The sequence below is a fragment of the Nocardia sp. alder85J genome, from assembly GCF_020176955.2.
Lineage (GTDB): Bacteria > Actinomycetota > Actinomycetes > Mycobacteriales > Mycobacteriaceae > Nocardia.
On record NZ_JAIUCZ020000003.1, the window covers coordinates 173,015 to 288,357 of the forward strand.

General features: G+C 69.7%; 77 protein-coding genes, 1 tRNA gene and 1 pseudogene (2 of these 79 running past the window's edge). 19 read left to right on the forward strand and 60 right to left on the reverse strand.

From position 1 onward, the window contains the following. The 4 genes from LBW94_RS12150 to LBW94_RS12165 all read right to left on the reverse strand — a co-directional run. Positions 1-800: the 5' portion of a cytochrome P450 gene (locus LBW94_RS12150; RefSeq protein WP_225057765.1), read on the reverse strand. 490 nt of this gene lie to the left of the window's left edge; 800 of the gene's 1,290 nt are visible here — the first part of the coding sequence; it begins with the start codon at positions 798-800; the stop codon falls past the left edge of the window. Further along, positions 797-2,044 (reverse strand): cytochrome P450, encoded by a 1,248-nt coding sequence (locus tag LBW94_RS12155; protein ID WP_225057764.1) that lies wholly within the window; start codon positions 2,042-2,044, stop codon positions 797-799. Before LBW94_RS12155 ends, LBW94_RS12150 begins: the two co-directional genes overlap by 4 nt. After that, positions 2,041-3,021, reverse strand: coding sequence for a hypothetical protein (locus LBW94_RS12160; RefSeq protein WP_225057763.1), 981 nt, complete (start codon positions 3,019-3,021; stop codon positions 2,041-2,043). Before LBW94_RS12160 ends, LBW94_RS12155 begins: the two co-directional genes overlap by 4 nt. A 123-nt stretch (positions 3,022-3,144) precedes the next feature. After that, a complete protein-coding gene (locus LBW94_RS12165; protein ID WP_225057762.1) occupies positions 3,145-3,573 on the reverse strand; it encodes a nuclear transport factor 2 family protein in 429 nt (142 codons plus the stop codon). 510 nt (positions 3,574-4,083) lie between these two features. On the opposite strand from LBW94_RS12165, the gene LBW94_RS12170 reads away from it, so the two are divergent. After that, complete coding sequence (locus LBW94_RS12170) at positions 4,084-4,668, forward strand: HD domain-containing protein (RefSeq protein ID WP_225057761.1); 585 nt, start codon at positions 4,084-4,086, stop codon at positions 4,666-4,668. A 58-nt stretch (positions 4,669-4,726) separates the two neighbouring features. On the opposite strand, the gene LBW94_RS12175 is transcribed toward LBW94_RS12170, so the two are convergent. From LBW94_RS12175 to LBW94_RS12195, 5 genes are all read right to left on the reverse strand, one after another. Next, positions 4,727-4,912, reverse strand: coding sequence for a type Z 30S ribosomal protein S14 (locus LBW94_RS12175; RefSeq protein ID WP_225057760.1), 186 nt, complete (start codon positions 4,910-4,912; stop codon positions 4,727-4,729). Between the two features lie 4 nt (positions 4,913-4,916). Next, the gene (rplE, locus tag LBW94_RS12180) at positions 4,917-5,483 is read right to left on the reverse strand and encodes a 50S ribosomal protein L5 (RefSeq protein WP_225057759.1); all 567 of its coding nucleotides are present in this window, start codon (positions 5,481-5,483) and stop codon (positions 4,917-4,919) included. A 1-nt stretch (position 5,484) separates the two neighbouring features. Further along, the gene (rplX, locus tag LBW94_RS12185; RefSeq protein ID WP_225057758.1) at positions 5,485-5,799 is read right to left on the reverse strand and encodes a 50S ribosomal protein L24; all 315 of its coding nucleotides are present in this window, start codon (positions 5,797-5,799) and stop codon (positions 5,485-5,487) included. Positions 5,800-5,801: 2 nt separating this feature from the next. After that, positions 5,802-6,170: a 50S ribosomal protein L14 gene (rplN, locus tag LBW94_RS12190; RefSeq protein WP_225057818.1), complete on the reverse strand. Its 369-nt coding sequence runs from the start codon at positions 6,168-6,170 to the stop codon at positions 5,802-5,804. Between the two features lie 250 nt (positions 6,171-6,420). After that, positions 6,421-8,274 carry an ABC transporter ATP-binding protein/permease gene (locus tag LBW94_RS12195; RefSeq protein ID WP_225057757.1) on the reverse strand — a complete coding sequence of 618 codons (1,854 nt, stop codon included), beginning with the start codon at positions 8,272-8,274 and terminating at the stop codon, positions 6,421-6,423. Between the two features lie 127 nt (positions 8,275-8,401). Here LBW94_RS12195 and LBW94_RS12200 point away from each other — a divergent pair, with 127 nt between their 5' ends. After that, positions 8,402-10,420 (forward strand): M13 family metallopeptidase, encoded by a 2,019-nt coding sequence (locus LBW94_RS12200; protein WP_225057756.1) that lies wholly within the window; start codon positions 8,402-8,404, stop codon positions 10,418-10,420. Positions 10,421-10,442: 22 nt separating this feature from the next. Here the strand turns inward: LBW94_RS12200 and LBW94_RS12205 are convergent, their stop codons facing one another. The 5 genes from LBW94_RS12205 to LBW94_RS12225 all read right to left on the reverse strand — a co-directional run bounded on the left by LBW94_RS12205 (position 10,443) and on the right by LBW94_RS12225 (position 16,550). After that, positions 10,443-12,566, reverse strand: coding sequence for a glycogen debranching N-terminal domain-containing protein (locus tag LBW94_RS12205; RefSeq protein WP_225057755.1), 2,124 nt, complete (start codon positions 12,564-12,566; stop codon positions 10,443-10,445). Next, on the reverse strand, positions 12,563-13,723 hold the full coding sequence (locus LBW94_RS12210; protein WP_225057817.1) for a glycosyltransferase family 4 protein: 1,161 nt from the start codon (positions 13,721-13,723) through the stop codon (positions 12,563-12,565). Before LBW94_RS12210 ends, LBW94_RS12205 begins: the two co-directional genes overlap by 4 nt. A gap of 318 nt (positions 13,724-14,041) precedes the next feature. Then, positions 14,042-14,806 (reverse strand): ABC transporter permease, encoded by a 765-nt coding sequence (locus LBW94_RS12215; protein ID WP_225057754.1) that lies wholly within the window; start codon positions 14,804-14,806, stop codon positions 14,042-14,044. Next, positions 14,803-15,588, reverse strand: coding sequence for an ABC transporter permease (locus tag LBW94_RS12220; RefSeq protein ID WP_225057753.1), 786 nt, complete (start codon positions 15,586-15,588; stop codon positions 14,803-14,805). Before LBW94_RS12220 ends, LBW94_RS12215 begins: the two co-directional genes overlap by 4 nt. Continuing rightward, a complete protein-coding gene (locus LBW94_RS12225) occupies positions 15,585-16,550 on the reverse strand; it encodes an ATP-binding cassette domain-containing protein (RefSeq protein ID WP_225057752.1) in 966 nt (321 codons plus the stop codon). Before LBW94_RS12225 ends, LBW94_RS12220 begins: the two co-directional genes overlap by 4 nt. Before the next feature lie 148 nt (positions 16,551-16,698). Here LBW94_RS12225 and LBW94_RS12230 point away from each other — a divergent pair, with 148 nt between their 5' ends. Further along, on the forward strand, positions 16,699-17,676 hold the full coding sequence (locus LBW94_RS12230) for an ABC transporter substrate-binding protein (RefSeq protein ID WP_225057751.1): 978 nt from the start codon (positions 16,699-16,701) through the stop codon (positions 17,674-17,676). Positions 17,677-17,776: 100 nt separating this feature from the next. Here LBW94_RS12230 and LBW94_RS12235 read toward each other — a convergent pair whose 3' ends face one another. Genes LBW94_RS12235 through LBW94_RS12255 form a run of 5 tightly spaced genes read right to left on the reverse strand, consistent with a single transcriptional unit; the run spans position 17,777 to position 32,889 of the window. Then, the gene (locus LBW94_RS12235; RefSeq protein ID WP_416276895.1) at positions 17,777-22,351 is read right to left on the reverse strand and encodes an amino acid adenylation domain-containing protein; all 4,575 of its coding nucleotides are present in this window, start codon (positions 22,349-22,351) and stop codon (positions 17,777-17,779) included. Continuing rightward, complete coding sequence (locus LBW94_RS12240) at positions 22,336-27,372, reverse strand: non-ribosomal peptide synthetase (protein WP_225057749.1); 5,037 nt, start codon at positions 27,370-27,372, stop codon at positions 22,336-22,338. Before LBW94_RS12240 ends, LBW94_RS12235 begins: the two co-directional genes overlap by 16 nt. A 37-nt stretch (positions 27,373-27,409) precedes the next feature. After that, positions 27,410-30,808 carry a nocobactin polyketide synthase NbtC gene (nbtC, locus tag LBW94_RS12245; protein WP_225057748.1) on the reverse strand — a complete coding sequence of 1,133 codons (3,399 nt, stop codon included), beginning with the start codon at positions 30,806-30,808 and terminating at the stop codon, positions 27,410-27,412. Then, entirely contained in the window at positions 30,801-32,114 is a 1,314-nt protein-coding gene (locus tag LBW94_RS12250; protein ID WP_225057747.1) for a polyketide synthase, read from the reverse strand. Before LBW94_RS12250 ends, nbtC begins: the two co-directional genes overlap by 8 nt. Before the next feature lie 19 nt (positions 32,115-32,133). Next, entirely contained in the window at positions 32,134-32,889 is a 756-nt protein-coding gene (locus LBW94_RS12255) for a thioesterase II family protein (RefSeq protein WP_225057746.1), read from the reverse strand. 144 nt (positions 32,890-33,033) lie between these two features. On the opposite strand from LBW94_RS12255, the gene LBW94_RS12260 reads away from it, so the two are divergent. Beyond that, positions 33,034-33,681, forward strand: coding sequence for a GNAT family N-acetyltransferase (locus tag LBW94_RS12260; protein WP_225057745.1), 648 nt, complete (start codon positions 33,034-33,036; stop codon positions 33,679-33,681). A gap of 59 nt (positions 33,682-33,740) precedes the next feature. Here LBW94_RS12260 and LBW94_RS12265 read toward each other — a convergent pair whose 3' ends face one another. From LBW94_RS12265 to LBW94_RS12280, 4 genes are all read right to left on the reverse strand, one after another. Continuing rightward, positions 33,741-34,931 (reverse strand): acyl-CoA dehydrogenase family protein, encoded by a 1,191-nt coding sequence (locus LBW94_RS12265; protein WP_225057744.1) that lies wholly within the window; start codon positions 34,929-34,931, stop codon positions 33,741-33,743. Then, complete coding sequence (gene mbtM, locus LBW94_RS12270) at positions 34,928-36,562, reverse strand: long-chain-fatty acid--ACP ligase MbtM (RefSeq protein WP_225057743.1); 1,635 nt, start codon at positions 36,560-36,562, stop codon at positions 34,928-34,930. The genes LBW94_RS12265 and mbtM overlap by 4 nt, the downstream gene beginning before the upstream one ends. 42 nt (positions 36,563-36,604) lie before the next feature. Then, positions 36,605-36,865: an acyl carrier protein gene (locus LBW94_RS12275; protein ID WP_225057816.1), complete on the reverse strand. Its 261-nt coding sequence runs from the start codon at positions 36,863-36,865 to the stop codon at positions 36,605-36,607. Positions 36,866-36,971: 106 nt separating this feature from the next. Continuing rightward, the gene (locus tag LBW94_RS12280) at positions 36,972-38,258 is read right to left on the reverse strand and encodes a SidA/IucD/PvdA family monooxygenase (protein WP_225057742.1); all 1,287 of its coding nucleotides are present in this window, start codon (positions 38,256-38,258) and stop codon (positions 36,972-36,974) included. A 202-nt stretch (positions 38,259-38,460) separates the two neighbouring features. On the opposite strand from LBW94_RS12280, the gene LBW94_RS12285 reads away from it, so the two are divergent. Beyond that, positions 38,461-38,892: a hypothetical protein gene (locus tag LBW94_RS12285; protein ID WP_225057741.1), complete on the forward strand. Its 432-nt coding sequence runs from the start codon at positions 38,461-38,463 to the stop codon at positions 38,890-38,892. A 106-nt stretch (positions 38,893-38,998) separates the two neighbouring features. Further along, positions 38,999-39,706 carry a siderophore-interacting protein gene (locus LBW94_RS12290; RefSeq protein WP_225057740.1) on the forward strand — a complete coding sequence of 236 codons (708 nt, stop codon included), beginning with the start codon at positions 38,999-39,001 and terminating at the stop codon, positions 39,704-39,706. Between the two features lie 364 nt (positions 39,707-40,070). On the opposite strand, the gene LBW94_RS12295 is transcribed toward LBW94_RS12290, so the two are convergent. Then, positions 40,071-41,810, reverse strand: a complete 1,740-nt coding sequence (locus tag LBW94_RS12295) for an ABC transporter ATP-binding protein (protein WP_225057739.1) — start codon at positions 41,808-41,810, stop codon at positions 40,071-40,073. Next, positions 41,807-43,654: an ABC transporter ATP-binding protein gene (locus tag LBW94_RS12300; protein ID WP_225057738.1), complete on the reverse strand. Its 1,848-nt coding sequence runs from the start codon at positions 43,652-43,654 to the stop codon at positions 41,807-41,809. Before LBW94_RS12300 ends, LBW94_RS12295 begins: the two co-directional genes overlap by 4 nt. Before the next feature lie 121 nt (positions 43,655-43,775). Between LBW94_RS12300 and LBW94_RS12305 the strand changes: the two genes are divergently transcribed. The 3 genes from LBW94_RS12305 to LBW94_RS12315 all read left to right on the forward strand — a co-directional run bounded on the left by LBW94_RS12305 (position 43,776) and on the right by LBW94_RS12315 (position 48,778). Continuing rightward, complete coding sequence (locus LBW94_RS12305) at positions 43,776-44,711, forward strand: RluA family pseudouridine synthase (RefSeq protein ID WP_225057737.1); 936 nt, start codon at positions 43,776-43,778, stop codon at positions 44,709-44,711. 88 nt (positions 44,712-44,799) lie between these two features. Then, positions 44,800-45,540 (forward strand): CPBP family intramembrane glutamic endopeptidase, encoded by a 741-nt coding sequence (locus tag LBW94_RS12310; RefSeq protein WP_225057736.1) that lies wholly within the window; start codon positions 44,800-44,802, stop codon positions 45,538-45,540. Positions 45,541-45,745: 205 nt separating this feature from the next. Next, the gene (locus LBW94_RS12315) at positions 45,746-48,778 is read left to right on the forward strand and encodes a hypothetical protein (RefSeq protein ID WP_225057735.1); all 3,033 of its coding nucleotides are present in this window, start codon (positions 45,746-45,748) and stop codon (positions 48,776-48,778) included. 681 nt (positions 48,779-49,459) lie between these two features. On the opposite strand, the gene LBW94_RS12320 is transcribed toward LBW94_RS12315, so the two are convergent. Beyond that, on the reverse strand, positions 49,460-50,107 hold the full coding sequence (locus LBW94_RS12320) for a DUF433 domain-containing protein (RefSeq protein ID WP_225057734.1): 648 nt from the start codon (positions 50,105-50,107) through the stop codon (positions 49,460-49,462). A 157-nt stretch (positions 50,108-50,264) separates the two neighbouring features. Here LBW94_RS12320 and LBW94_RS12325 point away from each other — a divergent pair, with 157 nt between their 5' ends. Both LBW94_RS12325 and LBW94_RS12330 read left to right on the forward strand, forming a co-directional pair. Further along, positions 50,265-50,870, forward strand: a complete 606-nt coding sequence (locus tag LBW94_RS12325; protein WP_225057733.1) for a maleylpyruvate isomerase N-terminal domain-containing protein — start codon at positions 50,265-50,267, stop codon at positions 50,868-50,870. A 200-nt stretch (positions 50,871-51,070) separates the two neighbouring features. Continuing rightward, entirely contained in the window at positions 51,071-52,318 is a 1,248-nt protein-coding gene (locus tag LBW94_RS12330) for a hypothetical protein (RefSeq protein WP_225057732.1), read from the forward strand. A 169-nt stretch (positions 52,319-52,487) separates the two neighbouring features. Here the strand turns inward: LBW94_RS12330 and LBW94_RS12335 are convergent, their stop codons facing one another. The 13 genes from LBW94_RS12335 to rpsJ all read right to left on the reverse strand — a co-directional run bounded on the left by LBW94_RS12335 (position 52,488) and on the right by rpsJ (position 59,760). After that, positions 52,488-53,564: a DUF6585 family protein gene (locus LBW94_RS12335; RefSeq protein ID WP_225057731.1), complete on the reverse strand. Its 1,077-nt coding sequence runs from the start codon at positions 53,562-53,564 to the stop codon at positions 52,488-52,490. A 171-nt stretch (positions 53,565-53,735) separates the two neighbouring features. Beyond that, on the reverse strand, positions 53,736-54,275 hold the full coding sequence (locus LBW94_RS12340; RefSeq protein WP_225057730.1) for a hypothetical protein: 540 nt from the start codon (positions 54,273-54,275) through the stop codon (positions 53,736-53,738). Positions 54,276-54,483: 208 nt separating this feature from the next. Continuing rightward, positions 54,484-54,780 (reverse strand): 30S ribosomal protein S17, encoded by a 297-nt coding sequence (gene rpsQ, locus LBW94_RS12345; RefSeq protein WP_225057729.1) that lies wholly within the window; start codon positions 54,778-54,780, stop codon positions 54,484-54,486. Next, on the reverse strand, positions 54,777-55,016 hold the full coding sequence (rpmC, locus tag LBW94_RS12350; RefSeq protein WP_225057728.1) for a 50S ribosomal protein L29: 240 nt from the start codon (positions 55,014-55,016) through the stop codon (positions 54,777-54,779). Before rpmC ends, rpsQ begins: the two co-directional genes overlap by 4 nt. Then, positions 55,016-55,432: a 50S ribosomal protein L16 gene (gene rplP / locus LBW94_RS12355; protein ID WP_225057727.1), complete on the reverse strand. Its 417-nt coding sequence runs from the start codon at positions 55,430-55,432 to the stop codon at positions 55,016-55,018. The genes rpmC and rplP overlap by 1 nt, the downstream gene beginning before the upstream one ends. A 3-nt stretch (positions 55,433-55,435) precedes the next feature. Then, the gene (rpsC, locus tag LBW94_RS12360) at positions 55,436-56,239 is read right to left on the reverse strand and encodes a 30S ribosomal protein S3 (RefSeq protein ID WP_225057726.1); all 804 of its coding nucleotides are present in this window, start codon (positions 56,237-56,239) and stop codon (positions 55,436-55,438) included. Next, positions 56,240-56,641, reverse strand: a complete 402-nt coding sequence (gene rplV / locus LBW94_RS12365) for a 50S ribosomal protein L22 (RefSeq protein WP_225057725.1) — start codon at positions 56,639-56,641, stop codon at positions 56,240-56,242. After that, complete coding sequence (gene rpsS / locus LBW94_RS12370) at positions 56,638-56,919, reverse strand: 30S ribosomal protein S19 (RefSeq protein ID WP_019931198.1); 282 nt, start codon at positions 56,917-56,919, stop codon at positions 56,638-56,640. Before rpsS ends, rplV begins: the two co-directional genes overlap by 4 nt. A gap of 15 nt (positions 56,920-56,934) precedes the next feature. Then, on the reverse strand, positions 56,935-57,765 hold the full coding sequence (rplB, locus tag LBW94_RS12375; RefSeq protein WP_225057724.1) for a 50S ribosomal protein L2: 831 nt from the start codon (positions 57,763-57,765) through the stop codon (positions 56,935-56,937). A 33-nt stretch (positions 57,766-57,798) separates the two neighbouring features. After that, positions 57,799-58,104, reverse strand: a complete 306-nt coding sequence (gene rplW, locus LBW94_RS12380; RefSeq protein WP_019931200.1) for a 50S ribosomal protein L23 — start codon at positions 58,102-58,104, stop codon at positions 57,799-57,801. Further along, positions 58,101-58,772: a 50S ribosomal protein L4 gene (gene rplD / locus LBW94_RS12385; protein WP_225057723.1), complete on the reverse strand. Its 672-nt coding sequence runs from the start codon at positions 58,770-58,772 to the stop codon at positions 58,101-58,103. The genes rplW and rplD overlap by 4 nt, the downstream gene beginning before the upstream one ends. Next, the gene (gene rplC, locus LBW94_RS12390; RefSeq protein WP_225057722.1) at positions 58,769-59,434 is read right to left on the reverse strand and encodes a 50S ribosomal protein L3; all 666 of its coding nucleotides are present in this window, start codon (positions 59,432-59,434) and stop codon (positions 58,769-58,771) included. The genes rplD and rplC overlap by 4 nt, the downstream gene beginning before the upstream one ends. Before the next feature lie 20 nt (positions 59,435-59,454). Further along, positions 59,455-59,760, reverse strand: coding sequence for a 30S ribosomal protein S10 (gene rpsJ, locus LBW94_RS12395; protein WP_003938093.1), 306 nt, complete (start codon positions 59,758-59,760; stop codon positions 59,455-59,457). Positions 59,761-60,247: 487 nt separating this feature from the next. Between rpsJ and LBW94_RS12400 the strand changes: the two genes are divergently transcribed. Next, positions 60,248-60,724: a hotdog fold domain-containing protein gene (locus tag LBW94_RS12400; protein WP_225057721.1), complete on the forward strand. Its 477-nt coding sequence runs from the start codon at positions 60,248-60,250 to the stop codon at positions 60,722-60,724. Between the two features lie 110 nt (positions 60,725-60,834). Here the strand turns inward: LBW94_RS12400 and LBW94_RS12405 are convergent, their stop codons facing one another. Beyond that, positions 60,835-61,767 (reverse strand): esterase/lipase family protein, encoded by a 933-nt coding sequence (locus LBW94_RS12405; protein ID WP_225057720.1) that lies wholly within the window; start codon positions 61,765-61,767, stop codon positions 60,835-60,837. A gap of 155 nt (positions 61,768-61,922) precedes the next feature. Between LBW94_RS12405 and LBW94_RS12410 the strand changes: the two genes are divergently transcribed. Beyond that, positions 61,923-63,347 (forward strand): lycopene cyclase family protein, encoded by a 1,425-nt coding sequence (locus LBW94_RS12410; protein WP_225057719.1) that lies wholly within the window; start codon positions 61,923-61,925, stop codon positions 63,345-63,347. Here the strand turns inward: LBW94_RS12410 and LBW94_RS12415 are convergent. Further along, complete coding sequence (locus tag LBW94_RS12415; RefSeq protein ID WP_225057718.1) at positions 63,294-64,319, reverse strand: SDR family oxidoreductase; 1,026 nt, start codon at positions 64,317-64,319, stop codon at positions 63,294-63,296. The genes LBW94_RS12410 and LBW94_RS12415 overlap by 54 nt on opposite strands. Before the next feature lie 71 nt (positions 64,320-64,390). After that, complete coding sequence (locus LBW94_RS12420; protein WP_225057717.1) at positions 64,391-65,194, reverse strand: enoyl-CoA hydratase-related protein; 804 nt, start codon at positions 65,192-65,194, stop codon at positions 64,391-64,393. A 137-nt stretch (positions 65,195-65,331) separates the two neighbouring features. Here LBW94_RS12420 and LBW94_RS12425 point away from each other — a divergent pair, with 137 nt between their 5' ends. Further along, the gene (locus tag LBW94_RS12425; RefSeq protein WP_225057716.1) at positions 65,332-66,558 is read left to right on the forward strand and encodes a TetR/AcrR family transcriptional regulator; all 1,227 of its coding nucleotides are present in this window, start codon (positions 65,332-65,334) and stop codon (positions 66,556-66,558) included. Positions 66,559-67,224: 666 nt separating this feature from the next. Here the strand turns inward: LBW94_RS12425 and LBW94_RS12430 are convergent. The 3 genes from LBW94_RS12430 to LBW94_RS12440 are packed head-to-tail and all read right to left on the reverse strand — an operon-like array spanning position 67,225 to position 69,940. Next, complete coding sequence (locus LBW94_RS12430) at positions 67,225-68,043, reverse strand: ABC transporter permease (RefSeq protein WP_255634266.1); 819 nt, start codon at positions 68,041-68,043, stop codon at positions 67,225-67,227. A 35-nt stretch (positions 68,044-68,078) separates the two neighbouring features. Beyond that, on the reverse strand, positions 68,079-68,891 hold the full coding sequence (locus LBW94_RS12435; protein ID WP_416276873.1) for an ABC transporter permease: 813 nt from the start codon (positions 68,889-68,891) through the stop codon (positions 68,079-68,081). After that, positions 68,888-69,940 (reverse strand): ATP-binding cassette domain-containing protein, encoded by a 1,053-nt coding sequence (locus LBW94_RS12440; RefSeq protein ID WP_225057714.1) that lies wholly within the window; start codon positions 69,938-69,940, stop codon positions 68,888-68,890. The genes LBW94_RS12435 and LBW94_RS12440 overlap by 4 nt, the downstream gene beginning before the upstream one ends. A gap of 413 nt (positions 69,941-70,353) precedes the next feature. Between LBW94_RS12440 and LBW94_RS12445 the strand changes: the two genes are divergently transcribed. Continuing rightward, complete coding sequence (locus LBW94_RS12445; protein ID WP_225057713.1) at positions 70,354-71,868, forward strand: aldehyde dehydrogenase family protein; 1,515 nt, start codon at positions 70,354-70,356, stop codon at positions 71,866-71,868. Positions 71,869-71,874: 6 nt separating this feature from the next. Here the strand turns inward: LBW94_RS12445 and LBW94_RS12450 are convergent, their stop codons facing one another. From LBW94_RS12450 to LBW94_RS12480, 7 genes are all read right to left on the reverse strand, one after another. Then, positions 71,875-73,125 carry an Nramp family divalent metal transporter gene (locus tag LBW94_RS12450; protein WP_225057712.1) on the reverse strand — a complete coding sequence of 417 codons (1,251 nt, stop codon included), beginning with the start codon at positions 73,123-73,125 and terminating at the stop codon, positions 71,875-71,877. Positions 73,126-73,240: 115 nt separating this feature from the next. Then, on the reverse strand, positions 73,241-74,236 hold the full coding sequence (locus tag LBW94_RS12455) for an alpha/beta hydrolase (RefSeq protein WP_225057814.1): 996 nt from the start codon (positions 74,234-74,236) through the stop codon (positions 73,241-73,243). A 152-nt stretch (positions 74,237-74,388) separates the two neighbouring features. Beyond that, positions 74,389-91,536, reverse strand: coding sequence for an amino acid adenylation domain-containing protein (locus LBW94_RS12460; RefSeq protein ID WP_416276896.1), 17,148 nt, complete (start codon positions 91,534-91,536; stop codon positions 74,389-74,391). Positions 91,537-91,919: 383 nt separating this feature from the next. Continuing rightward, a complete protein-coding gene (locus tag LBW94_RS12465) occupies positions 91,920-99,359 on the reverse strand; it encodes a non-ribosomal peptide synthetase (RefSeq protein ID WP_266270731.1) in 7,440 nt (2,479 codons plus the stop codon). Between the two features lie 411 nt (positions 99,360-99,770). Next, a complete protein-coding gene (locus LBW94_RS12470; protein WP_225057709.1) occupies positions 99,771-100,430 on the reverse strand; it encodes an AMP-binding protein in 660 nt (219 codons plus the stop codon). Between the two features lie 55 nt (positions 100,431-100,485). Continuing rightward, a complete protein-coding gene (locus LBW94_RS12475) occupies positions 100,486-101,469 on the reverse strand; it encodes a helix-turn-helix transcriptional regulator (RefSeq protein WP_225057708.1) in 984 nt (327 codons plus the stop codon). A gap of 61 nt (positions 101,470-101,530) precedes the next feature. Further along, positions 101,531-102,250, reverse strand: a complete 720-nt coding sequence (locus tag LBW94_RS12480) for a M23 family metallopeptidase (protein WP_416276875.1) — start codon at positions 102,248-102,250, stop codon at positions 101,531-101,533. Between the two features lie 355 nt (positions 102,251-102,605). Here LBW94_RS12480 and LBW94_RS12485 point away from each other — a divergent pair, with 355 nt between their 5' ends. Then, a complete protein-coding gene (locus LBW94_RS12485; protein WP_225057707.1) occupies positions 102,606-103,649 on the forward strand; it encodes a nitronate monooxygenase in 1,044 nt (347 codons plus the stop codon). Positions 103,650-103,706: 57 nt separating this feature from the next. Beyond that, on the forward strand, positions 103,707-104,099 hold the full coding sequence (locus LBW94_RS12490; RefSeq protein WP_225057706.1) for an SCO5389 family protein: 393 nt from the start codon (positions 103,707-103,709) through the stop codon (positions 104,097-104,099). 52 nt (positions 104,100-104,151) lie between these two features. On the opposite strand, the pseudogene LBW94_RS12495 reads toward LBW94_RS12490, so the two are convergent. The 3 genes and pseudogenes from LBW94_RS12495 to LBW94_RS12505 all read right to left on the reverse strand — a co-directional run bounded on the left by LBW94_RS12495 (position 104,152) and on the right by LBW94_RS12505 (position 108,160). Beyond that, a pseudogene (locus tag LBW94_RS12495) lies at positions 104,152-104,994 on the reverse strand (SAM-dependent methyltransferase). Between the two features lie 122 nt (positions 104,995-105,116). Then, positions 105,117-106,448, reverse strand: coding sequence for an AMP-binding protein (locus tag LBW94_RS12500; protein WP_225057705.1), 1,332 nt, complete (start codon positions 106,446-106,448; stop codon positions 105,117-105,119). A 77-nt stretch (positions 106,449-106,525) separates the two neighbouring features. Then, positions 106,526-108,160: a long-chain fatty acid--CoA ligase gene (locus LBW94_RS12505; RefSeq protein WP_225057704.1), complete on the reverse strand. Its 1,635-nt coding sequence runs from the start codon at positions 108,158-108,160 to the stop codon at positions 106,526-106,528. A gap of 157 nt (positions 108,161-108,317) precedes the next feature. Here LBW94_RS12505 and LBW94_RS12510 point away from each other — a divergent pair, with 157 nt between their 5' ends. Continuing rightward, positions 108,318-109,802, forward strand: coding sequence for a flavin-containing monooxygenase (locus tag LBW94_RS12510; RefSeq protein ID WP_225057703.1), 1,485 nt, complete (start codon positions 108,318-108,320; stop codon positions 109,800-109,802). A gap of 37 nt (positions 109,803-109,839) precedes the next feature. After that, positions 109,840-109,912, forward strand: a tRNA-Arg gene (locus LBW94_RS12515). Between the two features lie 150 nt (positions 109,913-110,062). Here the strand turns inward: LBW94_RS12515 and LBW94_RS12520 are convergent. From LBW94_RS12520 to argS (LBW94_RS12540), 5 genes are all read right to left on the reverse strand, one after another. Then, the gene (locus LBW94_RS12520; RefSeq protein WP_225057702.1) at positions 110,063-110,773 is read right to left on the reverse strand and encodes a nucleotidyltransferase domain-containing protein; all 711 of its coding nucleotides are present in this window, start codon (positions 110,771-110,773) and stop codon (positions 110,063-110,065) included. Positions 110,774-110,779: 6 nt separating this feature from the next. Then, the gene (locus tag LBW94_RS12525; protein WP_225057701.1) at positions 110,780-111,691 is read right to left on the reverse strand and encodes a class I SAM-dependent methyltransferase; all 912 of its coding nucleotides are present in this window, start codon (positions 111,689-111,691) and stop codon (positions 110,780-110,782) included. 38 nt (positions 111,692-111,729) lie between these two features. Next, complete coding sequence (argS, locus tag LBW94_RS12530) at positions 111,730-112,986, reverse strand: arginine--tRNA ligase (protein WP_225057812.1); 1,257 nt, start codon at positions 112,984-112,986, stop codon at positions 111,730-111,732. Between the two features lie 179 nt (positions 112,987-113,165). Next, the gene (locus tag LBW94_RS12535) at positions 113,166-114,329 is read right to left on the reverse strand and encodes an aldehyde dehydrogenase family protein (RefSeq protein ID WP_225057700.1); all 1,164 of its coding nucleotides are present in this window, start codon (positions 114,327-114,329) and stop codon (positions 113,166-113,168) included. 54 nt (positions 114,330-114,383) lie between these two features. After that, positions 114,384-115,343: the 3' portion of an arginine--tRNA ligase gene (argS, locus tag LBW94_RS12540; protein ID WP_255634259.1), read on the reverse strand. The gene runs 753 nt beyond the window's last position; 960 of the gene's 1,713 nt are visible here — the last part of the coding sequence; the start codon falls outside the window, past its right edge; its stop codon occupies positions 114,384-114,386.

Genomic DNA, 115,343 nt, shown 5'->3' on the forward strand with positions numbered 1-115,343 from the left:
GCCCGCTCGGCGATCCCCGGCTCGGCGGCGAGATAGTACAAGGCGAAAGACATTGCGGCGGAGGTTGTCTCGTGCCCGGCCGCGAGGAAGGTCAACACCTGGTTGCGAATGTTCACCGGATCCAGCACATCGGAGTCCAGCATCAGGCCCAGCAGATCGCCGCCGTGCTCGTGACCGGTACGGCGCGCGATCACCTCGTCCACGACCGCGCGCAGATAGGCGAGATCGGTCTCGTGACGCTGCGCCGCGCGCCGGCCGAGATATCCACCGGCCATCGGCGGCCGCGTGATCAGCCGCTGGCCGTGGCTGATCGCGTCCTCCAGCGCCGTCGCGAACGGATGCGGGGTGGAGCGCTCGAAGGAATCGAACGAGTAGCCGAAGCCGGCCCGCCCGATCACCTCGAGCGTCACCTTCCCCATGGCGTCCTTGACGTCCACGGCTCCGGCGGTCGCGCCCCAGCTGTCGAGCAGTTGCCGGCACACATCCAGCATGAGCGCGTGGTAGCCGCGCATCGCGGTCTGTGAGAACGCCGGCACCAGCAGATCGTGCGCTGTGCGCCACGCGGGTTCGTGATCGTCGGCGGTGAGCAGGCCGTCACCGAACATCGGCCGGAACGACTCCAGCACCGGCTTCATGTGCTTACCGAACCGCCGGTCGTCGGCGAGTTCGGCGACGAGGTCCGCACCGGTGACGAAGGTGAATCTCAGATGGAAGAACTCGCGGGTGAACACCGGTCCGTGTGCGCGCGCCATGCGGGTCGATTCCTGCATGAACGAGCTCTGCAACATCGACGAGGTCATCGCGCGCCCGGACCGGGTGCGACCGTCAGCTCGTTCGGTGTCCGGTCGAAAAGCAGTCCACGCCAACCGGATTCCGTATCATCCGAGACGATTCGCAGCTGCGGCAGCTCCTCGAACAGTACCCGCAGCGCGATCTCGATCTCGGTGCGCGCGAGATGCGCGCCGATGCAGAAGTGCGCGCCGTAACCGAAGGTCAGATGCGCGGGCCGGCCGCCCTGCTGCGGCAGCAGCTCACCGACGTCCGCGCCGAGCGCCGGATCGTGGTTGACGGCGGCCAGCAGGATGAACACGACCGCGCCGGCCGGAATCGTCACCCCCTCGATCGTGACCTCCTCGCGTGCGAATCGCCACGGCGAGAAGGGAAACGGCGGGTGATACCGCAGCAGTTCCTCGACGAACGCCTTGGCCGCCGGTTCGTCGGCCAGCAGTTCGCGCATCGTCTCGGCGGTGCGCAGCACGGTGAGCGCGCCATAGCCGATTCCGATCGCGGTGGAGGAGATCCCGGCGCCGAGCAGCATCATCACCGTCGACAGCAGTTCGCGCTTGTTGATCATCTTCTCGGCACGGGCCCGATGCAGCGCCTCGAGCACACTGCCCGCCGGTGCGGCGGCGGGGTCGCGGGCGACGTCGATGATCATGTCGAGCAACTGGTTGTACGCGTTGCGCATGCTCGGCGTCGACGGACTCTCGCGCTCACCGAGGCGGCGGCTGTGCACCGCGGCCGCGCGCAGCGTGTCGTCCGGAATGCCGAGCACGCGTGCCATCACCAGTTCCGGGACCGGGCGCGCATAGGACGCCATCAGGTCGGTGGTCTCCGATTCCCGGAACCGCGCCACCTGCGCGCGGCACACCTGCTCGATCTCCGGCCGGCGGCGGTTGACGGCGGCGGGGGTCAGCTCCGCGGCCACGACCTTGCGCAGCCGCAGGTGCTCCTCGCCGTCGCTGTTCAGCATGTGCCGGCCCTCGACCACGAAGGGATCCTCGGCATACCTGCCGCCACCCAGACCGTGCGCGGGGTCGCTCATCCGGCGCAGATCCTTGATCAGCCGCGGATCGGTCATCGCGCGCCTGCCCTCGGCGTACCGAGTGATCACCCACGCGGTCAGGCCGTCCGGCAGCTCGAGGCACACCACCGGCGCGCGTTCACGCAGCTCGTGACAGACCGCCTCGAACTCCCGCTGGTCCGCGGTGTCCGGGAAAAGGATTCGGGTGGCGGAGTTCTCGTTCCCGACGGTGCTGGTCATGCCGGCTCCTCTCCGACGGTGGCGGGCTCGCCGCGTACCACGACCATGGTCACGGTGTGCCCCACGCCCATATTGATCAGCAGCGCGTATTCCCCCGGGGCCAAGGGACGTTCGCTGCGCAGGTGTTCGAGGTTCGCGGCGAGGTCGCCGGAGAACAGATGCCCGGTGTCGCCGGACAGGTCGAGCAGTTCGGCCGGCGGCAGCAGCCCGAGGAACATCGCCTCGATGGTCGCCGCCGGCAGCCGCGGCAGCATGATCACGGCCAGGCGGGGATCCTCGGGTTCGAGTCCCGCGTCGGCGAGGACCGCACGGGTGGCGGCGCGAACGCATTTGCGCAGCGCGAACACCGCCGGACCGGCGACCACCGGCGCCCCCGGCGCACGCTCGGACCACCAGCGTTCGCCTTCGGTCACCGAACTCGACACCATGGCGTGCACGGACAGCCCGCCGATGTCGCGGGTCAGCAGGACCGCGGTCGCCCCGTCACCCAGGGCGGCGCCGGCCTCGGGATTCCAGCGCCAGTCGGCATCGCTGCCGTGTACGTCCGCGGTCAGCACCAGGCTGTGCGCGATGCCGGGTTCGGCCAGCATCTGCGCGGCGGTGACCTGGATGGCGATGGCGCCGCCGTTGCTCATCTGCCGCATGCTCAGCGCGATGGCACTCCTGGCCCCCAGCAGGCGAGCCAGCCGCGGCGCGATCGTGCAGTCGACCGGGCTCGGATCGAAAATCCAGGAATGCGTGAGCATTCCGAGTTCCGCCGCCGATACCCCCGCCTGGTCGAGCGCCGCGGCGGCGGCCGCGAGCGCGAGCGATTCGGCGGTCTGTCCGGCGCCCGCCACCGGCAGGGTCGCCGTCGTGGTGGAACGAGCCCAGTCGGGTGTCCTGCCGCTCTCGGCGATCGCGCGACTCACATCCTGACGCCCGTCCGGCAGCGCGACGGTCGCCGCCCCGATACGGAGCCGGCCGGCTATCCGCACGGATGATCCTGTGCTGGGTACATCGGTTCTCCCACCTCATCGAACCCTCGGCTACCGAACACGAGACAATCTGTGCCGCAACCGATCTCGCGCTTTCGCGAAACCCACTGCCGCACAGCACAATCAGCCCGCGGCAATGGCCTGGCGAACGAGGTCCTGCTTCACCATCTCCGAGAAGGTGGAGTCCGCACTCTTGCGGTAGCTCTCCTTGAGACGGATCCCGTCGTCACCGGTGTAGAACACGTCGACACCCTTCTCCACGATCCGCCCCTGCTCGTCGGCCATCTCGTACCGCACCACCGCACCGGACTCCATCGCGACCGGCTCCGCGAAGGTCCAGCTGATCTTCTTGTCGGCCAGCACATCCCGGGCCGCGAACATCGCGGTCAGCAACGCGCCGATGTCCGCCTTCCGGAAGGTGGTACCCGGCTCGGCGCCCTCGGCGGTGATCCAGAGCCCGTCGTCGGCGAAACAGCCGACCGCGGTATCGATGTCGCCGCGATCACACGCCGCGAAGAACGCCTTCACGACATCGACGTCGAAGTTGGTCATGCAGACTCCCTGAAGGTATCGATCGATCGACTGCGCGGCGTGGCCGATATGACCTCGCGGCGATGCGGAAGTGCGGAAGTGCGGCCCGAACCTGGACCATCCGGTCCGTTCCCAGCCACCGAAAAGGTACCCCACCCTCGATCGAACAACGGGAACGGCATCGTAAACATCTGGTGTAACACTGATTTCGAATTCGGATGCGCCGCGCGGTTGCCGCGGGAAGCGCTGTGGCCGCACACCCGGGGGACAGCCGGCCTCCCCCGAGCGACCACCGCCGGATGCCGGCCAGGAAGGAGCCGACACCGTTCTGGGCCGACCTGTCCCCGCTTCCCGATCCGGAAACCGTTGCCGCAGAGGTAGAACGCAAATCGCGAACGGATTCGCGATTCTCCGCCGCAGCCAGGACTCGGCGGGCCACCACGTCATCGTGATCATCGATGACCGCAGAGGACAGCGGTTGGCTGCCATCGCGGAGCGACGACGCGCCCGCCTCCGACTACTGTGGCTGCCATGTCCCCGGAAGCGCTCCGGCAAGCCCTGACCGATCGGGACGGCCTGGATCTGCGGCGGCTGCCGGAGCAGGTCGAAGTCCTGCTCGTGGAGCTGGGTGCTCCGCCGCGGCTCGGGGCACATCTGCGGGCGGTGCACGATGTGGCCTGCGAGCTGGTGGCCTGGCTTCGGACGCACTTCGGTGGGGCCGAATTCGACTGTGACGCAGTGCTGTTCGGGGCAGCTATCCACGATATCGGCAAGGTCGCGCACCCGGAGGAGTTGTCGGGACCGGGGTCGGCTCACGAGGAGAGCGGATACCGGCTACTGATCGAGCGGGGTATCGACGAGAGACTCGCGCGGTTCGCGCGAACACATGCGTCCTGGACGCGGGCCGACGTGGAGCCGGCGGACCTGCTGGTCGGCCTCGCCGACAAAGTCTGGAAGGGCAAGCGCGTGGCCGAGCTGGAACAGCTGGTCGTGCGTTACCTGGCCGCGGCCGGTGGTGGCGAGGCGTGGCAGGTGTACATGGCGTTGGACGACGAACTCACTCGCATCGCGGCCGATGCCGACCGGCGGCTGGCCTTCCAGGCCGCCTACGGGTGAAAACGCGTCCGGCCCGCCGAGCACCTCGAAGGTGCTCGGCGGGCCGGACGGGGAATTCTTACCAGGACGCCTTGTGCACGCCCGGCAGTTCGCCGCGGTGCGCCATTTCGCGCAGGCACACGCGGCACAGGCCGAACTTGCGGTAGACGGCGTGGGGGCGGCCGCAGCGCTGGCAGCGGGTGTAGCCGCGGACCGCGAACTTCGGCTTGGCGTTGGCCTTGTTGACGAGAGCTTTCTTTGCCATGTGCTCAGTTCTCCTTGAACGGGAAGCCGAGGTGCTTGAGCAGGGCGCGGCCTTCTTCGTTGTTGGTCGCGGTGGTCACCACGGTGATGTCCATACCACGGGGACGGTCGATCCGGTCCACATCGATCTCGTGGAACATCGACTGCTCCGAGAGACCGAAAGTGTAGTTGCCGTGGCCGTCGAACTGCTTCGGGGACAGGCCGCGGAAGTCGCGGATACGGGGCAGCGCGATGGAGATCAGCCGGTCCAGGAACTCCCACATGCGGTCGCCGCGGAGGGTGACCTTCGCGCCGATCGGCATGCCCTCACGCAGCTTGAACTGCGCGATGGACTTGGTGGCCTTGCGGATCTCGGGCTTCTGGCCGGTGATCAGGGTGAGGTCGGCGACCGCGCCGTTGATCAGCTTGGCGTCGCGGGCGGCGTCGCCGACACCCATGTTCACGACGACCTTGACCACGCCGGGGATCTGCATCACGTTCGCGTAGTTGAATTCGCTGTTCAGCGCGTCGCGGATCTCCGAGCGGTACCGGAGCTTCAGGCGGGGCTGGATCTTGTTCTCGGTCGACGTCATCTCAGATGTCCTTCCCGTTGCGACGGGAGATGCGCACCCGCTTGCCGTTCTCGTCGGTGCGGTAGCCCACCCGGGTCGGCTTGCCGTCGGAGTCGACAACCATCACGTTCGACACGTGGATGGGCGCCTCCTGGGTCACGATGCCGCCGGAGCTGGCGCCGCGCTGGTTCGCGGAGTTCGCGACGTGCTTCTTGATCCGGTTCACGCCCTCGACCAGGACTCGGCTCTGCGCCGGGAAGGCCTGGATGACCTTGCCCTTCGCGCCCTTGTCCTTACCCGAGACGACGATCACGGTGTCGCCCTTGTGCACCTTCATGGTCAGAGCACCTCCGGGGCCAGCGAGACGATCTTCATGAAGCGCTTCTCGCGCAGCTCACGGCCGACCGGGCCGAAGATGCGGGTGCCGCGCGGATCGTTGTCCGCCTTGATCAGCACCGCGGCGTTCTCGTCGAACCGGATGTAGGAACCATCCGGGCGGCGACGCTCCTTGGTGGTGCGGACGATGACCGCCTTGACGACCTCACCCTTCTTGACGTTGCCGCCGGGGATCGCGTCCTTCACGGTGGCGACGATGATGTCGCCGATACCGGCATAGCGGCGCGACGAACCGCCGAGCACGCGGATGCAGAGAATCTCCTTGGCACCCGTGTTGTCGGCGACGCGCAGCCGCGACTCCTGCTGAATCACTTCAGCTCCTCCTAGACCTGGACGATATGCACGCCGGATTGCCGACCCGACGGGCATGGTCATGTCGCCGCTCCAAACGCGCGCCTGTCAGCGTGAGAAATCCCTGCTCAGAGCAGGGAACGCTGCGGGTTCGCGGGCGGAGTGCGGGCACACGTGTCCCGCAGGCAACCGCGTTAGTTTAGCGAAGCCCCAGATGGGGACCAAATCCGGCCCGGAATTCCCGACGAATCAGACATCCGGGCCGGGCAGACTAGGCCGGGACCTCCACCTCGGCGGTGGTCCATCCGCCGCCGCCGGCCAGATCGAGGCGGCGGGTGTGGAAGCGGTCCACCGTGCTGCGGTGCGCGACGCTGACCAGGATCGTATCCGGCGCCTCGGTGCGGACCAGGGTGTAGAGGGAGAATTCCAGGCCCTCGTCGACCGCGGAGGTGGCCTCGTCCAGGAACGCCGCGCGGGGGCGGATCAGCATGATGCGCGCGAACGCGATGCGCTGCTGCTCGCCCGGGGACAGGATCTTGGCCCAGTCCGCGACCTCGTCCAGACGGTCGGCGATGTGCCCGAGGTGCACCTTGTTCAGCACCTCGCGCAGCGTCTCGTCGGAGAAATCGCCGGGTGCAGCCGGGTAGCTGATCACCGTGCGGAGGTCGCCCAGCGGCAGGTACGGAATCTGGGACAGGAACAGCGTCTCGTTGCCCGACGGTCGCCGGAACTCGCCGGCGCCGTACGGCCACAGCTCGGCCAGGGTGCGCAGCAGGGTGGTCTTGCCGCTGCCGGAAGCGCCCTTCACGACCAGCGCGTCGCCAGGGACCAGGCGCAGATCGAGGCCCTCGATCAGCAGTCCCCCGTCGGGGCGGCGCACCTCGATGCCGACCAGCTCGACCGCGTCCTCGAGGTCGGCGGTCGCGATGGTGGGCAGTTCCCGAGACTGCCGGTTGGCCACTTGCAGGCCGTCCAGACGGATGAGGGCCGCGCGGTAGGCGGCGAAGCTGTCGTAGTTCTCCCGGAAGAACGACAGCGAATCGTGGATGTTGCCGAAGGCCGACGCGGTCTGCTGGATGCCGCCGAGGGTGACCTTGCCCGCGAAGAAACGCGGTGCCTGGATCATCCACGGGAACACCACCGCGGTCTGGTTGACCGAGAGGTTCCAGCCACTGAATCCGAGGGTCCGGTAGATCAGTCGCCAGTACGCCCCGATGACCTGGGCGAACCAGCCGACCAGACCGCGCTGCTCGACGCCCTCACCGCGATAGAAGGCGATGCTTTCGGCGTTGTCGCGGACCCGCACCAGCGCGTATCGGAAACTCGCGGTGGCGCGCTGGTAGAGGAAGTTGATCCGGATCAGCGGACGGCCGATCCAGAACGCGATCACCGTCGCGAGCAGCACGTACATCAGGACCAGGAACATCATCGCGCGCGGGATCTCGACGCCGAACACGGTGAGCGGACCGGACAGATCCCACAGGATCTGGGTGAACGACACCACCGTGATGACCGCGGTGACGGCGCCGATGGACAGCGCCCGGCTCTGCTGCACGTAGGTGGTGATGTCCTCCTGGACACGCTGATCCGGGTTGTCGATGGTGTCATCGATGAACCTGCCGCGGTAGTCCGCATGTTCCGAGAGCCAGTCGGTGCCGACCTTGTCGGTCAGCCACACCCGCCAGCGCACCTCGAAGGCCGCGCCGATGTAGTAGTCGAGCAGCGAACGCACCACGTGGATGGCGGCGATGATGCCGAAGACCAGCATCGACTGCCAGAAGGCGTGCTCCGCGTCGTGCAGCCCGCCACCGTCCTTCTTCGCAATCGCCTCCGCGCCGTATTGCAGCGCGGAGAACATGTCGTTGCTCTGGTAGGAGATGAGGACGTTCACGCGCACCGCGCCGGCCGCCGACAACAACAGCAGTGCGACGAATCCGATGTTCTTCCAGGCCCCCGCGCCGGTGAAGAAGCCGCGGCTGAGGTGCCAGAACTGGCGCCCCCACCGGGTCGTCACGAACAGCACCGCGAGGATCACCACGAAGACGACGGCCGTGATCGCGAAGGTGATGAGGAGCCATTTCAAGGTTTCTTGAAACTCGTTTCCCCAGTCCCGCGAAGTTTCCATTCAGGCTTCCCATCAGCGAATTTCACCAAGATTCGCGAGTGTAGCGGGCCGATGCGGCCGGTGCATGACGGTAGCCTCGACCACGGGTCGAGCTGTCGCGAATCCGCCGTTCGGGAGAGGAGCACCGTTGTCCGGTCGTCCGGCTCGGCTGAGCCGTCGCTCGTTGCTCGTCGCATTGGGGGTCGTGCCCGCGGCCGGACTGCTGTCCTGCACCCGGCCCGCTCCTGCGGAACCCGTTCTGCCGGGCCCGGATCCGGCGGTGCGGCCGCAGGACGACCTGTTCCGGCATGTCAACGGCAGGTGGCTGGCCGAGTACCGGCTGCCGCCGGACAAGGTCAGCTACGGCACCTTCGGCGAGGTCGCGGATCTGGTGCAGGGGCAGTTGCACGACATCGTCCGGGGCATCCGCGATCCCCGGCCGGGCAGCGCCGAACAGCAGATTCGCGATCTGTACGAGGCCCGTCTCGATCTGGACACCATCGAACGACTTGGCATGTCGCCGTTGGCCGATCTGTTCGACACCATCGATTCCGCGCCCGGCAGAACCGAATTGGCGCATGTGATGGGCCGGCTGCCGATCGACGGCCTGATCCGGATCCGGATCGCGGTGGATCGCCGCGATTCCGCCGGGCATCTGCCGGTGATCGGCCAGTCCGGGCTCGGGCTCGGCGAGCAGTACTATCGCAGACCCGAATTCGCCGCGCGGCTGGCGGGTTATCGCACCCTGCTGCACCGGCTGGCGGGCGGCGCGGGCCTGCCGGATCCCGACGGCGCGGCGCAACGGGTCTTCGAGCTGGAGGGACAGATCGCGTCCGGCTTCTGGGACAACATCCGCACCCGCGACTACGACGCCACCGACAACCGCATGTCGTGGAACGAATTGACCGCCGCGGCACCGGGTTTCGACTGGGACGCCTGGCTGGCCGGCCGCACCGACCGGCCGTCGCGGCTGTTCGAGACGGTGGTGGTCGGTGAGCCGTCGTTCGTCACCGCCGCCGGTGGCCTGTGGTCGGCGATCGACCTCACCACCTGGCGGGAGTACCTGAAGCTGAGCCTGATCCGCAGTTACGCCCGCTGCCTGCCGAAGGCGATCTCCGACGCCAATTTCGAATTCTTCGGCACCGAAATGGGTGGCATGCGCGAGCGCCCGGATCGTTGGAAGTCCGCGATCGGCATCGTCAACGAGGCGATCGGCCAGCAATTGGGGCGGCTGTACGTGGCCCGGCATTTCCCGCCGGCCGCGAAGGCGCGGGCACAGGAATTGGTGACCGACATCATGTCCGCCTATCGCGACAGTTTCCGCGACAGCACCTGGATGTCACCGCCGACCCGCGACGCCGCCATCGAGAAACTGGACCGGATCGATGCCCAGCTCGGTTATCCCGACACCTGGATCGATTACTCGACGCTACGGATCACCCCGGGCAAACTCGTCGAATCCCTGCGCGCGGTCGAAATCTTCGACGCCCAGCGCAGTTTCGAGAAATTGGGTGGCACGGTCGACCGTTCGGAATGGTCGGTACCACCGCAGACGGTGAACGCCTTCTACACCGCCACCGCCAATCAGATCACCTTCCCCGCAGCATTTCTGCAACCCCCGTTCTTCGACCACGCCGCCGCACCCGCGGCCAACTATGGCGCCGCCGGTGCGGTGATCGGCCACGAGATCGGCCACGGCTTCGACGACCAGGGCAGCAAATACGACGCCGCCGGTAATCGCCGCGACTGGTGGACCCCCGAGGACCGCGCCGCCTTCGACGCGAAAACCGCACAGTTGGTGGCCCAATACGACCCCCTGACCCCTACCGGCCTGACCCCCGACCACCACGTCTCCGGCGCCCTCACCGTCGGCGAGAACCTCGCCGACCTGCGCGGCCTCACGATCGCCCTGGCCGCCTACCGCCGTGCCACCGAACGTTCCGGCGCCACTCCCGCCTACGCCGACCTGTTCCGCGCCTGGGCCCGCAACTGGCGCGAACAACAAACCCCCGAAACCCTGGAACATCGCATCGCCACCGACCCGCACTCCCCCGGCGAATTCCGCTGCAACCAGATCGCCCGCAACCTCCCGGAGTTCTACACCGCCTTCGACGTCCACGACACCGACCACATGTACCTCCCCCCGGACCAGCGCGTGCACCTGTGACGGAACACGCCGCGCCCGTGGCTCATCCGGTGATGAGGTGCCAGTCGTCGGGGAGGTTGGCGGTGGTGACCTTGTTGCCTTCGACGGCGAGGTCGATGACCGCGCCGCCGAGGCGGAGGTCGGTGAGGGCGATGCGGCCCCAGCGCGGGGGCAGGTGGGGCTGGATGGTGAGGGTGTGGTTGGGGGCGTCCGGATTCAGGCCGAGGAAGGAGCGGACCAGGAGCAGGGGGGCAGCGCTGGCCCAGGCCTGGGGGGAGCAGGAGGTGGGGTAGGGGACGGGGGCCGAGAAGCGGGAACGGGGGAAGCCGCAGAACAATTCGGGCAGGCGGCCACCGAAGGCGGCGGCGGCGTCCAGCAGGCCGTCGGCGAGGCGGGTGGCCAGTTCGATCGCGCCGGGGATGTGGCGGTAGCGCAGCAGGCCCGCGACCACGATGGCGGTGTCGTGCGGCCACACCGAGCCGTTGTGGTAGCTCATCGGGTTGTAGGCGCCCATGTTCGAGGACAGGGTGCGCAGGCCGAAGCCGGAGTTCATCTCCTCGCTCGACAGCCAGCGGACCAGCAGGTTGGCGTGTTCGTCGGGGACGATGCCGGTCCACAGGCAGTGGCCGACATTACTGGTGAGGGCATCCATACGGCGCTTGTTGCCATCCAATGCGACGGCGTACCAACCTTTTTCGGGGATCCAGAAGGCTTCGGCGAATTTGGTGCGCAGCACCGCGGCCTGGTCGCGCAGTTGCTCGGCGCTGTCCGGATCGTCGAATTCGTCGGCGAGTTCGGCGCGGGCCAGCAGCGCCGCGTAGGCGTAGCCCTGGACCTCGCACAGTGCGATCGGGGTATGCGCGATCTGGCCGGCGGCGTCGTTGATGCCGTCGAAGCTGTCCTTCCAGCCCTGGTTGACCAGGCCGCGGTCGGTGGCGCGCTGGTACTCCAGGAAACCGTCGCCGTCGCGATCGCCGAAGTGCGACATCCATTCCAGCGCCGCGTCGGCGGCGGGCAGCAGCGCCTGCACCACCTCGGCGTCGGCGCCCCAGCGGCGGGCCTCCGCCAGCAGCATCACGAAGATCGGGGTGGCGTCGACGGTGCCGTAATAGGTTTCGCCGCCGAGGACCGCGCCGCTGGCCGGGCCGCGGCGGATCTCGTGCATGATCCGGCCGGGCTGCTCCTCGGTCAGCGGATCGAGCTGGCGCCCTTGCAGTTCCGCCAGCTGCTGCATGGTGCCCAGCGCGAGGCTCATGTCCAGCGGCAGCGCCATCCAGGCGGTGAGCAGGCTGTCGCGGCCGAACAGGGTCATGAACCAGGGCGCCCCGGCGGCGACGAAGGTGCGGCCCTCGCGGGTGTCGTCGTGGATGCGCAGCGCGCCGAGGTCGCTCTCGGTGCGCTGCAACACCGTCGACAGCAGCGGGTTGCCCGCGGTGACCGTGGTCGCGGTGTCACGCCAGGCCTCGATCTTGCGGCCCGGTTCGGTGGATTCGTAGTGCTCACCGGGCCGCAGCTGCACGTGCACCAGCTGATTGGCCAGGGTGGGCTGGGCCAGCAGTTCGGTCTGCCAGCGTTCACCGGGCGGGACCACCACCCGCCACGACAGCGAGCCGGGCAGCATCACCGGCAGCTCCGAGGACGAGATCGACAGTCCGCGCGTGCGGTCCGCGCGATCGTTGAGCAGCAGTTCGTTGTCGGTGACGAGTACCTCGGCCCGGCCGTGCCCGGAGCGGCCCTCCTTGACGGCGAACAGATCGACGAAATCCGCGTCGACGTACAGATCCAGGGCGACCGCGGTGGGTTCGCGGCCGAGGTTCTCCAGCACGATGGTCTCCCGCAGCCCGTCGGCGACCAGGCGCTCGCGCAGTACCAGCAGGGTGCTGTCGGCTGCGCCGGCCCGTGGGGGCCGGCGCAGCACGAAACGAGCGGTGAACGCCTCGGGGCTCAGGACGGACAGCGGATCGGGCCGCTGTCCGTCCAGGCGCAACTCCCACCGGGACACCACGCGCGCGTCACGGAAGAACAACCCGTGCGAGGTGCCCGGTTCGACATCACCGATGCGATCGGAGAGGCAGAAGGTACTTCCCTCGACCAATGTGACCGGGCCACCCCAGCCACCGAGGCCCGCCGGTTCACCGGCATTGAGCGCGGCGGGGGCATCTGTCACGCCGAATCACCTGCCATTCCGCCCGTCAGGGCCGGTTCGCCGGGATACCTGGAGCTACCGGGCTGCACGATGCCGACCGGCCAGGGGGTGAAGACCGAGGCGTCGCGGGCGACCTTGGCGGCCCGCCGCTGCCGCAGCACTGTGCGGTAACACTTCTCGTAACCGCCGCCGAGGGTGTCGGCGCCGAAGTTGGCGACGACGTGATCACGGCACGCCTGCGGATCGTAGGTCTGCACCTCCGCGATCGCCGCCGGCAGTTCGGCGGGATCGTCGCAGATGCGACCGGTGACGCCGTCGACGATCACCTCGGACACGGCGCCGCCGCGCAACGCCACCACCGGCGTCCCGCAGACCATCGCCTCGATCATCACCATGCCGAACGGTTCCTCCCACTGCACCGGGAACAACAGACACTTGGCTTCGGACAACAGTTTTCGTTTGTCGGTCGCGTCGGCCATACCGAAGACCACGTCGTCCTCGGTGAGCAGTGGCCGCACGACCCGCTCGAAGTAGGCCTTCTCCGGCGGCTCGGAACACTTGCCGGCGAGGACGAGTGGCATGCCGACCTCGTGTGCGGCCTGTAGCGCCAGGTGCGGCGCCTTGCACTCGTTGTAACGACCCAGGAACAGAGCGTAGTCGTTCTTCCGCGGCTGGAAGGGCCAATCGTCGACACGGAGCGCATTGTGCACGCGGCCGACCCAGTTCAGATCGGGCGCGATGGCCTGCTGCCGGTCGCTGATCGCGACCATGGCCACGTCGTCGCGGAGTTCGCTGTAATAGGTGTAGCAGTCGCCGTCGACCGGCCCGTGCACGGTGACCACCGTGGGCAGGCCGAGGTCGCGATAGAACAACGCATTCAGCGGTCCGGCGAAGGTGTGGTCGTGCACGATATCGATCCGGTCACACGCGGCGATCTCTTCCAGCGCGCGGCGGATCTTGAGGGCGTGCAACACCTCCGGGAACGGATCGCCGAGCCGCTCGGCCTGGATGTGATCCCAGACCGAGACGAAACGCGTGGCCTTGGTGCCGGGTTCGCCGGCGCCGAGCAAGGTCACCCGATGGCCTCGGTCGACCAGGGCGTCGACCAGATCGGCCACGACGGCCTCGACGCCGCCGTAGGCCTTGGGCGGGACATCGAAATACGGTGGCACCACCATCGCGATGTGCAGTGCTGCCCGGGGGTCGGTGACGAGCTCACCGACAGTGGGCTTTTCGAACGGGGAGAGCGGCGGCGAACTCGCCGCGGACTGCTGGTTGAATCTTGAAGCAGAGAACTGGGGGCTCATGATCCTCCTCACTGAGGAAACACAACCGTAAGCACTCTGGTGCAACGAGTGCTAATTATGCCTGCTCCCGAAGCTGTTGTGAAGATCAAAAATTCTCGCTTTTTAATTTAGAATAGCCACACCCGATTTCGGGCATCCACACCGGCACCGCGTTTCGTGCCACATCCGCACGTCGCCGGGGCGGTTCGTTCAGCCCGCCGCCGCCTTGCGATATCCCCGCACCGCGAGCCCGCCGAACACCAGCGTGAGCCCGGCCGTCCAGGCCAGCACCTGCAACACCGGAACCAGCAGCGGCCCACCGAGGGTGCAGTGCCGCATGGCCTCGATCGCACAACTCATCGGCTGCGCCCGCACGATCGGCTGCAACCAGCCGGGATAATTGGTGACCGGCACGAATCCCGAGTTGAAGAACATCCCCAGCAGGATCAGCACCGAGAACAACTGCACGATCTGCGCGCCGCCCTTGCCCACCGCGACCGACACGACCAGCGCCACGAATCCCGGCATCAGCAGCACCGGCACCAGCAGCACGCCCAGCACACTCCACCAACCGTGGTGGAAACGTAATCCCAGTGCGACACCGAGGATCACGATGACCGCCGTCGCCACCAGGGTGCGCGCGCATTCGGCCAGCAGCCGCCCGGTCAGGCCGGCGCCGCGATGGATCGGCAGCACCCAGAACCGCCGCAGCAGACCGCTCTCGGCCTCCGCGTGCAGCGAGATGCCCGTGCCCATCGCCCCGTACAGGGCGCTGGTCACCGCGATCATCGGGACGAACCCGTACACGGCGCCGGTCCCCGAGGCGGCGGTCAACGCGCGATCGAGCACCAATTGATACATGAGCAGCAACAACACCGGGAAGATCAGCGTGGCGGTCAGCACGTCCTGCTGCCGGGGCCAGCGCCGCACCAGGCGACCGGCCTCCACGAGGCTCTGCGACAGCAGCGTTCTCACTTGCGCCGCCCTTCCACCAGCACCACCGCGGCGCCGAACACGACGGCCAGCCCGGCGATCCACGCGACCGTGATCGGCAACTCCGCGGCGAATCGCCCGTCCGCCAGCGCCCGCAGGGCCGCCGCCGCCTGGGACACCGGCTGATTCCGCACGAACGGCTGGATCCAGCCCGGAAAGCCTTCCGCCGGAACCAGACCCGTGGACAGCATGACCAGCAGCAACTGCGGGATGAGCAGCACCGAGGCGCCGGTGCCCGGATCGCCGGTGATCGCCCCGAGCAGGTCGGCGCCGATCACCAGGGCCAGCCCGAAAGCCAGTGCCAGCAGTACGAACACGATCGCCGCGCCCGTGCCGTGGAATCGGAAGCCGAAGATCGTGCCGATCACCAGCGCACCGGCGACGGCGACCACGCCCCGCAGCACATTGGCCGACATCCGGGCCGCCGTCGGCAGCCAGGATCCGACCGGCAGCGAGCGCAACCGGGTGCCCATCCCGCCGGCCGTGTCACGCGCGGCGCGGTCGCCCGCCGACATCGCGGTGAAGAACATGCCCTGCACCACGATCACCGGCGCCAGGTACTGCACGTATCCGCCGCCCCCGGCTTCCATCGAATGTCGCAGCGGCACATAGAAACACACGAAGAAGATCATCGGCGCGAGGAAACCGAAGGGCAGATCGCCGTCGCGCAGCGCGGCGCGCACGGTGCGGCCGCTCAGCGCCGCCCACTGCTGCCACGGCGAGACCCGCCATTCCGCTTCGGAATTCACGGTGGCGGTGCTCACGAGGCCACCCCGACCGGCTTGCGGGTGAGTTCGATGAAGACCTCGTCCAGCGAGGGCCGCCGCAGCGCGATATCGATGAGATCGATATCCGCCTCGGTGATGCGGCGCAGCACCTCGGTCAGCGTAGCCGGGCCGCCGGGCGCCGGCAGCGACACCCGGTCGGCGGAATCGGCCACCGTGGCCTCGCCCAGGCCCGCCAGCGCCGCGACCACCGCGGGCACATCGTTCGCGGACACCGGCACCACCTCGCAATAGCTGCTGCCGGAGCGGGCCTTCAGCTCGTCGGCGGTGCCCTCGGCGATCACCGTGCCGTGGTCGACGACGATGATGTTGTCGCTGAGCGCGTCCGCCTCCTCCAGGTACTGGGTGGTGAGCAGGATCGTCACCCCCTGGTCGCGCAGCTCGCGGACCAGCGACCACACGCCCTGCCGGCTCACCGGATCCAGGCCGGTGGTCGGCTCGTCCAGGAAGACCACCTCGGGCAGTCGCACCAGCCCGCAGGCGATATCGATGCGCCGGCGCATACCGCCGGAGTACTGGCCCACCCGCCGGTCGGCCGCGTCGGTCAACTCGAATCGCGCCAGCAGTTCGTCGGCGCGCCGCTTGGCCTCCTGGGCCCGCAACCCCAGCAGCCGGCCGAACAGCACCAGATTCTCGCGGCCGGTGAGTACCTCGTCGAGGGCGGCGTACTGGCCGGTCAACATGATCGAGGAGCGCACCCGCGCCGCATCGCGGACCACGTCGTAACCGGCCACCCGGGCCTGCCCGGCATCGGGCCGGATCAGCGTGGACAGCACCGACACGGTGGTGGTCTTCCCCGCGCCGTTGGGCCCCAGCACCCCGAGGACGCTGCCCGCGGGCACCTGGAAACTGATGCCGCGCAGGGCTTTCACCTCCCCGAAGCTCTTCTCGACCGAATCGACCACGATGGCGGCCTCCGCGGCCACGCCTGCTCCCGACACCCGGCTTCTCCATCCCGCGCCCGCCCCCTGCGGCCCGAGCGCTTCTCCGACAATCGATGGTAAGGCTAACCTAAACAACAGTCGGTGCGCCAGGATGTTCTCTGCTGCGCGCACCGACCCGGCACAGCGAGGAAAGTGAGTGCAACCCATGAGATCTGCCCGATTGTCCCGAACCTGGGCCCGCGCGGCCGCCGGAATACTCGCCGGTCTGGTCGTCGTAGGCCTGGCCGGCTGCGGTACGAGCAGCGACGGGACCGATTCCGGCGCCGGTGCGGTGACCATCCCGCACGCCTTCGGGCAGACGTCCGTCCCGCAGGTCCCGAAGCGCATCGTGGCCATCGGCAATCAGTGGCTGGACGCGGCCCTGGCCCTGGGGGTCACGCCGGTCGGCTACCTCGACAACGTGGCCATGGTCAGCAAGAGCCGGACCGCCTGGGATCCCGACACGCTGGGCCGGGCCACGCAGCTGAGCAACAACGATCTGGCCGAATCGGTGGCGGCGCTGGACCCGGATCTGATCCTCGCCGACGGCTACTACGCCGACGAGAAGATGTACACCACGTTCAGCAAGATCGCGCCGACACTGCCCGCCCTGAGCAAGTCCATGGTGACCCCGTGGCAGGACCAGACCACCGCGCTGGGCAAGGTGCTGCACAAGGATGCCGATGCCGCCGCGATCGTCGCGAAGGTGACCGGCCGCATCGACGCACTCGCGCAGCAGTATCCGGGGCTGCACGGCAAGACCTTCGCCAGCACCTGGCTGGCCGGGCCGAGTCAGCTGATGGTGCTCATCGATCCGAAGGACGGCTCCACCTCGCTGTTCACCGCACTCGGCCTGCACATCCCGGAGCAACTGGCGGCGCTGCCGAGCAACGGCGGCCGCACCCAGCTGTCCCCGGAGCGGGTCGACGAACTCCAGGTGGATCTGCTGCTCGCCGCCACCTCCCCCGGCCTGGCCGACACCTACCGGCACTTCCCCGGCTACGACAACCTGCCCGCTGTCCGCAAACACGCTGTGGCGGAACTGGATACGCAGGACATCGCCGGGCTGAACCAGCCCACCGCGCTGTCGCTGCCCTATCTGCTGGACAAGATCGAGCCCGCGCTCGCGGCCGCGGCGTCCTAGCGATACCGCCGCGGATCGTCTGGGCCGCCCGACACCTCGGCGGGGCGGCCCGGTCGGCGGGCATTCCGACAGTGCGGCAGCAGGGCCCGGCGCACACGGGTCAGCGCAGCGCGGCGGTGAGGGCGGCCACGCTGCGTTCCCACAGTTCCAGCAGATGACCGGAATCCGCTTCGGTGAACAGAGTTTCGCTCCAGCGCCAGATCGCGATCAGTTCGGGGCCACCGGCGCCGGGGCGGACCGCGGTGATCAGATCCAGTGCATGGCGCAACGGGAGATCCGGTTCGGGCATCAGCGGAAGCTGTTCGTGCAGCACCGGATCCGGGACCGGTCGCCACGGTGCGGTTACGGCCGCGCCACCCGCCAGATCCAGGCGGCCCAGGTGGTCGAACAGGACCTGGGGGTCCGGGGCCGGGGCCGGGGCCGGGGCGCTGTAACGGAGCGACCCGTAGTCCAGGCCCTTGTTCGGCACCGCGGCGGCCTCGGCGGCCACGGTGCGCAGCAGTGCGACGGCTGCGGCCGGATCTCGTTCGGCGCGAAGAAGATCCGCTTCGGCACCGGCTGCCACCAGCAGTGGGTGGACAGTGGTGAACCAGCCCAGGGTGCGGGTGGTGTCGGTGGCCAGCACGGTGTCCTCGCGACCGTGGCCTTCCAGGGCGACCAGCAGGCCCGCTGCCGCGCGGCCCTGTTCGGCGCGCCACTGGGTCACCGTGAGCACCAGGGCCGACAGCAGGAATGCGGCCAGATCGGGTTTGCCCGCGCCGCCGGTGCCGTCGAGGATGGCCCGGGTGCGTTCGGGTGAGGCGATCGACTGCATGGTCCGGTAGGAGGACCAGGTGTCGATGCGGGGGTCGGGTGCCCGGCGGCCCACCGGTGGATCCGGCTGTTCCAGCTGGGCGCTCCAGAAGGCCCGCTGGGCTTGCACTTCCGGCGCGGCGGCACGTTCCGACAGTAGGTGCGCCCACTGCCGGTAGCCGGTGAACTCGGCGGGCAGCGCGATCGGGGTGTCACCGGAGCCCAGGCGGGACCAGGCGTCGGCGAGGTCCGCGAAGACGATCTCCCAGGACACCGGATCGATCGCGAGGTGGTGGACCGCGAGCAGCAGCAGGTCGCCGTCGCGACGGCGGAATCGCACCGCCCGCAGCAACACTCCCGTGGCGGGGTCGATCCGCTCGATCGCGGCGTGGGCCGCGTTCGCCAGCGCCGACGTGGGATCGCCGTCGACCATGATCTCGGTGAGCAGGTCGGCGGCGCGGACGGTCCCGGGTTCACGGGTGATCACCTCGTCGCCGATGAGCCTGGTGCGCAACATGTCGTGACCGTCGAGCAGCGCTTGCAGCACCGTTTCCAGGCCGCCGCGGTCCAGTCCGTCCGGCAGTGTGAGCACCGTCGTCAGGGCCAGGCGGCGGAAGCCGCCGTACTCGAACATCCAGGACATGATCGGAGTTCGTGGCACGGCGCCGTATTCCACGGCGCCGGTCGCGGTGACGGTGGCGGTGCGGTCGTCGACGGCCGCGGCGAGATCGCGAATCGAGGCCGCGGACAACACCATTGCGGGGCTGATCGGGAGACCGGCCTGCCGGGCCTTGTTGACCAGGGCGATGGCGACGATGCTGTCCATGCCCAGGGCGAAGAAATCCTCGTCGAGGGCCAGGCTACGGCCGTCGAACAATTCGGCCAGCACCTGCACCAGCTGTTGTTCCGTCTCGGTGTGCGCGGTCGCCGATTCGCCTGTCGCCGTGCTCCTTCCGGCGAGCAGTTGCTCGGCGCGGCGGCCGAGTTCCCGGGCGTCGAGTTTGCCGTTCACCGTCACCGGCAGTTGCGGAATCACCGAGATGCGGGCCGGGATCATATATCCCGGCAACCGGTCGGTGAGCGCGGAGCGCAACCGGACCGGGTCGAGGTGCTGTCCGGCCACGGGCACCGCGAATCCGACCAGGGTGGCGCTACCCGCGCGCCGCACCACGGCCACGGCCGCCGTGCCGACGCCGGGCAGGCGGCGCAGCGCCGTCTCGATCTCGCCGATCTCGATGCGGTAGCCACGCACCTTGACCTGGTCGTCGGCGCGGCCGAGATAGGCCAGGGCACCGTCGTGGCGGTGCCGCACCAGATCACCGGTCCGATACATGCGGTGACCCGGCCGGAACGGATCGGCGACGAAGCGTTCGGCGGTGCCGGCCGGGCGGGTGATGTAGCCGCGAGCCACCTGCGCGCCGGACAGATACAGCTCGCCGACCACGCCGTGCGGGACCGGGCGCAGCCGGGAATCCAGGACGTAACCGGACATGGTGGCCGTCGGCGCGCCGATGGCCGGGGCCGCGGTCTCGGCGACCGCGGCGACGACCGCTTCCACCGTCGTCTCGGTGGGGCCGTAGCAGTTGTGGACGGCGGTATCCGGCAGCGCTCGCAGCCGGTTCCAGAGGGCGGCCTCGATCGCCTCGCCGCCGAGGGCCAGCACGGCGGGTGCGCGATCCAGCAGCCCGGCCGCGACCAGCTGCGCGAACATCGAAGGAGTGGTGTCGATCATGTCGATGCCGTGGTCGGTCATGCCCCGCACCAGCCGCTGGGCGTCGCGCATCTCGTCGGCGTCGAAGAGGTGGATCTCCTGGCCCGCCAGCAGGCCGACCATCGGCTGCCAGGAGGCGTCGAAGCTCAGCGACCAGGCGTGCGCGATCCGCAGCGGGCGGCGCAACCGGGCCGTCGCCGGGGCGTAGACCCGATCCCGATGGTCGGCGAAATATCCGGCCAGCGCCCGGTTGGTACCGACCACGCCCTTGGGTTCACCGGTGGATCCGGAGGTGAAGATCACGTAGGCCGCGTGTCCGGCCCGGCGTGCCACCATCGGAGGTATCGCATCGCGATCCGCAATGCGTTGTGCGACAGCGGGATCGTCGAGCACCAGCACCGGGCCGTCCCATTCGGACAGCAGCGGCGCGCCTTCGGCGACAGCCATCGCCAGTACCGGATCCGACTGCCGCAGAATCGATTCGATCCGCGTCGCGGGCAGCGAGAGGTCCACGGGGACATAGGCGGCCCCCGCGCCGAGCACACCCAGCAGCCCCACGATCGAGCGCACCGAACGCGGCAGCGCCAGGGCCACGACATGTTCCGGGCCGACACCCCGCTCACCGAGTTCGGCGGCCAGCCGGGCCGCGGCCTCGTGCAGCGCACGATAGGTGAGGCGTTCGCCGGCGCCGGTGCTCAGCGCGACCGCCTCGGGTGTGGTGCGCGCCTGCCGCTCGAACAGCTCCCACACCGTCGATGCGTCGCGGCCGGATTCGGTGGTGACCGAACCGGATTGCTCACCGATGGCGGCCCGCGCGCGGCGCCCGGCGGCGGCGGACAGTTCGGCGCGTTCGGCGGAGGTGAGGACGTCCAGGGCGTCCGGGCCCGCGTCGCCGATGTCGGGAAGCTGCCGCAGGATCGAGAGGAGTCGTTCGCCGAGTTCGTCGGAGGGTAGTTCCGGGAGTGCGCCGGGGAGCGCCTCCACGACGATCACCAGTTCCTTGCCGAACATGTGCGACACCACGGTCAGCGGGTAGTGCGCGAGGCTTTCCAGTTCGACCGGGCGGAAGGTGACGCCGGTCGAGCTGGTCACCGGGTTGATCGCGTCGCCGATCGGCATGTTCTCGAAGACGAAGAGGGTGTCGAAGAGGGCGGCGTGACCGGTGGCACGCTGGACGGACGACAAACTGACGTAACCGATATCGCGCATGGCGGCGGACTCGCGCTGCAAGCGGCGGCACTGTTCCACCACGCTGGTGTCGTCGATCCGGCACACCACCGGCACCGTGTTGATGAACAGCCCGATCATCCGCTCGACGCCCGAAAGTTGTTCCGGGCGACCGGAGATGGTCGTGCCGTAGACGACGTCGGAGCGGTCGGAGAGCCGGCCGAGCAGGACCGTCCAGGCGTACTGCACGGCGGTGTTCAGGGTCAGGCCGTGCTCGCGGGACCACTGTTGCAGCCGCTGCGTCCGCTCGTCGGACAGCACGCCGAACGACTTCTGCGGCACCGCCGTTCCGGTTCGGACGACGCCCTCGGCGAGCATCAGCGGGGTCTCGATCCCGGCGAGGTAGCGGGTCCAGGCGGCGGAGGCGGCGGCGGCATCCTGTGCGGCGATCCAGCCGATGAAATCACGGTACAGGCGCACCGGCGGCAGCGTGTCCGTCGAACCCCCGGCCTCGTACACGGCGAACAGTTCGCCGATGAAGACCGAGGTGGACCAGCCGTCCATCAGGATGTGATGGGCGGTGAGGATCAAGCGGCGGCGGGCGGGCTCCGCACCGGGCACGGTCAGCAGCACGATGCGCAGGGCCGGGCCGCGGCGCAGATCGAAGGGGCGGTGCCGTTCGGCGGTCGCGACGGCCGCGAATTCCGTTGGCTGCGCGTCTTGTTCGGACCAGGGCAGTTCGGCGTGCGAGGGCACGATCTGCACCGGGCGGGGCAGATCGCGGTCCCGGAACGACACCCGCAGATTGGGGTGCCGCCGCAGCAGGGCCTCGCTGCTGCGGCGCAGCAACTCCACATCCAGCGGGCCGTCGATGTCGACGACGAACTGCATCGTGTAGAGGTCGATGCCGTCACCGGTCAGGGACGACAGCGAGTACAGGCCCTCCTGTAAGGGGCTGAGCGCCAGCACATCCTCGATGCGGGGCTTGGTCACCGGTCCTCCCAGTCCGATTCGAGGGCGGCGAGGGCGGCGGCGTCCAGTCCGGAGACGCTCATCGCCTCGTGGTGCTGGTCGGGGGGCGTCTCGGCCGGGCCGGTGGCCTGCGCCGATTCGGCGTCGACCGCGGCGGCCAGTTCGGCGATCGTCGCGTATTCGAACACCATCTGCGGGGTCAGCGCCAGGCCGCGTTCGGCGGCCCGCGACGACCACTGCACACAGATCACACTGTCGCCGCCGAGGGCGAAGAAGCCGTCCTCGGGACCGACGTCGGTGACGTCGAGCAGTTCCTCCAGCAGCGCGATCAGTCGCCGCTCGGTCTCGCCGCCGGAACCGGTTGCGGTACTGGATCGTTCGACCGGCGCGGCCGGGACCGGCGGCGCCAGCAGTCGTTCCAGCCGGACCGGGTCCAGCACCTCGAGGTCGGCCACCCGGCGATCGGGGGCGGTGGCGAAGGCGGTCAGCACGTCCACCAGCGCGTCCGCGAGCACACCGGCGGTATCCGGTTCGTACAGATCGGCATTCGCGACGACGAGCACGTCCAGGCCGCCGTCGGTGCGGACGTCCAGGCTGACGCTCAGATCCACCAGCGCCGTGTCGAGGGTGACCTGCAACGGGATCAGCGTGGTGTCGCCGGTGCCGTCGAGGTCGACCGATTCCGGAGCCCAGTCCGCGCCGCGGAACTGGATCATGGTCTGGTACAGCATCTGCCGGGAACTCGACCGCAGCGGATCGAGCACCTCGATCAGCCGCTGCACGGGCAGTTCCTGACAGGTGTGCGCGTCGAGCACGACATCGCGGCCGCGGCCGACCATTTCGCGCAGCGTCGGCTCACCCGACAGGTCGTTGCGCAGCACCACCATGTTGGCGAACAAGCCGACCAGATCGGTGACGGCCTCATCGACGCGTCCCGACATCGGGGTGCCGATCGGGATGTCCGGACCACCCCCGAGCCGGTGCAGCAATGTCGCCAATGCCGCTTGGTACAGCATGAATTCGCTGGCGCCGGACTGTTCGGCGAGGGTGACCAGACCGCTGCGCAGCTGCGCGGCCACACCACGGACAGCGGTCACGCCACGCTTGCCCAGCAGCGCCGGGCGAGGCCGATCGTGGCCGACCGACACCTCCTCCGGCAGACCCGCCAGCGCGGTACGCCAGTAACCGACCAGATCCCGCCCGTACGCTCCGGCCGGCAGGCCGTCGCCGTCCGGATCGAAGACATCGCGTTGCCACAGTGCGTAATCGGAGTACTGGATCGGCAGCACGGGCCGTTGCGGCGCGACCGCGCCGATGCGGGCCCGGTAGGCGGCGACCAGATCCATCAGCAGGATGCTCAGCGAGCCGTGATCGATGACGATGTGATGGGCGACCATCGACAGCACGTGCACATCGCCGCCGAGTGCGAACAGTTCGGTCCGGATCAGCGCTTCGCGGTCCAGGACGAAGGGGTGGTCGGCGCGCTCGGCCATCGCCACGTCCAGCTGTTCCGGCGCGATCCGCGTGATCGGCAGCGGCACCTCCAGAGTCGGATGCACGAACTGGTACGGGATCCCGCCGTCCTCCGGGAAGACGGTGCGCAGCGATTCGTGCCGGGCGACCACGTCGGCGACGGCGGCGGCCAGGGCCGCGGTGTCCAGCGGGCCCTCCAGACGCACCGAGAAGGGGATGTTGCCGAGCTTGCCCGGCCCCGCCAGCCGGTACTGGTACCACATCGGCAGCTGCGCGTACGACAGCGGAATCCGTTCCGGGCGTTGGCGTTCGGTCACCGGTGGCCGGGTCGCGCGGATCCGGTGCGCCGATTCGTCCCCGGCGCCGACCGGATCCCGGGCCGGGTCGCTGTCCAGCCGGGTGGCCAGGCCGCCCGGGGTGGGGGTGTCGAAGATGGTGCGCACCGGTAGTTCCACGCCCAGATCGGCGCGGATGCGCGCGGTCAGCCGCGCGGCCAGCAGCGAATGGCCGCCGAGCTCGAAGAACGAGTCGTCGGTGCCGACGCGGTCCAGGTCGAACAGGGCGGCGAAGATGGCGCAGATCCGGCGTTCGGTCTCGGTCGCCGGCTCCCGGTATTCGCGGCGCGCCACCGGCGCCGGATCGGGCAGTGCCCGCTTGTCCAGCTTTCCGTTGACGGTCACCGGGATCCGGTCGATGACGGTCACCGTGGCGGGCACCATGTACTCCGGCAGCGTCGCCCCGACATGGGCGCGCACGTCCTCGGGATCCACCGCAGCGGCCTCGGCGCCCACCACGTAGGCGGCCAGCGCGGGCCCGGTGACCGGGTCGTCGACGACGGTCACCACCCCCTGCGCCACCCGCGGATGGGTGGCGAGGGCGGATTCGATCTCGCCGAGTTCGATCCGGAAACCGCGCACCTTCACCTGTTCGTCGGCGCGGCCGATGAATTCGATCTCGCCGCGAGCGTTGCGGCGGGCCAGATCGCCGGTGCGGTAGAGGCGCACGCCGGGGGTGAAGGGATCGGCGACGAAACGTTGCGCGGACAGCCCCGCGCGGCCCAGGTAGCCGCGGGCCAATTGGGTTCCGCCCAGGTAGATCTCGCCGACCACGCCGTCCGGGACCAGTTGCAGCGACTGATCCAGCAGGTACACATGGACATTCGCGTTGGGGACGCCGATCGGGACGATGACGCCGCCCTGCGGTCCGGACACCTGCATGTGCGTCGCGCAGACGACGGCCTCGGTGGGGCCGTAGTGGTTGCGCAGTTCGGCGTCGAAGACCTTGGCGAAGCGGTCGGCCACCTCGCCGGGCAGCGCCTCGCCGCCGACCGGGACGCGGCGCAGCGACCGCCACCGGCTGACCTCGGGCAGCAGCAGGAGCGTGCTCAGCATCGAGGGCACCATCTGCATCCCGGTCACGCCGTGCGTGGTGATCAGGTCGGCGATGTACCGGATATCGCCCAGCGCACCGGGTTTCGGGATGACCAGGCAGCCGCCGACGGTCAGGGTGACGAAGATGTCGCCCAGCGAGGCGTCGAAACTCACCGAGGCCGTTTGCAGGCAGCGCTCGTCCGGGGTGACGCCCCATTCGGCGCTGAAGGTCGAGATGTGTTCGGCGATGGCGTGATGCGCCACCGGGACACCCTTGGGCATGCCGGTCGAGCCGGAGGTGTAGATCACGTAGGCGAGGTGGCCGGGCAGTAGCGGCCGCACCCGGTCCGCATCGGCCGGGTCGGTGTCCGGGCGGTCCGCGGCGGCCTGCTCGGCCGCCCGGAGCTCGTCCGCGCCGAGCACCAGGGCCGGGCCCGCGTCCTCGATCATGTAACCGATCCGGTCCGCCGGGTGGGCGGGGTCGATGGGCAGGTAGGCGGCACCGGCCTTGAGCACCGCCGTCGCCGCGACCAGGAATTCCACCGAGGCGCTCAGGCGCAGCGCGACGATGTCCTCCGGGCCGATGCCGGAGCCGATCAGCCAGTGCGCCAGACGATTCGAGCGACCGTTCCATTGTGCGTAGGTGAGCGACTCCTGGTCCGACACCAGGGCGAGCGCGTCCGGGGCCGCGGTGACCCGGGCCTGCACCAGATCGACCAGGGTTGCGGCGGGGCTGTCGACGAGCGGTCCGTGCGACCGTGCCAGCACGGTGCCGCGACCGTCGCCGAGCAGGTCCAGGGCGCACACCGGGCGGGCGGGTTCGGCCAGCGCGCTCTCCAGCAGGTGCACGTAGTGCGCGAGCAGCTGTTCGATCAGGTCGACGCCGAAGCGGTCCACCCAGTATTCGGCCTCCACCAGATCCCCGGCCGCATCGGAGGCCACGGTCAGTGCCAGCGGCAGCTGGGCGGCGGTCGGCGCACCCAGGTCGATCACCTCGGCCCGCACGCCGGGCAGATCGAATCCGGCCGCGTCACGACGGACGCTGAAACCGAGCCGCACCAGCCGTTCCGCGCCGTCCCGGCCGCCGAGCCGCTGCGGATTCAGTTCCCGCACCACACGATCGATGCCGAGCCGCTGGTGGGCGAACGCGCCGAGGCAGACCTGCCGGGTGGCCTCGACCAGTGCGTCGAAATCGTCCTGTGGTGCGACGGTCTGCCGGATCAGCAGCGTGTTGCCGAAGTAGCCGATCAGCGCCTCCGCATCGGCGCCGCGCCGCTCGGTGATGGGCACCGAGACCAGGAAATCCGTTGCGGCCGTGTAGCGATGGATGAGCGCACCGAAACCGGCCAGCAGCACCATGAATCGGCTGGCGCCGTGGGCGCGGGCGAACGTGTCGACCCGGCCCAGCAATCCGTCCGGCAGCCGGAACGCGTGCCGCTGCGCCTGCGTCGAGGGCGCGAGCACCGGCGGGCCCGGCAGCTCGAGCGCCGCCGGAATCGGTGGCAGCGCGGTGCGCCAGTAGTCCAGATCGGATTCGTCGGCGACCTCGGGGTCGATCGCCAGATCCACGAATTGCACCGGGGCCGTGCCGGAATCGGGCTGCTCACCCCGGTAGGCGGCGTTCAGCCCGGCGAAGAAGACCGGCCAGGAGTCGTCGTCCCAGCAGATGTGGTGCGCGACGAACACCAGCACGTGCTCCTCGACTCCGACCCGGATCAGGCTGAGCCGCAACGGCGCATCGATACCGAGATCGAAGGGGTGGCCGAACTCCCGCCGCGCCAGCACCGCCACCCGGCGGGTGCGGTCGTCCTCGCCGAGGGCGGACAGGTCGTGTACCTGCCAGGCCACCGTGGCGTCGTCGGAGAACACCTGATAGGGCTCACCGGCGTCGTCCAGCCCGTAGCCGGTGCGCAGGATGGCGTGCCGGGCCACGACCGACCTCACCGCCGCATGCAACCGCTGCGCGTCCAATGGTCCGGTGAGCCGGTATGCCACACAGAGATTGAGGGTGGTGTCCTCCGGATCCCAGGTCTGGAGGAACCACAGCCGCTGCTGACCGGCGCTCAACGGCCGCCGCTCCCCGGCCCGCACCCGTGGTGTCTCGGCCGGGCCCGCCTCGGCCAGCCCCTGCTCCCGCATGCGGCGGCGCAGCAGCGCCATCCGGCGATCGAGTGTGCTCACACCGGCTTCGGTGGCGTCGCTGTCCGACATATCTCTGCGCTTCCTCTGCCCTGGTTGAAAACTTGTCCTAGACACCGGCGCCGGTCACCATCAGCACGACGTCGTCGAGCGACGCCCCACTGAGGATGTCGGCCACCTGGATGTCGCGATCCAGCACGGACTTGATGCGCCGCCGGAACTCCAATGCCTGCACCGAGTCCAGCCCCAGCGCCACCAACGGAATCGAGCCGTCGGTCAGCTCGCCATCGGCCCCCATCACCGCCTCCAGCTCGCCGCGCACGTGCTCCTCGAGCGCCTCGTCGGTGAGCGCCGCCGCGGGCTCGGAATCGCTTGCGGCAGAGTCCGATCCCGCGTCACCGGCATGCTGCCGACCAGCAGCTCCGACGCCCCCGGACCCGATGCCCACCCCTGGCCGCACACCGGTGACGGCCTGTACGGAGGCCGCGGCGTCGGCCACCGTGACGAGTAGCGGATCAACTCCCGTGGAGTGTCGCGGGCCGGTCCCCGTGGCGTAGCCCGAATCGACTCCGTGCACCGTAGCGGCGAGCTGTGGCGCGACGGACGAACCCGGCATCCCGGCGATCGGCGAGCCCGGTGCGGGTACGGCCGACGAGCCTCCGTTCGGCCATGGTCGCCGATCATGCTGGGCGGCTCCCGAAGTCGGCGCCGAGATCGTGGCCGGACGATTGCCGCGGGCGGGATCGCCGGGTGGTAGTTCGGCCAGTATCGAACCCTGGCCGAAGGCGTCGAAGACGCCGATCAGGCGGGGCCAGTCGGCGGCTGCCACGGTGACGTCGCCGTCGTGCGGGGTCAGCCCGGCGGCGATGGCGTCGGCGGGGTACATCGGGAGCAGACCGGTGCCCTTGATGCGGGTCCAGCCGTCCTCGTCGAGCAGGCCCGCGACGTTCCACAGGCCCCATTGCACCGAGACGCAGTCGACACCGTCCGCACGGAATCGGCGGGCGGCCACGTCGAGCAGGCGGTTGGTGGCGGCGTACAGGATCTGGCCACGGCCACCGAGTGTCGCGACGACCGACGAGAACAGCACCACGCGGCAGTCGGGGGTGCGGGGCACGGTCGCGACGACCAGTTCCGCGCCCAGTACCTTCGACGCCGCGGCGGTCTCGACCGCGTCGGCCGTCAGCTCGGGCAGCGTCGCATCGACGTAGTCGACGGCGGTGTGCAGCAGCAGGGTGACCGGGTGGTCCGCGATACCGGTGGCGAATCGGGTGACGGCGTCGGAATCGGTGACATCGCAACGGGTCACCACGATCTCGGCCGCGCCGAGGCGGCGGATCACGGCCAGTTGTCCGGCGGTGTCCGGGGTTTCGCCGCTGCGGCTGAGCAGGGTGACCCGCTCGGCGCCGGCACGGACGGCGTGTTCGCAGCAGCGCAGGCCCACTTGGCCGGTGCCGCCGACGATCAGCACGTGCGTCAGGTCCGGGCCGGTTCCGGGGGCCACGGCCGGATGCTCCGGCACCAGTCGCTTCGTGTAGAGGGTGCCGCCACGCAGCGCGAGTTCGGATTCCCCTGTGGTGTCCAGTGCGGCGAGGACCAGATCGGCGCGGCCCGCGTCGAGGTCGGCCGCCGGCAGGTCCAGGTGGCGCAACGTCAGTTCCGGGTATTCCATACCGACACAGCGGAATCCGGCGGCGATCGCGGCGGGTGCGCCCAGCGGGGCCGGATCGGTGCCGAGCACCGACTCGCCCGTGACGGTGAACAGCCAGCCCTGGCCGCCGGCGGTGAGTACGTCCAGGGCGGGCAGCCAGCCGCGACCGGCGAAGAAGTCGGCGAATTCGGCGATGGCCGTGGCGGTTTCGGCGGTCGGCGATGCGGGCGCGAGCACCACGACCCGGTCGTGGCCGCCGAGCCGCGGTACCCCGTTGGCGAGTTGCCGGGCGTCGAGCAGGGTGGCCGGATCGCCGCGGCGTTCGGCGGCGGCGGTCAGCGTGGCGGCGAGGTCCGGGCAGCGGCCGGTGTGGTCGACGAACAGCACGCGGCGCGGTGCGGACGGCGCGGGGAGCGGGATCGGCATCCAGTGCTCCACCAGCCGGTGCACCGCGGTGGGGTCGGGGGCCGGGTCGCCGATGGTGGGGTAGGCGGACCAGATTCGGCGACGCTCCCATCGAGTGTGCGGAAAGTTGGGCAGCGGCAGGGGTGTCGGCTCGGCGGGGCCGACTCGCAGTGCCTCCCAGTCGAAGTCGGTGTCATGCACCGCGAGGGTCGCAAGGTTGCGGGCGAACTCGCCGAGATCGGTCGCACTGCGCAGCGAGGTTCCGAGGACCAGGGTGTCGGGGTCGCCGAGGGCGGTCAGGTTGTCCTGCACCGCGAGTTGCAGCACCGGGTGATCGGACATCTCGATCAGGGTGTCGATACCGTCGCGCACCGCGGCGGCCACCGCCTTGTCGAAACGCACCCGATTGCGCAGGTTCCAGTACCAGTACTGCGCCTGCGCGACCTCGGGGCCGACCGCCGCGCCGAGAGTCGAGCCGTAGCAGGTGATGTCGGTGGCGGCGAAGGTCGCGTCGGCCAGGTCCCGCTGCACGGCGGCCTCGAATTCGGCACGCAGACCGGTGATCAGCGAGGTGTGGGCGGGGAAGCGGAGGGTGAAGCCGCGGGCGAACTGCCCGCGCTCCTGCACCTCGGCGGTGAGCGCCTCGACGGTGGCCCGCTCGCCGCAGATCACCATCAGGTTCGGGGCGTTGATCACCGCGAGTTCGGCCCAACCCGGTTGCCGGGCAAGCAGTTCCTCGCACTGTTCCCGGTCGGTGCCGAGCACGGCCATGGTGTAGCCGTCGGCGCCGGGCAGCGCCTCGGCCAGCCGGGACCGGCGACCGGCGACCACCACGGCCTGTTCCAGGGTCATCGCGCCCGCCACCACCATGGCGGCGAGTTCGCCCAGGCTGTGCGCCACGGTGGCCACCGGCCGCACCCCGGCGGCCTGCCACAACGCGGCCAGGCCCAGCATGTGGAACAGGATCGCGGGCTGCATCTCGGAGACCACATCGTGGTACGCACCCGGGGTGTCGAGCAGGTAGTGCAGCGGCCGATCGTGCCCGAACGCCGTCCGGAAGACCGCCGCGCACTCGTCGACACGGGCCCGATAGACCTCGGACACCTCGTAGTACCGCTTTCCGGGGCCGGGGCGCCCGCCGCCCTGGCCGGGGAAGACGAAGCCGATGCGGCGGGCGCCCGCGGTCGCCGCGGTGACCGCCGCGTGCGACTTCCCCGCGGCGATCGCGCGCAGCGCGTCGAGCAGTTCGTCCCGGGCGCCTACCCGGGCCAGGGCACGCTGCCGGCGGGCGCCGCGGGTGCGGAACAGCATGTGCGCCACCCGATCCGGGGTGATCCGGGGATGGGCCTCGAGATAGTCGAGCAGTGCGCGAGCCTCGGCCCGCAGCCCCTCGGCGCGGTCGGCGGACAGCAGGACCGCGCTGCGGCCGTCCGGGAGACGGTGGTCAGACATACTCCTCCTCCAGCGCGGGCATGCCGACGATCAGGTGCGCGTTGGTGCCGCCGATGCCGAACGCGGACACCGCGCCGTAGCGGACGCCGTCGATCGCCTCCCACGGTTCGGCCGCGGCCGCCAGCCGCAGCGTGGTGGCCGACCAGTCCACCGCGGTGGTCGGTTCGCCGGCCCACAGGCTCGGCGCGATGGTGCCGTGCGCGCCGCACAGCAGCATCTTGATCAGACCGAGCGCACCGGCGGCGGCCTGGGTGTGGCCGATATTGGATTTCACCGAGCCGAGCCGCGGCTGCCCGCCGGCCGAACCGTAGGTGCCGATCAGGGCCGCCAGCTCCACGGGATCGCCGACGGCGGTGCCGGTGCCGTGGCCCTCGACGAGCCCGATCAGTGCGGGGTCGAGGCCGGCGGCGGTGAGGGTGTCGTCGATCAGCCGGTGCTGGGCCCGCGCGCGCGGCACCGCGATCGGCGCGCCCTTGCCGTTGTGGTTGACCCGGGAACCGAGCAGGTGCCCGTAGACGCGATGGCCGAGACGTTCGGCGCGGGAACGATGTTCGAGCACGAGCACCCCGGCGCCCTCACCCCAGAGCGTGCCGGTGGTCTCGGCGGCGTACGGCCGGCAGTGGCCGTCGGAGGACAACGCGTTGTTCCGGGCGAAGTCGTAGAACGGGCCGGGCGCGCCCATCACGCACACGCCACCGGCCAGCGCCCAGTCGCATTCGCCCGCCCGCAGCGCGGCGGCGGCCTGGTGGATCGCGGTCAGCGCGGAGGCGCACGAGGTGTCGACGCCGATGGACGGCCCGGTCAGGCCGATCGCGTGCGAGATCCGACCGGCCACCGTGCCGAGCGCGGTGCCGCTGAGCCGATATCCGCTGGAATCGCTCGCGCTCGCCATCAGCGGCCCGTATTCCAGCGGCGAGACGCCGATCCAGCACCCGGCGCAATCACCTTCCAGCGCACCGGGATTGAGTCCGGCGTGTTCGAGGGCCCGCCAGGCGACCCGCATCGCGACCCGCTGCTGCGGGTCCATGGCGGCCGCCTCGCGGGGGCTGATCCCGAAGAAGGCGGGATCGAATTCGGTGGCGCCGGAGAGGAATCCACCGGCGTCGCGGACCACGCCCCAGCCCGAGCGGTCACCGAGACCCAGCAGCTGACCCAGCGGCCAGTCCCGGTCGCGCGGGAAGGGTCCGATCGTCTCCCTGGATTCGACCAGGACCGACCAGAACTGCGGCAGTGTCTCGACATCTCCGGGGGCCTCGATCCCCATGCCCACGACCACGATCGGGTCGTCCGAGATCGATGTCCTCATCATGTCTTTCGTACTCACGTCAGGCCGATGCGGTGGCGCGCGGCATCAGCAGATCCACCAGCCCGTCGATGTGATCGTCGATATAGAAATGGCCGCCGCCGAATTCGGAGAGCCGGAATTCACCGCGGGTGTGCGCGCCCCAGTCCTGCGCGTCGGCCGGGGTGACGAAAACGTCCGCATCACCGCGTACCGCGAGAACAGGTGCGGCGACCGTGGTTCCGGCCGCGCAGCGGTACCGGTCGACCGCCGCGTAATCCGCCTTCAGCACCGGCAGCGCCATTCTCATCACCTCACGGCTGGCCATCACCTCGGCATCGGTGCCGTTGAGGGAGAGCAGGCGGTCGATCAGCGCGTCGTCCTCGGTGGGATGAGAGGGTTGTTCCTCGGTGCGGCCCGGCGAGGCGGACGAGGAGGCGACCAGCAATCGCACCGGCAGCCCGGCCGACTCGGCGAGCCGGACCAGTTCGAAGGCGACCAGGGCCCCCATGCTGTGCCCGAACACGGTCAGCGGCAGGCCGCGCTGGTGCGGCGAGTCCCGGAAGGCCGCGAACGCTCCGGCCGCGAGTTCCGGCAGCGTCTCCACCACCGGCTCCTTGGCCCGATCCTGGCGGCCGGGATATTGGAAAATCACCACGTCGAATTCCGCGGCCAGACGCTTCGCCAGCACGCGATAGGCGGATGCTCCGGCGCCCGCGTGCGGCAGAATCAGCAGTGAACCACACGACGGGGAACCCGGCGCTTGGAATTGCCTGAGCCAGCCGAGTCCTGGTGCCATTTCCACTCTCCTACATCGACAACCGGTCCCCGGTGACGCCCCCGCAGCGCCCGAATTTCGGACGACCCCGCATCCGGTGACCTTAGCCTAGGCTATCCTTATTAAACGTTGGATTGCAATCCCGACCGAACGGAGCCGACACAGATGACCCGCACCACACCAGCGAGCACGGAATACGTGCTGCCCCGGCAACTGCGCGAGGGGCCGGCTGCCGAGGTCCTGGCCGCGCCCGCGCCGCCGATTCCCCTGCTCGACGGCTCGTTTCGGCTGCGCACGGTCGATCCGGACAGTGCCGATACCGAGCTGATCGCGGAGTGGATGCGCATGCCCCGGCTCATCGCCGGCTGGGAACAGGACTGGCCCACCGAGAAGTGGTACGGCCACCTGAAGGCGCAGACGGACGGGTCGTATTCCCGGCCCATTCTCTGTATTTTCCGGGACAAGCCGATCGGATATCTCGAAATCTATCGCGCGGCACAGGATTCCATTGCCACGCGATATGCCGCCGAGCCGTTCGATCTGGGAATCCACGCCGCGATCGCCGACGAGGCGATGGCCCGCCGCGGATTCGGCCCGCTGTTGCTGCCGCGCATCGTATCCGGGCTGTTCGATCTCGAATCCGAGTGCTGGCGCATCATGTTCGATCCCGATCATCGGAACAACGAGGCGCGCCGGTTGTGTGAGCACGCGGGTTGCGCATTCCTCGGCGAGCATCGGATGTCCAATCGCACGATGGCGCTGTACGTCCTGCCCCGCACGCCCGCCGACGTTCCCGGCAGTCCGGCGCGGTGAGCCGCGGCCGGTGCGGCCGGGATGTTCCCGGCCGCACCGCAGGACCCGGCCGCCCGCGTTCAGGAGCGCTGGGTGTCGGTCAGGCCCCAGGCGGCGTACTCCTCGACGTTCGGCGTCATGGAGGCCGCGACCAGCTCCCACAGCACCTCGTCGGTGCCGCCGCCGACCCGGCCCAGTTTCATGTCCCGCCACCAGCGTCCGAGCGGCGTCTCGTCGATCAGGAAGCCGGTGCCGCCGAAGATGTGCAGACATTCCGACATCACCTCCTCGCCGAGCCGGGCCGCGGTGACCTTCACCGCCGCGGCGGTGCGGAGGTTCATCTGCTGGTCCGCGGCGATGCCGGTCAGCGCGTGCCTCAGCACATCGACCCGCGCTTGCAGATCGGCCACCCGCAACCGCAACGCCTGATGATCGAAGAGGGTGTGGCCGAACTGGGTCCGGTCCTTCATCCGGGCCACGGTGATGCCGATCGCGCGATCGCACGATGCCGCCACCTGACCGGCGATGGACAGCCGCTCGTGCGCCAGACCCCAGCTCACCACCGCGAGACCCGTTCCGGGACGGGCGATCAGCGCCTCCGCGGGCACCCAGGTGTCGATCTCGACCGGTGCGGTGTCCAGTGGCCCGGCGCTCACCTTGCGGTAGCGGTCGAGCACCGTGACCTGAGCGGTCGGCACCAGCACCAGTGCCACATTGCCGTGCGCCGCCGAGTTCTCCTGCGAGGTATCGCGACCCACCACCAGGATGTAGTCGGCGATCGGCGACAGCGAGACGAACTTCTTCCGCCCGCGCACCTCGTAACCACCACGGCTGCCGCGGATCTCGGTCTCGGCGATCTGGAGGTCGGAGCCGCCGGAGGCTTCCGAGGCGCCGATGCAGAGCACCGCCTCACCGCGGATGGCCTGTTCGGCCACGGCCCGCAGGCGCTCGGACCGGCCGAAGCGGCGCAGGATCGAGATCGCCGAATCGTGCAGGCTGACACCGACACCGACACCGATCCCGGCCGAGCCCAATCGGCCCAGCGCGAGGGCGAGTTCGAACAGCTTCGGCAGATCGGGATGCACCCCGCCTGCCCACTTGTCGGCGAAAACCCCGGCGCGGCCGAGTCGTTCGATCAGCTGCCGCGGGAACTTCTCGTCCGCCTCGGCCTGTTCGGTCCACGCCGTGACCTGCTCGTCGAAGACCTCCCGCAGCAGTTCGCGGTACTCGTCGAGGGTCCGGACCTCCGCTGCGACCGCCGTTTCCGTCATTTCGCCGCTCCTGCCGATTCCACGAGGCGCTTGACCTCGAGCCGCCGCAGCTTGCCGGAGGTGGTGATCGGCAGTCCGCCTGCCGGGACCAGGATCACCTCCGACGGCACGATGCCGCATTCCGAGGCCACCCGCTCGACGATCGCGGCGCGGGCCGAGGTCTCGTCGGCGCCTTTGTATTCCGCGGCGATCGCCAGGCCGGGACGGGCCGCGCCCGCGCCGGTGCCGATCGCGACCACCCGGCCGCTGCGGACGCCGTCGACGGTCGCCGCGGCGCGCTCGATCTCGGTCGGGAAGACGTTGCGGCCCGCGACGATGATCAGCTCCTTGGCGCGACCGCACACCACCAGGGCCCCGTCCACCAGATAGCCGATGTCACCGGTCTTGAACCAGCCGTCCGGGGACAGCCGCTCATCGCCGAAATAGCCGTCCATCATGGAGGTTCCGCGGATCTCGACGTCGCCCACCTCGCGACCCTCGATCGCCTGCGGCGCGGGATCCGAGGGCGTGATGCGCACCTCGGTACCCGGGATCGGCTCGCCGAGCACGGCCAGCCGGCGCGTGGTCGCGGTGCCGTCGCCACGGTCCTCGACCCGGACTTCGTCGACGCGCAGCCCGGCGCCGGGCCTGACCATGGTGACCGCACAGGTGGATTCGGCCAGTCCGTAGGCGGGCACGGCGGCGCCCGGATCGAAGCCCACCCGGGTGGTCTCGTCCAGGAAGCGCTGGAAGCCGGCGGTGTCGATCGGCTCGCCGCCACTGATCGCGATCCGCATCCGGCCGAGATCGGCGTCCTTGATGAGGCGTCCGTACCGGCCGACGATGTCGTAGGCGAAGTTCGGCGCCGCGGTGTAGGTGGCGCCGGCGTCGCTGAGCCAGTTCATCCACTTGAAGGGCCCGGCGGCGAAGGCCGAATTCGGCGCCAGCCACAACGGGATTCCGGTGACCAGCGTGCTCATCAGGAAGGTCAGGCCCATGTCGTGGTAGAGCGGCAGCCAGCTGCATCCCACGTCGGCGGGTGTCAGGCCCAGCCGGTCCACCACGCCGTCGATGTTCGCCACCGCGGTATCGCGGGACAGCTCCACCCATTTCGGCATGCCGGTCGAACCGGCGGTCCCTTGCAGCACCGCCAGGCTGCCGCCGTCGCCACCGGCCTCCGGTGTGAACGAGGACGACAGGCCGCTGCGGCCCACGACCGCGAGATCCGCGACGTGCACAGCGGTTTCGGCGCTCGCGAGCAGTTCCAGGGTGCCGGTGTGGCTGAAGACCGTGCGCACGCCGATATCGGCGAAGCGGCGCAGCGAGGTCCGGGCCCAGGCGGCCGGATCGGCGCCGCGCACCGGGCCCGGCAGGATCGAGACGGTGGTCCCGGCCATCCACGCGCCGAGGATGGCGGCGACCAGTTCGGCGGTCGGTTCGCCGATCAGCCCGACGCGGCCGACCGCGCGGTCGGCGCGGGCCAGGATCTCGGACGCGATCCGTTCGGCCTTGGCGTGGATCTCCGGCCAGGGGTATCGCTGCCACTGCCCGGATTCCTGATCCAGCACGACCAGATCGGCCGTGGATGTCGAGATCGCTCGGGAAATACCGGCCGCCAACGGATTCGCGGCTTCATAACTGCTGCTGGTCATCGCTCACTCTCGGGTTGCGCAGTCGCGGAACGGAACACGCGCTCAGTGCGCGGGCTCGCCGGCCCGGGTGGTGACGATGTCGTCGAGATCGCCGATCGTATTGCAGCTGAGCAGATCCTCTTCCGAGAGCGCGATGCCCAGCCGCTCCTCGATGGCGACCATTCCGACGGCGAACCCGACGGAGTCCAGACCGACCTGGTCGATGAGATGCGATTCGCGGGTGAACCGGCTGGTGTCGATCTGCATTTCCTCACGGAGGATCTGCTCGAGCGCCGCGCTGATTCCGGCCTTGTTGTCTGCCAACGTCCGTGCCTTCCATGCAATTCGAAACGGCTCGGGTGTCGCGGCGGGTGGAATGCCGATCGGCGGCACGCTCGTCTGAGCGGCACCGAGCCTTAGTTAGGATAGGCTAATCTACCATCGCCTGTCGACGGCTTGCCGCCTCCACCCGGCCGATCCGCACCGGCGCGCCGAGCACCCGATCCGAAAGTTCGCCCAGACAGGACAGATTCGGGAAGCCCGGCCCCTGCCCGACACCGGCCAGATTCGGCAGGTACAGCTTCGCGGGCAGGCCGCGCACCGAGAGGTCGTAGTCGATCGCGGCCTCGACGCGGGGCGGGGTCGTACGGCCGCCGACGGCCAGCTCCAGCAGATCCGCCGCGCCGGGCTCCAGCAGGTCCAGGAACCACAGCGGCTGCCCGCCGGTCGCGTCGATCACCAGATCGAAACCCTGGATCTGATCGGAGCGGGACTGGTTGCGCAACGTCAGCGCGACCGTGTCACCACGATCGGCGACCCGGATCACGCGGCCCTGTAAGTGGTGAACCCGGTTGTCGCCCAGTAGATTCTGCTGCACGCTCACCGAGAACACGCCACGGTCGCACCGGCGGATCGCATCACGCCGCTCCGCCACCGTCAGCCCGGTCCAGGCCGTGGGATCACTGAACAGCGCGTTCTCGAAATAGCTTTCGCCGCGGGTGTAGAGGGTGGGGGCGGGCGAGATCACGCCGATCGACAGCATGTCGTGCCGTACCAGCTCGTCCAGGGCCGCGGCCGCGGTCTCGCCGCCGCCGACGACGGCCACCCGCGAGGCCACCGGCAGACTGCGCCGGCCCACCAACTCCCAGAACCGCGAGATGCTCAGCACCCGTGCATGTTCCGCCAGTGCGGAGGTGCTCGCGCCGGGGCCGGTGATCATCAGCCGATCGACATCGAATTGGCCGGTACCGGATTCGGCGTCGGTCACGGTGACCAGCCAGCCGTCGGCGGCGGCGCTCACGCCGGTCACGGTGCCGCGCACCAACTCCAGGTCGATCTTGCCGGCCACCCATCGCAGGTAGCGGGCCCACTCCCGGTGGTACGGATTGGGCCGGCCGCGGTCGATCCACTCGGCGTAGGTGCCGTGCTCGATCAGGAAGGAGGTCCAGCTGTAGGCCGTCATCGCCGCGTTGATGTCCCGGTTGTGGCCGCGGGCCCAGGTGGAGCGGTACGGGAAGCCGATGTCCTTCTCCGGGCTGGTGCCGAGCCGGTGCCGGCCGTCGGTCCAGCCGCCGTCGGGCAGCCAATTCGCGCCCACACCATGCCGATCCACCACCACCACGCGCGGTGCGGGCAGCCCGAGATCCCGCAACACCCGCGCCTTCGCCGCCACCGCCAGGGCCTTCGGCCCGGCACCGACTACCAGAAGTGTTTCCACGCGATCTCCCACTTTCCTCGATGCCGCGAAGACGCGTGTGCCACCGCTGTACGGCGGGGCGCGGCGACGCACCGGCCCTCCCATATTTGCATAGCCTTACCTTATATTGCACAGTGGTACAGGTCCCGGAGACGGGCGCCGCAGCATCGAGATCATCTGGAGTACGGTCATGAACCTCCGCCACAAGCCCCTGATTCGCCTCATGTCGATTGCCTTCGCAGTCGCCCTGCCACTGGTCGGAGCGTCCGGCAACGCCGCGGCGGCACCGGCGGTGGCGACCGTCCACGCGGACGCCGGTTCCCCCGGTTCCGCCGAGCTGACCAACAAGCTGGGCGTCGCGATCAACACGGGGCTGCCGCGCAGTACCCGCGCCAACGAGCTCGAATCGGGCGATTCCGGCGTCGGCGTGATGGACAAGGTCGCCGACACGCTGGCCCTGTCGCCGCCGACCCTGCACTGGGATGTGGTGGGCGCGAACCAGTCCGGCGATCGCATCGACGCGACGCTGCGGGTGCTCACCCCCGGCTACCCGGACTTCGCCTACCCGATCCACTGGGTGCGCGTCGGCGATTCCTGGAAGCTGAGCCAGGATTCGGTCTGCACGATCGGCGCCGCGGTGGCCGCGTCCTGCTGACGCGGGACTCATCGGAACGCCCCGGCGCCGTCTCGGCACCGGGGTGTTTCGCATTCGCCGCGATTGCCCGATGACCGACTCATTTGTTTAGGCTAACCTAATCACCATGGGTAAGGGATACAACGGCTTCATCCTGAAGATGATGCGGGCGAAGGACTACCGGCTCACGGTCTCCAGCGTGGAGACGGTGACCGACAAATATCTGCGGCTCGGCTTCGACGGCGGTGGCCTGCTGCGGGATCACCCGATCCATCCCACCCAGTTCGTCCGGCTGTGGATCCCCGAGGAGGGCACCGACACGCTGCATCAGCGCGGGTACACGCTCCTCGATCAGGACCCCGACGGCGACCGATTCTGGATCGAATTCGCACTGCACAACGGTCCCGCCGCCAACTGGGCCCGCGACGCCTCGGTGGGCGACGAGGTCGAATGCACGGTGATGGGTTCGGATTTCACCCTGCCCGATCCGCTGCCCGGCGAATTCCTGATCTTCGGCGACACCGCCTCACTCCCCGCGGTCAACACCCTGCTCGAGGCCATCGGCGACGTCCCGGCCCGGATCTGGCTGGAGTGGCAGTACGAATCCGATACCGGCCTACCGGTCCGCAACAAGCCGCAACACGAGGTCACCTGGATCCAGCGCGTCGACGACGGCCGCCTGATGCGCGAGCTGGCCCACGACCTGGACTGCCCCAGCGACGCATACGTGTGGGCCGCCTGCGACGCCGCCACCACCCGCTCCATCTCGAAAACCCTCCAGACCACCCACCAACTACCGAAGACGTCGATCAAGGCCCGCGGATACTGGCGCTGACACACCGGGGTGCCGCGAAATCCGCGACCACCCCGATCGCACCCGAACGTTGTCGAGCCGAGCCTGTTGCGGCGGAACCCACAACGACCTGACCCCGTGCCACCCCCGAACCTGTGCGGTCTCGGTCCGGCGGCACGGTCCAGCAGTCCGACCTGGCTGTTCAGCTTGTTCCCGCAGCTGGGCCCGACCCGGCAGCACAGCCCGGCCAAGCGATACGACCAGGCCGGCAATTCAGCGCGGGCAACACAATTCGCCACGGCCTCACGGTTCGACCCGGCCGATAACTCGGCCCGGCCCGGCACGACGGCCCAACCCGGCACGACGGCCCGGCACCGGCGGTGCGCCGGGCCGGGCGGATCTGCTTTCAGGCGACCGGGATCGGCTCCAGGCGCCAGCCGGTGGCACGGGAGCGTTCGTTCCAGAAGTCGGCGTAGCGGCCGGCGGCGGCCAGCAGTTCGGTGTGGGTGCCGCGTTCGGTGATGCGGCCCTCGTCGAGGAAGAGGATCTGGTCGGCGTGGGCGATGGTGGCCAGGCGGTGGGCGACGACCAGGACGGTTTTTCCGCGACTCAGTTGATGGACGCCACGGACGACCACGGCCTCGCTGTGCGGATCCAGAGCGCTGGTGGCCTCGTCGAGCAGGACCACCGGGGCGTCCTTGAGCAGGGCGCGGGCGATCGAGATGCGCTGGCGCTCACCGCCGGACAGGGTCGCGCCGCCCTCACCGACGATGGTGTCCCAGCCGTCGGGCAGGCGGTCGACGATCTCGTCCACCCGCGCCGCGGTGGCGGCCCGGCGGACTTCCTCGTCGGTGGCGTCGGGGCGGCCGATCCGGATGTTCTCGATCACCGAGCGGTTGAACAGGTAGACCTGTTGCGACACCAGTGACAGCTGGCCGAGCAGGGTTTCGGTGGGCTGGTCGCGGACGTCCGCGCCGCCGACCTCGATGCCGCCCGAGCTCACATCGTGGTAGCGCGACACCAGTCGCAGCAGGGTGGATTTGCCGGAGCCGCTGGGGCCGACGATGGCGGTGGTGGTGCCGGCGGGCACGGTGAACGACAGTTCCGACAGCACCGGCTTGTCCGCTTCGTAGCCGAAGCCGACACCGTCGAAGACGACGGTCGGTGCGCCGGGGGTCACGGCAGCGGCCGATTCCGGCAGCGCGGGCTCGGCCAGCAGTTCCGTGATGCGGCGGACCGCGGCGGCGGCCGAGCGCAGTGTGGTGCCCAATTGGGCCGCCTGCGTGAGGGGTTCGATGAACCGGGAGCCGACGGCCACCAGCGCGATGGCCGCCGCGGCCGTGATCGCGCCCTGCGTCACCCGATCCACCGCGAGGTAGGCCAGCAGCAGGAAGGCGCCCTGCACCAGGATCGTGAACACGAACAGGCTCGGGACGGCGGTGAACACCATCCGGACGGTGGCCGAACGCTGTCCGGCCAGCGCGGCGTCCAGTGCCCGGTTGCGCGCGCCGACCGCGCCGAATGCACGCAAGACCGGCTGGGCCTGCGCGAATTCCACGACACGCGTGTCGGATTCGACCGCCGCGGCATGGATGCGCCGATCCGACCAGTTGTACAGCCGCCCGGCCGCCGCTTCGACCACGAACAGCACCGGCGCGGCCACCAGCATCGCCACGCCGATCCGCCAGTCCACCAGCAACATTCCGACCGCCACACCCAGCGGTACCACGATCCCGGCGATCACCTTGGCCAGCAGATAGGCGACGAGTTGCTGCACCTGGCGCACATCCTCGACGACCAGATGCGACAGCGCCGCCGCCGGCCGATCACCGAACCAGCCGAGCGGCAACGTGTTCAGCTGATCACCCAGCCGGGTCTGGAGGTCGGCCTGCAGGCCGACCGCGATCCGCAGGCCGAGCACCGCTTGCAGATAGGTGAGCACCACCACGCCGGCCACGGCCAGCAGCATCGGCAGCACCCAGACCCACGCGCCGGCCGTATCGTGGCCGAACAGCGCCTTCAGCACGGGGACCAGCAGCACACAGGCGACCGCCTGGCAGATCGCCTGCGCGACGACCGCCGCCAGGAAACGCGGGGTCAGCCGGGCGTATTCGGCCGGAATCAGGGCCAGCACCGTGCGGATCATCGGTTCTCCTCCGTGCCGGCCAGCGCGACCTCGCCGACCGCCGCCTCGTTCAGTTCCCACAGCTGTTGATACAGACCACCCGCGTAGCGCAGGCTCTCGTGCCGGCCCTGTTCGACCAGGGCGCCGTCGTTCAGCACCAGGATGTTGTCGACGTTGGTGATGGTGTGCAGGCGATGGGCGATGACCAGCACCGTGCGCCCGGCCACCAGCGTGGCCAGCGCATCCTGCACGGCTGCTTCGGATTCCGGGTCGGCGAAGGCGGTGGCCTCGTCGAGCACCAGCACCGGGGTGTCGGCCAGCAGCGCGCGGGCGATCGACAACCGTTGTGCCTCACCACCGGACAGCGTCGCGTCCACGCCGATCTCCGAGTCGTAGCCGCGCGGCAGGGTGGCGATGCGGTCGTGGATCCGGGCCGCGCGGGCGGCCCGCTCCAGTGCGGCGTCGTCGGCGTCGGGCCGCGCCAGCCGCAGATTCTCCCGGATACTTGCCCCGATCAGCCGCACGTCCTGGAAGACGAAACCCACGCTGCGGTACAGATCCGCACTACCGTAGTCACGAATATCGGTGCCCGCCAGCGTGATCCGTCCGGAGTCGACATCGTGGAAGCGAGGCAGCAGCTTCGCCACGGTGGACTTGCCCGAACCGCTGGGGCCCACCAGCGCCGTCACCGTCCCCGGGGTCAGTTCGAACGAGATGCCGTGCAGGACCTGACGATCCGCGCGATAGCCGAAGCCCACGCCCTCGAAGCGCACGGTGCCGGCGGGCTCGGCGGCCCGCGCCCGCGGTGCGCCGCTGCCCGAGCTCAGCTCCGGCGTCTGCTGGAGCTCGTGCAGGCGCAGGGCCGCGGCACCGGCCGCACTCAGCGCTTGCGCGCTGTAGGCCAGCCCGAGCAGCGAACTGCCGATACCCAGCCCGACCAGCAGGAACGGCAGCAGATCCACCGCGTGCACCCAGCCGAGGCCGACCAGCGCCAGACCCGCGACGACCACCACGGACATCACGAACACCGGGGCGATGACGACATCGGTGAGCGCCTGCACGGTGATGATGGGGGCCTTCATCTGCCGCAGCCGCTTGGTCTGCTCACCGACGGCCTGCTGGAACGCGGTGTACGCCTTGCCCGCCCGGCCGAACGCCCGCACCACCGTGATGCCGTCGACGAATTCGATCACCGTCTCCTGGGTGCGGCGCTCCGACCGGAGGAACAGGGCGGTACGGTCGCGGCCGTCGGCGTCGGCCATCCGGCTGTACAGCACCGCGTAGAGGATCAGCGGGATCAGCAGCACCAGCGTCATCAACCAGTCGACGGCGATCAGGTAGACCAGGCTGACCAGCGGAACCGTCACGGCGGCAACGAAATCCAGCCGGGCGTGGGCCACCAGGTAGTGCAGCGCGTCGACATCGTCCTGGAGATAGGACTTCACCTCGCCGGAGCTGCGCTCGAACCAGCCCAGCGGCACCCGGGTCAGCTTCTCCGCCAGCGTGCGGCGCACCGTGAGCTGGAAGCGCGCGTCGGACAGATGCGACCAGGTCAGCGCCACCGCCTGCCACAGCGCGCGGACCACCAGCACGGCGACCGCAAGGCCCAGCAGCCGCCACACCCGGTCGGTGTCCGGGTGCGGGGCCAGCAGTTCACGGCAGGCTTCGACGATCAGAATGAACGGAACGACCGCGCCGACCGACGTGAGGAAGACGATCACCGACGCCCCGGTGAGCGTGCGCTGCACCGGCGCGAGAATCTCCTTGCGGGCCGCGGTCTCCCGGGCCTTGCGCTGCTTCACTACCGATCTCGGTGGCCGGTTCCCCGTATCCGCCGCGGGCAGCGGCGCGGCCTCTACCGTCATTACTGTGCCTCCTTGCCGAATCATCCACATCATCACACAATCCGGCCACCGAAGGTAGGTAAGGCTAACTTTCACAACCCGGATGCGCGGGCGGCCCTGCTCACGGCTACCGTCGAGGTCGATGCGACGCAGGCAGGTCCCCCCGCTCCCCCAGCGCCACGGTCTCGACCCGGCGCGCCTGCGGCTGCCCGAGGAGGGCTCCTGGGCGACGGTCCGCGATCACCTGGTGGAACGGCTGCCGCGGGTGCCCGCCGCCCGGATCGACGAGATGCTGGCCGCCGGGGCCATCGTCGACCTGGACGGGCCGATCGCGCCGGACGCCGCCTACGTCCCGGGTGGCGCCGTCTGGTTCCACCGGGACCTGCCCCGGGAGACGCCGGTGCCGTTCGAGATCACCGTCGTGCATCGCGACGAGACCCTGCTGGTGGTCGACAAACCGCATTTCCTGTCGACCATCCCGCGGGGGCAGCACATTCTCGAGACCGCGCTGGTGCGGCTGCGCCGGGAACTGGACCTGCCCGCGCTGATCCCGGCGCACCGGCTGGACCGGGCCACCGCGGGCCTGGTGCTGTTCGTGATCGACCCCGCCCGGCGCGGCGCCTATCAGATGCTGTTCCAGCGCCGCCGGGTCCGCAAGGAGTACCGGGCCGTCGCACCCGTCGACCCGCGACTGGCCCTGCCGCTGACCATTCGCAGCCGGATAGTCAAGGAGCGCAATATTATTCGCGCCTTCGAAACCGACGGCGAGCCGAATGCCGAAACGCGGGTGGAATTGGCGGAGCAACGCGGCGGGCTCGGGCTGTATCGGTTGCTCCCGCACACCGGGCGCACGCATCAGCTACGGCTGCACATGAATTCGCTGGGCATCCCGATTCTGGGCGACGACTTCTATCCCGAACTGGTCGACAAACCCGTGGACGACTTCACCAGGCCACTGCAATTACTCGCCGCGACACTGGAATTCACCGATCCCGTGACCCACGAACCGCGCCGCTTCGAGACCACCCGGACGTTGCGGGCGTGGACGGATCCACAAGGCTGGGCCGCCACCGGGTGACGGCCGCCACGGCACCGGTCCACTCGGACATCCCCGCCATCCACACGGGCCTGGCACACTCCCGGCAATCGCTCGTACACTGGCCACGATGTCTCGGAGCAGTCACGATGCCCGGCCGCTGCCGGGCCGGTTGCGCGCCCACCTCGATGTGGTGGTCGTGGTGCTGGCGCTCGCCTGCACCGACCTGATCGCGCACTACACCGTGGCCTGGGCCGGGGTGTTCACCGTGCCGCTCGCGGTGGCGGCGCTGGTGGCGCTGATGCGGCGGCGCGGCATCGGCTGGGCCGAGCTGGGGCTGGGACGCCGGCACTGGCGGCGCGGCGCTCGCTATGCGCTGGTGGCGGCAGGTCTGGTGATCGCCGCCGCCGCGATCGGCGTCGCGCTGCCGATCACCCGGCCGTTCTTCCTCAACAATCGCTACGCCACGGTGTCGGGGGCGCTGCCGGCCTCGCTGGTACTGATCCCGCTCCAGACGGTGATTCCCGAGGAGTTCGCGTTCCGCGGGGTGTTGCACGGCGCCCTCGACCGCGCGTACGGGGTGCGCGGAGTGTTCGCGGCCGGATCCCTGCTGTTCGGGTTGTGGCATGTGGCGTCGTCGATGGGACTCACCTCCGGCAACCGGGGCCTGAGCGCGATCCTCGGCGGCGGCCTGTTCGGGCAAATATCCGGCATCCTGCTTGCCGTGGCGGCCACGGGCGCCGCGGGCTTCGTCTTCACCTGGCTGCGGCGGCGCAGCGGCAGCCTGCTGGCACCCATCGCGCTGCACTGGTCGCTGAACGGCGCGGGCGCCGTGGCCGCCGCGCTGGCCTGGCACGTCGCCCTGCACTGACCGCGACTCGCCCGGAATTGCGGCACTCCGCCGAAATGATCACCGACGCCGATTACGGCGCGCCACAGCAACTTCGGACGCTGCGGAAATGACTAGAGCATTGACCACGAGGTGGTAACGGATTACTCTCACTGCGATCACACATATGTTCGAACGAACACATTTTCGATAACCGAGACTGTACCTGCTCCGGGAAGGGCGCGCCATGATGGACGACCAGTCGTCCGGAAGTGCCGGCAGTTCTGAGATCGCCGCCCTACGGCAGCGGGTGGCCACGGCCCGGGGCAAATTGCCGTTGCAGACCGATCCGGCACTGCTCGAGGCCATGTCGGACACCGAGATCGCCGCCGAACGCGAACTCGCGGAATGGATCCGGGCCCAGCGGCGGCGCCAGCGCAAACGCTCGATCAGCGCCGAACTGGCCGCCGAGCAGCGCGACCGCCGGGTGGCCGACTCGATCCAGCGCTCCGACGAGGCCGACGCGCACTGGCATCGCCGCGCCCTCGCCGCCCGCCGCCGCGTCTCCAGCCCCGATGCCCGGCTCGCCCAGCTCTACCGCCGCGCCGAATGGTCCTCGCGCGCCCTCATCGCCGTCGTCGTCCTCGGCATGGTCTGGGCGGGTGTGAACGTCCAGCACAATCTGGTACCCAGCGGCGACATGACCGACCCGCTCTACTGGCTCAGCTACGGCTTCGAAGCCATGATCTCCATCCCCATCATCACCATCATGGTCGTCGCCACCACCGCCGCCCGCTGGGGCCGCGACCTCCCCCGCGGCAAGATCGCCATCCTGGAGATCGGCCTGCTCGGCATCACCATCGGCCTCAATGCCGGGCCGCACATCGCCGCCGGTCGCACCGCCCATGCCGCCGAGGCCGCCATCGCCCCCATCATGGTCGGCGTCATCATCTGGCTGCACGCCTGGGTCTCCGCCCGCTACGCCATGCTCATCGACGGCGCACCGGTCGTGGACGCGCACACCGGCCCTTCCGCCCCTCGGACGGTGACGATCCCGGTCCCCGCTGCCCTGTTCCCGCGCCAGGACGCGCCGCACACACTGTCGACAGGCACCACCGACGGTCCGCTCCCGCACCCGGCGGACGACGAGCCGTACGAAGTCCCGAGCCACCAGGCGGCCACCGCACATGTTCCCGCCGAACATCTCCGGCCCGCACCGGAGAACGGTGGGACCACAACGGCCCTGACCGACCCGATCCCGATGTCCCCGCTGCCCCGGCCCGTCGCCGACCCGATCCGGCCGTCCGCGCGCAACGCCAGGAACGGCCGTGAGCCCGGACTCGGCTACGTCGGCCGCAACGGATACGAATTCACCGCGAATCCCGGCGGTCGCCTGGGCGACGGCGGTCACAACGGATCGAACGGCCACGATCCCCGCAACGGGCACAACGGCAGCGATCCCGACGGCCGGCGCAATCCGAACGGCCACGCCGGCCCGGCCGATCGAACCAGCAACAACGGCGCGAACGGTCACAACGGCAACGCAATCCGCAACGGCAACGCCGGCCACAGCTCGCAGCACGGCCAGGACGGTCGCTCCCACAACGGCCACAACGGAATCGGATACGGCCGCAACGGATACGACAGCGGCAGTCGAAACGGCCACAGCGGTACGAACGGGCACGCCGTCCAGGGTGACCACACCTCCCGCGATGACGAGACCACCCGAAACAGCCGCGGCGGCAAGACCGGCGCCGATTCCGGGAACAGCCGTAACGGCAATCATGTTCCGGGAACCGACGACCCGGGCGGTGACGACAGTAGACACCTGAACGGTCACGCCCTGAACGATCGTGGCAACACTCGCGACATCGACCACCCCGACGGCGCTTCGGTCCACAACGGTCACAGCCTTCAGGACGACCGGGACACGGTTCGCAGTGAGGGGCACGGCCGCAGCGAGGGCCGGAACGGCTACGGCAGCCACGATGTGCACCAGCACGACGGCGATGATCGGTCCGACCGAGTTGGTAGCGACCACGACCGGCATGACGCAGCCGAGACCCGGAACCTGCACGAGGACAACGACACTCATGGCCTCAATGCCGCCGGGCACGATCACCTCGGCCGGACGAGTGACCGCAACGGCGATGATGCACGCGATGGAAGCAATGGCGTGCAGTACGTTCGAAACGGCCGCAGCGCCGGCAACCCGGCCGGAGACCACCCGGGTGCGGACGGCCGCGGCGGAGACGAGCGCAGCGCACACGGAGGACAGGAAACCGGACGTGTCACCGGCGCCGACTCCCCCACCGCGAGACAGGCGACGGCACCGCGAAAGACCAATGGGCACAACCACCCGCGCGCCGCGCTCGACGCTGATCGAGCCGGCGAGGCCGGCATGAGCGACCCCGCCATCGCGGATCCCGCGATGGCGGCCGTCGCGAACAACGCTGGGGCCGAACTGGTTACCGCCGCTGCCACCGCGCGCCCCACGGCAACTACTCGATCGAACGAGCAGCAGGCACCTGCCACGGGCATCGACACGCCGCCCCCAGCGGCTACTCGCCCGGCCTCCCGGACGAACGCGCAATCCGCACCGGCCGCCCTCGCCGGACCGGAAGTACAGCCCACCTCGGATCCACAGGCGAGCACATCAGCCGCACTACCCGGACTCGAAATACACCCGACCGCAGATTCGCACTCGGTGCCGCAGGCACACACACAGCCCGCGCCCGCTGGACCGGAGGCGCGGTCCACGGCGACGGCACGGTCGACGTCACGGACGAAGCAGCCGGAACCGGCTGCACTGCCCGGACTGGAGATGCCCGCCTCGGAAGCTCGTCCCGCCCGCAAGAAGGCGGAGGCGCAACCCGCTCCCCGGCCCGAATCGTCCTCACGCCGAAGCCAGAACAACCGATCCGAGGCGAACGCGGAGACGTCCGCCGGCTCGGGCGCATCCGAGTCGACCGGTAGTCGCCGCCGTCTGGCCGAGGCCGACCGCTGGGTCCAGCCGCTTCCGATTCCCGCCGACACGCTGTACTCCGACAGCGACGATTTCGACACCGACATCGCGGACCGCGAGATCTGGGCGGTGGCGCGGGAGATCTCCGAGCGCGGAATGTCGCGCCTGCCGATCGACCAGCTCGCCGAGATGCTCACCCTTGCCGACCAGTCCTGGACCCCGGCCGCGATCGGTGCGGAAACGGGAATGTCCGGATCATCCGTCCTGCGGATCCTGGAGGCCGCACGCCGCCTGCGCGCTACCGCCTACAGCTGAACTGGTTACGCGCCTGCGGAGAACCTCGTCCCAGACAGTGTCACTGTTCGAGAGAATCGGCCGACCGGATTCGCGGTCGGGCAGGGCCACGTCCCGTGGATCCTTCTGGTGGACACGGCGTCTGTGACGGGCCCGGACCGACCGCTGCCTGCGCACCATGGATCCGCTCGACCACCTACTGCTACCGGTTATCGAGCTACAGCATGACCGGCCGAGTGCTGCTCCAGCAGTTGCCGTTCCGAGGCGTGCCCTCGGGTATCCGGCTGTGTTCCGCAGCGCGTCCGGACCCGCAAGTCCACCGGCATCCCTACGCACCTCCGGTCCGCTACCAGCGCCGTCACGTGCTGCCCGACCGCACCCAGCTGGAACTGTTCTCGTTCCCGGACCCGCCGGCGCACCCCCGCGCGGCCGGAGGCACAGAGCCTGCGGCGCCTGGCCCACGTGGTGACGGATGTGGCTGCGGCCGAGCTGCGGGCACGGAGAGTTCCGACCGAGGCGGTCCGGGTCGACGAGTACGCGGGAAAGCGGTCGGCCTGCTTCACCGACACCGATGGGTTGGCGCTGGGGTCGTACGAAGTGTTCAACTGCCTGGGGTCGCCAGCGACGCCTGAACCGGTCCGAGTTCTCCCGAACCGGCGGCCGTGCCGTACCGAGCGCTGGTCGAGAATGAACCCGGGCGACTCAGGCAAGCTCAGCCCGGACAATTTCCTGCACTTCCACTTCATCGAGTCCGTATTCACCGGCGACGACAGCGATCGGTTCCCCGGATTCGAAGAGGTCGATGATCGCGCTGACGGGTACATTGCTCCGTTGCAGCACCGGTCCGCCCCAATTGATCCGGGAGTCGATCACGACCGGCGCCGTCGCCGGGAAGCGCGGCAGTCGCAGTCGCGTGGCGTACCCGGAATCTCCCCAGTCGATACCGCCGAGGTACCCGGTGACGAACTCGCGCACCGGTATCCGGCGGCCGTGCACCCGAGCGGGCTCGCCATCGCTGTACTCGACGAGCAGATCGATACCGTCGGTCGCGATGCGCTCGTTCCCCAATGCGTATTCCGTGCCGAAACGTGCGCGCAGGTCCGCGACCGCCGCGTGGGTACGAGCCGTGCCGAACCGCAGCTCGGTATGGAGCGCACGGAGCACATATACCTCGACGAGCCCGATGAAGGGAATGGTCACTCGGCTGCCGCGCTCCGGTGGCAGCCGGTGGACGAGGCGGTGGCCGTCGGCATCCGCCGAGAGCCACGAATACACGGTCCGTTTCGGGACGACGAGCTGGTGCGACACATCGGCTGGAGTGAACAGCGCGTCGTAGAACACATCGGCCATCAGCGCACGCCCCCGGGCTCATCCGATTCTCTGACGATCTCATTTCTTAGCAGAAGCCGCCACGGCACGCGCATCCCGTTGTTCGTTGCGTTCCGGCGATCGCCGTGATGGCATGGGCGGAACCGGCCGCCGCGGCCGGGAACCGGACGGGGTTGCCATGGATGTCGATGTGCTGGAGCGACTCTGGCGGTCGTGGGGTGAGCGCGGGGTGGGGCTGAGTGCCGCCGAATGGGGACGGGCGACCCGGCTGCCGGGGTGGACCGTGCAGGATCTTTTCGCGCATGTGGCGCCGGATCCCAAGGTGCTGCACTTCTTTCGTGGGCCGCTGGTCGCGGAACCTGTGATCGCCGGTGGGGCGGAGTTGCTGCGAGCGCTGCACGCACCCGGCGGGGTGACCCGCACCCGGGCCGACGAGATCGCCGCCGGCGCACGGCAGGCCGCCGCGGTGGGTACCGAGGTGTTGTCGCGGTACTTCACCGATACCGGGGCCGAGGCGATCGGGGTGCTGCGGGCGGCCGATCCTGCGCTGGGACGGCACTATCCGCAGGTGGGGAGTGTGAGTGTCGGGGCGATCGTGGAGGCGGCGATCGTGGAGGCGACCGTGCACCTGCTGGATCTGATCGCGGCGGTCGGCGGGACGGATGTGCCGGAGGACGGGTTGCGGCGGACCGTTCAGATCCTTGCCGCGGTACCGGATCCGGTGGTCTTCATCGAATCCGTGACCGGCCGGGGCGAGGGGACGCCGACGCCGATTCTGCGCTGACACGCCGGGAGTATCACCTCTCAACCGAAACAGGAGTGAACAGGCGCAACAGTGTCACCGGCCGGATAGCGATTGCGGTGCGGGCCCGTCGGGGGCAGCATGGGACCCCGGGTAGCTCTAAGAACACCCGCACGATGCTCCACTGCTCACAGGTATTCGACGACCGGGTGCGGTGCCGGATGCCTCCAGGAAGGCCAGCGATGCGCGAAGACCAACCGACCGGCAAAGAAGAGATCGCCGCTTTGGCTGAGCAGGTGAAGACCGCGCGCGGGAAGCTGCCACTACAGCAGAACGCGGCGCTGTTCGACGTGCTCTCCGACGACGAGTTCGCGGCCGAACGGGAGCTGGCCGAATGGATTCGGGAGAAGCGGCGGGTGCAGCGGCGCGACTCGCTGAAGGCCGAACTGTCGGCGGAGCGGCGGGATCGGCGGGTGGCCGACTCGATCCGGCGGTCCGAGGAGGCCGACGACCGGTGGCATCGGCGCGCGCTCGCGGCCCGGCGCCGGGTCTCCAGCCCGGACGCCCGTCTCGCACAACTGTTTCGGCGGGCCGAATGGTCCGCTCGCGCCCTCATCGGCGTCGTCGTCCTCGGCATGGTCTGGGCGGGTGTGAACGTCCAGCACAATCTGGTACCCAGCGGCGACATGACCGACCCGCTCTACTGGCTCAGCTACGGCTTCGAAGCCATGATCTCCATCCCCATCATCACCATCATGATGGTGACCACGACTGCCACGCGGTGGGGACGTGACGTCAACCGCGGCCGGGTGGTGCTGCTCGAGGCCGGGCTGCTCGGCGTGACCATCGCGCTGAACGCCGGGCCGCACATCGCCGCCGGTCGCCTCGCCCATGCGGCCGAGGCGGCCGTCGCCCCGATCATGGTGGGCGTCGTGATCTGGTTGCACGCCTGGGTTTCCGCACGGTACGCGATGCTGATCGAGGGCATCGCCGACCTCGAGCAGGAGCAGGCCACCTCCGCGGTGGCGACCACGACCGTGCGGGCGGATCGGATCTTCCCGGTCGAACCGGATCTGTTCGCCGAACTCGAATTCGAGCCGGACCGAACCGCTCTCACCGAGGGCGCGCTGCCTACTCCGGTCGTGAGCCCGAACGACACTCGCCGCAAGCCACGGCCCGCCGGTGCCCCGCGCGACTCCGTGACAGAGCCCGATACCCGGGTGCTGGCCGCTGTGGACAACACCCCCGACGATTTCGCCGAGTCGATTCCGGAGGGTGAGGACATCCAGCTGTGGACGGCGGCCCGTGCCATCTCCGACCGCGGGCTGTCCACCCTCCCGATCGAGCAGTTGGCCGAAATCCTCACGCTGGCGGACCAATCCGCCTCGCCCACCAGCATCAGCACCGAAACCGGCCTGCCTCGGGCGACCGTCGTACGGGTGCTGGAATCGGCGCGCAAGCTCGGACCGCGGTACGCCATCACCGGATGAGGGCCATCACCGGATGAGGCGGCCCGGTGCCGGCCGGGACGGGCCGACACACAGGCCGGCGGACCGTGACGCGGGGGGTGAACCGGCCCGACGTGTGCTCCCCATGAAATCCGTTGTACGGCTGACGCGTCGACCCGACGAGAGCCGTCGGCCGGATTCCTCTCGGATGTCAGCCCTGTACCCCGCTACCGCTCGTCACCACGATCTCCCGCTGCCCGGCTGTCGCCGGATCATCGTCGCCGGATTCCGAGTCGTCCGCGTCGGCCACTTCGGCAGCCTCCCCGCCCACAGCAGCGCTCTCGGCCGCGGTCGCAACACCTTCGGTATCCCCGGCGGCAACGCCTGCGGTCGAATCCGCGGCCACAACGCCCGCTCCGGCGTCCGGAACCGTATCGGCCGAATCCCCGGTCACGTCACTGTCGACCACATCCGGAGTCGCCGCACCGGCAACCACAGCCGTTGCCGCCGGCGCACCCCCGCCCGCCGGCCGCCGCGGCCCGTACGGATCGGGATACTCGACCGCCGCGACCCGCAGGCGTTCGATGACCTCGTTGAAGATGTAGAAATTCGGAATGGCGCCGACCGGACCCAGCGAAATCCAGTTCCCGTCGACCTTGATCCGCACGATTCCGCCGCGCGGGTCGATGGTCTGGATCCGCTCCCACGGATACCGGGCGCCGTCGTGCACCAGCTCCAGCAGCGATACCGCGAGGGCGCCGAAATGTACGGTCTGCTCACCGTCGATCGCGGCGACGATACCGGGCAATTGTGCTGCGGTGACGGCGGATTGTACGATCGGCCCCCATTCCCGCGCCCCGGCGAACTCGCTCTCGTCGAACTCCGCGCGGTTGCCACTGGGGCCGGTCAGCACGAATGCGTAATCGGTTGCCGCGGCGGCGGACTGATGCAGCGGAATCGATTGCTGCCGCACTTCGACCGTATCCCAGTGAAATCCGACGATCGTCTCACCCGAGTGATACACGGTGAGTCCACGATCGAACAGATCCAGTCGCGCGCCCCGGCTGCGCCGATTGTGCCGGCTGCGGACCGCGGCGAAAATCCCCGGAACGAGGGCAAGCAGAACGACCACCACGGCGGCGGCCGGCGCACCGGCGACGATACACAGCCCACTCACCGCCACCAGCCCGGCGGTGACCAGACCGCAGCCGCGCACGATCGAATCTCCGCTCGCCGGCGCACGCAGAAACGTCTGCCGATGCTCGCCCAGCTGCTCGTACGAGGCCATCAAATGAATCAACTGCGTCAGGGGCACCGTTCGCCGACCGTCGGTTCCCCCGCCGCTGCGCTGCGTACTCGGGGTGGTCACCAATCCTCCATCAGGCGGTTTTTCTCCGCGCCGAAGCGTATTCCACCTGTCCGAGTACCGCTACTGCTGGGCAGAAATATCCGATCCCGGTTATCGGGTCGGGTGGCAGAACTCGCAGACGCCGCTGGCGGGCAGCTGGATGAAACACTCCTCGCACAGGCGAATTCGCGACTCGGCGACCACCGGCGCCTCGGTGCGCACGGCCGTGGCATTCCCGGCCCGCCGGGCGGCCACCTTCGGGGTCAACGGCGGAATTCCGGCCGGGACGTCGGTGCCGTACGTGGCGTAGCACTGCCAGCGCGCGTAGGCGGCGTGCACTTCCAGATCGTCCGGAACCGGCAGGGCCGCCAGTTCGAGCACGTATTTGTAGCTGTCGGTGACGGTGTGGTTGGCGCGCACGCACAGCGCGGTCAGCGGCGGCTCACCGGCGCTGTGGCAGCGCCGGGCGACCTTGCGCAGGATGGCGTCCATCCAGGTACGCCGCGGCGCGCCCGTCCGCACCCCCGACATCTCCTGCACCCGCTCGGCAAGTTCCTCGAGCGTCACGAAATGCCCGTAACCGGTGGCGGTTTCGGCGAGCACCTCGTGCGCGGCCAAGGCCCACGCCACCGAGGCGTCGCGAAACGACACCGTCTCTCCGTCGATCGTCCGCCAGGCCCCGGAAGTCGTCGCAACGTTCCTCATAGCCCGTCAAAGTTAACCGATCAAGCGTCCACTGCGCCAATTGCGGAGCGCCACAATCGCATACATCACAATCCCGGCGACGGCGAAGGCCCGCCTCCCGGGAAGGGAAGCGGGCCTTCGCTGTTCGACTGCCTGCCGAGGGGTGGGGCGTGGCCTACTTGGCCCGCTCCAGCACCTCCATCAGCCGCCAGCGCTTGGTGGCCGACAGCGGGCGGGTCTCCATGACCTGGACGCGGTCGCCGATGCCGGCGATCTCGTTCTCGTCGTGCGCCTTCACCTTGGAGGTGGTGCGAATGATCTTGCCGTACAGCGGATGCCGGTGGCGATCCTCGAGCTCGACGACGATCGTCTTGTTCATCTTGTCGGACACCACGTAGCCGACCCGCACCTTGCGGCTGCCACGTTCGGTCTCCTTGGCCGGCGTCTTGGCCGGGCCCTTCGCGTCACTCATGCCGCATCTCCCTCGTCCGCGGGACCGGTGGCCAGGCCGAGCTCGCGCTCACGCATGACCGTGTAGATGCGCGCGATCTCGTGACGAACGACGCGCAGGCGACGGTTGTTCTGCAATTGGCCCGTCGCCATTTGGAAGCGCAGGTTGAACAGCTCTTCCTTGGATTCACGCAGGCGGGCGACGAGCTCGTCCTCGGTGAGCTCGCGCAGGTCTGCGGCCGGAGTTCCGGTAGCCATCAGAACTGCTCCTCCCTGGTCACGATCCTGCACTTCACGGGGAGCTTGTGCATCGCGCGGCGCAGCGCCTCGCGAGCGGTCTCCTCGTTGGGGTAGGACATCTCGAACATCACCCGGCCGGGCTTGACGTTCGCGATCCACCACTCCGGCGAACCCTTACCGGAACCCATGCGGGTCTCGGCGGGCTTCTTGGTCAGCGGACGGTCCGGGTAGATGTTGATCCAGATCTTGCCGCCACGCTTGATGTGGCGGGTCATCGCGATACGCGCCGACTCGATCTGCCGGTTGGTGATGTAGCCCGGCTCCAGCGCCTGGATACCGAACTCACCGAACGCCACCGAGGTGCCGCCCTTGGCCATGCCGGAACGACCGGGGTGATGCTGCTTGCGGTGCTTGACCTTGCGGGGCATCAGCATTGGTCAGCCCTCCTGTTTCTCTGCCGGCGCCTCGGCCACCGCGGTGGCGGCCCGGCCGGCCTCGGTGCTGGTCGCGGTGGTGCCGGACGAACCGGACCGCCGCGGACGGCTCGGCCGCTCCCGGCGCTCGCGACGATCGTTGCCCGACGGCGTGGCGGCAGCGGTGATCTCGCGCTTGCCACCGACGATGTCGCCCTTGTAGATCCAGACCTTCACGCCGATGCGGCCGAAGGTGGTCCGAGCCTCGTACAGGCCGTAGTCGATGTCGGCGCGCAGCGTGTGCAGCGGCACCCGACCCTCACGGTAGAACTCCGAGCGCGACATTTCGGCGCCGCCGAGGCGGCCCGAGCACTGCACCCGGATGCCCTTGACGTTCGGCGAACGCATGGCCGACTGGATGGCCTTGCGCATCGCGCGACGGAACGCCACCCGGTTGGACAGCTGCTCCGCGACACCCTGGGCGACGAGCTGCGCATCCGACTCGGGGTTCTTGACCTCGAGGATGTTCAGCTGCACCTGCTTGCCGGTGAGCTTCTCCAGCTCGGCGCGGATACGGTCGGCCTCGGCGCCACGACGGCCGATCACGATGCCCGGACGCGCGGTGTGGATGTCCACCCGCACGCGGTCCCGGGTGCGCTCGATCTCGACCTTCGAGATGCCCGCCCGCTCCATGCCGGTGGCGAGGAGCTTACGGATCGCGACGTCTTCCTTCACGTAGTCCGCGTACTGCTTGTCGGCGTACCAGCGCGACTTCCAGTCGGTGGTGATGCCGAGGCGGAAGCCGTGGGGATTGATCTTCTGTCCCATTTACTTCGCCCCTCCCTTCCGGCGATTACGTGAGGCGCTGCCGGTGTCGGGCAAGCTCTCGACCTCGATGGTGATGTGGCTGGTCCGCTTGCGGATCCGGAACGCCCGGCCCTGAGCGCGCGGCTGGAACCGCTTCAGGGTCGCACCCTCGTCGACGTACGCGGTCGAGATGACCAGCGTGGCCGGGTTGAGGCCGAGGTTGTTCTGGGCGTTGGCCGCGGCCGAGGCGACGACCTTGGCCACCGGCTCGCTCGCGGCCTGCGGAGCGAACTTCAGGATGTTCAGCGCGTCCTCGACCCGGCGGCCACGGACCATGTCGACGACCCGGCGAGCCTTCATCGGGGTCACACGAACATGCTTCGCGGTAGCGCGCGCGGTCGGATTCTGAGTGTCAGTGCTCATCGCCGCTTGCTCTTCCGATCTTCCTTGACGTGGCTCTTGAACGTCCGGGTCGGGGCGAACTCGCCGAGCTTGTGCCCGACCATGTTCTCCGACACGAACACCGGCACGTGCTTACGACCGTCGTGCACCGAGAAAGTGTGGCCGATGAAATCGGGAATGATGGTCGAACGGCGCGACCAGGTCTTGATGACCTGCTTCGTACCCTTCTCGTTCTGAACATCCACCTTCTTGAGGAGGTGTTCGTCGACGAACGGGCCCTTCTTCAGGCTGCGTGGCATGTCTTAACCTCCTCCTCAACGCTTCTTGCCGCGGCGGCGGACGATGAGCTTGTCGCTCGGACGATTGGGCTTGCGGGTCCGGCCTTCCGGCTGGCCCCACGGGGACACGGGGTGACGACCACCGGAGGTCTTACCCTCACCACCGCCGTGCGGGTGGTCGACCGGGTTCATGACCACACCACGGACGGTCGGGCGGACGCCCTTCCACCGCATACGGCCGGCCTTGCCCCAGTTGATGTTCGACTGCTCGGCGTTGCCGACCTCGCCGACGGTGGCGCGGCAGCGCACGTCGACGCGGCGGATTTCGCCGGAGGGCATACGCAGGACGGCGTAGGCGCCTTCCTTACCCAGCAGCTGGATGCTCATGCCGGCCGCGCGGGCCAGCTTGGCGCCACCACCGGGCCGCAGCTCCACGGCGTGGATGGTGGTACCGGTCGGGATCGAGCGCAGCGGCAGGTTGTTGCCCGGCTTGATGTCCGCGCCCGGACCCGACTCGATGCGGGTGCCCTGCGCGATGCCCTTCGGCGCGATGATGTAGCGCTTCTCGCCGTCGGCAAAGTGCAGCAGCGCGATGTTCGCGGTGCGGTTGGGGTCGTATTCGATGTGCGCGACCTTGGCCGGGATGCCGTCCTTGTCGAGGCGACGGAAGTCGACCAGACGGTAGGCGCGCTTGTGACCGCCACCCTTGTGCCGGGTGGTGATGCGGCCGTGCGCGTTACGACCGCCGGACTTGCTCAGCGGACGCAGCAGCGACTTCTCGGGGGTCGAGCGGGTGATCTCGGCGAAGTCCGAGACCGAAGCACCGCGGCGACCCGGGGTCGTCGGCTTGTACTTACGGATTGCCATGAGTTCTTCTCTGCTTTCTGGAGCCCCTGCCGCTTACGCGACCGGGCCTCCGAAGATCTCGATGGGCTTGCTGTCGGCCGAGAGGGTCACGAGCGCGCGCTTGGTGTTCTTGCGCTTGCCGTAACCGAAGCGGGTCCGCTTGCGCTTGCCCTGACGGTTGGCGGTGTTGACGCTGGTCACCTTCACGCCGAACACCTTCTCGACGGCGATCTTGATCTGCGTCTTGTTCGCGTCCGGGTGCACCACGAAGGTGTACGTGCCCTCTTCGATCAGCCCGTAGGACTTCTCGGAGATGACCGGCGCCAGCAGGATGTCGCGCGGATCGGCGATGGTGGTCACTTGCTCTCCTCCTGTGCAGCTTCGGCGGGGCCGTGCACGAAGGTGTTCAGGGCCTCGACGCTGAAGACGACCTCGTCGCTGTAGAGCACGTCGTAGGTGTTCAGCTGATCCGGCGCGATGGCGTGCACGTTCTGCAGGTTCGCCACGCTCTTCCACGCGGCCAGATCCTCGCGGCCGACGACCACCAGGAACTTCTTCCGGTCCGACAGCTCGGCCAGGAAGCTCTTGGCGACCTTGGTGGACGGGGTCTGACCGGCGACCAGCTCCGTCACGACGTGGATGCGCTCGTTGCGGGCGCGGTCCGACAGCGCGCCACGCAGGGCGGCGGCCTTCATCTTCTTGGGCAGGCGCTGGGTGTAGTCGCGCGGCTGCGGGCCGTGCACGGTGCCACCACCGGCGAACTGCGGCGCGCGGGTCGAGCCCTGACGGGCGCGGCCGGTGCCCTTCTGCCGGTACGGCTTCTTGCCACCGCCGGAGACCAGGCCCCGGGTCTTGGTGGCGTGCGTGCCCTGACGGGCCGCGGCCTGCTGGGCGATGACGACCTGGTGCATCAGCGCGATGTTCGCGGTGACGTCGAAGATCTCCGCGGGGAGGTCGACGGTGCCGTTGGTCTTGCCGCCGGCCTCTTTCACCGGCAGCGTGAGGTTGGTCTTCGTTTCAGTGCTCACGCGTGCGCACCACCCTTCACTGCGCTCTTGACGATCACGAGGCCGCCGGTGCGGCCCGGGATGGCGCCCTTGATCAGCAGCAGGCCGTTCTCGGTGTCCACCTTGTGGACCGAGAGGTTCTGCGTGGTGACCCGGTCGTTACCCATCCGGCCGGACATCCGCATGCCCTTGAAGACACGGCCCGGGGTGGAGCAGCCACCGATCGAGCCCGGACGGCGGTGCACAGCCTGCGCGCCGTGCGAGGCGCCCTGGCCCTTGAAGCCGTGGCGCTTCATGGTGCCGGCGAAGCCCTTGCCCTTGCTGGTGCCGGTGACGTCGACGTAGGTCCCGGCCTCGAACACCTCGGCGTTGAGCTCCTGACCGACCTCGAACTGCGAGGCGTCGGCGACGCGGATCTCGGCGATGTGGCGGCGGGGGGTGACGCCGGCCTTGGTGAACTGCCCGGCGACGGGCTTGATCACCTTGCGCGGGTCGATCGCGCCGTAGGCCAGCTGCACGGCCGAGTAGCCGTCGCGCTCCACGGTGCGGATCTGGGTCACGACGTTCGGACCCGCCTTGACGACTGTCACGGGAACGACGCGATTCTTCTCGTCGAAGACCTGGGTCATGCCGAGCTTGGTGCCCAGGATGCCGGCGGCCGGACGACTCTTGTTGTCAGTCATGTGTGCTGTCCCCGTCACTGTCACTGAATGTTGACGTCGACGCTGGCCGGCAGGTCGATGCGCATGAGCGCGTCCACCGTCTTCGGCGTCGGGTCGAGGATGTCGATCAGCCGCTTGTGCGTGCGCATCTCGAAGTGCTCGCGCGAGTCCTTGTACTTGTGCGGCGAGCGGATGACGCAGTACACGTTCTTCTCGGTCGGCAACGGCACCGGGCCGACGACACGCGCGCCCGTACGGGTCACGGTCTCGACGATCTTGCGCGCCGACGCATCGATCGCCTCATGGTCGTAGGCCTTGAGCCTGATGCGGATCTTTTGTCCCGCCACGCTGAGTGTCCTTTTCTCCGCTAGTTGCTCCGGTGTGACGGTGGTCCGAAGCCGGAGCCACCCTCATGTGCATGCCCGAACCCGAGAGAAAAACAGCAGACGTATCCGTTCAGACCTCGACCGAGCCGTGCCCGATCCCTTCGCCGCTGTTCATCTGTCATGGTTCTTCCGGTACACGCGGTCGGGCGTGTCGCCTTCTCGCTCATTCTTCGGCCTCGGACAAGAACTCCTGTAGGCCTCGGAACGCTGTCCCGGAGGTACCCGTCGGACTCGACGGAGTACACGAGTGGGTACTACTCGCCTGCGAACAGGGACGCACACACCCGAAGGCAGACGCCACCCGACGCAGGCAACCCGAACAGTATGCCCGAGGCCCGGAGCGGACTCCAAATCGGGGTCCCCTCGACGGCGACAACGGTCGTCACCAGCGCGGATCGTCCTCGCGAAGACTGTCGCCGATCAACTTACCCGAAAGTAAGATATCGGCATGACGAAGGAGACCGCGACCTACCGCGGCTGGAAGAAACTGCCCGACAACCGGCTCGGGCACGCGCTGTTCTCGCTGGGGATGGTCGCCCGGGTGCCGTATTTCGGCACGGTGCTGCCCACGGTGATCCGGCTGGAACCGGGATACTGCGAGGTGATCGCGCCCAAGTGGTTCGGCATCCACAACCACCTGGGCACCTTCCACGCCATCGCCGCGTGCAATCTGGCCGAGGTGGCGATGGGCATGCTGTGCGAGGCGACCGTGCCGACCAGCCATCGCTGGATCCCCAAGGGCATGGCCGTGCAGTACCTGACCAAGGCCGAGTCCGGGCTCCGAGCGGTCGCTACGCTGCGCGAGCTGCCCGATTTCGCCGCATTGTCCGAGGGTACGGACCTGGTGGTGCCGGTCGCGATCCTCGACAAATCCGGCACCGAGGTCGTGCACGCCGACATCACCACCTGGGTCACCCCGAAGTGATCGGCGGCGGCCTACTGCGGGCCGCAGCGGCGGAGGTGACCGGATTCACCGAGCGCGTCGCCGAATCCGCCGGGCGTGTCGCCCCAGGTCGGCCGTGCGGGCCGGTGGGGCTAGCAGGGCGCCGGCGGCGAGTCCGACAGGGCCGAGAGCACCAGCTCGAGCGCATGCGGATCGGTGAGCAGTCCGGCGTGGGTCACCGGCCGGGGTGAGCAGCCGTCCTGCACCCAGATGTTGCGGTCGGCGCCCGTCGGCGCGGCGAGCAGGGCGGACCGCGGCGGCGTGATCACCTCGTCGGCACGGCTGGCGATGGCGGTCCAGCGCACGCCCGGCGCGGTTTCGCCGCCGGCGTCGAGGCGGGCCAGCACCGGCGAGCCGACGGCCTGCTCCGCGCCGGCCGTGCCGTACACCTGGGCGGCGATCTGCGGCCCGTCCAGCCCGAGCGCCGCCAGGTCGGGATAGTGCGCGGGCAGTCCGGCGAAGGTGGAGCCCCGATACGGGGTGGCGAGGGTGACCACCGTGGACGCCGCGCCCGGATGGGTGTGCAGGAACTGCCGGATCACCGTGCCGCCGGTCGAATGACCGACCAGGGCGACCCGTTTCGCGCCGGTCGCGTCGCGCACCCGGCCGACGAACTCGTCCAGTTCCGCGGCGGTCGAGGCGATGTCGGCGACGCCGTAGACCACGCGGCCGGTCAGCTCCGCGGCCATCGGGCCGGTGCCGGGCCAATTGACCCGGCTGGGCAGCCCGGCCGGGCCCGACAGCAGCCGGGCGCGACCGAAATTCGCCGCGAACACGCAGTAGCCCGCCTGCTGCAACAGCGGCGCCAGCTCCGCGAAGCTCTGCGGCGCATCGGTTCCCGCGCCGTGCACCAGGACCACCGGATCCGGCGCGGCCGCCGACGGGTGACAGGACCAGTCGTTGGCCCCGGCGGGACCGTCGGCAGGGTCGGGCGCGGGCTCGGCCAGCGCCCGCGGCATCACCGCCAGGGCAGCAATCACCGCGCACGCCACCGTCAACACGATCGACATTCGCCTGGTTGCCATGATTTGCCACGCTAGATGTCGCACACCCTTCGGCTTCCCGGACACGCCCGCAGCAAACTCCGAACGATCGGTGAATGATCAGCAATCAGGCTGCGCGCCTCGTGGCACACATCGAATTCCCAGAATGCCCGAGCGGGGCTGATTGAATGAATTACATGACTGCTCGGCATGTCCGGGATGCGGACCTTTGTGTGGTGGGACTGGGCCCCACCGGGCGCGCGCTCGCGCATCGGGCCGGGCTGGCCGGGCTCTCGGTGGTGGCGATCGATCCGCGGCCGGAGCGGATCTGGGCGCCGACCTACGGCTGCTGGGCGGACGAACTGCCGGACTGGCTGCCCGATCGCGCGGTGGCCTCGCGCATCGCGGCGCCGACGGTGTGGACGACCCGGCCGTTGCGGATCGACCGGCCGTACTGCGTGCTCTCGAAACCCGGCCTGCACGAGGCGCTTCCGCTCGACGGCGTGACCGTGCTGCCCGGCCGCGCCGCCACCGTGAGCGGCCACCGGGTGGAACTGGCCGACGGCTCGTCGGTCACCGCCGCCGCCGTCGTGGACGCTCGCGGCCTGCCCGCACCGGGTCCGCGACCGGCGGCGAGTGCGCACGGCATCTTCGTGGACGCGGAACTGGCGGCGCCGATGGTGGCCGGCGACACCGGCCTGCTGCTGGACTGGCGGGCGGAGAACGGCGCCGGGCCGGACGAGCCGCCGTCGTTCCTGTACGCGGTGCCGGTCGGTGACGGCAAGGTGATCTTCGAGGAGACCAGCCTCGGCCTCGGCGGCGGTGTGCCGCAACGCGAATTGCGCCGCCGCACCCTGAATCGGCTTGCCGCGCACGGTATCCGGCTGCGCGGCGACGAACCGGCCGAGGCGGCGCACTATCCGCTGGACCAGCCACCGCCCACCGCCGTGTCCGGCGCGCGGTCGGCGGCCGCGATACCGTTCGGCTCCCGAGGCGGAATGATGCACCCGTGCACCGGGTACGGCGTGGCCGCATCACTGTCGCTGGTGGATCCGGCGGTCGCCGCGCTGCGGGCCGGGCAGGATCCGGTCGTGACGCTGTGGCCGTGGCAGGCGCGGCTGGTGTACTGGATGCGCACCCGCGGCCTGCACGGCATGGGCCGGCTCACCACCGAGCAGACCGTGACGATGTTCGAGGCGTTCTTCACCGCCACGCCCCGGCAGCAGCGCGCGCTGCTGTCCGCCCACGACGACTACGCGGCCCTGGGCGCGGCGCTGTTCCTCACGGTGGCGCGCACCTGGCCGTTCCGCTGGCGATACGACCTGGTGGGCTGGACCAATCGCCGCCGCTGGGCGGGTTACTACGCCGCGCACCCGGCCGACACGCATCCGGCGACCATCACACACCCGGCAGGCACCGCGGGCCCGATGACCACAGCGCATTCAGCCACCACCCACCCGAGCACGTCACACCCGGCGAGCACCGGACACCTGACCACCACGCACCCGGCGGGCACCGGGCATCCCACGCACCCGGCCGTGGATGCGGCCGGCGGCGCGGAGCGGGACTCACCAGCGGTTCTCGATCCAGTACTTCCAGACGATCGGGGCGTAGGCCGCTAGGGGTGGCACCCGGATATCGGTTCCGGCCAGTGCGGCGGCGGTGTTGCGGAAGTCGAACCAGCAGTCGAATTCGCTGTGCTCCAGGACCTCCTGGGGCACCCCGAGATGGCCGAGGGCCCAGCCCAGGCCGGGGGTGCGCAGCATCGGCTCCAGAATTCGTTTCGGCATCACCTCGATCAGGCGCGGGGCGCCGGCCTCGTCGGCGAACAGGTTGAGCACTTCGGTCGCGCCCTGACGCCGCGGGTCGACCAGGTGATAGGTGGTGCCCGAGGGCGCGGGCCGATGGGCCAGGTGATCCAGTGCCCGGGACACGAAATCCACCGGCACCATGTTGGTCTCGCCCAACTGCGGTACCAGCAGCGGTAGCAACCGGGGCAGCTGCGCGGCCTTCCGCAGCAGCCGGAAGAAGTGGTAGGGCCCGGCGATCCGATCGATCTCGCCGGTGCGGGAGTGGCCGATCACGATGGAGGGCCGGTAGCTGCGCCACGGCACCTCGCATCGATCGCGGACCGTGCGCTCGGCCTCGAACGCCGCGCGCTGATACGGCGTGGGCAGCACCTGGCCGACGTCGAACATGTCCTCGGTGAACAGCCCGGTCACCGCCCCCGCCACGGCGACGGTCGAAACATGGTGCAGCACACCGGCCGCCAGCCGATGGGCGACATCGACCACATGTCCGCAGGCCCCGGGCCGCGCGGCGTCCGGCCCGGCCGCCAGATGGAACAGGTGGTCGATCGAACCATGATGTGCGGCAAGCCATTCCGGATCGATGCCGAGTCCGGGCAGGGCGGGATCACCGCGCACCGCCCGCACCCGCTCACCGGCGGCCCACTCGCGCGCGCACCGATCGAAGCGATCCACGGAAGCGGTGTCCGGCCGCACCAGCACGTGCACATCGCCGCTACGCTTCAGCAATTCGGAGACGAGATACCTTCCGAGGCAACCGGAAGCGCCGGTGACCAGGTAAGCCATAGCGGAAGACTATCGCGCACCCAAGAAGGGGATCACCGGCAGGGTTGCGGAAAGTTCACCAGACTCACCGCTCAGTCGCCGAAGACCGGCTTGCGCTTGGTGAGCATGGCGATCGCGCCCTCGGCGAAATCGGGCGAATCCAGCAGCTCGACCTGACCGGCCTTCTCCGCCGCCAGCGCGGCGTCCAGGGTGGACAGGCTGGCCTCGTTCAATGCCCGCTTGGTGAGTTGCTGTGCCCGGCGCGGGCCGTGGGCCAGCTTGGCGACGGCCTTGGCCACGATCGCGTCGAGCTCCTCGACCGGCACGGCCCGCGTGATCAGTCCCGCGGCGGCGGCCTCCACAGCGGGCAACCGCTCCCCCAGCAGCGCCAGCTCGGCGGCCCGCGCCCGACCGGCGGCCGCCGCCACCATCGCGGCCGCGCCACCGTCGGGCATCAGGCCGACATTGATGAAGGCCAGCAGCAGATAGGAATCGCTAGCGGCGTAGGTGATGTCGGCGGCCAGCGCCAGCGCCACCCCGACGCCGGCGGCGGCGCCACGGATGCTCGCGACCACCGGCACCGGCACATCGAGCAGCGTGCGCACCATGCGGTTGGCGGCATCCATCGTGAGCTCGGGGGTGATGCCGCGCTGCACGTTGGCCTCCACCCCGGACAGATCGGCCCCGGTACAGAAGTCCCGGCCCTCGCCGGTGAGTACGATCGCGCGCACGGCACGGTCCTCGCCGACGGTGGTGAACAGGTCGCCGAGGGCGACCATCGTGTGGTAATCGATGGCGTTCTTGCGCGCCGGATTGGTCAGCGTGACCCGCAGCACGCGGTCCTCCCGGATGGCGGAGAACCCGGCCGGAGTGGTGCGATTGTCGACGGTACTCATGGCTGCCCCCGGGCGGCGTCGTCGCGCCCGTTGGCGCGAAATCGTGGACTTTTGCGAATTGTGGTTAACTTAGAGGGTACCGCCCGGAGCTGTCAACGGCCCCGGCAGCGGCTCCCGACGAACTGGAGGAGAGGTGCATGGTCGCGGATCGCAGCGAGTCCGCGCTCGCTACCCCGCGAACGGGCAGTTCACCGGCGCGGCGGCGGCCGAAGAACCGCAAGGCACAAATCGTGAGCGTAGCGGCCCGGGCCTTCAGTGAGCGTGGCTATCACCCGGTCGGCGTCGACGAGATCGCGGCCGAGGTGGGCATCTCCGGCCCCGCGCTCTACCGCCACTTCGCGAACAAGTACGCGCTACTGGTGGCCGCCGCCGAACTGGGCGCCCAAACCCTGCTCGATTCCGTCCAGTCCGCCGACGACCCGTCCGCCGCCCCGGAACCCCGGCTCACCACCCTGATCCGAGCGGCCACCGCGCACACCGTCGAGGCCCGCCGCGGCGGCGGCCTGTACCGCTGGGAAGGCCGCTACCTGGAACCGGCCGACCGAGCGCGAGTCCGGGTGCGCTACGAGACCCTGCACCGCACCTTCGAATCCGCGATCGCGGCCAACCGCCCCGACTGCGCCCCCGCCGACATCAAACTCCTGGGCACCGCCGTCCTGGGCGCGATCGGCAGCATCACCGCCCACCACACCGCCCTGGCCGCCGCCCGCCTGTCCGACCTCATGACCGACATCGGCTGGTCCATAGCCCGCACCGGATTACCCCCCGCCCCCGCCGAACCGGCCCCGACCACGGAAGTGCGCGGCCTCCCCCCCAGCGCCAAACGAGAACAACTGCTGGTGGAAGCAATACGAATCTTCGGCCGCCAGGGCTACCACGAGGCCGGCATCGAAGAAATCGGCGCCGCCGTAGGAATCAACGCCTCCAGCGTCTACCGCTACTTCCCGAGCAAATCGGACCTGCTCGCCGCCGCCTTCCACCGCACCGGCGAACGCCTCGCCATCGCCAACGCAGAAGCCCTCGCCGAAGCGACCAGCCGCACCGACGCCGCCACCCGCATGGCCGCCCGCTTCGCCCGCCTGACCTTCGCCATGCCGGAGATCCTCCCGGTCTACTTCGCCGAATTCTCCAACCTCCCCCCCGCCGAACAACAAAAACTGAGAGCCATCCAACGCCAGAACGTCCTGGAGTGGGCCCACCTCCTCGACGGCGACCCGATAGAAGCCCGCTTCCGAGTACACGCCGCAATCGCCCAGGTCATCGACGTAGGCCGCAGCATCCGCTACGACAGCCGCCCCGCCAGCCTCGCCCGCGTCCAAGCCCTGATGACCGCCGTCCTCCTGGGAGACACCCCCGCGCAATAACAAGCTGGCTCGTCCCTCCCCCACCCCGGCCCCGGTCACCCCCGAGCAGCCCCGGCACCCGGTCCGGTTCCCCGTTCACGGTCACCAATCCGCAAGCCGGACACCCTTGTTCCCTGCCCGACCCACCTCCGGACCTGCCCCACCAGCAAACAGTCAACAGCCCCGCCACCCACCTCACCCCGATTCGCGGTCACCACCAAGCAGGCCGGACACCCCAATCCGCTGCCCACCTCCCCATCGACCCCGGTCACCCCCAAGCAGCCCCGACCCCTCGAGTTCTCTTCCCGCCCCAGCTCTCCAACCCGGTCACCCCCAAGCAGCCCCGACCCCTCGAGTTCTCTTCCCACCTCACCCTCCAACGCGGTCACCAACAAGCAGGCCCGGCATTCGGCCCGCCCGCTGAGGGCCCGGTCACCACCGAGAAGGCATACCCCGAATGTTCTCGGCCCGTCTCGATTCTGGACTGACGGAGCGGGGGAGCGAAGCGGAGGAGCGGAGGAGGGAAGAATCGAGACTCAGGGGCCGAGAACCCGCCGCAGCGAAGCGGAGGCCAAAAACACAGCCGGTCACCACCAAGAAGGCAAACCCTCATCCGCAACCAGACGCACTCCCGACCCAACCAACCGAACGAACCCACACCCCCACCCCACCCCCGAAAACCCAACCTCAACTACTCTCAGCAGCCCTCCGATACCCCCGAACAGCCGGATAAGCAAACAACACAACCGCCCCCACCACCCACCCCAAGGTCTTCAACAAAGGCGCGGCAACCGGCCCATCCCAAGCCAGCCCCCGCATCGCATCAATAGCCGTACTCATAGGCTGATTCTCCACAGTGGCCTGCAACCACCGAGGATAAGCAAACACCGGCACAAACCCGGAATTGAAGAACATCAGCAACGTATTGACAGTCCCCAGGATATTGATCAACATCACCCCCTCAGAAATCGTCGCCAACGCAGTAACCAATACCGCGAACCCGGCCCCGAACAACACCGGCATGGCGATCATCGCCAGCGAGGCCCAGAACCCGTTCCAGAACCGGAACCCGATCGCCACCCCGACCACGATCACGAACAACGTGGTGACCAGCACCCGAACCGCCTCGGCCAGCAACCGCCCGGTGAGCCCCGCAGCCCGATGAATCGGCATCGTCTGAAACCGCCCGAGCAACCCCGCGGCCTTCTCCACCTTGAACCCGAGCGCACTGACGATAGCCCCGGCCATAGCAGCCACCAGCGTGATCATCGGAACAGTGCCGTACACACTCGGCATCCCGGTAGCAGAGGTGATCGAATCCCCCAGCACGATCCGAAACATCAACAGCGTGAACGCCGGATACAGCAGAGTCTGCACCGTGGTCATGGTGTCGCGACTCCACACCCGTAACAGCCGCCCACACTGGATCACACTGTGCCGCGCCCAGGTCGACAGCGCCCCCTCCGAGGGCGTCGCCACCACCGGCAGCGGCACCCGCGTGGACATCACGAAGGTAGCCGAAGGGATTTCCTGCACGACGCTCACGATCGCCTCACACTCGCCCAGATCGCCAGCGGCACGAACGCCACCGCCAGCCCGCTCACCCACACCACCGGCACCCACGCGACCTGCCAGCTCACCCCGTGCGCGGCCATGTCCCGCAACGCGAACGAGAACTGCGAGATCGGCTGGTTGCGCACGAACGGCCGGATCCACTGCGGAAACCCGGACTCCGGCACGAACCCGCAGGACAACATGCCGAAGATCAACGTAGGCAGCGTCAACGCCTGGCTCAACGCCTCCGGACTCTTGGTCAGCGACCCCAGCGCATCGGCCCCGATGGCCAGCACCGTCCCGACAGCCAGCGAGAACCCGCAGAACAACGCGGCCTCCCAGAACCCGGCGACGAACCGGAACCCGATCAGATACCCGAACCCGATCGCCGCGGCCAGCGAGGTGACCGACCGCACCAGCCCCGCCGACAGTCGCGAGCCCAACGGCACCAGCGACCCGATCGGCATCGTCTGCAACCGGCTGTGCAGCCCGGTCAGCGCCTCGAAGGCGGCCAGCTGCGCATTGGACATCATGGTGAACGACATGGTCTGCAACACGATGATCGGCATCACGAACTGCGCGTAGTCGATCCCGCGGAATTTCATCACGTAGCGCAGCGGCAGATAGAACCCCAGCGTGAACACCAGCGGCGTGACGACCGCGAAGGCCAGTTCACCTCGCAACGCCATGGTCCGGACGATGCGCCCGGTCAGTGCCCGCCACTGCGCGAACGAGGACGGCCGGGCCGGCGGCAACGCGTGAAACAGCCCGTCCGCGGCGACGGCCGAGACGGTGGTCACGAATGACCGCCCGAATGCCCGGTGATGGACAGGAACACGTCGTCCAGCGACGGCCGCCGCAACGCGATATCGGCAAGCTCCACCCCGGCCGAGTCCAGCCGCCGCAATGCCTCGGCCAGCGTCCCGGCCCCATCGGGAGCCGGGATCGACACCCGATCGACCTGCTTGTCACCGTTACCCGCGGCATCGTTGCGCACCGCCTCCGGCACCAGATCACCGAGCGCGGCCACGGCCGCGCCGAGCTTCGTCGGATCCAGCGGCACCACTTCGCAATAACTGCCGCCGGTGCGTTCCTTGAGCTCGTCTGCGGTACCCTCGGCGATCACCGTGCCCTTGTCGATGACGATGATGTTGTCGCTGAGCACATCGGCCTCTTCGAGGTACTGCGTGGTCAGCAACACCGTGATGCCCTGCCGCTTGAGCGCGGTGACCAGATCCCAGACACCCTGGCGGCTGCGCGGATCCAGCCCGGTGGTGGGCTCGTCGAGGAACACCACCTCCGGCCGCACCACCAGCCCGCAGGCGATGTCGATGCGCCGGCGCATACCGCCGGAGTAGTGCCGCACCGCCCGCCGCCCCGCGCCGACCAGATCGAACTCCTCCAGCAGGGTGTCGGCGCGCTGCCGCGCGGCCCGTTTGCCCAGACCCATCAGCCGCCCGAACAGTTCGATGTTCTCGCGGCCGGACAGGTTCTCGTCCAGGGCGGCATACTGCCCGGTCATCATGATCGATCGACGCACCCCGGCGGCGTCGCGCACCACATCGTGCCCGGCGACCACGGCGGTGCCGGAATCGGGGCGCAGCAACGTGGACAGGATCTTCACGGTGGTGGTCTTACCGGCCCCGTTCGGGCCGAGGATGCCGAGCACACCGGCCCGCGCGGCGGTGAAGCTGATGCCCTGCAACGCCCGCACCTCGCCGAAGGACTTGTGCACGTCCACCACCCGTACGGCGGGTTCGGCGACGACCGGACCGCGCGCATCCGCGCCCCCGGACTCCTGACCGGATTCCGCTGCATCCACTACGCCGGTTTTCTCGAGGCTCGGCATCCACTCTCCACATCCGCCGGGACGGCTCTGCACTATCCGCTGGGACGGCGACCGGACAGTCCGAGTCGCACGCGCGTCCCGGTGTGGTGATCCCATCCACCTCGCGCGATGTTACTGGCCCGGGTCCGGGAACCGCATCGGTCCGGCATGCGGCACTCCGCCGCACCGGGCGACGCTGGTGAAATGTGGCTTTCCTCACAAATTTCCGAACCGGACGGTCAACCAGGAAATTGATGCTGGTCCCGACACGAACCGATCGGTCTGCGTGAACACGGGTTTCTTGTCGCTTGACCAACACCGCCCATAATCTGGCGGCAGGGGAACACCCACGCCGGCGCGGTCGCGCCGGCCCCCTCGGTCGACACGCGAGACGACCGGTTACCGGAGTTTTTCGCCCAGCGAGAGGTGACCCCATGGTCGAATCCGCGCAGCCGCAGACGGCGGCGCAGGCCGGGCCGGGCCGAGTCCCGGCGCTCACGTCCTACGATCCACGCACCGGCGAGTCCATCGGCACCTACAGTGTCGCCGGCCCGGACGTGGTGGCGGCCACCGTGCGGGCCGCGCGATCCGCCGAGAGCTGGTGGGGCGCCTTACGATTCGCCGACCGACGGCGCTGGCTGCTGGAATGGAAGGGCGCCATCGCCCGGCGGCTCGGCGAGCTGGTGGAGGTGGTCTGCGCGGAGACCGGCAAGCCGGAGACCGACGCCGCCATCGAAGTGATGCTGGCGGTGGAGAATCTGGACTGGGTGGCGCGGCACGCCGAACGATCGCTGGGCCGGCGACGGCTCGGCTCCACCTGGTTGTCCCGCAATCAGCGTGCGTCCGTGGGCTATCTGCCGCTGGGCGTGGTGGGTGTGCTGGGCCCGTGGACCAATCCGGTGTTCACGCCGATGGGTTCGATCGCCACCGCGATGGCCGCCGGCAATGCGGTGGTGTTCAAGCCCAGTGAGCTGACTCCCGGCGTCGGCCTGTGGCTGGCCGAGAGCTGGCAGCGGCTGGTGCCCGATCAGCCCGTGCTGCAAGCGATCACCGGCGACGACTCGACCGGGGCCGCGCTGTGCCAGGCGGGGGTGGACAAGATCGCCTACGCGGGCTCGGAAACCGGTGCCCGCAACGTGATCTCGCTGTGCGCGCAGACCATGACCCCGGTCGTGGTGGAACGCGGCGGCAAGGGCGCGATGGTGGTGGACGTCGACGCCGAACTCGACGCCGCCGCCGAGGCCGCGATCTTCGGCGCGATGTCCAACGCCGGGCAGAGCCCGTCGGGAATCCAGCGGGTGTACGTGGCCGAATCGGTCTACGAACCGCTGCTGGACAAGGTGGTGGCGCTGGCGAAACGGCTGCGACCCGGTGGCGACCGCAAGGCGTCCTACGGTCCGATGGTCCGCGAGACCCAGGCAGAGGCGGTGCGACGGCAGGTGAAGGACGCCATCGCCCGCGGCGGCCGCGCGGTGGTCGGCGGCCTGGAGTCGATCCGCGAACCGTATGTGGAACCGATCGTGCTGACCGACGTGCCCGAGGACGGCCTGGCCATCACTGCCGAGGCGGTGGGCCCGGTGCTGGTGATCAACGCGGTGCCGACCATGGACGAGGCGGTGGCGCGGATCAACGCCGTCGACCACGGCCTGGCGGTCTCGGTGTTCACCCGCGACACCCGGTTCGGCGCCGAACTGGCCGAACGCATCAGAACCGGTGTGGTGACGCTGAATTCGTCGATGGCCTACGCCGGCATCCCGGCCATGCCGTTCGGCGGCGTCGGCGAGTACGGCCGCGGCCACACCCACGGCGAGGCCGGGTTGCGGGAGTTCAGCCGCACCCTCGCCATCGCCGCGCGCCGCTATCGGGCCCCGGTCAACCTCTCCACCTTCGACCGTCATCCCCGGCATCTGCGGCTGGCCAAGGCCATCTTCCGGATGCGGCACGGGTGAGGCGGATCAGTCGCGGCCGGTGACGGTCAGATAGATCAGCAACAGGTTCAGCCCGCTGATCACGAGGGTGATCACCCAGGCGGCGGTGGTGGTGAGCCGATGGTTCACATCGCCGCCCATCAGGGCGCGGTCGCCGGTGAACCGGACCAGCGGGATCAGCGCGAACGGGATCGCGAACGACAGCACCACCTGGGACACGATCAGCGCGCGGGTGGTGTCGACGCCGGCGACGAGCACCACCAGCGCCGGGATCAGCGTGACGATGCGGCGCACCGCCAGCGGCACCCGGCGGCGCAGCAGACCCGCCATGATCATCGCCCCGGCGGACGCGCCGACCGAGGTGGAGGCCAGGCCCGAGGCCAGCAGGCCGACGGCCAGCAGCAGCGCCGCGCCGGGCCCGAGCGCGGCCCGGACGGCGTCGTAGGCGCCCGGAATGGTGTCGATGTCGCCGCGGCCGCCGAAGGTGTGCGCGGCCAGCAGCAGCATCGCCAGATTCACCACACCGGCGATCAGCATGGCCACGCCGACGTCCCAGCGGGTCGCGCGCAGCAGCCGCGCCCGGCCCGGTCCCGGCGCGGGATGCCCGTGCCGGTCCCGGGCCAGCCCGGAATGCAGGTAGATCACGTGCGGCATCACGGTGGCGCCGATGATCGCCGCCGCCAGCAGCACGCTCGGCGTGCCGTCGAAGCGCGGCAGCAGGCCGTGCACGGTGTGCGACAGCGAGGGTGGCGAGAGCACCACGCTCGCCACGAATCCCACCGAGATCACCGCGAGCAGGCCGATGATCACCCGCTCGAACGGCTGCTGCCCGCCCCGGTTCTGCACGACCAGCAACACCATGGACACGGCGGCGGTGATGAGTCCGCCGAGCAACGGCGGCAGCCCGAACAGCAGTTGCAGCGCGATCGCGCCGCCGACCACCTCGGCCAGATCGGTGGCCATCGCGGCCAGTTCGGCCTGTGCCCAATAGGCCAGCCGCACCGGCCGATTGGCCCGCTCGCGAACCATCTCGGGCAGCGATCGGCCGGTGACCAGGCCGAGTTTCGCCGACAGGTACTGCACCAGCGCGGCCATCACATTGGCCAGCACCACCACCCACACCAGCAGATATCCGTAGCGGGCGCCGGCGCTGACATTGGATGCCACGTTGCCCGGATCGACATAGGCGACGGCGGCCACGAACGCGGGCCCCAGCAGGGCCGATGCCGTGCGGGCCCGTCGCCACCTCGATCGCGACGCGGCAACTACGGTGTTCATGAAAATATTTTACGGTTAACCGAAATTTTTGCGGAGCAGACCACCGGAAAAGCCGAGCGCCCCGGCCACAGACGTGACCGGGGCGCTCGAATCGCCGGAGTCGGCGGGATCGGTCCTACTCCAGACCCAGACCGTGCGCGAGCACCGGCCAGGAATCCTTGAAGTCGTCCCGCCAGTAGCCCCAGGAGTGGGTGCCACTGTTGCGGAAGTTGTAGGTCGCCGGGATGCCCAGCGAATCCAGCCGCGCCTTCATGTTGTGGGTGCACTGGTTGACGGCGCTCTCGATGATGCCGCCGACCAGGATCTGGTTGGCCAGGCCGTAGGAACCGGCCAGGGCGTAGGGACCGTCGAGCGTGTCGTACACGCCGGGCAGCCCGTTGCCGGTCGACAGGTACAGATCCAGATCGCGCAGTTCGTCCGCGTGGATGTACGGATCGTTCGCCGCCCACTCGGGCGAGTTGTCCGGGCCGTACATGTTCACGGTGTCGCCGCCGCCCCAGGTGTTGACGGCGAGCTTCACGTAGGTCTGGCCCACGGGATCCGCGGTCTGCGCACATCCGGAGTACGCGGCGACCGCTCTGTACAGCCCCGGCTTGGCGATCGGCAGGTTCAGCACCGCGGTGCCGGAGGTGGACAGCCCGGCGATCGCGTTGACCCCGTTGGTGCCCAGCGAGGAATCGATCAGCGGCGGCAATTCCTCGGTGAAGAAGGTCTTCCACTTGTTGCGGCCCAGCACCGGATCGTCGTTGATCCAGTCGGTGTAGTAGCTCCACTTGCCACCGATGGGCTGGATGACGTTGACGTTCTTGTCGGTGAGGAATCCGTGGACGATATCGGTGCGCTTCTGCCAGGAGGCGTCGTCCTCGCCGCCACCGGCGCCGTTGAGCAGGTACAGCGTCGGGCGCGGGACCGACGCGTCCGCGGGCCGCTGCACGTCGACCGGAATGGTCTCGTCCATGGCGGCGGAGTAGACGTAGAGCCGGATGCTGCGGTCGTCCTTGTAGGTCGCCTTGCTGATGTACGACCCGTCCGCGGACCGCGGGTCGGAGAACAAGCTCTTCGACGCGATGATCGGATCGGCGGAGGCCGGGGTGGTGCCGATCGCGGTCAGAACTCCCGCGAGGATCCCTGTGGCCGCGAGGGCGGCCGAGGCCCGTAGCCCTCTACGCCGGACGTGTCGACGATTCAATGTTTCACACCTTCACTGTCAGCTCTGCGTTTCCGGGTCCCGACACATGCTCGCTGCCGCACGGCAATTCCCTATCATGCCCGACGGGGCGTGTCCGAATCGTTGTCCGCCCCGGCGTGTTCGTGCCGGGAAGAAGCGAGCAGGTCGGTGAGTCGGGGACCGATCTCCGCCAGTGCGGCCGGAGAAGTCATCTGATCGTGACCGACACCGATCGGGTGATCGATGATGTCACCGTCGACATGGTCGCGCCACCCGGCAGCCGCCGTGGTGTGCCCGACCGCGCTGAAATAGTGCAGCCGCCCGCGGTATACGGCCGGCCGATGGTCGGCGATCAACTCCGCGGACCGGACCGCGCTGCGGTAGATGCGCCGCACCCGATCCGGGGTGAGCACCGCCATGTCCGCCGGGATGGTGGCGTGCAGTGCGGCGACCGCCTCGTCACTGAGCTCGTGGATGTCGTCGCCCACCAACGTCTCGGCGCCGATACCGATTTCCGCCAGTGCCGCCCGGATCGCAGCCCGGAAGTCGGTGACGTCGATGTCGGGATGGCTGTCGAGCATCGCCAGCAGCGCCACTTCCTCGCCGTCGGCCTGCAATTCGGCCGCCACGGCGTGCGCCAGCACGCCGCCGAGCGACCAGCCCAGCAGCCGGTACGGGCCGCGCAGCTGCACCAGGCGGATCTCGGCGACGTACCGGGCCGCCATGTCGCGCAGCGAGACCGGCAGGTAACCGTCCTCGGACAGTGCCGGCGATTGCAGGCCCAGGATCGGCCGGTCCGGCACGTACCGGGCCAGACCGGCGTAGCTCCACGACAATCCGTACATCGGGTGGATGCAGAACAGCGGATCGCCGGTGCCGGTGGCCCGGATCGGCAGCAGCACCTCGAGCGCCGCGTCGTTGCCGAGGTCGAAATCGTGCTCGCCGGCCAGCGCCGCCAGCACCCGCTCGGTCAGCTCCGCCACCGTCGATCCGGTGAAGAACCACTGCACCCGGACGTCGGCGCCGGTGACCGACCGCAGCAGGCCGACCGCGCGGGTGGCGATCAGCGAGTTGCCGCCGAGGGCGAAGAAATCGTCGTCCAGGCCGACCCGGTCCGCGCCGAGCACCTCGGCGAATACGCCCGCCACCGCCTGTTCCAGCGGGGTCGACGGCGCCCGGTAGGGGCGGGTCGGGGCCGGCGGCGCGGGCAGCGCCTTGCGGTCGAGCTTGCCGCTGGCGTTCAGCGGCAACTGTTCGAGCACCACCACCGCGGCCGGAACCATGTAGGCGGGCAGCGACTTCCGGGCCCGATCCAGCACCGTGGCCGCGGTCAGCGCCGCACCCGGCGCCGGGACCACGTAGGCCACCAGCCGCTCACCGCCGTCGCGGACCAGCGCCACCACCGCGTGCCGGACCGCCGCGTGCCCGGCCAGCACCGCCTCGATCTCGCCCAGCTCGATCCGCTGGCCGCGCAGCTTGATCTGGAAATCGCTGCGGCCCAGATACTCCAGCGCCTCGCCGTGCCAGCGCACCACATCGCCGGTGCGGTAGAGCCGTTCCCCCGCGGCCCCGGCCGGATCGGCCACGAACCGTTCCGCGCTGAGCGCGGGCGCACCCAGATAGCCGCGGGCCAGCTGCACACCGGCGAGGTACAACTCGCCGGGCGCACCCGGCGGCACCGGACGCAACTGCCGATCCAGCACGTGCACCCGGGTATTGGCCACCGGGGCGCCGATCGGCACCGAGGCGCCCACCGGGCCGGTCACCGGATACGCGGTCACGACGGTGGCCTCGGCCGGGCCGTACCAGTTCACCAGTTCCGCGGCGGGCAGCCGCCGCGCGACGGCGGCCGCGGTCTCCCCGGACAGCGCCTCACCGGCGGCGAAGATCCACCGCAACGGCCAACGTCCTTCCCGCAGTGCGGGATTCGCATCCGGATCCAGGAAGGCGTCGAGCATCGAGGGCACGAAATGCACGGTGGTGACCGCGTTCTCGGCGATGATCCGGGACAGATAGGCCGGATCGCGATGCCCGTCGGGTTCGGCGACCACCACGGCCGCGCCGGTCTGCAACGGCCAGAACAACTCCCAGGTGGAGATGTCGAAGGTGATCGGGGTCTTGTGCAGCACCATGTCACCGGGGCCGTGCGGGTAGGTGCGCTGCGCCCAGCGGAACTGGTTGGTCATCTGCCGGTGCGTGATCGTCACGCCCTTGGGCCGTCCGGTGGAACCGGAGGTGTGCATCACGTACGCGACGTTGTCCGGATGCACCTGCGGGAACCGGTGCCGCGCACCGGATTCCCCGAGCCAGAGCGTGTCGATCGCGAACACCGGTACCGCGCCGGTGGTTTCGAAGCCGTGCGCGCTGTGGGTCAGCACGCACAGCGGGCTCGAGTTGGCCAGCACGTATTCGTTGCGGTCGGCCGGATGGTCGGGATCCACCGGCACGTAGGCCCCACCGGCACGCAGCACCGCGTAGATCGCCACCACCAGCTCGAGCGACCGTCGCATCGCCACGGCCACCCGGGTCTCCGGCCCCACCCCGCGCGCGGCGAGGACCATCGCCAGCGCCCGCGAGCGGGCGTCCAGCTCGGCGTAGCTGAGCGTGATCGCGCCGAAGCGCACCGCCGGCGCCTGCGGCGTGCGGGTCACCTGCGCGTCGAACAGGTCCAGCAGAGTGGCCTCGTCGAGCAGGTCCGGCGCCTCGGTGCGGTTGCGGGCCGCCAGTTCGGTGCGCTCGACCGGCAGCAGCGCGTCCACCTGGGCCGCCGGTGCCTGCGGTGTATCGACGAACCGGCCGATCAGCGCCTCGAGTCGCTGTGCCATCGCGGTCGCGGCGGGCTCGTCGAACACGTCGCGCAGATATTTCAGCGAGATCCGCAGCTGGGTGTCCAGCACCACCATCACCGTCACCGGATAGTGCGTGCCGTTGACCGAGCCGACGCCGGTGACCGTCATGCCGTCGATCGAACCGGCCTTGTCCAGGCCGTCGCGGTCCACGGGGAAGGATTCGAAGACCACCAGGGTGTCGAACAGCGCGTCGACGCCCGCCGCGTCCTGGATATCGCGCAGGCCGAGGTAGTGGTAGTCGAGCAGCGCCGCCTGTTCGGACTGCAACCGGCGCAGCAGGCCCGCCAGGGTGTCGGTGCCGGTCAGCCGCACCCGCACCGGAATGGCGTTGAGGAACAGGCCGACCATGGTCTCCACGCCGGGCAGCTGCGGCGGCCGGCCGGAGACGGTGGCGCCGAACACCACGTCGTCGCGGTCCGTGCTGCGGCCGATCAGCAGACCCCAGGCGGCCTGCACCACCGTGTTCACGGTGACGCCGAGCCGGGCGGCCAGCCGCGACAGCTCGGTGGTGTCGGCCACCGACAGTTCGAATCCGGTCTCGCCGACGCCCGCGGAGATCTCGCGGCCCGGGTCGACCGGCGCCAGCGGCGTCGGCTCGGTGAGCCCGGCCAGCGCCGACCGCCAGGCCGCACGGGCGGCGTCCATGTCCTGGGCCACCAGCCAGGTCAGATACTCGCCGTAGGAATGCACCCGCGGCAACCGCCGCGAGCGCGGGCCCACGGCGTAGAGGCTGAGCAGGTCCAGCATCAGCAGCGGCATCGACCAGCCGTCGAGCAGGATGTGATGGCTGGTGACCAGCAGCCGGAACGAGCCCGGCGCCCGGCGGATCAGCGCGAACCGCAGCAGCGGCGCGGCGCTCATGTCGAACCGGGTGGCGTAGTCGGTCTCCTGGATGCGCACCAGCTCGGCCTCGACCGCCTCCGGCTCCAGGCGGCTCAGGTCGATCAGCCGCCAGGCGGCCTCGACGTGGTCCAGCACCACCTGCACGGGATTGCCCTCGGCATCGGCGGCGAAGGCCACCCGCAGGTTGTCGTGCCGGTCCAGCACGCCCTGTGCCGCCTCCTGCAACCGCCGCACGTCCAGGCTGCCGTCGAGATCGACGGTGAACTGCACGGTGTAGACGTCGACCGAGGCGTCGGCCAGCAGCGCGTGGAACAACATGCCCGACTGCAACGGGGTCACCGGCCAGGCGGCCTCCAGCGCCGGATAGTCCGCGCACAACCGGTCGACATCGGCCTGCGACAGGTGCAGCAGCGGGAAGTCCGACGGGGTGAAACCGCCTGCGTCCGGCCGCATTCCGTGCTCGGCGAGGCCGCCGAGGGCGCGCACCCAGTGTCCGGCCAGTTCCTTGACCGCGTCGACGTCGAGCACCTCGGCGGCATGGTCGAAGCGGGCCAGCAGGCCGTCCTCGGTGGCGTCGACGGTGATGTCCAGCAACACATCCGGCGTCGCCGGCTCCGGGTGCACCCGCGCGGGCCGCAGGTCCCGGTAGCGGAAACCGATGCGGCCCTGGGCCAGTGCGGCCAGTTCGGGCGCGGTGTCCGCGTCGAGGTAGCGCAGCAGACCGTAGCCGACGCCACCGGAGGGCACCGACCGGCGCGACTCCTTGATCCGGGCCAGGGCCCGACCGGCGGCGGGGCCACCGGCGAGCGCGTCGCCGAGGTCCAGATCGGCCAGATGCGGCACGAACGGGTAGGGGGCGGTGAATCCGCCGACGGTGTCGCCGGGTTCGCCGCCGGCGGCGGCCCGGCCGTCGGCCGGCAGCTGCACCACCGTGCCGATCGCCGCACTCGCGGCGCCACCGAACTCCGGCCGCAGCACCAGGGCCAGCGCGGTGAGCAGCACGTCCTCGGCGGTGGTGTGGTAAGCGGCGCCGACCCGCTCGACGGCGCTCGCGCCCTCGGCGGTGATCACCAGCGAGACCCGGCCGCGCCGGGCCGGATCCACGCCCGGCAGCGCCAGTTCCGCCGGATGCCCGGCCAGAGCGCGCTGCCACCAGGACAATTCAGCCACCGTGGCGGGCACACTCGCCCGTGCGACCAGCGCCCGGGTCAGGCCCGCCGGGCCGGTCTCGGCCGCGGCCGGCGCGGCGTGCCCGCCCGACCAGGCCAGGCACAGTTCGTCGACGATGATCCGCCAGGCGGTGTCGTCGACCACCAGGCCGTTCGCCACCATCACGAGAACCTGTGTGCCGGAATCGGATTCGTCCTCGGCCGGAATCAGGCCGAAGCCGACGTTGTGACCGGCGGCCGGATCGAGTTCGGCGGCCAGGGCGCGCACCGCGGCCTCGGCGGCCTCGGGGCCGGCCGTGAAGCCGCGCAGCACCACATCGCCGGCCCCGTCGGGCAGCACCAGCCGAGGCGCGTCACCGTCGCGGTCCAGGCGCGCGGACAGCATCGGATGCCGGTCCAGCATCGCCTGCGCGGCGGCGCAGATCCGTTCGGCGGCACAGTCGGCCGGAACGTCCAGGGTGATCGCCCGCGCCTGGCGACCGGCCGGTTCGAGGGCCAGCAGCCGCACCGCGCGCGGCAGCAGCGGCAGCGGACCCGACTGCGGCACCGCCGTTTCCGCGGCCGCCTCGGCGGCGCGGGCCAGCGCCTCGACCGTGCGCGCGGTGAACACGTCCCGCGGCAGGAAGTGCACGCCGCGGGCCCGGGCCCGCGAGACCACCTGGATCGAGACGATGCTGTCGCCGCCGAGGGCGAAGAAATCGTCGTCCAGGCCGACCCGTTCGACCCCGAGCACCTCGCCGATCACCGCGGCGACGGCCTGTTCGATCGGGGTGCGCGGGGCGCGGTAGGCGCGGGCCTCCAGCACCGGTTCCGGCAGCGCGCGCCGATCCAGCTTGCCGACCGGGGTCAGCGGGATCTCGTCCAGCACCATGATCGCCGTGGGCACCATATAGTCCGGCAGGCCGCGGCTCAGCGCCGCGGTGAGCGCCGCCGGATCGAGCACCGCGCCTGCCGACGGCCGCACGTAGGAAACCAGAATCGTTGCCCCGGCGGCGGTTTCGCGACCGAGGGTGACGGCGAACCCGACCCCGGGCTGGGCCGCCAGCGCGGCGTCGATCTCGCCGAGTTCGATCCGGAATCCGCGCACCTTGACCTGGAAATCGTTGCGGCCCAGGTATTCCACCTCCGGCCGCGCTCCGCCCCGGCGCCACCGCACCACGTCGCCGGTGCGGTACAGCCGGGCGCCGGGCGCCCCGTACGGGTCGGCGACGAAGCGGGCGGCGGTCAGCCCCGAGCGGTCGTGATAGCCGCGGGCCAGCTGGATACCGCCCAGGTACAGCTCACCGGCCACCCCGTCCGGCACCGGGCGCAGCCGGGCGTCCAGCACCAGCGACCGCATGCCGCGGATCGGGCCGCCGAGGGTGACCCGGTCACCGGGGGCCAGCGGATCGCTGATGTTGGTCATGATCGTGGTCTCGGTCGGCCCGTAGCCGTTGTGGAAGGCGCGGCCGGTGCCGGTCCCGCCCCACTTGGCGACCAGATCCGCCGGGACGGCCTCGCCACCGGCCACGATGACCTGCATCCCGGACAGCGCGGCCGGCTCCAGCGAGGCCAGCACCGACGGGGTGAGGAAGGCGTGGGTGACCCGGCCGCGCCGGATCAGATCGGCCAGCTCCTCGCCGCCGAAGGTGCGCGGCGGCACCAGCACCAGCGCGCCGCCGGCGCCCAGCGCCAGCAACAGTTCCAGCACCGAGGCGTCGAAGGACGGCGACGCGAAGGCCAGCGCACGCGAATTGCGGCTCAGGCCATAGCGTTCCACCTGCTCGGCGGCGAAGTTCGCCAGACCGGCCTGGGTGACCACCACGCCCTTGGGCAGGCCGGTGGAGCCGGAGGTGTAGATCACGTAGGCGGCGTTGGCCGGGCGCAGCACGCCACGGCGGTCCGCGGCGGTCAGCGGGGTGCCGGGCCATTCGTCGACGGCCGCCGCGAAGGTCCGGTCGTCCAGCACGATCCAGCCGCCGTCCAGCGCGGGCAGTCCGGGCTGGACCGCCCGCACCGTCACGCCCAGTGGCGCACGGGAATCGGTGACCATGTGCGCGATCCGGTCCGGCGGATAGGTCGGGTCCACCGGCACGAACGCGGCGCCGGTCTTGGCGACCGCCCACAGCGCCACCATCGCCTCGACCGAGCGCGGAATGGCCACGGCCACCAGCACATCCGGCCCGGCGCCGTAGGCGGCCAGTTGCCGCGCCAGCTTCGAGGACGCGGTGTCGAGCTGGGTGTAGGTGAAGCTGCGGTTGCCGGCCACCACCGCGGGCCCGTTCGGGTTGGTGGCGACCGCGGCGGCCATCAGGTCCGGCAGGCTGCGCGGCCGCACCGCGGGAGCGCCGGTGCGGTGCACCAGATCCGCGTGCTCGGCGGCGTCGAGGATGTCGAGATCGCCGACCGTGACCCCGGCGTCGGCGGCGGCCGCCGCCAGCACGCGCTGGAACCGGTGCCCGATCTCCACCACCGTGGACTCGTCGAAAAGATCACGCGCGTAGGTGAATTCGGCGGCCAGTCCGGCCTCGGCGCCGTCGGCGGTGCGCTGCTCCCGGATGGTCAGCAGCAGATCGAATTTCGCGGTGTCGGCGGCCGGGTCGAGTGCGGTGAAACTCAGCCCCGGTAGTTCGAATCCGGTGGCGGCCAGGTTCTCGAACGACAGCGCCACCTGGAACAGCGGGTGCCGGGCGGCGGACCGCTCCGGGTCCAGCGCCTCCACCAGCCGCTCGAACGGGATGTCGGCGTGCGCGAAGGCGCGCAGGTCGGTCTCCCGGTTGGCGGCCAGCAGATCCGCGAAGCTGCGGCCCGGCTCGACCCGGCTGCGCAGCACCAGGGTGTTGACGAACATGCCGATCAGGTCGTCGAGTTCGCGTTCGCCGCGGCCCGCGATCGGGGTGCCGATCGCGATGTCGTCGGACCCGGACAGCCGGGCCAGCAGCACCGCCAGCGCGGTGTGCACCACCATGAACAGGGTGGCGTTGTGGTGGCGGGCCAGTTCGGTGAGCGCGGCGTGCACCGGCGCGGGCACCACCAGATCGGTACGGCCGCCGCGGTTGGACTGCGCGGGCGGGCGCGGGCGGTCCGCGGGCAGGTTCAGCTCGTCCGGCAGCGCGGCCAATTCCTTGGTCCAGTACGCCAATTGGGCACTGATCAGGGAGTCCGGATCGCTCTCGTCACCGAGTACGGTGCGCTGCCACAGCGCGTAATCGGCGTACTGGATCGCCAGCGGCGCCCAGGTCGGCGGCGTGCCGGCGGACCGGGCGACGTAGGCGGCCATCAGGTCCCGGGTGAGCGGGCCCATCGACCAGCCGTCGGCCGCGATGTGGTGGGCGACGAACACCAGCACGTATTCGGTGGCGGTGAGCTGGAACAGCCGGATCCGGAACGGGATGTCGGTGGTGACGTCGAATCCGGTGCCGACCAGGCGGGTCACCTCGTGCGCCACCCGCTCCTCGCCGAGCCGCTCCGGGACCAGCTGCGACGGCACGTCGACCGGCGACAGCACCTGCTGCACCGGCCGCGCGGGCTCGGCCTCGGGATAGCGGGTGCGCAGGATCTCGTGGCGGGCGACGAGATCCGTGACAGCCTGTTGCAGCGCCGGGACGTTCAAGGTCCCGGACAGCCGGATCGCGGCCGGGATGTTGTACACCGCCGCGGCCGGATCGAACTGGTTGAGGAACCACATGCGCTGCTGCGCGAACGACAGCGGGACGCGGTCCGGGCGCGGCCCGGCGGCCAGCGGCACCCGCGGGTGCAGCCCGGCGCCGCGTTCCACCGCGGTGGCCAGCGCGCCGACGGTCGCGGCCTCGAACAGGGTCCGCACCGGCACCCGGGCCCCGAGGGCGGCGCCGATGCGTGCGACCACCTGGGTGGCCAGCAGCGAATTACCGCCGAGCGCGAAGAAGTCGTCGTCGAGGCCGACCCGCAGGCCGCCGTCGCGGCCCCCGTCGAGCACCTCGGCGAAGGCCCCGGCCACGATCTCCTCGATCGGGGTGGCGGGCGCGCGGAAGGCGACGGTCTCGAACTCCGGCTCCGGCAACGCCTTCCGGTCGAGTTTGCCGTTGGCGTTGAGCGGCAACGCGTCCAGCACGACGAAGGCCGACGGCACCATGTAGGACGGCACCGCCCCGCTCAGATCCGATTTCACCCGTGCCACATCGAATTCCGGCTGCGCCGGCACCAGATAGCCGACCAGGCGATCGCCGGTGCGCTGGTCGGTGCGGGCCAGCACCACCGCCTGCGCCACCTCGGGCAGCGCCAGCAACGCGGACTCGATCTCACCCAGTTCGATCCGGAAGCCCCGGATCTTCACCTGGAAGTCGGTGCGGCCCCGATACTCCAGCTCTCCGGTCGCGTTCCACGCCACCAGGTCACCGGTGCGATACATCCGGGTGCCCGCCGGACCGTAGGGATCGGCGACGAACCGGTCCGCGCTCAGATCGGGGCGGCCGAAGTACCCGCGCGCCAGCTGTGCGCCCGCCAGGTACAGTTCGCCGGAGACGCCGCCCGGCACCGGCCGCAGCCGGGTGTCGAGCACGTACACCCGCGAATTCCATTCCGGCACACCGATCGGCACCGTGGTGCGATCGGCCTCGGTCACCCGATGGCTGGTGATCGACACCGCCGCCTCGGTCGGGCCGTACAGGTTGAACAACGGTGCGGCCGGGTACGCGGCGAGCCAGCGCTGCGCCAGCGCCCCCGGCAACGCCTCGCCGATCGCCAGCACCCGTCGCAGTCCGGCGAGGCCGGCCCCGGGTTCCGGCCGGGCCCCGGACGATCCGGCGCCGTCGGCCGAACGCCACATGGACACACCGGGATTCGATTCCAGCGGCCGGGCGGAGCGGTCGGCGCGCTGCCGCTCGGTCAACGATACCGACGGGACCCGCCGCGGCAGACCGGCGGCGGTACGGGACGGCAATCCCGGTCGCTCCGTACCGGTTTCGTCGTCGAAACGGACCGCGCCGAAGATCGCCTCCAGCGGCACCCGAATGGTCGGCGCGTCACCCGGATCGTGGGTGAACGCCTCGTGGCCGGGAATCGGATCACCGAAGACCGCGGCGGCGGCCGGCAACTCGGGCTCGGATTCCGGCTCCGCCACCGGCCGATGCGCGGCATCGGTGAGCAGTGCGTCCAGCATCGAGGGCACCACGTGCAGGGTGGTCACCCCGGTGCGGGCGATCAGATCGTTGAGATAGGCCGGATCGCGGTGCCCGTCGTGGGTCGAGATGACCAGGCGGCCACCGCAGACGATCGCCGACCAGAACTCCCACACCGACAGGTCGAAGGTGGCGGCGGTCTTCAGCAGCACCGCGTCGTCGGCGTCGAGACCGAATTCGGCCTTCTTCCACAGCAATTGGTTGAACACCGCGCTGTGCGGGACGGCCACGCCCTTGGGCCGGCCGGTCGAACCGGAGGTGAAGATCACGTAGGCGGTGTGCTCCGGGCGCAGCGGCGCGTTGCGGTCGGCGTCGGTGATCGCGAGGGCGGAGCGGCGGGACAGGTCGAGTTCGTCCACGACCACCACCCGGGAGCGGGGCCGCCGGTCCTTACCCGACGGAACCGCGTCGCTGCGGCGCTTCGGCGCCAGTTGCAATCCGGGCTGCTCGTCGTCACCGCCGAAGGCGGTACCCGAATTCGTCAGCAGGCACACCGGATCCGCGGTGTCGAGGATGTACCCGATGCGTTCGGCGGGCTGATCCGGGTCGATCGGCACGTAGGCGCCGCCGGCCCGCACCACCGCGTACATCGCGACCACCAGATCCACCGAGCGCCGCATCGCCAGCGCCACCCGCGACTCCGGGCCGACGCCCAGCGCGATCAGGTGCCGGGCCAGCCGGTTGACCCGGGTGTCCAGCTCGGCGTAACTGAGGGTTTCCAGGCCGTCGGGCGAATCCGCCACCAGCGCAACGGCTTGCGGGGCGGTCGCGGTAGCCCGGTCGAGCAGCCAGGACAGGTCCCGGCCCGCGCCGGGCCGCAGCGCGGTGTCGCCGCGGCGGCGCGCGGGCGAGGGCAGTTCGCGCGCGGTCTCGTTGCGGGCGCGCAGCACCTGGTCGCGTTCCTCGGGGGTGAGGATGTCCAGGTCGCCGACGGGGGCGTCCGGATCGGCGGCGATCGCGCCGAGCAGCAGGATCAGCCGCGCGGCCAGGCCCGCGGCGGTGGTCTCGTCGAACAGATCGGTGGCGTAGGTGAGGAAACCGCCGATACCGGTGGGTTCCCCGGCCTCGCCGTACTGGTCGGCGACGATCAGGTGCAGGTCGAACTGCGAGACGTCCAGCAGCGCGTCGACGCTCTCGATGCTCAGCCCCGGCAGGTCCAGCGCGGTGTGCGCGATGTTCTGGAAGGACAGCCCGACCTGGAACAGCGGATGGTGCGCGGTCGACCGCGGCGGATTGAGCACCTCCACCAGCCGCTCGAACGGCACGTCGGCGTGCGCGAACGCCTGGAGATCCGTTTCCCGTTGCCGCCGCAGCAGATCCGTGAAGGATTCACCGCGGTCCACCCGGGTCCGGAACACCACGGTGTTCACGAACATGCCGATCAGATCGTCGAGTTCGCGTTCGCCGCGGCCGGCCACCGGGGTGCCGATGGCGATGTCGTCGCTGCCGGACAGCCGCGCCAGCAGCACCGCGAACGCGGTGTGCACCAGCATGAACAGCGTGGTGCCCTGGGCGCGGGCCAGTTCGGCCAGCGTGGCGTGGGTGTCCGCGAAGACCGAGACGCCCACCCGGGCGCCGGCCAGCGAGGCCACCGCCGGGCGCGGCCGGTCGGCGGGCAGTTCCAGCCGGTCCGGCAGTCCGTCCAGTTCCGGGCGCCAGTAGGCGATCTGTTGCGCGGCAAGCGAATTCTCGTCGCGCTCGTCGCCGAGCACGGCCCGCTGCCAGAGCGCGTAATCGGCGTACTGCACCGGCAGCGGCCGCCACTGCGGCGCCGCGCCGGAGGTCCGCGCGGCGTAGGCGGTCATCACGTCGCGCACCAGCGGCCCCATCGAGGAGGCGTCGCCGGCGATGTGATGCACCACCACGGCCAGCACGAATTCGCGCCGGGATCCGGGCGCCAGATCGGCGATCTCGAGCAACCGCACCCGCACCGGGGTGTCGGCGGTGACGTCGAACGGGGTGGCGGCCAGCGACAGGACCGCGGCGGGCACCTCGGCGCCGGGCACCCGCTGCGGGGCCGGCGCGACGCGGGCCTCGGCGGCGGGCAGGATCTGCTGCACCGGGCCGTCCGGGCCCTCCGGGTAGATCGTGCGCAGCACCTCGTGCCGCTCCACCACGTCGTCCAGCGCGGCGGCCAGCGCCTCGACGTCGAGGCTGCCGGTCAGTCGCAGCGCGAACGGCAGGTTGTAGGCGGCCAGCCCCACGGTGGCGCGGCCGTCGGCCTGTTCGAAGCGGTTGAGAAACCACATCCGCTGCTGGGCCAGCGACAGCGGCAGCGGCTGTGGCCGTTCGATCGAGCCCAGTTCGGGGCCGCGGCGCAACAGCATCGCCCGGTCCTTGGGCAGCGCGGCGACCGCCGCGGCCAGACCGGCCACCGTCGGCGTCTCGAACAGCGCCCGCACCGGCACCCGGGTGTTCAGGGCCGCACCCAGCCGCGCCACCACCTGGGTGGCGATCAGCGAGTTGCCGCCGAGCGCGAAGAAGTCGTCGTCGAGCCCGGCCCCGCTGTCGCCCTCGGCCGCCAGGCCCAGCACCGCGGCGAACACCTCGGCGACCAGCCGCTCCGTCGCGGTCTGCGGCGCACGGAACTCGCGGCCGGTGAACTCCGGATCCGGCAGCGCCTTGCGATCCAGCTTGCCGCTGGTGTTCAGCGGGAATTCCGCCAGCACCACGATCGCGGCCGGAACCATGTACACGGGAAGGGTTTTCGCGATGCCCTCGCGCAGCCGTTCCGGATCGGCCTGCTGGCCGGGCACCGGCACCACGTAACCGACCAGCTGATCGCCCAGCGGCCCGGCGGCCACCACCGCGACGGCCTGGCTCACTCCGGGCTGGGCCAGCAGCGCGGTCTCGATCTCGCCCAGCTCGATCCGCTGCCCGCGGAACTTCACCTGGAAGTCGGTGCGCCCGATGTAGTCCAGCCGCGGCGGCAGATCACCGGAGGCGTCCCGCCAGATCACCAGGTCGCCGGTGCGGTACATGCGGTTGCCGTCGCCGAAGGGGTTGGCCACGAACCGATCCGAGGTGAGATCGGGGCGGCGCAGGTACCCGCGGGCCAGCTGGTCACCGGCGAGGTACAGCTCGCCGGGCACCCCGGCGGGCACCGGCCGCAACCGGCCGTCCAGCACGTAGACCTGAGTGTTCCACTGCGGCAACCCGATCGGCACGGTCGGCCGGTCGTCGCCGCTGGCGGGCCAGTAGGTCACCGAGACCGCGGCCTCGGTGGGGCCGTACAGGTTGTGCACCCGGGCGTCGGTCAGCTCGGTCATCGCCAGCACCGTCTCCGGCGGCAGCGCCTCGCCGATGACGAACACGTCCTGCAACGAGTCGACGGCGCCGCGCTGGGTGTGCGCGGCGAACACGGTGAGCATCGACGGCACGAAGTCGGTCACCGTGACCGCTTGCGCCGCAATGGTTTCCGAGACGTAGGCGGGATCGCGGTGGCCGTCGTGGGTGGCCACCACCAGTTTGGCGCCGGCCGCCAGCGGCAGGAAGTAGCCCCACAGCGACACGTCGAACGTGGTGGCGGTCTTCTGGAGGTACACGTCGCCGGTACCCAGCGGATAGGCCGCCAGCATCCAGGTGACCTGATTGTGGATCGCGGCGTGGGTGACCGCGACGCCCTTCGGCCGTCCGGTGGACCCGGAGGTGAAGATGACGTACGCCGGATTGTCCCGCCGCAGCGGCCGCAGCAGTTCCCGCGGCCGGATCGGACTGGGATCGAACCGGCCCAGATCCATGGTGTCGACCCGCAGCAGCGCGGTGCCGTCCGGGATCGAGGTGCCGTCGTGCACCGTCGTCACCACGCACACCGGCCGCGCGGTCTCCAGGATGTGCGCGATGCGCTCGCGCGGATGATCCGGATCCAGCGGCACGTAGGCGCCACCGGCCGCGACGATCGCGTACATGCCGACGACCAGATCCACCGAGCGGCGAATCGCGAGACCCACCAGCGTCTCCGGCCCGACCCCGCGCGAGATCAGCAGGCGGGCCAGCTGATTGACCCGGGCGTCGAACTCGGCGTAGCTCAGTTCCTCGCCCTCGAACACCACCGCGATCGCGTCCGGATAGGTCGCCGCGGCGCGGCGGTAGCCGTCCAGCAGCAGATCGGGTGCGACCGGATAGCGGGTGTCGTTCCAGTCGTAGAGGATTCGCACCCGCTCGGCGGGCTGCAACAGGTCGATGTCGCCGATGGCGCGGGCCGGATCGGCCGCGACGGTCTCCAGCACCCGCACCAGCCGGTCGGCCAGTCCGGCGACGGTCGGTTCGTCGAACAGATCGGTGGCGTAGGTGAACGCCGCCGACAGCCCGGCCCCGGGCTCGCCGGGTACCACGGTCAGTTGCAGGTCGAATTTCGCGACGGCGCCGTCGAAGTCGATCGGCGTCACGGTCAGGCCGGGCAGCGCCAGCCGGGGCCGCTCCAGGTTCTGGAAGAACAGCGCCACCTGGAACAGTGGATGATGCGCCTGCGAGCGCACCGGATCGAGCACCTCGACCAGCCGCTCGAACGGCAGGTCCGCATGCGAGAAGGCGTTCAGGTCGGTCTGTTTCACCGCCTCCAGCAGCGTGCCGAACGACTGCGCCGGATCCACCTCGGCGCGCAGCACGAGCGTGTTGACGAACATGCCGACGAGGTTGTCCAGACCCTCCTCGCCGCGTCCGGCCACCGGGGTGCCGATCGCGACGTCGGCGGTGCCCGACAACCGGGCCAGCAGCACCGCGAAGGCGGCGTGCACCACCATGAACAGGGTGGCGCCGGTGCGCTGGGCCAAGTCCTCCAGCAGCCCGTGCAATTCGCTGTCGACGGCGAAGCCGTACTCGGCGCCGCGGCCGGACGGCACGCCGGGGCGGGCCCGGTCCGCGGGCAGGTCCAGCCGGTCGGGCAGGTCCGCCAGCGCGGTCCGCCAGTACTCGACCTGGCGGGCGGCGAGCGATTCCGGATCGGATTCCGCGCCGAGGACCGCCCGCTGCCACAGCGTGTAGTCCGCGTACTGCACCGGCAGCGGCGTCCAGGACGGGATCGCGTGGTTGCGGCGGGCCAGGAAGGCCACCAGCAGATCGCGCAGGAACGGCGCGATGGAGGCGCCGTCGGCGGCGATGTGGTGCACCACTACGATCACCAGATGGTCGGCCGGGCCGAGTTGCGCGATGCCGACCCGCAGCGGGATCTCGGCCGACACGTCGAAGGCGGTGAGCGCGTACCGGCTCAGCCAGTCGGTGATCCCGGACTCGGCCAGCGGGGCCGGTTCCAGATCCGGGATCGCCTGGTCCATCGGGAGCACGACCTGATGGCCGACGCCGTCGACGGACGGGTACATCGTCCGCAGCGCCTCGTGCCGCTCGATGACGTCGACGAACGCATTCTGCAACGCCGAGACGTCGAGACGGCCGGACAGCCGCAGCGCGAACGGGATGTTGTCCCCGGCCGAGTGGGAGTCACGACCCAGTTCGAACTGGTTGAGGAACCACATCCGCTGCTGCGCGGGCGACAGCGGAATCCGGTCCGGCCGCGGGCCGGCGGTCAGCGGCAGCCGGGCGCCCGCGCCTTCCAGCGGGACCAGTTCCCGGGCCAGCGCAGCCACCGTGGACGCCTCGAACAGCAGCCGGGCCGGAACCCGGGCACCGATCCGCGCGGCCAGCCGGGCGGCGGCCCGGGTCGCGATCAGCGAGTTGCCACCGAGTTCGAAGAAGTCGTCGTCGGCACCGACGGTCGTGGCGGGTTCGAGCAGTTCGGTGAAGACCTCGGCGACCAGTTCCTCCAGCCGGGTCGCCGGGGCCCGGAATTCGCGGGACTGCAACACCGGTGCCGGCAGCGCCGCGCGGTCGAGCTTGCCGACCGGGGTCAGCGGGATCTCGGCCAGTTCCATCAGCACCGTCGGCACCATGTGCGCGGGCAGGCTGCGCTCGGCGAACGCGCTCAGCTCCGCGGTGTCCAGCACCGCGCCGGGGGCGGCGTGCACGTAGGAGACCAGGATGGTGGCGTCGGTGTCGAGGGTGTGGCCCAGCGTGACGGCGAAATCCACGTCCGGATGCGCGGCCAGCACCGCGTCGATCTCCCCCAGCTCGATCCGGAAACCCCGGATCTTCACCTGGAAATCGTTGCGGCCCAGATACTCCAGGCTGCCGTCGGCGGTCTGCCGCACCAGATCACCGGTCCGGTACAGCCGCTCGCCGCCGCCGGACGGATCGGCCACGAACCGCGCCGCGGTCAGCCCCGGCCGCCGGTGGTAGCCGCGCGCGAGTTGCGCGCCGGTGATGTACAACTCGCCGACCGCACCGGCGGGCACCGGCGCGAGCCGCTCGTCCAGCACGTATTCGGTGATGCCGCGGATCGGCCGCCCGATGGTCACGGTCTCGCCCGGCACCAGCGGATCGCTGATGTTGGTCATGATGGTGGTCTCGGTGGGCCCGTACCCGTTGAAGAATTCGCGCAGCGGGCTGTCCGGGCCCACTCCGGTTCCGCTCGGATCGACGGGAATCACCCAGCGCCGCACCAGTTCCGGCGGGCACGCCTCACCACCGGCGACCACCACCCGCAGCTCGTCGAGCCCGGCCGGATCCACCGACGCCAGCGCCGCCGGCGTCACGAAGGCATGGGTGACCCCTTCCCGCGCCAGCAGTGCCGCCAGTTCGTCGCCGCCGTACACCGAGGGCGACGCGACCACCATGGTCGCCCCCGCGCCGACGGCCAGCAGCAGTTCCAGCACCGAGGCGTCGAAGGACGGCGACGCGAAATGCAGCGTCCGCGAATCGACATCGACCCGGTAGCGCTCGCGCTGCTCGTCACAGAAGCCGGACAGCCCGGCCTGGGTCACCACCACGCCCTTGGGCAGACCGGTGGAACCCGAGGTGTAGATCACGTAGGCCGGATGCTCGGCGCGCAGCGGGCGCAGCCGGTCGGCGTAGGTGACGGGGTCGGCAGGGTAGCGGCGCAGCCGGTCGGCCACCTCGGCGGCGTCGATGCTCAGCCAGGGCACCTCGCCGGGCAGGTCGGCCCGCACGGACTCGACGGTGAGGCCCAGCCGCGCACCGGAGTCGGTCACCATGTGCGCGACCCGGTCGGCCGGGTAGTTCGGATCCACCGGTACGAAACCGGCGCCGGTCTTGGCGACTGCCCAGACCGCGACCACCGAATCCAGCGAGCGCGGAATGCCGAGGGCGACCAGATCTTCCGGGCCGATTCCGCTATCGATCAGCAACCGAGCCAGCCGGGTGGACCGCTCGTCCAGCTCGGCATAGCTCAATTCGGCCAGGGTCGCAGTCGCGTCGGCGTGGACGACCGCGAGGCCGTTCGGATCGGCCTCGACGGCCGTCGCCATCAGCTGCGGCAGGGTGGTGACCCGCGCCCTGCGGGTCCGTGCCGGCCGGACGCGGGTCGAGCGGGTCATTCCGGCACCACTTCCCGAACCACGAAACGCCGTGCGACCGCGCGAACCACCTCTATCTCACCCTGCCTGTCGTCGGTACCTGCGCTTCGCAGCGCCACCTGCATCCATCGCACGCGACGGCAACCTGCGTTACCGCCGCGCTGACATGCCCGGACCGGGCGGACCCGATCCGGTACTGGCGACCATTATTGTCCGATAGGCGCCCCGCTGGTCACCCCACGGCCGTGGTTCCCGTGCGATCACCGCTCGCCGACCGCTCCCGGCAGCAGTTCCGCCAGCGTGAGGATCGTCTCGACGGACCCGAATTGCGCGGGTGCGGGCCCCTGTTCGACCACCACCGCCAGCAGATCGGCCATCGGCTCCGCCTCCAGGCGCGCCAGCCCGGCGGCGTCGGTGACCAGATGGGTGACCCACTCCTCGGCCAGCGCCGCACCGGTCGGCTCGGCCGGGCCGACCACCACCGCCGCGCCCGCGGTACCCGCCGCCACCAGTTCCAGCAGGGCCGCCGGGGATTCGGCGGGCCCGGACCGGAAGGTGCGGGATTCGTAGGTCAGTTCGGTGCGGGCGCGCAGCCGGTCCACCGCGCCTGCCAGCTCGTCGTAACCGAACACCAGCTCGGCGGTGGCGTAGGCGGGGTCGGCGCCGCGCAGCGCGCGGATCCGGTTGGCATAGGTGACCGGGCGCGCGGACTCACCCGCGATCTCGGCCAGTACCGCCGGATCGTCCAGCGCCAGCCAGGAAGTGGCGTCACCGGGCGGGCGGGCCCCCGCGAGCGTGAGTCCGGCGTGGATCTCCAGTTCCGGCGGGGTGGCCGCGCTCGCGGGCACCACGGCGGCGCCGGCCTTCAGCACCGCCCAGACCGCCACGACGGCCTCGGCACTGCGGGGCAGCGCGAGCCGCACCCCGCTGCCCGGTCCGACCCCGCGGCCGATGAGCACCCGGGCCAGCCGTGAGGAGCGCGCGTCGAGTTCCTGATAGCCGACCGCGTCGTCGCCGTCGGCCACCGCCGGGGCCTCCGGATCGTCCTCCACCGCCGCGGTGAGCGCCTGGGCCAGGGCGGTGCCCAGCGTGCTGCCGGCGGCCTCGGGCCGCTCGGCCGCGACCGGTCCGGCCTGGTCGTCGTCGCGCAGTTCGATCGCCCCGAGCACGATCTGCGGATCGGCGGCGACCGCGGTCAGCACGCGCTCGAAGCGCCGCGCCAGCGTGCGCATCGTCGCGTCCTCGAAGAGGTCGGCGGCGTAGGTGAAGACGATGATCAGCTCGTCCGGGGCGCCGTCGGCGGTGTGCCGCGGCTCCACGGTCACCTGCACGTCGAACTTCGCCGCCACCGCATCGGAATCCAGGGCCGCGATCGTCAGGCCGGGCAGTTCCAGGGTGGGCTGCTCGGTGTTCTGGAACGACAGCACCACCTGGAACAGCGGGTTGTCACCGGCCGAGCGCGCACCCGAGCCGACCGCCTCGGCCACCCGCTCGAACGGCAGATCCGCGTTCGCGAACGCGGAAAGGTCCGCCTCCCTGGCGGTTTCGACCAGCGCGTCGAAGGTGTCGGTGGTGCGCACCGGGGTACGCAGGGTCAGCGTGTTGACGAACATGCCGACCAGATCGTCGAGCGCGCGTTCGCCGCGCCCGGCGATCGGCGTGCCGACGGTGATGTCGGCAATGTTCGACTGCCGCGCCAGCAGCGCCGCCAGCGCCGCGTGCACGACCATGAACAACGACGAATTGTGGTCGCGGGCAACGCGAACCAGGCCCTCGTGCACTGCGGCGGGCAGCAGTGAGCCGAACGACTCGCCGCGCATCGACGGCACCGCCGGGCGCGGCCGGTCCGGGCGCAGCACCGGAACCCCGGACAGTCCGGCCAGGGTGTCCCGCCAGAACCTCAACTGCTTTGCGGCGAGCGAATTCTCGTCGTCCTCGCTGCCCATCACGGTCCGCTGCCACAGCGCGAAATCGGCGTACTGCACTTCCAGTGGCGCCCAGCCGGGTTCGCCGCCCCGCGCGCGGGCGACGTAGGCGGTCACCAGATCCCGGGCCAGCGGGGCCATGGACGCGCCGTCACCGGCGATGTGGTGCACCACCAGCGCCAGCACGTGGTCGGCGCCCGCGTCGTCGAGCCGGATCAGCGTGGCCCGCACCGGAACCGTGCCGGTGACGTCGAATCCGGCCGCCATCGATTCCGCGATCCGGGCGAGCGGATCGGCGGCGGTCTGCACCGGCAGCCCGGCGGCGACCACCTCGGCGGCGGGCAGGATCTCCTGATACGGCAGCCCGCCCGGACCGTCGGCCGGGTACCGGGTGCGCAGCACCTCGTGCCGCTCGACCACATCGGCGACCGCCGCCCGCAGGGCCGCCACATCCAGTGCGCCGGTGAGCCGGATGGCCAGCGGGATGTTGTAGGCCGGCGACTGCGGATCGAGCTGGTTGATCACCCACATCCGCTGCTGCGCCAGCGACAGCGGAATCCGTGACCGGTCCGCGGCCGCGGGGCGGCGCATCGCGGTGAGTTTCGGTCGCACCGCACCGGCGGCCGCGCCCGGCACGATCCGCGCCGCCAGCGCCGCCACCGTCGACGCCTCGAACAGTTCGCGCACCGCCAGCCGCGTGTCCAGGGCCTCGTTGATCCGGGCGACCACCCGGGTGGCCAGCAGCGAATTGCCGCCGAGGGCGAAGAAATCGTCGTCGAGACCGACCCCGGGCCCGGTCTCCACACCGCGCAGCAGCCCGGCGAAGACATCGGCGACGGCCTGTTCGATCGGGGTGCCCGGCGCCCGGTACCCGGCGGCCGCGCCGGTGAATTCCGGTGCGGGCAGCGCCTTGCGGTCGAGCTTGCCGTTCGGGGTCAGCGGCAGCGCGTCCAGCACCACCACAACATCGGGAACCATGTAGCCGGTGAGGAATTCACCCACCGCCGCACGTAGCGCCGCCGGGTCGAGAGCGCGCGGCGCCGCCGGGTCGAGAGCGCGCGGCGCCGCCGGATCCGAGGCGCTCGCCTGGTCCGGGGCCGAATTCGCCTCGCCCACCACATATCCCACCAGCCGGTCGCCGGCGTGCTCGTCGGCGCGGACCACGGCCACCGCCTGACTCACCCCGGTGCAGGCCAGCAGGGCGGCCTCGACCTCACCGAGTTCGATCCGGAAGCCGCGCAACTGCACCTGCTGATCGCTGCGCCCGGCGTATTCCAGGGTCGCCTCGCCGCCGAATCCGGCCCAGCGGCCGACGTCCCCGGAGCGGTACATTCGCGCACCGGGCGCACCGAAGGGATTGGCCACGAACCGGGTCGCGGTCAGTCCGGGGCGGCCCAGATAGCCGCGGGACAGCTGCGCGCCCGCCACATACAGTTCACCGGCCACGCCGACCGGCGCCGGATGCATCCGATCGTCGAGCACATAGGTGTCCAGGCCGGGGAGCGCGCGGCCGATGACGCTGGCGGGATGTTCGGCCAGCAGTTCGTCCAGCGCCAGGAACGACACGTGCACCGTGGTCTCGGTGATGCCGTACATGTTGACCAGCTGCGGCGCGTCGGCGCCGTGCCGTTCGTACCAGCGTTGCAGCTGCCGCAGATCCAGCGCCTCGCCACCGAAGATCACGTAGCGCAGCGCGAATTTGCCCGCGACGGTGACCGATCCGGCGTCACCGACGGAGTAGGCCGCGCGATCCACCTCGGCCAGCTGGTAGAACGCCGACGGGGTCTGGTTCAGCACCGTCACCTGTTCGCGAACCAGCAACTCCCGGAACAGTTCCGGCGACCGCGAGGTCAGATAGTCGACCACCACCACGGCGCCGCCGTTGGCCAGCGCGCACCACAGTTCCCAGACCGAGAAGTCGAAGGCGAAGGAGTGGAACAGCGTCCACACGTCGGTCTCGTCGAAATCGAAGCGCAACTGGGTGTTCGCGAACAACTCCAGCACGTTGCGGTGGGTCACCCCGACACCCTTGGGCACACCGGTGGAACCGGAGGTGTAGATGACGTAGGCCAGATTGTCCGGGCGCAGCGGCGCGATCCGATCGGCGTCGGTCACCGGGCCGTCGGCGTCGTCGGCCAGCTCCTCCAGCAACAGCACGGGAACATCGGTGGCGGGCAACGCCTCCCGGCCCTCGGCGGTGGTGAGCACACAGGCCGGCGCGGCGTCGGCGAGCATGAACTCCAGCCGCTGCGCCGGATAGGCGGTGTCGATCGGCAGGTAGCCCGCACCCGCGACCAGCACCCCCAGCAGCGCCGCGGGCAGCTGCTCGGTGCGCGGAACAGCCACCGCCACCAGCGATTCCGGGCCCACGCCACGCTCGATCAGGGCCCGCGCGATGCGGTCGGCCCGGCGCTGCAACTCACCGAAGGTGACCGTGGTGTCACCGTAGCGGACCGCGACCGCGGCCGGGCGGCGCTTGGCCTGGGTGCAGATCAGGTCGACCAGCGTCACCGGCGGCACCTTGACACCCGGCGAATTCCATTCGTGCAGAACCAGTTCCCGCTCACCCGGGGCGAGCAGGTCGATATCGCCCACGGCCGCACCGGGATCGGCGACCACGGCGGCCAGCAGCCGGCCGAACCGCTCGGCGAAATCGGCCACCGTGGCCCCGTCGAACAGATCGGTGGCGTAGGTGAACGCCGCCGCCAGCCCGCGCGCGCCGCCACGTTCGTCGGTACGCTCGGCCAGCGCCAGTTGCAGGTCGAATTTGGCCAGCGGCACCGCCAGATCCACCGCCGACACCGCCAGACCGGGCAGTTCCAGCCGGGGAGCGGTCAGGTTCTGGAAGGTCAGCATCACCTGGAACAGCGGATGCCTGGCCGCCGAACGCACCGGATCCAGCAGTTCCACCAGCCGCTCGAACGGCACGTCCGCATGCCCGAACGCCGCCACGTCGCCCCGGCGGACCTGCGTGAGCAGCCCCTCGAAACTCACCGCCGGCTCGACCGCGGTCCGCAGCACCAGGGTGTTGACGAACATGCCGATCAGGTTGTCCAGCGCCGCGTCGCCGCGCCCGGCGACCGGGGTGCCGACGGCGATGTCACGGGTGCCCGACAACCGCGCCAGCAGCACCGCCAGCGCCGCGTGCAGCACCATGAACAGCGTCGAATTGTGCTGGTGCGCAAGCCTGTTCAGCCCAGTGTGGACATCGGCCGGGATCTCGAAGTCGACCGTCGCGCCCCGGTAGGAGGCCACCGCCGGGCGCACCCGGTCGGTCGGCAGGTCCAGTTGTTCCGGCAATGCCGCCAGGGTCCGCTGCCAGAAGGCGATCTGCTGGCCCAGCAGCGATTCCGGATCGTCCTCGGCGCCCAGGGTCTCGCGCTGCCACAGCGCGTAATCCGCGTACTGCACCGGCGGCGGCGCCCATTCGGGTGCGCCGCCGCGCAACCGGTCCAGATAGGCGGCCATCAGATCGCGGGTCAGCGGGGCCATCGAGAAGCCGTCGCCGGCGATGTGGTGCACCACGCAGACCAGCACGTGGTCGGCCTCGCCGAGCCGGATCGCCCGCAGCCGCAGCGGCGGGGCCGTGGTCACGTCGAAGCCCTCGGTCACCGCGGCCGCGATCAGGCCCGGCAGGTCGGCGTCGGCGCCCTCCAGCACCGGCAGGTCCGGCACCGCCCGCGGATCCGACAGCGGCAGCACCAGCTGGTACCCGTCACCGTCCAGGTCCGGATAGACGGTGCGCAGCACCTCGTGCCGCTGCACCAGATCCCGCACCGCCGCCCGCAGCGCGGACAGGTCCAGCCGGCCGGTCAGCCGCACCGCGATCGGGATGTTGTTGACCCCGCCCGCCGGATCGAAGCGGTTGAGGAACCACATCCGCTGCTGCGCGTAGGACAGTGGGACGCGCTCCGGGCGCGGCATCGGCCGCAGCTGTTGCCCGGCCGCGGCGCCCGCGTGCCGCTCCACCCGCTCGGCCAGCGCGGCCACCGTGGGCGTCTCGAACAGCGTCTGCACCGGCACCCGGGTGTTCAGCGCGGCGCCGATGCGGGCCGCCGCCTGCGCGGCCAGCAGCGAATTGCCGCCGAGTTCGAAGAAGTCGTCGTCGGCGCCGACCCGCGCCTCGTCGTCGCCCAGCAACAGCGCCGCGAACACGTCCGCGACGATCTCCTCCACCGGCGTGGAGGGCGCCCGGAACTCCCGCACCGCGAACTGCGGCTGCGGCAGCCGGGCCCGGTCCAGCTTCCCGACCGGGGTCAGCGGGATCTCGTCCAGCGTCATGATCGACGCCGGAATCATGTAGGCGGGCAGCGATTCCGCCAGGAAATCGGCCAGCACGGCGACATCGACCAGTGCGTCGGGGCGCGGCAGCACATAGGCCACCAGCGCGGTGGCGCCCGACGGCAGCTGCCGGCCGAGGGTGACGGCGTAGTCGATGTCCGGATGCGCGGTGAGGGCGTTGTCGATCTCGCCCAGCTCGATCCGGAAACCGCGGATCTTGACCTGGAAGTCGGAGCGGCCCAGATATTCGATGGTGCCGTCGGATTCGTTGCGGCGCACCAGGTCGCCGGTGCGGTACAGGCGGGCGCCGGGTTCGAAGGGCGCGGCGACGAAGCGTTCCGAGGTCAGTCCCGGCCGGCCCAGATAGCCCTGTGCCAGTGCCGGTCCGGCCAGATACAGCTCGCCGACCACCCCGGCGGGCACCGGTCGCAGCCGGCCGTCCAGCACGAAGGCGCCGACCCCGGAGATCGCGGTGCCGATGGTGATCGGCGTGCCCGCGGCCAGCGGCGTGGTGGAGGTGGCCAGGATGGTCGCCTCGGTGGGGCCGTAGCCGTTGTGGAACAGCCGCCCGTCCCGGGCCCAGCGGGCCACCAGCTCCGGGCCGAACCGGTCGCCCGCGACCACGACCACCCGCAGTTCGGGCAGCCCGGCCGGATCCACCGACTCCAGCGCGCCGGGAGTGATCAGCATGTGCGAGACCCGTTCCCGCCGCAGCAGATCCGCCAGCTCGAAGCCGCCGAACACCGACGGCGGCGAGACCACCAGCGTGGCGCCGGCGGAGAAGGTCAGCAGCAGTTCCAGCACCGAGACGTCGAAGTTCGGCGAACAGACGTGCAGCACGCGGGAATCGGCGTCGACCGCGTAGTGCTCGCGTTCGGCGGCGACCAGTCCGCCGAGACCGGTGTGGGTGACCACGACACCCTTCGGGCGGCCGGTGGACCCGGAGGTATAGATGACATAGGCCGGATGCTGTTCGGTCACCGGCCGGGTGCGGTCGGTGTAGGAGATCGGATGCGACGGGCGGGCCGACACGATGTCACGGGTGGCGTCGTCGTCGAGGGCCAGCCAGGCCAGGCCGTTGCCGAGCGCGGGCCGATGCGCCGCGGTGGTCAGGCCCAGTACCGCACCGGAATCCGCCACGATGTGCGCGATCCGGTCCGCCGGATAGGACGGATCCACCGGCACGTACGCCGCACCCGTCTTGGCGATGGACCACACCGCCAGCACGGATTCCAGCGACCGGGCGATGCCGATCGCCACCACGTCCCCGGCGCCGACGCCGCGGGCGATCAGTTCCCGGGCCAGCTGCGAGGACGCCTCGTCCAGCTCCCGATAGGTGAGCTCACGCACCGACTCCGGGGATTCGGCATCGGCGTAGCGGACGGCCACCGAATCGGCTGCGGACTCGACCGCGGCGGTGAGCAGCTGCCCGAACAGCGGAGCGCTCGACCGGCGACGACGACTTCCGCGAGCAGAACGACCGGCGGTTTCCATCCGTGTGCTTCACCTCTCGACCTGATCGAACGATCGCCGCGGCGCGCCGCGCCGGTGCCGGAATTCCCGGCCGACCGTTCGAGTAACAACCAACGTACGTAGTTCCCGACGACCCCCGAAGTCCATACGTCAGTCCACAAGCGCTCCGATATCGTGAGTAGCCAACCAATCCCTGCCCGACACATGGACGTCGGCGTGCGGGGACCGAGCAAGGGTACGGGTTGCGCACGAATCGGCGCCTCGCATCTGCTCGTCACACCACAAGCCGCGATGCGTCCAGCGGACCGTCCGGACAGTACCCGTCCGGCCAACCGCTGTCACATACCGGTGTCCAACCTGCCGCGACATTCGACTCATCCATCGTCGGCGGCCCTGCGAGGCGTTACCGCGAGTACGGTACGGCATGGTGATCTAAATCACGACCAAGGTCGAACCGGAATTCGCGGCGGCCGCGATGGCGGCCACCGCACTCGCTCTACCAGCGATGTCGCGTTCGGCCCAGCGCAATTCGCAGTCCGGCGCCGCCGCGCCCAGCCGACCGGCCCGGACGGCCAGGTCGTCGAAACTCCAGCAGGCCCCCGCCGCGACGACCGCGGGATCGGTACCGCGCAGGATGCCGCGGCGGACGGCATGGGTGACCGGCCGGGCCGAGCGGACGGCGAGTTCGGCGCGTACCACCGGATCGTCGAGAGCCAGCCAGGCCGGGGCCACAGCCATCGTGATGCCCACCCGGGCGTACGGCCCGGCCGGTGCGCCCGGCGGCACCGGTACCACCGCCGCACCGGCCAGCAGTACCGCCCAGACCACCGGCACCGGTTCGGCGCCGTACTCCAGCCGGACCGCGACGCCGATGCCGGGACCGCAGCCCCGGTCGATCAGCAGTCGGGCCAGCCGGGATGCACGGGAAGCAAGTTCGGCGCAACTGAGCACACCGTCGGCCGCCAGCACGGCGGGACGGTCGGGATCGCCGTCGGCGAGGTCGTAGAGCCATCGCGACAGCGCGGCGCCACCGGCCGTCCTCCGGATCGCCGGGCTCGCCGTGGGCGGACCGGAGCGACCCACATCTCGCACAAATCTATTTCACACCAGACTCCCCGCTGGTGTACAGCAACCGAAAGTCCGGGCTTTACAGCCAGCCCCGGCGCATGGCCTGCACCCCGGCCTGGAATCTGGTGCTGGCGCCCAGCCGTTCCAGCAGTGCCGCGGTGCGCCGCACCACGGTTCGCCGCGACATGCCGAGCCGGCGGGCGATGGTGTCGTCGGTGGCACCCAGCCCCATCAGCGTGAGGATCGCACGGTCGCGTTCCTCCAGTGGCTCGTTCGGATTCACCGAGATCGGCGCGGCCATCGCCCAGAGCACGTCGAAGGTGTGGATCAGCAGGTCCAGCATCGGCGAGGGGCCGACCCGGATGCCGATCGGATCACCGCGGCGCTCGTCGTGATGCAGCATCAGCGCCGCTCGTTCGCCGTCGGCGATCAGCACCTTCAGCGGCGGATCCGGCAGTGTCCGGGCCTGTGCCCCGGCCGAATTGGTGGACAGCGCGAACCGCAGCCGATCCGGATCCTGATAGATGTTGTCCTGATAGAGCGTCTGATACCGGACGCCCGCGGCGATCCGCGCGGACTTCAGCTCGAACAGCCGCTCTGCCCGTTCGCCCTCGCAGAGGAACGGGCCGCGTTCCACCAGCCGCACGCCGCTGCGCGCGGACTGCTGCAACTCCTCGAATTCCGCCACCATGTCCCGGATCTCGTAGATCGGGGCGGTCGCACCCGCACCGCGCGACGACCGCCGCACGGAACGGAAGGTCTCGCCCAGCCGGGCCGCGGCCGCGTGCATCCGGGCGATCTCCTGTTGCCGGCGCCGGGACTCGGCCTCCGACAACACCTCCGGTGCGTGCGCATCCCAGACGGCAATGCCGTTGGTATCGATGCGCACCACCGCCTGCATCTCGCACAACGCCTCCAGCGAGGCCGCGACGGCGCCGGACGGACGGTCCAGATGGGCCGCCAGTTCCGCGAGTGTCGACCGCGGATGCGCCACCAGCGCCGCATAGGTGCGCCCGTGTGGGGAATCATGCTCGAACAGTTGCTGAAAACTCGTAACATTCATCGTGCCGTGCGTCATCACAGTGTGCTGCTGACGGACGGCAACTCCGATTCCCACCATTGTTCTATTCCTGTCCGGGACCCCATTGCTGTTGTGAGAGAACGACTCCCCTGGACGCCAGGTACGGCTGTGGGTCGATCCGGGTCCCGTCGGGATCCCAGATCTCCAGGTGCAGATGCGGTCCGGTGGAATCACCGCGGTTGCCGACGGTGGCGATCACATCGCCCGCGTTCACCCGCTGACCGACCTGCGCCATGATTTCGTTGACGTGCCCGTAGACGGCGGTGGTGCCGTCGTCCTGGTGCACCCGCACCCACAATCCGAATCCGGAGGCGGGCCCGGCGTCGATCACCGTGCCGCTCTCGACGGAATGGATGGGCGTGCCGATCGAGTCGGCGAAGTCGACCCCGTAGTGGAAGGCGCCCCAGCGGCCGCCGTACCCCGAGGTCATCACGCCCGCGACCGGCCGCACGGTGGCAGCCGGGGTCGCTTGCTGTTGCAGGCTCTTGATCACCTGCTCCGCCTGGGACAGTGGCCCGGCCACTTCCGGCGGCAGGTTCTGCAAGCCGAACGGCGCCGCGTCGGTGGTGACATCGGTTGCGGCCTCGGCGATCTCGGCCGCCTGCGGGGCGGCCTGGGCCACCTGGGCCACCGGCTCCGCGGGCTGCGACGCCGCGGGCTCGACGGTGTCGGCGTCGTAGCCGGACAGCGGCGCGGCCTGCGCGAGCTGCGCGGTGGTGATCAGCGCGCCCGCCGCCATCGCGGCGCTCGCGGCCAAACGCACATGTCCACTCGAGCGAGGCTCGGGACGACGCCTCGTGGTCCGACTCGCCGCACTCTCGCCGCGCAGATCTTCCAACAATTCCTTCACAGATACCGAACTGGCGGTAACACGGTGCTGCGGCAAGGCTCGTCCTAGCGTCGGTCAAACTTCAGTCTGCTCTGCTGCCGACTCCGAATCCCTCAGCAGGAACTCGAGATCCGAAACTCCGGATTCGGTAACGATTCGGCATCCGCTGTGATGGAAACTGTACTCTGTCGTGACCATTTCGCAACCTTCTGCACAAACTCCAGGTGAGGGCGAGATCACCGGGCCCGGCGCTGCCCGAATCCGCAATCGCCCGAGTAACACTGGGGGCATGATCCTCGATGATGTGCGGGTCCCGATCGTGCTGTCCCCGATGGCGGGTGGTCCGTCCACGCCGGAGCTGGCAGTTGCCGTTTCCGAGGCCGGCGGGCTCGGTTTCCTCGCCGCCGGCTATCTCGACGCGACCGAGATGTCACGGCGCATCGCCCGCATCCGGTCAGCGACCGCCGCGCCCTTCGGCGTCAATCTCTTCGTGCCGGGCGCACCCACCCCGCCGGACCGCTACGCCCGGTATCTCGGCGAACTCGGCCGCGAATTCTCGCTCGGCAGCGCGCGATTCGCGACCGACGACTGGGACGCCAAACTGAACGCGCTGGTCGAGACGCCGATCCCGGTGGCGTCCTTCGCCTTCGGCTGCCCGGTCGCCGCCGATATCGCGCGGCTGCACGCCGCGGGCACCGAAGTGTGGGTCACCGTCACCAGCGTGGCCGAGGCCCGGCTGGCGGCCGAGTCCGGCGCCGATGTGCTGATCGCCCAGGGCGCCGAGGCCGGCGGCCACCGCGCGGGCTTCACCGATTCACCCGCCGACGACGGCTGCGATCCACTCACCACTCTCGCACTGCTGCAACTGCTCACGGCCGCGGTGTCCCGGCCGATCGTCGCCGCCGGCGGGATCGCGACCGGCGCCGGCATCGCCGCGGTCCTGGCCGCCGGCGCCGCGGCGGCCCAACTGGGCACCGCCTTCCTGCGCTGCCCCGAGGCGGGTACGGTCGCAGCCCATCGCGAGGCGCTGGCGCTCGACACCCCGACCATGCTGACCCGTGCGTTCACCGGCCGCCGAGCCCGCGGCCTGCGCAACCGCTTCATCCTGGACCACCCCGACGCACCCTCGGCCTACCCCGAGATCCACTACGCCACCGGACCGTTGCGGCAGGCCGCCCGGACCGCAGGCGATGCCGAGAACATCAACATGTGGTCCGGACAGGCACATTCGCTCATCACCGGGGAACCCGCCGCCGAGCTGGTGGGCCGCCTGGCGCGCGAAACGAAAGATGCTCTGGAAGCGGCACTTTCACGAAAGTTCCAGTCTTGTTGACAACGTTTTTCGTTTAGAATCGAGTGGCATCATCCGCCATCCCACAAGGAGAGCGTTATGTCACTGGACGTTCCATCCGCGCTGCTCGAACGTGCCGAACGCGGTGAGGTCTCGGACGACGAGTTCGTCGACTGCGTCCGCAGCTCACTGCCCTACGCCTACGAGGTGGTCAGCCGCGTGGTGTCCGATCTGCACACGGGCACGGCCGAATTCGCGGACAACCTGATCGCCCCACCGGACGAGACGGCGCGCGGCCAGTTGCTGCGCGCCCTGGCCTCCGACGCCATTCGTGGTGGCCTGGAGCGCCATTTCGGCGTCAAGCTCGCCTTCCAGAACTGTCACCGGGTCGCGGCCTTCCCGCTCGCGTCCGTCGGCGGCGACACCTACTCCACCTTCATCTCGACCCGGGCCCAGTTGCTGAACCAGAGCCCGGAACTGCGTAACTGCTAGTAGCCCACACGATTACGGGTCCCATCCGGGCGCGCCCCGGGTGGGACCCGGGTCAGCCCTTGCGTCCGATGCCCGCCCAGAGCAGCGCGGAATCGGACGCCCCCGCGAGGTCGACGGCGGTGTCCCCGGCCAGATCCGGCCGCCAGGCCGAGACCGGCACGATGCCCGGCGCCAACAGTTCGGTGCCGCAGAACAATTCCTCGAACTGTGCCCGGCTGCGCGCGCACTGCGCCAGGCCGCCGCGCTTGCCCAGTTCGACGATGCGCAGCACCCCACGCAGATTGGTGTCACCGGTCAGATGGGTGATCACCAGCGCGCTGCCGGGCGGCACCGCGTCCAGCAGACTTCCCAGGATCGCCTGCGGATCGTCCGCGTCCAGGATGTACATCATGATGGCGACCAGCATGATCGCCACCGGCCGGCCGCGGTCCAGATTCCCGGTGAAGGCCGGATCGGTCAGAATCTATTGCGGGTCACGCAGATCCGCGTGGATGAAGGCGGTGCGCCCCTGCGGCGTGCCCTTCATCAGGGCGCGCGCGTGCACCATCACGATCGGATCGTGGTCCACGTAGACCACCCGGGCCGCCGGATCCACCAGCTGCGCCACCTCATGGGTGTTGCCCGCGGTCGGAATTCCGGTGCCGATGTCGAGAAACTGCGTGATTCCGTATTCCCGCACCAGACACCGCACCGCCCGCCCCAGGAATGCGCGATTGGCCCGCGCCGCGACCATCACATCGGGCACCTCGGCGACGATGGCGTCACCGAGAGCGCGATCGGGCGGGTAGTGGTCGCGGCCACCCAGCCAATAGTCGTAGACCCGGGCCGGGTGTGGCACGGTAACGTCGATTTTCGTCGACAACCGGGCGTGCGCCCCGGCTGGGCTGTCCGACATCGCTTTCCTCTTCGCCGCAGGACGTGGAACAGAATATTCGGCTCACCAGCACCCGGACACCGATTCGGTCGATCGCACCCGAACAGCCCGAATACGTCCCTTCCGGAGGATCCGCAGGAATTCTACCGGCGCGAATCCCCGTATCCCACGGGATCACCCGCGGCCTTCGCACCGGCGGCCCGGCCGTCGACGAAAAGCCTTCCGCCGGCGTCGAAATGACCGATGTCACCGGTGGCGAGCAAACCTCCCGGCCCGCCGGTGAACGGAACCGCATTGCCCACCACGATGCGCCCGGTGACCCCGGGAGGCGCTTCGCCCCCGGCCTCGTCGAGCACCTTCACCACCGCCCCCAGCACCGGCCGCCCCGCACATCCGGGTTCGGCGTCCAGATCCGCGGGCGTGGCGACGGTCGCGCACCCGACCGCCACCGACCCGTAGACGTGATGCACCACCGGCCCGAACACCCGCGCCGCGCGGCGGCACAATTCCGCCCCCAGCCGCGGCCCACCGACCAGCACCACCCGCAGCGCCCCCAGATCCCGCTCCGCGAACAGCAGTGGATCCAGTTCGACGATGCGCGACAACATCACCGGCGCCGCGACCAGCACCCCCGCCCGATGCCGCGCGACGCTGTCGATCACCCGCCGCGGCTCGAACCGCCGCCGCACCACCAGCGTCGACCCCAGCCCGAACGCCAGCACCGCCATCGTGAAACCCAGCGTATGGAAAAGCGGCACAGGACATTCCGTCACCTCGCGGGTGCGCAACGGCACCCGGCTCAGCATCGTCCCCAGCGGCCGCAACGACCACGGCCCGGCCCCGCCCGCGACCCCGCCGTCGGGCAGCACCACCACCGCGATCGTGGCCGGCGGTGGCGGTGGCACGGAAGACCCTGCGGCGATGAGGGTTTCGAGACTGCGCAGATGCGGCGAATCGGTCCACGCGCGATACGCCCCGCGCCGCGGGCTCAGCGTGCCGAGCACCCCCTCGAACTCCTGGTCGTAGACCAGCAGATCCACCCCCGGCCGCACCGCCGCCGCCGGCAGCCGCACCCCCGCGAAATCCGGATTCAGCAACAGGATTCGCGCCCCGCACTTGGCGGCGGCGAACAACGCGTCGAACAACCCGCGATGATTGCGAACCAGCAGCGCCACATGTTCCCCGGCCCGTAACCCCCGCTTGCGCCACTCGTTGGCCAGCCGGGTGGACCGATCATCGAGCTCCGCATAACCCAGCGCACCCAGCTCATCGATCAGCGCCGCCCGGCCACCCCATCGCCGAGCCGAAAAGGTCAGCGCCGCAACAAGATTCCCGTACCGCGCCAACGCCGCCCCGGCCGCCGGATAGGCCCCCGCCGCCCGCACCCCGAGCAGCCCCGCCCCCGCGCACAACCGCAGATATTCGGCCTCGGTCCAGGCTCGCCGCCCCAGCGCACGCCACACGTCATCGGCCACGATGCCACTCCTCCCCCACGCCCGACGGCGGGACCGGGCCCAGGGTATCCGCCCCGGGCCCGTCCCGACTACGGCCACTACAGCTTCACGACCTCCAGCTCCCCGTCCGAATACCGCGCCCGCAGCCGCTTCTTGTCGAACTTGCCGACGCTGGTCTTGGGCACCTCGTCGATGAAGGTCCAGTACTCCGGCAACTGCCACTTGGCGAACTTGCCGGCCAGAAAGTCCCGCAACTCCACCGGCTCCGCACTCGCGCCCGGCTTGAGCACGACCGCGACCAGCGGCCGCTCGTCCCACTTGGGATCGGGAATCCCGATCACCGACGCCTCGGCCACCGCCGGGTGCCCGATGATCGCGTTCTCCAGATCGACCGAGGAGATCCACTCCCCACCGGACTTGATCACATCCTTGGTGCGATCCACGAGGGTGAGGTACCCGTTCGGCGTGATCCGCCCGACGTCACCGGTGCGCAACCATCCGTCGTCGAACTTGTCCGGATCGACCTCCACCCCATCCGGCGAGTAGTACGACCCGGTGATCCAGGGCCCACGCACCTCCAACTCGCCGACGGCCTTCCCGTCGTTCGGCAGCACGGTCCCGTCGTCGGCGACCACCCGGGCCCGCACCGAGGCCGGGAACAACCCCTGGCTGTACCGGTACTGCCACTCCTCCTCGCCGGTCACCCCGGTCGGCGCATGCGACACGCTCCCCAGCGGCGAGGTCTCGGTCATCCCCCAGGCGTGCAGCAACCGCACCCCGTACTTCTCCTGGAAGGCATGCATCATCGCCGGCGGCAGGGCAGCCCCGCCGACCACCACGGTCCGCAGATGCGCGATGTCCTGCGGCGCGGCCTCCAACTGCGCCAGCACCCCACCCCAGATGGTCGGCACCGCGGCCGCGAAGGTCGGCTGCTCCGAAGCCATCATCTGCAACAGCGGCCCCGGCTGGAGGAACCGATCCGGCATCAGCACATTGGCCCCCGACATCATCGCCGCATACGGCAACCCCCACGCATTGGCGTGGAACAGCGGCACGATGGCCAGCACATTGTCCGAAGCGGTGAACCCCATCCCGTTCGGCGAGATCACCTGCATGGCATGCAGCCAATTCGACCGATGCGAGTACACGACCCCCTTCGGATCCCCCGTGGTCCCCGAGGTGTAGCACATCCCCGCCGCCGACTTCTCGTCCACGACCGGGAAGTCGTACTCGGTGGGCTGCCCCGCCAGCAGCTCGTCCCACGCGTGCACCCGCACCCCCTCGGGCGCCACGATCGTCCCCGCATCCCCATTGACCACGATGACGTGCCGCACCGTCCGCAACAACGGCAGGTACTGGTTGAACATCGGAACCAGCGTCCCGTCGACGATCACCACCTGGTCCTCGGCGTGATTGGCGACGAAGACCAACTGCTCCGGAAACAACCTGATGTTGAGCGCATGCAACACGGCCCCCATCGCCGGCACCGCCGCGTACACGCACATGTGTTCGTTGTTGTTCCACATGAACGTGCCGACCCGATCCCCGATGCCGACGTCCAGCCCCCGCAACGCGTGCGCCAGCTGCGCCCCCCGCTCCCCCAACTCGCGATACGTCATGGTCCGAACCCCGTCGCCGGTCCAGGTGGAGACCGTGGAGTCCCCCTGGAAGGTGGCGGCGTACCGCAACAGAGTCGCCAGCGAAAGCTGCTCGTCCTGCATCGTGCTCAACATAAGTGTCAGTCCTCCTTCGGCCGGTTCCGAGCAAGTGAAACCGGTCACATTCGGCGAGGATAGCCGAAGCTTCACGCGTGCAGGACACTGGCCGGAAATATAGATCCGTGGCCCCGGATCTCTTCGGAACCCCGGGTCACGAGCCTACCCTCGAGGAATGAGCACCACCCCCACCATCCTGATCATCGGCGCCGGTTTCGCGGGGCTGGGCATGGGCCTGGAATTGCGCCGGGCCGGGATCGAGAGTTTCTCGATCGTCGAGCGGGCCGGGGATCTGGGTGGGGTGTGGCGGGAGAACACGTACCCCGGCGCGGCCTGCGACGTCCCGTCACCGTTGTACTCGTGGTCCTTCGCCCCGAAAACCGATTGGCCCCGGCGGTTTTCACCCCAGCGGGATATCCACGAGTACATGCGAACGGTGGCAACGGAATACGGCCTGGTGGAACGCATCCGATTCGGCACGGAGGTCTCGGATGCGGAATTCGATGAGACCCGGGGCATTTGGCTGGTCCGGACCACCGACGGCGAGGTGCTGACCGCGGACGTCCTGATCCCCGCCGTGGGCCAGCTGTCCCGCCCCGCACTCCCCGACATCCCCGGGGTGGGCACCTTCACCGGCCCGGCCTTCCACTCCGCCGAGTGGAACCACGAGGTCGACCTCACCGGCAAACGCGTCGCCTGCATCGGGACCGGAGCCAGTGCGATCCAATACATTCCACAGATCCAGCCGAAGGCAGGCCACCTCACCCTCTACCAGCGCTCGGCAGCCTGGGTCCTCCCCAAATTCGACACCGAATACACTCCGCGCCACCACCGGATGTTCCGCCGCTTTCCCCTGACCCGCCTGGCCGAACGCTTCGCCATCTGGCTGTTCTTCGAGGTGATGGCCCTGTCCCTCACCGACCTCCCCTGGCTCCGCCACCCCGCCACCCTGCTCGCGAATCGCTACCGCACCCAACAGGTCCCGGACCCCGAGCTGCGAGCCAAACTCACCCCCGACTACGCCCCCGGCTGCAAACGCGCCCTCTTCTCCAACGACTATTTCCCCGCCCTGACCCAGCCCAACGTCACAGTGGAGACAACGGCCATCGAGGCCATCACCCCCACCGGCCTCCGCACCACCGACGGCGTAGACCACGAAGCCGACGTGATCATCTACGGCACCGGCTTCAAAGGCACCGAATTCCTCGCCCCCATGACCATCTCCGGCACCGCCGGCCGCAAACTCGCCGACATCTGGTCCCCCGAAGGCGCCCGCGCCTACCTGGGTATCTCCGTCCCCGGCTTCCCGAGCATGTTCCTCATGTACGGCCCGAACACCAACGTCGGCTCCGGATCGATCATCTACATGCTGGAATCCCAGGCCCGCTACATCCGGCAAGCCGTCCAATACCTGACCAGCCACCCCGGCCAGGCAGTATCGGTCCGCCCCACCGCCGAACAGTCCTGGGACACCTGGCTCCAACCCCGCCTCCGCCACACCCCCTGGAACCTCTGCTCCAGTTGGTACCGCAACGCCTCCGGCCGCATCACCAACAACTGGCCGGGCGCCACCCTGCTCTTCCGCCGCAAGACCCGCCGCTTCGACCCGGCGGTCTACGACACCCTCCGTACGCCGAGCCCCACCGACCAGGCAATGTAGCCCCGGCCCACACCCACCCGGTAGTCTGACCGGGTCCGCCTCCGTAGCTCAGGGGATAGAGCGACCCTCTCCTAAAGGGTAGGCCGCAGGTTCGAATCCTGCCGGGGGCACGTACAGCATCTGCACAATCGGTGTCTGCCGTGTGGGAGTGTCAGGATTTTTCCGACAGACCCCCACCATGGGTAGGACGAGGTCGTGACCAGACATAGTTTCGAGTAGTCGGTACTCGGCTCCATACCTGTCGATGTGGCGCAGATCGGTCAGTGCGCGATAGTCGTCCTCTGGTGCGCGTCAATGGCGACTTCGCGCCAATGCTTGATCCATCGATCGAGCGGGGGAGGCTGCCTCGGTGGCTGTAGCCGATCTCTCCATGCGAGGTAGTTCGGATTCCGGTCGACCGGATAACGCGGGGTCTTGTTACCGACGGTGATGGGATCAACTTTCCATTCGGCCCATTCTCGTGCGGCGATGCTGAATGGTTGCTCATCGACCGACCTAGCTGCGATAAGCCTGTTGTATCCGATGTGGTTCAGTAGCGTTGTCGCGCACTGGGCGGTGTATACGGCCCGACCGGTGAGTGGGATTCCCGTCGCGCCCATGCTGACCCAATAGCGGTACGGGCGGTCTTCAGGGCATAGACGCAGCTGTGGCCCGGTCTGCAGGTCGAAAGCGCCACCGGCGATCCCAGCGTCGAGATCCGCCGCGTAGCACACTTCGCCTGGCCATTGCAGATCAGGCGACCGTTCGAAAAGGGCGTGGAGATGAATGTAGTTGCGGGTGAATGCCTCTCGTCGTTGTGTGGCCTGTGCGATAGGTAGATCGTCGGGCAAGACGACGAGGAGGTCGATATCGCTGTCGAGCGTGTCGGTGTCGGTGGCCGCGCTGCCGGTCAGGCAGGCGAAGACGGGTGTGCCGGCGAATGCATCGTGTACCGCCGCAGTTGCGGCGTCTACGAGGTCGGTGGTGGGCACCGCGGTTCACCGGAATTCGCGTGGCAGGTGGGCTGCGGGATCGCTACTTGCGTGAAAGTCCACCAGATGGACACCGCTGGGCATGAGGACGCGGCCATCGCCGCGTTCATGGGCTCTGGCGAAGTCGGTGATCTCCATAACGACTTCAGGGTCGTCGACGAGACCAGCGAAGCTGTTGAGATGGCCGATGCGGAACCATTGGAGAGCCGCGTCGACGTTCAGGGTGACGGCGACGCCGGGGACGCGGCGGGTGGTGAGTTGCCCTCGCCCGGCTGCCTCGGCATCGTGGAGTTCGCGTAAGAGCAGGTTCCAAGTGAAGTCGCGGCCGGTGCCGGGGAAGGGGTGGACACGCTCCCATAGGCGGGTGACGAGGCGCTGTTCAGGGGTGGCGGCGTCGAAGAACAGCATCACCAGCCGTCCACCGGGGGCGAGGAGGTCGATGAGGTGAGTTATGAGGGCGTGTGCTCGTGCGGTGCCGGCGTCGAGGTCGCCTGTGACCGTGACGCCGTCGGCGGTGGTGGTTTCGAAGCATTCGAGCAGCGGGTAGCTCATCGACCAGAACGATCCGACGAGATCGAATCGGCGGTGTTGCTCAGCGAATTGCGCCACGATGGTCTCGGTATCGACGCAGTGCGCTTCGGCGGCGGGAAACCTGCTGCTGAATCGGGCGATCATGCCGGAACTCTTGTCGGTGCCGGTCAAGGTATCGGCGTAAGCCGCCAGAGCAGAGGTCACGCGGCCCGGCCCGCATCCGAGATCGAGGGCATGTAAGCCGTTGTGCTGGCGAGGGTTTCCGTAGACATCATGGAGGTGATCGCGGACGAGGTCGATGTCTTCGCGGCCGAAGTAGTAGTGCGGCGGCAACATGTCCTCGTAGACCTGGGCGTCGGCATAGCCAATGTTGAACGGCTCGGTCACGGGCGGGGACCTTTCTGGAGCGCTGGTGGTCTCGCAGATCAGGAGGCATCGAGAGCGATGCCGAGCAGGGCGGCGAGTCGGTTCTGTGTGTGGCGGAACCACTCGGAGACGGTGTCGGGCACCGAACCAGTGCGGGTGGCCGCGAGGTAGTGCCGGGACAGGAGCAGCAGATGCCGGGCGGTGCCGTGGATTGTTCGGCGGTAGACGTCGCGGGCCAGCACGGCCGGTGTGCCCAGCAACGCAATCAGCAGGCGTCGCAGCATGTCCCGGTCCGCGTCGCCAACAGCGTGAGGGGCAGTTTGGGCTGCGGTGATGACAGTGCGTAAGGGTCGGGTGGTGTCCAGATACGCGAGGTCGATGGGCCGGGTGCGGCGGTGCAGGGCCAGAGCGAGAGCGAGTTCGTGGACTTTCTGCTGCCCGCCTTCTTGGAGAAGGTCGTTAATCGTGGTGAGCCGGTTTTGGCGCGCGGAGAATCGGCGCCCTGCATGGCTGATCTGCCCGAAGGCGACGTGTTCCAGCGCGGCCTGTGGGACGGCGTGACGGAGGGCGGTCTGGAGGAGGGTCTGGTCCGCACCGATGACGTGGAGCATCGCCGACCATGCGGGTGGATTGCGGTGGTGGGTGTTGGCGATGTCGCGGCTGATGTACAGCAGGCTGCCGTCGACGCGCTGGGCGGGCACCAATCCTGCCGGTAGGCGCAGGCAGGTCGTGCCGTTGATCCGCACCAGGTCGCATCGGCCGGTGAGTGCGGCGATGAGTGTGCCGGGCTGGATGGTGAGGTCCGTTTCGTATTCGAACACGTCGATCTTTGCACCGATGTGGCCCATGTCGGAGACTGCCGCGGCGAGCATTGTTTCGACCACTTCGGGGGCGGGCTCTGGGGCCGGGAGCGGTGCGTGCAGGTCGATGACGTCGGCCAGCCATGGGTGTGCGGTGGTAAGCCGGTCGAGGTCGGCGGTGCGGTCGGCGAGGGCCATATTGGCGAATGCGTAGAGCACGCCGATGATTTCGTCGTATCGGCGGCTGGCCGGGATATCGGTCCAGCGGGCAGCGGCAGTGGCGCGTTGAAGGATGTGCAGCTGCCGGCCGAGATCGTTGACGAAATAGCGGGTATGCACATCTGCGCCTGCGGAGCGGAACAGCTCGACGAGGGTGGATCCGATCACTGTGCCCCGCATCGAGCCCACATGTAGCGGGTGCACCGGATTGATACTGGTGTGCTCGATCAGCACTCGCTGGCCGCCGAGATGTGTCCGCCATGGCTCCCACAGCTCGTCCGGGTCACGGCCGTACATCCAATTCACGAGTGCCGATGTAGCAACCGGAAGGCGCTGCGCCTCACCAGCTTTGGTGAACTGGACCAGGTGCCTGTCCGGATACCAATACACCGGTGTGGTCGGCGGAATAGCCAGGTGCCGGAGGTACGGATTGAGGCCAGGATTGTCCCGTATCAGGGTGCGGGCACGCCGGGGACTCACAGCGGTTCCGATAGTGCGTACGGGACCAGGACAGGGCCGGTACGACGAACCCCAGGCCCGCGAACCAAGGTTGTCCGGCGATGTCCCCCGAAAGGCGTCCATGCATCTTCGTGCTCATACAATGTGCTATCCACAGCGACATGGCAAAAATCGAGGGTTCCGAATCTCGGCAGCTTCGGCCCGAAAACCGTTAAGCCCAAGGCGTAATCACCGAGAGTGAGCATCGCGGCAAGGTCGTGGTCATCGCGATATTCGACCACAGGCAAGACGGGACAGTACTTCTCCTCGAGCACAATCGGCGCGTCCGCATCGGCCTCGAAGATTGCTAATCCGGGCAGAGCACCATCCTGGCCTGGACTGCGTAGGACGGTGCCGTGATCGGTCGGATTCGACAGCCAGCGATTGGCCAGGCCGTCGATGAGCAATGGCCCGAGCTGAGTAGTGGGATCGTCGTTGGGACCTGTCTTCACGGTGTCCGCAGCAGTCAAAAGAGCATCGATGAACTCGCCGTAGACGCTGCGGTGGACGTAGACGCGTTCGGTGGCCATGCAGTCCTGGGAATTGTTGAAGATCCGAGTCGCGATCACCGTGCGCGCGGCGACCGGGATGTCGGCGGCGTCCGTGACGACTGCCGCGCATACCCCGGGGCCTTGGCAGATCAGCCGAACATGCTCGGGCAGAGCCTCATCCAGCTCAGCCGCATGGCCGACGCTACCGCAGTACACCACCCCACCCGCATTACCCGCTGCTGTCGCCGAGAACTCGGCCCAAGGCTGTTCGACCAGCTCCACCGGCAACCCCGCCTCGACCGCCAGCGCGAGCAGCAGGCGCACGCAGTCGCGAGAGGCACTGGCCGCGCGGACCACGACGCGATTCCCGGCCAGCGCGGGAGCGAGTGCGAACAGCAGCATCGAATACAGCGGCAGCGTAGCCGGCGTTGCGGTGAACACGGTGCCGATACCGCGCCGCTGCGCCAGCCATGCGTTGTTCACGCCGGGGATCAGCCCTGCCAGCAGCCAGTCCAGCTCGGTGGCCGCGGTCCGATGAGTTTCGACCTGCACCAGAGCGGACGTGAGCTCGGCGCGGTGAGCTTCGACCGCCTCGGCGAGCCTGACCATGGGATCGAACTCCGAGGACGATGACGAGCCCAGGGCATCCACAACCGAAAACCGTAGCAGGACAACCGCTATCGGCGCAGCAGAAATATTCGGGTATCAGATACGCTCTGGCGCAGCAATTCCCAGCAACTCGAGCCCCTTGGCGAGAGTGTCGCCGGTCAGCTCGCACAATGCGATCCGGTTGCCGCGCACGCGAGGATCTTCGGCCTTCAGCACGGGGCACGCCTCGTAGAACGTGGTGAAGGTTTGCGCGAGTGCGAACAGGTACCCGGCCATCCGGTGCGGCTCGAGGGAGTCGGCCACATCGGTGACTGCTTTGCCGAACTCGTCCAGGAGCAGGCCCAGCGCCCGTTCCGCCGGTTCGAGCGTCAGGTCCGTATCGACCACCGGGGCGGTGCCGGCGGGCGCGACGTTGCGCAGGATGGACCGGATGCGAGCGTGGGCGTATTGCAGGTAGACACCGGTGTTGCCGTTGAAGGCGACCATACGGTCTACGTCGAACACATAGTCTTTGATCCGCGATCCGGACAAGTCGGCGTATTTCACCGCTCCGATTCCGGCCGCCTCGGCAACCTGCTCGAGGGTCTGCGGGCCCAGATCCGGCGCCTTCTCCTTCACGACTTCCCGAGCCCGATCCACCGCAGAGTCGAGAAGTTCGGTCAGTGGGATCGTGGAGCCGGAACGGGTTTTGAACGGGCGACCGTCCGCGCCCAGCACGGTGCCGAACGGCACGTGGATCGCCTGCACATCGTCGGTCAGCCAGCCCGCGCGGCGGGCGGTGGCGAACACCATCGCGAAATGCTGGGCTTGCCGGGCGTCGACCACGTACAAGAGCCTGGTGGCTTCCAGCTTGCGGATCCGGTAACGGATCGTCGCCAAATCGGTTGCCGCGTACCCGTATCCGCCGTCGCTCTTGCGCACGATCAACGGTGCCGGCTTGTCGTCCGGGCCGGTGAACTCATCGAAGAACACGCACAGAGCGCCGTCGCTTTCCACCGCGATCCCAGCCTGTACCAGCTCCTCGGTCACCTCGTCCAAGTACGCGTTGTACGTGGA

Excerpts from the sequence above, each read along its gene's own strand:
- LBW94_RS12155 (WP_225057764.1), bottom strand. The coding sequence starts at position 2,044 with ATGACCAGCACCGTCGGGAACGAGAACTCCGCCACCCGAATCCTTTTC.
- LBW94_RS12165 (WP_225057762.1), bottom strand. The coding sequence starts at position 3,573 with ATGACCAACTTCGACGTCGATGTCGTGAAGGCGTTCTTCGCGGCGTGT.
- LBW94_RS12170 (WP_225057761.1), top strand. The coding sequence starts at position 4,084 with ATGTCCCCGGAAGCGCTCCGGCAAGCCCTGACCGATCGGGACGGCCTG.
- LBW94_RS12175 (WP_225057760.1), bottom strand. The coding sequence starts at position 4,912 with ATGGCAAAGAAAGCTCTCGTCAACAAGGCCAACGCCAAGCCGAAGTTC.
- rplE (WP_225057759.1), bottom strand. The coding sequence starts at position 5,483 with ATGACGTCGACCGAGAACAAGATCCAGCCCCGCCTGAAGCTCCGGTAC.
- rplX (WP_225057758.1), bottom strand. The coding sequence starts at position 5,799 with ATGAAGGTGCACAAGGGCGACACCGTGATCGTCGTCTCGGGTAAGGAC.
- LBW94_RS12195 (WP_225057757.1), bottom strand. The coding sequence starts at position 8,274 with ATGGAAACTTCGCGGGACTGGGGAAACGAGTTTCAAGAAACCTTGAAA.
- LBW94_RS12210 (WP_225057817.1), bottom strand. The coding sequence starts at position 13,723 with ATGGTGGTGCCACCGTATTTCGATGTCCCGCCCAAGGCCTACGGCGGC.
- LBW94_RS12230 (WP_225057751.1), top strand. The coding sequence starts at position 16,699 with ATGAGATCTGCCCGATTGTCCCGAACCTGGGCCCGCGCGGCCGCCGGA.
- LBW94_RS12240 (WP_225057749.1), bottom strand. The coding sequence starts at position 27,372 with ATGTCGGACAGCGACGCCACCGAAGCCGGTGTGAGCACACTCGATCGC.
- nbtC (WP_225057748.1), bottom strand. The coding sequence starts at position 30,808 with ATGTCTGACCACCGTCTCCCGGACGGCCGCAGCGCGGTCCTGCTGTCC.
- LBW94_RS12250 (WP_225057747.1), bottom strand. The coding sequence starts at position 32,114 with ATGAGGACATCGATCTCGGACGACCCGATCGTGGTCGTGGGCATGGGG.
- LBW94_RS12255 (WP_225057746.1), bottom strand. The coding sequence starts at position 32,889 with ATGGCACCAGGACTCGGCTGGCTCAGGCAATTCCAAGCGCCGGGTTCC.
- LBW94_RS12260 (WP_225057745.1), top strand. The coding sequence starts at position 33,034 with ATGACCCGCACCACACCAGCGAGCACGGAATACGTGCTGCCCCGGCAA.
- LBW94_RS12265 (WP_225057744.1), bottom strand. The coding sequence starts at position 34,931 with ATGACGGAAACGGCGGTCGCAGCGGAGGTCCGGACCCTCGACGAGTAC.
- mbtM (WP_225057743.1), bottom strand. The coding sequence starts at position 36,562 with ATGACCAGCAGCAGTTATGAAGCCGCGAATCCGTTGGCGGCCGGTATT.
- LBW94_RS12285 (WP_225057741.1), top strand. The coding sequence starts at position 38,461 with ATGTCGATTGCCTTCGCAGTCGCCCTGCCACTGGTCGGAGCGTCCGGC.
- LBW94_RS12290 (WP_225057740.1), top strand. The coding sequence starts at position 38,999 with ATGGGTAAGGGATACAACGGCTTCATCCTGAAGATGATGCGGGCGAAG.
- LBW94_RS12295 (WP_225057739.1), bottom strand. The coding sequence starts at position 41,810 with ATGATCCGCACGGTGCTGGCCCTGATTCCGGCCGAATACGCCCGGCTG.
- LBW94_RS12300 (WP_225057738.1), bottom strand. The coding sequence starts at position 43,654 with ATGACGGTAGAGGCCGCGCCGCTGCCCGCGGCGGATACGGGGAACCGG.
- LBW94_RS12305 (WP_225057737.1), top strand. The coding sequence starts at position 43,776 with ATGCGACGCAGGCAGGTCCCCCCGCTCCCCCAGCGCCACGGTCTCGAC.
- LBW94_RS12310 (WP_225057736.1), top strand. The coding sequence starts at position 44,800 with ATGTCTCGGAGCAGTCACGATGCCCGGCCGCTGCCGGGCCGGTTGCGC.
- LBW94_RS12315 (WP_225057735.1), top strand. The coding sequence starts at position 45,746 with ATGATGGACGACCAGTCGTCCGGAAGTGCCGGCAGTTCTGAGATCGCC.
- LBW94_RS12320 (WP_225057734.1), bottom strand. The coding sequence starts at position 50,107 with ATGGCCGATGTGTTCTACGACGCGCTGTTCACTCCAGCCGATGTGTCG.
- LBW94_RS12325 (WP_225057733.1), top strand. The coding sequence starts at position 50,265 with ATGGATGTCGATGTGCTGGAGCGACTCTGGCGGTCGTGGGGTGAGCGC.
- LBW94_RS12330 (WP_225057732.1), top strand. The coding sequence starts at position 51,071 with ATGCGCGAAGACCAACCGACCGGCAAAGAAGAGATCGCCGCTTTGGCT.
- LBW94_RS12335 (WP_225057731.1), bottom strand. The coding sequence starts at position 53,564 with ATGGCCTCGTACGAGCAGCTGGGCGAGCATCGGCAGACGTTTCTGCGT.
- rpsQ (WP_225057729.1), bottom strand. The coding sequence starts at position 54,780 with ATGAGTGACGCGAAGGGCCCGGCCAAGACGCCGGCCAAGGAGACCGAA.
- rpmC (WP_225057728.1), bottom strand. The coding sequence starts at position 55,016 with ATGGCTACCGGAACTCCGGCCGCAGACCTGCGCGAGCTCACCGAGGAC.
- rplP (WP_225057727.1), bottom strand. The coding sequence starts at position 55,432 with ATGCTGATGCCCCGCAAGGTCAAGCACCGCAAGCAGCATCACCCCGGT.
- rpsC (WP_225057726.1), bottom strand. The coding sequence starts at position 56,239 with ATGGGACAGAAGATCAATCCCCACGGCTTCCGCCTCGGCATCACCACC.
- rplV (WP_225057725.1), bottom strand. The coding sequence starts at position 56,641 with ATGAGCACTGACACTCAGAATCCGACCGCGCGCGCTACCGCGAAGCAT.
- rpsS (WP_019931198.1), bottom strand. The coding sequence starts at position 56,919 with ATGCCACGCAGCCTGAAGAAGGGCCCGTTCGTCGACGAACACCTCCTC.
- rplB (WP_225057724.1), bottom strand. The coding sequence starts at position 57,765 with ATGGCAATCCGTAAGTACAAGCCGACGACCCCGGGTCGCCGCGGTGCT.
- rplC (WP_225057722.1), bottom strand. The coding sequence starts at position 59,434 with ATGACTGACAACAAGAGTCGTCCGGCCGCCGGCATCCTGGGCACCAAG.
- LBW94_RS12400 (WP_225057721.1), top strand. The coding sequence starts at position 60,248 with ATGACGAAGGAGACCGCGACCTACCGCGGCTGGAAGAAACTGCCCGAC.
- LBW94_RS12405 (WP_225057720.1), bottom strand. The coding sequence starts at position 61,767 with ATGGCAACCAGGCGAATGTCGATCGTGTTGACGGTGGCGTGCGCGGTG.
- LBW94_RS12410 (WP_225057719.1), top strand. The coding sequence starts at position 61,923 with ATGACTGCTCGGCATGTCCGGGATGCGGACCTTTGTGTGGTGGGACTG.
- LBW94_RS12415 (WP_225057718.1), bottom strand. The coding sequence starts at position 64,319 with ATGGCTTACCTGGTCACCGGCGCTTCCGGTTGCCTCGGAAGGTATCTC.
- LBW94_RS12420 (WP_225057717.1), bottom strand. The coding sequence starts at position 65,194 with ATGAGTACCGTCGACAATCGCACCACTCCGGCCGGGTTCTCCGCCATC.
- LBW94_RS12425 (WP_225057716.1), top strand. The coding sequence starts at position 65,332 with ATGGTCGCGGATCGCAGCGAGTCCGCGCTCGCTACCCCGCGAACGGGC.
- LBW94_RS12430 (WP_255634266.1), bottom strand. The coding sequence starts at position 68,043 with ATGTCCACGCGGGTGCCGCTGCCGGTGGTGGCGACGCCCTCGGAGGGG.
- LBW94_RS12440 (WP_225057714.1), bottom strand. The coding sequence starts at position 69,940 with ATGCCGAGCCTCGAGAAAACCGGCGTAGTGGATGCAGCGGAATCCGGT.
- LBW94_RS12445 (WP_225057713.1), top strand. The coding sequence starts at position 70,354 with ATGGTCGAATCCGCGCAGCCGCAGACGGCGGCGCAGGCCGGGCCGGGC.
- LBW94_RS12450 (WP_225057712.1), bottom strand. The coding sequence starts at position 73,125 with ATGAACACCGTAGTTGCCGCGTCGCGATCGAGGTGGCGACGGGCCCGC.
- LBW94_RS12465 (WP_266270731.1), bottom strand. The coding sequence starts at position 99,359 with ATGGAAACCGCCGGTCGTTCTGCTCGCGGAAGTCGTCGTCGCCGGTCG.
- LBW94_RS12475 (WP_225057708.1), bottom strand. The coding sequence starts at position 101,469 with ATGAATGTTACGAGTTTTCAGCAACTGTTCGAGCATGATTCCCCACAC.
- LBW94_RS12485 (WP_225057707.1), top strand. The coding sequence starts at position 102,606 with ATGATCCTCGATGATGTGCGGGTCCCGATCGTGCTGTCCCCGATGGCG.
- LBW94_RS12490 (WP_225057706.1), top strand. The coding sequence starts at position 103,707 with ATGTCACTGGACGTTCCATCCGCGCTGCTCGAACGTGCCGAACGCGGT.
- LBW94_RS12505 (WP_225057704.1), bottom strand. The coding sequence starts at position 108,160 with ATGTTGAGCACGATGCAGGACGAGCAGCTTTCGCTGGCGACTCTGTTG.
- LBW94_RS12510 (WP_225057703.1), top strand. The coding sequence starts at position 108,318 with ATGAGCACCACCCCCACCATCCTGATCATCGGCGCCGGTTTCGCGGGG.
- argS (WP_225057812.1), bottom strand. The coding sequence starts at position 112,986 with ATGTACGGCCGTGACCCGGACGAGCTGTGGGAGCCATGGCGGACACAT.